A 115,343-nucleotide genomic window follows, 5' to 3' on the forward strand; every position below is an offset into this window, starting at 1 on the left:
TATAAAGAATTCAAACTGCTCCACCACTGCAAGCAGTGGTCCCCCTCTTCTTATCCAAGAAGAGGAGCCAAGATAGTGCTGGTTGGTGTAAGGGGATGTATTGCGGCCGTAGGATTGCATCCCACGGTTATTCACATGAAACCCCTCCGGGGTTCATTGGTGACATCTTTTTTCGAGGTGATTCGTGCTTATTCGTATCTGCGATTTACCTTTTTTATTCTTCCTGAATCCAGGAAATCACATAATCCAAATTTTCCTTTTCCGGAAAATCCTTTACTACTTCATACCGGCCGGCAATACCTAGTTCCCGGCAACTCAGCTCAAAGTGACAAAGGGCAATACCGATATCGATAGAATCGAATGAGAGGTAAGGTTTTTTGTAAAAATGCAATACCTTCTCTTCATATAAGACACGCCATTCCTGCTTATTATTCGCCGAAGGTGCCAGGCGAACCATTTCAAGGGGTTGAGAATACTTCCCGGCACTATCTTCCGTCAATGGATGCGTGAAGTCCTTTTCAAAGAAAAGTTCCCCAAAAGGCTTCCGGGAACTATGTTTTTTATCCGCCTGCACGATATATTTTTCCAGGAACCGCTGTCCGCCTCCCGGATAACCGACAGGTGATACAATCCTTAATTTCTCATTCGTCCCAAGTGACACCTGCTTTTTGAAGTCGCCCCGACTGAAAGAGCCCCCCAGCCAACAGGTCCCTAATCCCAGATGTGTACAAAACAACACTGCCTCTTCAAACATATAAGCGGCTGCAGTCTCGGCTAAAGGTGCATCCTCGTATATCAACACCAGGTAATCACACGCTCCTTTCACCCATCCGTAGGTTCCTAGTTTGATGGGCTCCTCATCGGATTTTGTATGTATCAGTTCGATTCTTGCTTTTACACCAAACGGAGCTTGCAACTGATCGATATATTGTCGGATTTGGGCACTATGCTCTTCGCGCAAAGGTTCACCCGTATATGTACGGACAGAACGCCGCTTTTGAATGGTTTCTATATGATTCATATTTTACTTGTCATAGCTGTACGTATCCTTCTTCTCTAAAAACCATACCGCAGCCATTAGTTGATTTTCAGAGCCAAAGATAAAGAAAATCTCTTCCCCTATTTGTTTGTATCCAGGTTATCCGGTTTGTAACAACAAAAATCTTTACATGTAGCGGAAGCATATGTTTTGTATCCTCCGGAAAGGTTATAAACATTAGTAAAACCTTTCTGGATGAGTATTCTGTATGCCAGATAACCACGTAGACCGATGGCGCAATACAAGATGATCCTTTTATCGGTCGGAATCTCATCCAATCGCTTCCGCAAATCATCGACAGGTATATTCACTGCCCCTATTATATGATTCATACCGTATTCCTCTTCCGTGCGCACATCCAACAGGAAATCCTTTGTCGGATCGAGGGCTGCAATATCCCGCCAATAAGCGATCTTTATTTTTCCCTTCAATATGTTTTCCGCTACGAATCCGGCAATATTCACCGGGTCTTTCGCCGATGAGAAAGGAGGGGCATAGGCTTGTTCCAGTTCGCTCAGGTTATAGATAGTGCCTTTGTTTTGTATCACTTGTGCCATCATCTCAATGCGTTTATCTACCCCGTCGAAACCAACCACCTGCGCCCCATACAATTGTCCTGTTTCAGGAGCAAAAACGATTTTAATTGAAAGCGGCTGTGAGCCGGGATAGTATCCGGCATGCGAATAGCCATGGGTATACGACGAAAGATACTTTATATGCTGTCGCTTCAACACCTTGGCAGAAACACCGGCAGTGGCAACCGTCAGGTCAAATACTTTAGCAATAGAGGTTCCGATGGTCCCTTTATATATACATTTATTCCCTTCCAGGATATTGTCGGCAGCTATCCGGGCTTGTTTGTTTGCCGGGCCTGCCAAAGGGATTAAGGCCGGTTGATGGCTCACCGGATTATTTACCTCGACAGCATCCCCCACGGCGTATATATGCGCATCAGAGGTTTGCATATATTCATTTACCCAGATACCTCCCAAGGAGCCGATCTTCAATCCGGCTGATTCAGCTAATTGCTTTTCCGGACGAACACCGATGCTGGATATCACCATATCGGTTTCGATCTGTTGCCCTCCATCCAGTAAAACCCTCAAGGTATCGCCGGCGGCCTCAAAGCCTACGACTTTTTCCTTTAAACGGAGGTTGATATTTTTCTCTCTCACGTGTTGATGCACCATGCTGGCCATGGAGAAATCCAACGGAGCCATCACCTGTTCGCCCATCTCTACAATGTCGACTGTCAGTCCGGCCTCGTATAGATTTTCCGCCATTTCCAGTCCGATGAATCCCGCTCCCATAATCACAACCCGCTTGATATGGTGTTGCTTGATATACGATTGGATTGCATCGGTATCCGGCACACTTCTCAATGTAAATATCGCCGGGTGGTCGATACCAGGGAGTGGAAGTCTGATAGGGGCTGCTCCGGTAGAGACGAGCAATTTGTCGTACGACTCTGCGTACTCCTCTCCGGTTGACAAGTTTCTGACCTTTATTGTTTTATCCTCCGCGGAAATAGAAGTTACTTCCGATAGCAAGCGGATATCTATACGAAATCGGTTCGTGAATCCTTCAGCCGTTTGCACAAACAGATCATCCCGCTCCGTGATTGTTCCCCCGATATAATACGGAAGTCCGCAGTTCGCGTACGAAACATATTCTCCTCGCTCAAACAGGATAATTTCTGCATTTTCATTCATCCGACGGAGCCGGGCGGCAGCTGTTGCTCCTCCCGCTACTCCTCCAATGATTACTATTTTCATTTGTAAATTATGTTTTCGGTTAATAGTGTCTACGGGAAAATATTTCTTTTTGAAATTCCGTGATCTCGTTTTCACACGGATTCTTTTCCTGTAATTAGGGAAGGATGGCAGTCTTCAATGATTCAGGGATATTGAATTCTGCACATTTTATCGATTCGAGTTTTTTACGTCCCAATTCTGTCAAGGTAAAATACATCTGGCGTTTATCGTCTTTGCCGACAATACGTTTGATAAGCTTTTTCTTTTCTACAGACTTTATCACCTTGGATGTATTCGAATTGCTTAAGCCCAAGACTGCGGCCAGTTCGTTGGAAGAGTATTTTTGCGTATTCAATGAGCATAATAACATTCCTTCGTTCAATCCCAGGTCGTATGTACGTTGAAAGTTTAATTCAAATTCATAAATTGTCCTATACAAATCCCTGATCTGACACAGCGTATTTACTTGTGAATTGTTCGTATTATTAGCCATCATCGCATTTTACTTTATATTACTTTTTTAATAGGACTTTGTCAATCGCCTCTTTCAATTGTTGTTTAGGCAGTGCACCGGCTGCCATCTGTGGCTGCTCGTCCATCGGCACAAACAAGAGTGTCGGAATACTTCTTATGCCAAAGGCTGCGGCAAGATCCGGCTCTGTCTCTGTATTGATTTTATAAATATAGATACGGCCTTCATATTCAGCCGCCAGCTCTTCCAATACCGGAGCTATGGCTTTACAGGGACCACACCAATCCGCGTAAAAATCAATCAATGCCGGTTTATCCCCCAAATACTGCCATTGGGTTGGATTGGCTTCAAAATTAGCAACTTTTGATAAGAATTCTGCTTTTGTTAAATACATTGTTTTCATTTTAGTCTCTTTTTTAGTGATTACGTTTGTCTGACTTTTTGTTTCTGCTTTACTATTGCAAGAGATCAGCCATACAGATATGACTGAAATGACAAAGATGAGATGTCGCATTTTATTCTGTTTTCGTTTAAAAATTAAACCAGCTTCCGCCATTATATACTTCTGCAAATCCTTTATTCCGTAACAGGGATGCTGCACTACGGCTACGCATGCCGCTGGCACATACGGTGATAATCGGTTTGTCCTTTTCCAGTTTTGAGATATTCTCACTCAGACTATCCAGAGGGATGTTGATTGAATGAGCAGCTGCTCCTTGTTTATACTCTTCCGCTGTCCGCACATCCAAAAGTGTTGCTCCATTCTCTAAGAGCGTGTTGAAATCGGCTTTGTCCTTTAATCCGAACAGCCTGTTGAAAAATCCTGCCATACTATTTACATTTTATTGTTTGACTTTTACGACTTTCATTTTGTCTGTTTTTATGTTTGCGATACAAAGGTATATATTTTATTTCTATTGGAAACTACTTCTTATTGAAAATATTTAATAGATAGTTATATGTCGTTAATTATGAAGTATTTGCAATTTGTTAAATAAAACATAAAAATCTTTTCCATATTATTTTCCTTTGGAAATTTGTTTCTTTGGAATATATTGTTTTCCTTTGCGATATATTTCCAATGGAAACTAAACTGAACAGATATAAAAAAATGAGAAGAACAACGATCATTACATTAAGTGCAATTGCCTTTACGCTCGTGGTAGAGGCACAAAACGGTTCATATATAACGGCCGATCAGGCGGTAAATATGGCGATCGAAAACAACAGCCATATAAAAATGTCGGAGATGGACCGGAAAATAGCGAATGCCGACTTTCATCAGACCGACGCCATTTTCCTGCCGCAAATCACCTTGGGATATACGGCATTGACGACAAACAATCCCTTGAACGCTTTCGGATTCCTGTTACAGCAGGAATCGGTTACGGCGATGGATTTCGATCCGGCGAAATTGAATCATCCGGGAGCGACACAAAACTACGGTACCCAGGCGGAAGCGAAGCTACCCCTTTTAAACCTGGATATGATCTACGCCCGCAAAGGTGCCCGGGCGCAGGAAGAGATGTACCAATACAAGGCCGAACGCACGAAAGAATACATCGCGTTCGAAGTACAAAAAACATATACCGGCTTGCAAATGGCTTATCAGGCGCGCGATATCCTCCAGGAATCGCTCGAAGACGTGAAGCAGATACACCGGTCGGTGACGAACTTCTACGATCAGGGTCTGGTACAGAAATCGGATGTGTTGAACGCCCAGGTGCAGGTCAACACCATCGAAAGTGCTTTGGCGAAGGCGGAAAGCAATATCCATAACGCCTCCAACGGACTTCGTTTGTTGATGGGTCTGGATATCAGTGAGGAAGCGTATACGACTGACTCGTTGGTGCAAAAGAAAAAAATATATCCTGAAACGACGCTATCCCTCTTTCGCCCGGATATCCTGGCGCTCCAGAAAGCCGTGGATGCAACGGATATGATGGTCAAGTCTTCCCGCATGGCCTTTCTGCCACGCATCAATGCTTTTGCCTCGTACAATCTGAACGATTCACAGGCGTTTAAGTTCAGAAACGATTCGTATCTGGCCGGTATCAACCTGAGCTGGGAGATCTTCTCGGGCAACCAGAACCGTAATAAAATGAAATCGGCGCAATACCAAAAAAAACGGATGCAGGAAGAATTGAACCTGCATATTAAAAAGGAACAACTCGAATTGGACAAGGCCCGGCGCGACCTGAACGACTCGCAAACGGAGATCGACAAACAACAGATAAATGTGGAACAAGCGGAAGAAGCCTTGCGCATCCTGGCCGACCGCCACAACGAAGGACTGGCGAATACGACCGATCTCTTGATGGCGCAAGCCCAGTTCTCCCAGCAGAAACTTCTGCTCTCGCAGGCCATTATGTCGTACAACGTGATCGAAGCGTACCTTCATTTTTTATCAAACAACTAAGAACTAAACAAAAAAAGACAGATATGAAAATTTCAAGAAACGCAGTATTAGGCATTATAGCAATATCCTTGTTTTATTCCTGCTCATCAGCCGATGGACAGCAAGAGAAAGGGCAGGCGGCCGTAAATGTAGAAACCTATTATCCGACGCAGTCGGGCAACGACGGCTTCTACCTCAGTGGCGAGATCACCGCCCGGCAAACAGCCGTCATCAGCACCCGCATGATGGGCTTTATCCATAAGATACACAGCAAACCGGGCGATAAGGTTTCGGCAGGACAATTATTGGTTTCGATCAGTAGCGATGAGATCCGGGCGAAAAAGGCACAGATCCAGGCGATGATCACCGAAGCCGAAGCAGCGGCTAAAAATGCGGAACGCGACTACGAGCGCTTCCGGACACTGTACGCGCAAAACAGCGTATCGGACAAAGAGCTGGAAAACGTCGCCCTGCAACATACCTCCATGCAGGCCAAAGTAGAAATGGCGCATCAGCAGATGAATGAAGTCAACGCCATGTTGGCCTATACCGATATCCGCGCGCCCTTTGCGGGAACGATCACCCAAAAGATGATGGACGAAGGCAGTATGGCCCATCCGGGCATGCCGATCCTGATGATGGAACAAAACGGCGAATGGCAGATCGTAGCTTCTGTACCCGAAAGTTACATCCCGTACGTAAAAGTAGGCGATGCCGCCCGGATAGAAATCAAATCGTTGGGAGCCACCCTGACCGGGAAGGTGTCGGAGCTTAGCCCTTCGGCTTACCGCGCGGGCGGGCAATACGCCTTGAAACTGGCGATCGATACGCAGGACCAGACGAATATCCATTCGGGTATGTATGTGAATGTATTTATCCCCCATAAAGTCAAAACGGATACGCCCTCAAAGATCCTGATCGATACGAATTCATTGGTGTACCGCGATCAGCTGACGGGGGTGTATGTGGTAAACGATCGCAATGAAGCCAGCCTGCATTGGGTGCGGCTGGGTAAGACGGTCGGCAATCAGATCGAAGTGCTTTCGGGCTTGAATGCCAACGATAAAGTGGTGTTGCGTGCGGAGAGTAAATTGTATAACGGGGTGAAAGTATCGACATCCAAATAAACGAAAACAATGGAAAACGGAATTTCAGGAAAAATAGCCAAGGCATTCCTTCAGTCGAAACTGAGTATCCTGCTCTTTATCGCTTTTATGCTCTTGGGAATCTTCAGCATCTATCTGATCCCGCGTGAAGAGGAGCCGCAAATCGATGTGCCGATGGCGGATATTATGGTAGGTTATCCCGGCGCCACGCCACAGGAGGTAGAGTCGAGAATTATGCAACCGCTCGAAAAGGTGGTGTCGAATATCAAAGGCGTCGAACATATCTATTCGACTTCGATGAATGATATGGGCATGCTGACCGTGCAATTCTTTGTCGGCGAAGATGTGGAGCGTTCGTTGGTGAAGCTCTACAACGAGATCATGAAGAATATGGATCGTATGCCGCAAGGAGCGACTATGCCGCTGGTGAAATCGCGTGCCATAGACGATGTTCCCGCCCTGGCGTATACGCTCTGGAGCGAAGAGATGGGTGCTTATCCCTTGCGGCAGGTGGCCGAAGTGGTAGGCGACGAGATCAAGAAGATACCCGATGTCGCCCAGGTGAATATTGTCGGCGGACAAAGTCGCGAATTGAAAGTGATATTCGACAAAGATAAAATGGCGCAGAACAAGCTCGATTTCGGAGCAATTGCCCAAGCCTTGCAAGCGAACAACGCGCAGATGCAGAGTGGCAATATCATCACCGGCGACCAGGTCTACGCCGTGCAAACGGGTAGTTTCTTTACCGACGTGGAAGAAGTTAGAAGTCTGATCGTCGGCACGAACGACAATCAGCCGGTCTACCTTTACCAGATCGCCGAAGTAGAAGATGGTCCCGAACTGCCTAAGCAGTATGTTTCGTTTGGTTATGGCGCGGCGGCAAAAGCCAAAAAAGACGCGATGCCCGATGATTATTCGGCGGTAACCCTGTCAATTGCCAAGAAAAAAGGAGCCGATGCCATGCAACTGGCCAAGGTGGTGAACGAGAAAGTGGAACACCTGAAGAAAGAGGTGATCACCAATGATATACAGGTGGAAGTCACCCGTAACTACGGCGAAACGGCCTCCGACAAGGTATTCGAATTGTTGTCGCATCTCTCGATCGCGATCGTTATCGTCACCCTTTTTGTGATGCTGGCGATGGGCTGGCGCGGCGGATTGGTCGTCTTTCTTTCCGTGCCGGTCACCTTTGCCCTGACGTTGTTTGCTTATTACTTCCTGGGGTACACTCTCAACCGCATTACGCTGTTTGCTTTGGTGTTCGTCACGGGCATTGTGACCGACGACTCCATTGTGATTGCCGAGAATATGCACCGGCATTTCAAGATGAAGAAACTGCCGCCGTTGCAAGCGACCTTGTACGCGATCAACGAGGTGGGTAACCCCACGATCCTGGCAACGCTTACCGTGATTGCTGCCGTACTGCCGATGGCATTTGTTTCGGGCATGATGGGTCCGTATATGAGTCCGATGCCGATCGGCGCATCCATCGCGATGACGTTCTCCTTGATTATCGCCTTGACGCTCACGCCTTATTTCGGTTATTTATTCCTTCGCCATAAAGATAAAAAAGGCAAAAAACAAGAAGAGAAATCCGAAGAAGAAACGTCGGATCTGCGCCAGACGAAGATGTATCGGTTGTACGCCAAGACGATCACTCCATTTTTGGAAAACAGAAAATACCGCTGGAGCTTTATGCTTGGGCTGACCGTGATCCTATTGGCCACCTTCTCTTTATTTTACACCAAAGCGGTGCCCGTAAAGATGCTTCCTTTCGACAATAAAAACGAGTTTCAGGTTGTCATCGACATGCCCGAAGGCACCACGTTGGAACGCACGGCTGCCGTGACCAAAGAACTGGCGGTGTATCTGAGCCGGAACGCGATGGTCACGAATTACCAGACCTATGTAGGTACATCGGCCCCGATCAGTTTCAACGGCTTGGTGCGGCATTACGATATGCGCCGGGGGGAAAACGTGGCCGATATACAGGTCAACCTGGTTGGCAAAGGCGAGCGCAGCGAACAAAGCCATGATATCGCCTCTTCCGTGCGTGCCGATCTGCAAGCTATCGCAAAGAAATACAACGCCAACGTAAAGGTGGTCGAAGTGCCTCCCGGCCCACCGGTGATGTCGACCATCGTTGCCGAGATCTACGGTCCGGACTACGAACAGCAGATCGACGTCGCCCGCCAGGTGAAAGATATTCTGGCGACGACCGACAATGTGGCCGATGTGGATTGGTCGGTAGAAGACACACAGATCGAATATAAATTCGACGTGGATAAAGACAAAGCGATGCGGTTGGGCATCCCCAACGCGCAAGTGGTTCAGAACCTGCGCGCGGCGTTGTCGGGCATGCCGGCAGGCGTCTTGCACCTGCCCGCTTCCGTGCAACAGGTAGGCATTGTATTGCAATTGCCCGAAACCGAAAAAGCGAGTCTCGAAGAGGTATTAAGTCTGAAGGTGGTCAAGCCACAGGGAATGGCCGTGCCGATCAGCGATCTGGTGACGGTGACCCAAGGTGAGAAAGCGAAAAGTATCCAGCGCAAAGACCAGAAACGCGTGGTGTTTGTGTTGACCGAAGTGGCTGGCGACCTTGAAAGTCCGATCTATCCGATCACTATGGTATCAGACAGATTGTCCGAGATAAAACTGCCCGAAGGATATACCTTATCGGAAGAATACAGCGAACAACCGCGATACGAAGACCATTTCGCCTTGAAATGGGATGGCGAATGGCAGATCACCTACGAAGTATTCCGCGACCTGGGTTTGGCGTTTATGTTGGTATTAATCATTATATACACCCTGATTGTCGGTTGGTTCCAGAACTTTATCACGCCGTTGGTACAGTTGGCCGCCATACCGCTTTCGTTGATCGGGATTATTCTCGGACACTGGGCGTTCGGCGCTTATTTCAGTGCCCCTTCGATGATTGGCTTTATCGCTCTGGCCGGAATTATGGTGCGTAACTCCGTGTTGTTGATCGACTTTATCGATATCCGCCTCAAAGACGGTGTTCCGCTGAAACAGGCGGTGATCGAAGCGGGAGCCGTACGTACGACCCCTATTATATTGACCGCCGGAGGAGTGGTACTGGGAGCCATTGTGATGCTGTTCGACCCGATCTTCCAGGGATTGGCCATCTCTCTGTTGGGCGGAACGATCACGTCGACCATCCTGACGTTGATCGTCGTCCCCTTATTGTATTTCAAGATGTTAAAGAAAAAAGTTGACTAATCATGAAACGTGAATATATTATCCGTATAGTCGCCGGCACTATGGTGCTGGCGGGTATTTCTCTGGCTTATTGGGTATCTATCGGTTGGCTGTTGTTGCCTGCTTTTGTCGGGGTAAACCTCGTACAGTCGTCGTTCACCGGGTTTTGCCCGTTGGAGAAGATACTCGACAAAATGAATATCAAACAGTAAACGCAATATGGAAATTAACCGGTTAGTCATTCGTGAAGCCAATGATTCGGAGATGAATCATACAGATTTCTGTGTGTTCTGCCATTATTTGTACTCATCTATTCAGAATAATTTATCTCAGGAAGAGGTACTTGAGTTCTTCAAACAAGGATCTGATTATATGGAAAATATGATTTTATCCAAATATAAACAGGCTAAAAGCTATCGTAAATCGAGGCAAGAAGAACTCTTCGACAGCTTCATAAGTATGCTACGCCAAGATTGCTCAGCCGAACATAATCTCCGCTTTTATGCCAATAAACTTTTTGTCACCCCTCAATACCTGTCGAAAGTAGTAAAAGACGTAAGCGGCAAGACTGCCAGTCAATGGATAGCAGAATTTGTGCTTCTGGAAGCAAAGGCATTATTGATACATACCAATCTGACCATTCAGGAGATAGCTTTTAATATAGGATTTGCCGATCAATCTTCATTCGGTAAATTCTTCAAAAAGAATACCGGAGTATCACCCGGCAAATTCGCTCAGGAACTTGCCGGATAATGCTGGTAACACAAATATAGGACCCTCGGATTCTAGCGGAGGGATATGACACTGAACAGGGAGTCCTATTTGATATGTATCTTTTGCAGTTTCACCAATTTACTGTCACGGTATATGCTGATAACATATATACCCGGACGGGAGAGCGGTAGACAGGTCTCTCCCTCTATGTTTTTCGCATGCATCGTTCGTCCCAGGATATCGGTCACTTTGACAAGGGAGGCTTGCGTTACTTTCAGGAAGATATTTTTACCTTTGCTATAGATCACATTGTCCGTATCTATAGGAGATATGCTGGTAGGGACACCTCTGAATTCTGCTTTGATGAAAAGATCTCCCTGGATGGTATATTCACGCGGGTTCTCTGTTGATCCATCCCCCCAGCGGATAAATGAGGTACCTTCGGCAGCGAGGGCTGTCAGGCGAATTTTACTGCCGTAAACAAATCCTTCTGTTCCGGAACGCAGGTTATTGAGTTCTTCCAATGTCACCTGTCCGTATGGAGTCGGATCGGGAAGAACCACTTTGTAGAGAGAGAGACCGGGCACATCCACCGTAAAGAGTACATCCCTATCAATATTTGTATATACATATTCTTGCTGTATATTGGGGCTTATCGTTTGCCCGTTTGCTTTTACCGTAGGGGGTGCATATCCCGGATCGGAGGTGAGCTGCAGAGTGAACGACTCTCCTTCTTTTACCGTATGGTAACCGGCTGGAGAGGTAATGGCACCGGCAACCGTCGGAACATACACCTGGTAGGTATTGTTGGATGGTACGACAGCGGTAGCCAAGGGGTTTGTTACAGGCGAACTAGTAGAGTTCGACCGGAAGTCGGCCTGGATGATAAGCGGGCTATCGCCTTCTACCGTATACACTACTCCGCTGGAGATAGAACTCTCCATTCCGTAATTTTTGCACACCCCTAATTTATGGAGATAATATCCTGCGTTGGGGGTAGCGGAAATAATCAATTGATCTCCCTGTTGAATCCGGTCACCGGATGCCAATGCAATACCGGTATTTTTGTTTTTAACCGCGATCGAACCATTTGTGGAACCGAAGTAGATCAATTGTTCGTTATTGATAGACAATGTAGCAGTAGCCGCCGTTATCGTATGATAGTTTCGGCTGTCGTCGGGAATAAACTGGATCGTATAGGTCTTACCGTTTTCAACCAGTTGTTCTCCATCCAACCACTGAAAAGTACCGGCCACATTGGGTTGTCCACCGATGATAGGCACCTGTTTTAAATGCATGCCGTAGGGAACCTGGGTGGTGGCAGGTTGCGGTTTTTCGGGTAATGTCGGGTTGATAGCAGAAATGGTATAAGTTGTTTTGACAGAGATACTGTCAAACCCTTTTTCGGCAGGGAGTAAAGCCCAAAGTTCATAAACTCCGGCATTTATAGGGAGTACGAAATTTCCTGTTTCATCTTTGTAGCGTATATTTTTAATGTTTGCGCTTGTGGGGGTGGGTGTACCTTGCACAAAAGTGGAAGGGAGTAATGCCTGTGAATAAGCTCGTAAGGCTCCCGAATAGGTAGCACTTCGGTTCGTCGGCGGATTTTTCAGGTTCCATTGCGGAAGAGGAGTTGCTTTTGTTAACACCACATAGAGATCATATGCCTTTTCTGCAATCAGTTCTTTGCGATTTGTATTGTCAAGTAACAGGTATTCATTTTGGGTGTCACTTATTTTGTTGATGATTTTTTCCACAGTGAATCCTTGTGGGACCATAGGAGCAGTTAAGACCAATGGAGTTCCTTCCGCTATTTTCTCTCCATGTTGAATTTCTTTATCCCCATTGTATAATACAGGAACAGCCCCATCTACAGGATTTAATTTGACCGTATAAAAAGACAATTGATGGGTTTCATTGGCGAGAGGAACCCAGCAAAAGGCCGGTTGGTAACAACTCTTTTTAGGCGTAAACACCACTTTGACTAATGCACCTGTTGTTTCAGCAACCGAAAGATCACATTGAACGGTTTTGTTCTTGAAACAGGCACTTCCTCCTGTGATGGTATAATTTCCCTGTTCTTCGCGTACATTAGGCAAAGAAGTTATTTTGAGAGGAGCCGGTTCGATGGTGAAAAGAGCTGTCTTAGTCCCGGAAAAAGTCATATATTCATCCGTATCCCGGCTGAGTTGTACAGTGTATACCCCTATTTCTGTAGGAGGAGTCGTTGTATACTCTGTATCAGCCGTTTTATAGTTGACCTGGATATGAGAAAGACCTGCCGGATTGGTGGAGTAATTATTATATTTTTGAGGCTGTCCGGTGTATGAAGTAGTTTCGTTTGCCAACGTAGGAGAAATACCGGATTTACTGGCATACGTTAAGGTGATCTTATGATCTTCTTTGGCTATAAAACTATAATAACCGTCAGCATCCAGAGCGCAAGGCTGTCCGTTTACAATAAGTGTATAAATCTTCGCCTTTGTATAGTTTTTCGGTTGAATTGTTATGGAGGTATTGTAAGGTACTTGTACTGTTTTTGTCACATTTTGATTCAAAATAACTTCAGCCGTCTCAAAATTAGCCTTTGTCCCTTTCACAACAACAGGCGTATCTCCGCCCGACGCAGGTTTCAAATAGATAATCTGCGCGGTTCTATTTTCAAAATAAACCACAATAGCCGTCACAGCCCCGGTCACTTTATAAGTGATTTTATTGTTAACCGGAGTACCGGTCGGTTGTCCATTGACTAATACCTTTTCAACGGCGTAGGATTCGTCTGTTGGTTTGCCTTCGATTTCAATCTCAGCCCCATAAGGCACGGTGGCTCCGCTGGAGAGTGTTTTTCCGTTGTAACGAACGGTGAAACTGCCGTTTGAGGTGTCGGCTGTAGAAAAAGCCACTTTGATATCGTTTCCGGTAAAGACAGGAGTTACTACGACTTTACTGGTTCCTGTGACAGTGAACCAAGCTTTGTTCCGATCGCTCGTATCGTATTTGATATTATTCCCTCCTTGTACGGTGATGGAAGAGAGTTGATGGTTTGCATCCGATGGAGATGCCACCACCGTGATGACCTCGTCTTTGACGACTGAGGCATAACCTGCTTCTATCTCCGTTTCCGTTATTTCATTTCCATTCTCATGGTATAACTGTATCTTTCCACCTGTCGATGTTCCTATTTCGATCCGGTATTCATTTTGTGCCCACCCATTTATGGAAAAAATGAATAGGGAAAGTATTGTGAATAAAATAGCGCGTCTCATATCTTTTTCTTTGTTTAGTCGTACAATAGTTCCATATTATCAATCCAAAGCGTACTGCCTTCTCCTCCGGTAAAATAGTCTCCGTACTTACTGGCAGTACAAACGATCACCAAGTGTTTGGGTTTCCGGCTCGTTGTACGATATACGAGGGGGATTTCTACCTGCTGATAAACCGAGGTATTTGAGCCGGAGATAAATTCACCATAAGCAATAATAGCCGGATCATTCTGTTCGAATAATTTCCGTTCCGAAGGCTTGGTACGTATCTCGAGGGGAGCTTCCCAATCGCCTACGGAAACGTAAATATAGCAGGAATCAGGGCGTCCTTTCAGGGCTGTGAATTCCTCGGAGGTACGGTTGATTGAAGCTGAAGTGTATTTATAACTGAATCGAAGGCGTGTCGGTCGCACTTCGAAGGGACGTCCGAAATTCAAGATCCCATTAGTCCCATCAGTACGTACATACTCACCGGCAAAGATATTCCCAGCGGCAAATTTACCGATACCGGCAATACCGACGAATTTGGAATGGAGTTTAGCCGCTTGTCCTTTTCCTGTACTTGTCTCTGTAGTCGGAGTCGTATTGCTTTCTCCCAAGGTAGTAGCACCCCGGTTGCCGGTATCCCAATAAGACAAAGAACCGTTGGGCCATGGGTTCCATACTTTTCCGCTCTGATGCCATTCGTCAAAGCTGCCGTCGGTCAGACTTACCGGCGTTTCTGTCGTGAAACTGATCTCCTCTCCATAGACACCGTCGGAGAAAGCCCGTACTGTATAACGGGTCTGGGGTGTTAATCCCGTCACTGTGGCAGTGAAAGTACCGCCATCGGAACTGATCTGGTCCTTGCCGATCAGGGTCCATTCCGATTCAGTCGTCGGGCGGAACTCGAAACCGTTGTCTGCTCCCGATTGACCTGTTCCATGTAGATAGGCTTTGGTGGCGAATGCATCCGGCGTTTCTGTCACGACCGATTGATCGGTTTGGATCACGTATACGGTCCATTCTTCCGTTATATCATGGTATTTCACGGTAAATGTCCGGGGAGAAGTGAAGTCCATATACTCTTGTGGCGAAGGAGTCATTACTGCATTTGAGGGGCCTAACTTCAATTTATTAACAGGCACTCTGTTTAACGGAGTACTGGTGGGCACGTAAGCCACAGCCACATAATGAATGGAGTCGATTTCCGAATGCCCCACTTGTCCCGAAACCAGGAAAGCTCTGTTCAGGTTCTGCTCTGCTTTCACTATCCATTCATACTCCTGATAAAGGGAGAGAGTAAAGGTTTTAGGCATTGAGAGATCGATTGTCGTTCCCAGTGCCGGACTGATCATTGCCGATTCGGTAAGGCGATAGGACTTTATCTTCAACGTTTTCAGATTGACTGTTTCCCCGATGGGAATAGTCACTGTATTGTAGTTGATGGAATCGATCACTGTTTTGCCTATCTGTCCTTCAATCTCAAACTCCTGAAAGTTCATCTTGATTCTAGGGTAAGGGATGTCGTTCTCGATACACGCGTGAAAGACAGACAATACAAACAGGATAAGAAGGCATCCTGTGCTATTTTTTAGTAGTAACTTATGCATAGTTCTTCACTTAAATTTTACTGATCTTATAAAAAAACCGCCAGTCCGATACCGATACTGAACAGATCTATCTTAAAGTTCGCCCCACTGGATTGATGCATGCCTGCTTCTACCCGGTTATGAACCTGTCTTTCTTTCCGGTATGTAAAACCGGCAACGCCAAAGGAGACCTCTATACCCACATTGTTCATAATGAATGCGGTGAGTCCGGGGGTGATGCCTACCTGCAGTTCCCGGATCGTCGAATAGGTCCCGTCCAATGTCTCGTTTTTGCCTCGTACAAATTTAGCCTCTCCTCCACTGAAGGTGATACTGGTCTCATTGAACAACGCAAATCGTTTCGATCCGCCCAGGCCGACATAATTGCGCACAAAACCTGTCCCGGAATACTTATGTTCCAACAAATAAATATTGTTAAGGTTGAAATCCATATCATCGTCAAACTCCAGGGAGATATTATTCACCTTTAAGAGTGTACGTGTATATCCGAAACGCAACCCTGCCATCGAGTTATCCCGATAGAAATAAGCGATAAAAGGTTTGAAGCTGAATGTATGTCCCTCGGCATCGAAGTCTTTGAAGATAGATAATAACTCATAGTCTTCGTTGACAAAGGTGGTATAACTTACTGTTGTTCCAATCATCACTTGTCCCTTGGGGATAACGGTATAATCGACAATGCCCCTGTCCATCCGTCCCAAAGGAATTTCCTTTTTAAAGATCTTCAGCGTATCTGTTGCATACCCATTGAGGACTGTACAACAGAGGAGTACAAACAATATGTATATTTTTGATTGACGCATTGTTTGTTGTTACAGATAAAAGGCCAGACCCAATCCGATGCTGAACAGGTTTATCTTAAAGTTTGCCGAACTGGTTCTTCTCTCACCGTGATAGACCTGATCGGTGGTCTGATTTATCTTTTTATAATTGAACCCCAACACGCCGATACTGACTTCTACAGCGGTGTAATTGTTGATAAAAGCAACCAATCCTGGGCTCATACCTACCTGTAATCCAAAAGACTTCTGATAGGTACCGGTTAGATCTTCTCCTTTGCCGTTAATCATTTTGGCTTGTCCTCCTTCCAGTGTAAACTGCGCCTCATTATACAAACCAAAGCGTTTGCTGTCTCCCAGGCTGATATACGTACGTAAGACTCCGGTTCCGGAATAGGAATGACTCAAGGTGTACATGTCGCTTATATCAAAATCCAGGTCGTCGTCCAGGTTCAGGGAGAGATTGTTGAGTTTGGTCAACGAGCGCGAATACCCGAAGCGTCCCCCTGCCGCCACATTGTCGCGGAAAGTAAAACAGATCAATGGGCTTACATTTAAGTTATACCCGCTACCATCGATCTTTTCGAGGACAAGGAATTTATAATTCTCATTCGAATATTCCGAATAAGAAACGCTTACTCCTGTTATCCATTGTCCTTTGGGTACAAAGGTATTTTGTTTGATCCCCCGGTCGAATTTCTGAGCGGAAAGTTGTAATATACTACAACAGCAAACAGTAATAAACAATAGAGAATATCTCATTATCTTATTCATATATTAATTCAAAATCATCTAAGAATAATTCACTGGTTGAGCTTCCTTTAAAGTAATCACCATATTTGTCTGCTGAACAGACAATGGTCATATACATATTCTCCGGCTTTTCCTCTTTCAGATACTGGAGAGGCAGTTCAAAACTTTTATACGCTCCGTTCGTGCTGCCACATTGGCTTGCAGGTAATTCCGCATAGGCAAAAACAATATCTTTAAACCTTTGGGTATCAAGATCAAATAAGGTAGAAGGCGTAACCGTTGAGATAGTGAAAGGTTCACTGGTCATCAGGATATAAATAGCACAGGTATCAGGCGTGCCGGTTACTATATTAACCTTTTTCCCGCTTGGCAGTGTGATGGTTCCTCCATTATCGATCGTACCTGGGGCATATCGATAAAAACCTTTTAGTTTAGCCGGACGAGAACCAAAGAGTCTACCCATCGTTATTTTTCCTCCCATGCCGTCCATTTGAAAATCTCCGGCGAAAAGATTTCCGGCAGCTAAGCCTACCAGAGGAGCCGATTGGGATTTTAGGTGAGCCGCCTTACCGCCACTGGTGACAACAGGTGATTCTGTCGGAGTCGTAAGTTGCGGAGTAAAGCTATTATTTCCTGTGCCCCAAAATCCATTCGCTGATTTATTCGGTACATAAAAACTCCCTGTATGATACCAATCATCTAAATTCCCGTTGGGCAACGGAATGGCAGCTTCTGTCGTAAAGACCTGAGAACTGCTTGTTTTACCACCTTCAGATACGGTGTATTCATAAGAAACGCCATTTTCAGAAAGGGGATAATCGATTTTCACAAAGAAACGTTTCGTTGCCGGATCAAATGTGATCGCATTTGTCGGGATCTCGGTCCACTGGGTATCTGCGGTTTTCTTATAATTGATTTTGATATCACTGGGTTGTGTTACCGGGAACCATTTGCCTCGCAAAAAGGCGTGTGTGGCCCAGGCATCTACATGACTTTTGTGCCAGTCTGTTGCAACCATCATATCTGAGATAAACATGGTATACTGCGCTGTACGGTTCTGCTCATGCATATCCGTCACACTTACTATAAAGTCCTTTTTCTCTTTTGCCGTGGCTGTTTTTACAGGAATTTGTACCGTTAATTCTTTTATGCCTTTCACCGGCTCCGGAGTAAACAGGAATCCTTTACTGGTTAGATCCGTTCGCTCGGCAGCAGATAGGTTCATAAAGTTAACACTTGTTTTCCCTTCCAGTATATCACTTAAGAAGGGGTTGTTTACGATAAACTCTTTTATGCCGAATGCAGCGGAGGCCTTTAATGTATAGATTCCATTGCCTGGATCCTCAAAGAAGACAAACTCAGTGGTTTCCACATCATCCTGTGTTGCATGTATGCCCGGGTATTTTTTGATGCCTATATCTATGTCATCTTCTCTTGTTTCCAGGTCCTCCTCCGTTTCGATTGTAAATTTCAATCCGCCATTGCTCGTGTTCGGATTGTTGACGGTTACATTTACATGGATTATATAATGCGTATAGGGTTTGATATTGGCTATTGTATATTCGGATGTGATCTCCTCCGAATTTTTGTTTTTCCCTACTACTTTACAGAGCAGATCCTTGTCACCATCCGGAGCATAGAAATAACCAATCTGTGTATTTTCTTTGGCAAACACCAACTTGGAAGTTCCTAAGGAAACAGTAGTGTTATAATCGGTATAATAGGTGTTCAGGTCTTCATCGTATACGACGGAAACCTTACTTTGAGCCAGCCGGCAGACAATCTCCTTTTTAACGGTTTTGTTTGCCTGAATCGTGATTTCAGATTCTCCCTTGTAGTAAGCCTTGTCAAATTCCGCTGTTTTAGGTGTACCCGTGCTTGCTTCTACGGTATATGTACCGGTTATCAGCCATAACTGTGCCGGTATATCCGTTGCTTTCTCATATTTGCGGATGATATCTCCCGCATCGTTTTTAATCCATACCTTGCAATTTTCGGTATCGGTATCCGCTTTGGTCTCAACGGTAATGGTTTTACTGTTGAAACCGAGACTCAACTGAAGCAGTCCTTCATTCCCCAAACGCTCATCCTCTTCTGAACAGGCGATGAGGAACAATAGGGCAAGGCAAAGTCCCGTGAATGCATATATCAATTGTCTGAATGTATTCATACCAACTTCTTTTAGGTGGTGGTTAAAGTCAATGTCTGCGTGGCTGTTTTTCCATTTGTATCAACCACTGTAAGTATAAACTTATGTGTTCCGGCTTCCAGTAACAGGGGGGTAAAAGAGGTAATATTGAACACTTTTGATTTTTGTCCCTTGACAGAAACATCTTTCTCCAATAATCCCAATCCTTCAAAAGTCTCTTTCAGCATACCCGGTTCCGCCAAATCGAAACTGTTGGTGAGTCCGACACTCTTCAGCATTTCCGGTGTAAGGAAAGGAGAATCGATATCTACTTTCAAGTTTTTTATACCTGCATCGGCTTGTATATAAACAATAACGTTTTGGGTTTGACCCACAGGGAAAGTGAAGTTGAAACTATCTCCGGTGATTGCCGGTCCCGCGGGTACTGTAGGATCCGTAGGGTCCGTAGGATCCGTAGGGTCCGTTGGATCGGTGGGGTCCGTTGGATCGGTCGGATCAGGAGGGATCACTCCTTCTTCGATCGGAACATGAATATCTTTGTTGATAGTCTCCATATTAGAGTCTATATACAGGGTAGCCTGTAATGTGCCGGTAATTGCGACATGGATGGTAATCTTACGATATTCTCCTCCTTTGACTCCTACAATCTGGTGTGTTTCAATCAAAGGGGCATTGTCGGGACGGCGTCCGGATAAGGTAACCGTAAAGGTATTTGTACTTTTGGGTGCTGCAAAATAGGCATACTTCGTGCCGGCTTCCATGGCCAGGATATCAGCATCGGTAAAAGTAAGTGTACCTGTACTACCATTGTTTACCAACACGGTATATCCATCCTGCACCTCACCTTTGAAGTCTGCTCGGTTGGGAATGGAAACAGATACTTTTACATTCTGCAAACCACAGACCAGCTTACCTAAGTTGGTCACCTTATTCTTCTCAATCGTGAATGTTTTCACTGTGCTATAATAAGGGGCATCCCAGGCCGCTGCCTCAGGTCCGTTCTCGTCCGATTGAACGATGAGATCATAGGTGCCAGTCTTTAAGGTGACAATAGAAGGCAGGTTGTTGTAAGACCATTTATAGTTGTTGACAACAGTATTTGTTCCCGTCTGACAGATTTTTAAGATAAAGGAAGACACATCGACACTAGCTTTCGTGTCTGTTTCCGTATCGACGGAAAAACTGAATTCTTTGAAAGAGAGTTCTCCGTCCTCTCCTAAATCATAATTAATCTCTTCCCTTCCGCAAGCGGTGAAGAAACAGGAAAGCAGCCATACGGAAAGGCTTATCCACTTTATATATACGATCTTTTTCATTCGATTTCTTTTATTTATTTTACTTTGTTTTATTCAAATTCGTTCTTTGTCGTAGCCCCGTATAATACATGCCAATAGGGCACCTACGTTTGTTACTTCAAATATTCAATCACTTGTTCATTGGAATAACGAGCTCCATTGTTATAATTCAAGCGAATAGACTGTCCTTGCGTTGTTAATGCAGGTATCTTGATTGTACAGCTATAGATATTGACAATATTGGTTTTCTCTATCGGTTTTTCAAATTCACAGGCACTCCAGACACCATAACTCAGGTATTCTGCTTTTATCTGATTAATACTGCCTTCGCATAGTTCGAAACGGATGTTTGCCAGGGTGCTTCCTATTGGTATATCAACAGGCTTGAACAAACGGAATCCCGGATTCATGCTTTGAAGAACAACAGAGAAACGTGCATTTGTATCTCCCTCTTCGTCGGTTACCTCTATATAGAATGTATGCGTAAGATCGACCTGCGAGTTTGTCGGAAGGAGAGGTATCAGCTTTGTGAAATCTAGTTCTGCCATCTGCAGGCCATTCATAGAGGGAGTAAAGTCGAATCCCAAGTCTCTTATAATCTGTTGGTTCGTCACCGAGGAGGCGTCTGTGGCCGCCAGGTCGATAGCCCCAATGGGCCAGTTCATTTTCATGACGTCATATGAGTCGGTAGAGATTTTACAGGAAGAGATGCCTCCCTCTGCTATTACTAAAGCGGAAACAGGCTCTATATCGGTTGCCCCTACAATGAATGAGAGTATACGTCCGTTAGCGAATCCGGTCGGAAGGATGAAAGGAGGAGACTTCACTGCTGTAGCACTCCCTGGTAAGGAGATGGTGATCGGTCTGTTTTCGGTAGACTTGTCAAATGCAATAACCAGGTCCATGCCTCCGGAACCATTTTCACTCACATCTATATTTATTATATAATGCTTCCCTTTTTCGGTAGAGATAGAGGCAGGAGAATAAGAGAGTTGGGTACCATCCTGTTTGGTCAGGGCCAGTGACATTCCTACTTTTCCCGGTTCAAAGAAGGCGGCTCGTGTCTCATTCTTGGAGAAAAGGAGGGAATCCCCTGTCGATGCCATTTTCATACTGTAATCTTTAAAGTAATTTTTAAAGCCTTCTTTGTAATTGACAGATACCTTGGTATTGGCTATCCTGGCTGTGACAGCAACCTGGGTTGTTTGTTTGCCTTTTACCGAAAAAGAAGAAGAACCTTCATAATACGGCTTTTCAAAAGCACCCGTATGCTGTTCCCCATAATAGGTTTTCAATAGAAAATCTCCTGTCTTTGACCGGATTGTTTCGCCCATGTCTGAGAAGTGTTCCCATTTTTGCACAAGTGTACTGCCCGAAGCGTTATACAGCTCGACGACGAAGTCGTTGACAGAAGGAACCGAAGCCCGGCTTTCTGTGGATGATTTTGTTTCGGTCGTGATAGTAAAATCCGTATCAACCTGCAACATCCAATAGCCTTCCTGGTCGACCTCATCCTCCATTCCACACCCCATCAGCAGGATACAGAAACAAACCGAGAAGATTTGTAAGAAAAGAGTAAGATTCAGTCTTTTAAAAATATATGTTTGCCTTAAAAAAGAGTCCCAAGGACTACTTTGAAATAATTTTCTCATCTTAGTAGAGTTTAATCAGAACTTTGTCAAAGTCCTTATTGCAGTGAAAATTCTAAATACTTTATAAGGTTCTTTTTTAGAACTCTATTTCAGTAGTCAGATATTTTGTGAAATCAAATGTAATGCGCGCCTTGTTTTTGTTTTATCGTGACTGTTGTAAAGAATTTGGGGCAAAGTTATTTAAAAGAAACATAAAAATTGAATCTCATTACTCAAAAAGAGTTAATAAGGCGGGTTGTCGACTGGTCCTTTTTCGGTTACTTTTGGTTTTTTTCTAATCTGCAACTTGCTTTTGATTAACTATTTACATGCCCCACCCTTCTCTGTCCAGGTTTCTGTAATTGATTGCTTCTGCCAGGTGTGGGACCTGAATGTTTTCTGAACCGTCCAGGTCGGCGATCGTACGGGAAACTTTCAGAATGCGATCATAGGCCCGGGCTGATAGGTTTAGTTTCTCCATAGCCGTTTTTAACCGGGATAAACCTTCTTTGTCGGGCACTGCATATATATGTAGTAATTTGGTATTCATCTGCGCATTGCAGTAAGTACCTTGGTGATGTTTAAACCGTTCTTCCTGTATAATCCGGGCTTTTATCACCCGTTCACGGATCGTTTCACTATGTTCAGAAGGATGTCGTTCTGATATTTTCTCAAAAGGCACAGGGGTAATCTCAATCTGTATATCAATCCGATCCAATAAAGGACCGGAGATGCGGTTCATATATTTCTGCACCGATCCGGGAGAGCATAAACAGGTTCTCTCCGGATGATTATAATATCCACACGGACAAGGATTCATGGAAGCGATCAACATAAAACCCGCCGGATAATCAACAGTGAAACGGGCACGGGACACATTGATCAGTCTGTCCTCCAATGGCTGACGCATGACTTCGAGCACGCTCCGGTTAAATTCCGGAAGTTCATCCAAAAACAAAACACCGTTATGGGCAAGGCTAATCTCTCCCGGTTGCGGAAAAGCACCTCCTCCTACCATGGCAACATCGGATATTGTGTGGTGAGGGGAGCGAAACGGACGTTGAGCCATTAAAGAAGTATGGCTGTTTATCTTTCCTGCCACAGAATGTATTTTGGTTGTTTCCAGAGACTCTTGTAGAGTAAAGGGGGGCAAGATCGAAGGTAGGCGTTTGGCCAGCATGGATTTTCCACTGCCGGGAGGACCGACCATCAATAGATTATGCCCTCCAGCGGCGGCAACTTCCAGGGCTCTTTTTACATTTTCTTGTCCCCGTACTTCTGAGAAATCAAAGTCAAATGTCTGTTGGCGGTCATAAAATTCCTTCCGGGTATCGACTGTGGTTGGTTCCAGTTCTTTTTTCCCATTCATAAATGCAATGACCTCTTTGAGGTTGTCTACTCCATAGACCAATAGATCGTTGACAACAGCAGCTTCCCGGGCGTTTTGACGGGGGAGTATCAATCCCTTAAAACCCTCTTCCCGGGCTTTTATAGCAATAGGTAATACGCCTTTTATCGGTTGCAGGCTTCCGTCCAGGGATAATTCTCCCATCATCATAAATTGTTCCAGGCGGGAGGCTTCGATCTGTTCGGTACCTGCCAGGATAGCGATAGATAGAGGCAAGTCATAAGCCGATCCTTCTTTGCGTATATCGGCAGGAGCCATATTGATTACGATGCGGTTGCGCGGTATTTTATACCCACTCACCTGGAGGGCAGAAATGATCCGCTCATGACTTTCCCTTACGGCAGCATCCGCTAATCCGACTAATAGAAATTGAACTCCTTTGGAACAATTCACTTCAATGGTGACAAGTAGAGCTGATATGCCTTGCAGGGCAGCAGCAAAGGTTTTGACTAACATGGCAGAAGGTAATGGTTAATATTAATTGTAAATGGTAAAGGTTAGTAACCCTTATCATTCTTCTTCATCCTCAAACAGCTTCTCTAAAGTCTGTCTTATCTCAAGGCCATTTTCTGTTTTAAGCAGGATTTTCCCTTCTTCATCAATCAAAAAACAGCGGGGCAAAGCACTTACATTATACAAATCCAGTAACATCGTAGCCTGTCCGGCCGAATCGGTTACCAGGTTCCAGGCGATCGAGTCTGTTTCAAGTAGCCGGCGCACTTCTTTCTGGTTCGAATCCAGGCTGACCAATAAGATATCCACTTCTTCTTTGGGATACTTCATGGCTACTTTATCCAGGTATAAATCTTCCGTCTGGCACATATCACACCAGGGGGCTGTAAATGCGAGTAATACATATTTACTAGCAAAAGAGTCCAGATTTACAGAGGTCCCTTCTATGTTTTCTACAGTAAAGCCGGGAGCTTCTGCTCCCAAGGCCGTACGTTTAGCCCGCGCACTGAATTGTTCAAGCGTATGTACCAGATAGAAACTTTTTAGCCGGGGGTCTAACAAAGCCAACAATTCATCCATGCGACGGGTATCGTCAGCTTCCATAAAAAACATCTGAATAAGAACGACAGAGACTTCTTCATCGGAATGCTCTTTGATGTAAGAAGTTACCTGCTCATTCAATTGCATATTCACATTGGCAATACGAGACGCGATTTCTGTTTCTTCAATAGAATTGTGCTCTTTATTGTTTAATTGCCGGTTTAGATCTGTATATTCTTTTAACAGAGGGGATAATAACTTCCGGACAGCAGATAATTGTTCGTTTATTTTTCCTCCTTTTACCTGAAGCAACATGGGGTATTGCACATCGCCAGAGATGGAAACGGTCGAACCGGGTTTCAGATAGACTGTCAACCAGCGACTTTTATTTTCAAAGAAAAGAGTGGCACTATTAAACCCTTCAATGGATTGCTCTACAACAAATTGCCCGGGTTTAGCACATTCAATCGTATCAATCAGTGTATAGTTTTCTTTTTCAAAAACAATGTAGATAGTCTGGGTCTCCAGATTGGAAAGTTTCCCTTCAATCCGGTAAGTATAGTCTTTGCCACATGACGACAAACACAATATCACCCCTATGAGTAATGCTATCTTACTTTTCATCTGACTAAATGTACTTCCCACTAGAATATTAAGAATGTAAAGATAATAACAAATTTTAAAATACCTTTATTTTTATATAAAATTTAAGGGGCTATTTTCTTTATCCGAATATATGCGTTGCATTCAGTACTATTTTCACTAAAAACAAAACAGCGAGCACATAAACAGTGGTGGATACCTCCTTTCCTCTACCCGAGCAGGCTTTGACCAAAGCAAAACTCAACATACCATAGGTGATTCCTTCCGCGATACTGTAAGTGAACGGCATAAACACAATCGTAATAAAAGCCGGAAGCCCTTCGCTTATATCACTGAAATTTATTTTTGCTACAGATGAGATCATAAACAAACCGACAATAATAAGTGCCGGAGAGGTTGCCGCTGCCGGAACCATTAAAAACAAAGGAGCAAAAAATAAAGCCAACAAAAAGAAGAGCGCCGTACTTACCGACGTCAAACCGGTACGTCCTCCCGAAGCCACGCCTGATGCACTTTCCACATACGAGGTGACTGTGCTTGTTCCTAATATACCTCCGACGGTCGAACCGATTGCATCCGAAAGCAATGCTTTCTTCATCTGTGGGAAATCACCATTCTCATCAGCTAATCCGGCTTTTGATACAACTCCGATAAGCGTGCCTGCCGTATCGAATAGATTGACAAATAATAAGGTAAAAACGACAATTCCCATATCAAGCGAGAGGGCATGCTCCCATTCAAATTGGGCAAAGACGGGTGCGATCGATGGAGGTGCACTGACAATGCTTGTCTCCGGGAATTGAATATCACCCAAAACAAGCGCAAAGAGAGTTGCCACTACTATACCTATCAAAATGGCTCCGTTCACATTCCGGGTCAATAATACGCCGGTAATAATCAGGCCTAATAACGCAATCCAAACGCTGTGCTGCGAAAGGTCGCCCAACGAAACCAAAGTAGCAGGGTTAGCCACCACAATGCCCGCGTTTTTCAGCCCGATCAGCGTGATAAAAAGTCCGATGCCTACAGGGATTGCATCTTTCAACACCCGCGGAATACTCTTCACTATAATTTCCCGGATATTGAAAAAAGAAAGTATAATAAACAAGATTCCTTCCAACAGAACTGCCGTCAGGGCAAACCGCCAGGAATAACCCATCACCCCGCAGATGGTAAAGGCAAAAAAGGCATTCAGTCCCATGCTTGGAGCCAAAGCGATCGGCAGTTTGGCGTACAAAGCCATCACCAGGGTTGCTATCACAGTCGAGATCACAGTCGCCGTAAACAGTGCTTCCCGGTCCATACCTGTTGTCGAAAGAATACTCGGATTGACAATCAGGATATACGACATGGTCAGAAACGTGATTAGACCTGCCAGGAATTCCCTACGAATGGTTGTTTTGTGTTCAGTCAGTTTGAATGTTTTTTCAAGGATGTTTTTCATGATCGTTTGTATTAGAATTGCCACTTCGCTGCAATCGTCGGATTGATATATGCCTTATCTTTACGTAAGAGAAAATTATTACTTATCTCTACCTCTGTTCCCAAAGAGAGATGATCGGTCACGTTATACCAAAGCTGTGGTTCGGTCAACAAGACAATCTCTTTGCCTTTCTCGCCCGGCTCATGTGTTTTGTTTTTATTCTGTGTCCAGATATCGAGAAATCCGGCAAAAGTAAGTTTGTCGTTTAGGAAGTTAATACCCCAGGTCGCTGTCCATTGAATATCGTTACTTACCTTTTTAAAAGCATTGTATTTATAGGCCAGGTAGGTACCCAGATTGGCTCCTTTGATATTTGTGGAATAAGACAACCCAGCCAGATAGGCGTTCTCAATACTGAATCCGAAGCTATCCGCGTTGCCAACCCCTCCATTGAATTCCACATGCGGCATAACGGGGCAATTGCCGATCTTGAAATCGCGGGCGATCTCCAGGTAAGCCGTTCCGATATTGCCCCGGCTCTGATTGAAGTCGAGATCGACAAACATAAACGTCGACCCCCATCTGTCGGGTTTAAACATTTCGAACGTAGCCGTAAAGTAATTCGTATCAGAGATTTTATCGCCATGAATACCATGACGGGGATCGAAATGCAATTGCAGGTTTTGGGCATACATCACAAAAGTGAAGAGAAATAAAACAAATGCGATAAAAAATCTTTTCATATAATTCTTTTTTTAGTTATCGAAGCACAAAAAACTTTAAAGCCCTTAAAGTTGAGGTTGCAAAAATAAGCAAAAAAAGAGGCATCTCTTTCGAGACGCCTCTTTTTTAATGATATATCTTGTAAAAAATTACAATTTCGGGCCGGCAGCAACCAGCGATTTACCCAGGTCGTTTCCAGTGAACTTCGCAAAGTTCTTGATGAAACGGTTAGCCAGGTCTTCTGCTTTCGTAGTCCACTGTGCAGCATCTGCGTAAGTATCACGCGGATCCAAGATGTTCGGATCAACACCCGGCAATGCAGTAGGAACAACGAAATCGAAGAAAGGAATCGTTTTAGTCGGAGCTTTGTCGATAGAGCCGTCCAGGATAGCATCGATGATACCGCGAGTATCTTTGATAGAGATACGTTTGCCTGTTCCGTTCCAACCAGTGTTCACCAAGTAAGCCTTAGCGCCTGATTTTTGCATTTTCTTCACCAGTTCTTCACCGTATTTTGTTGGGTGTAATGACAAGAAAGCAGCACCGAAACAAGCAGAGAAAGTAGGAGTCGGCTCCGTAATACCACGTTCTGTACCTGCTAATTTAGCAGTAAATCCAGAAAGGAAGTAGTACTGAGTTTGTTCCGGGCTCAGGATAGATACCGGAGGCAATACGCCGAATGCATCAGCCGACAGGAAGATTACTTTTTCAGCAGGACCTGCTTTAGATACCGGTTTTACGATGTTAGTGATATGATCGATCGGATAAGAAACGCGTGTGTTTTCTGTTACCGATTTGTCTGCGAAATCAATTTTACCGTTTGCGTCAACCGTTACGTTTTCCAATAAAGCATCTTTACGGATTGCTTTGTAGATGTCCGGTTCGCTTTCTTTATCCAAGTTGATAACTTTTGCATAGCAACCCCCTTCGAAGTTGAATACGCCTTCGTCATCCCATCCGTGTTCGTCGTCACCGATCAACAGACGTTTCGGGTCAGTTGATAAGGTAGTCTTACCTGTTCCAGACAGACCGAAGAATACAGCGGTGTTCTTGCCTTCCATATCTGTGTTGGCAGAGCAGTGCATAGAAGCCATACCTTGCAGCGGCAACAGATAGTTCATATAAGAGAACATACCTTTTTTCATTTCACCACCGTACCATGTGTTCAGGATCACCTGGATCTTTTCAGTCAGGTTGAATACAACAGCAGTTTCAGAGTTCAAGCCCAGTTCTGCGTAGTTTTCAACTTTTGCTTTAGACGCGTTCATGATCACGAAATCAGGTTCGCCGAAGTTAGCCAATTCAGCTTCTGTCGGACGGATGAACATGTTTTTCACGAAATGTGCCTGCCATGCTACTTCCATGATGAAGCGCAGTTTCAAGCGGCTGTTTTCGTTGGCACCGCAGAATGCGTCAACCACGAACAAGCGTTTGCCTGAAAGTTGTTTAGTAGCTAAGTCTTTTACAGCAGCCCAGCATTTTGCATCTACCGGTTTGTTGTCGTTTTTATATTCTTCAGAAGTCCACCATACAGTGTCCTTGCTAGTTTCGTCCATTACGAAGAATTTATCTTTAGGAGAACGTCCGGTGTATACACCTGTCATCACGTTTACAGCTCCCAGTTCAGTTGCCTGACCTTTTTCAAAACCTTCCAAACCTGGTTTGGTTTCTTCTTCGAACAATTGATCATAAGACGGATTGTAGATGATTTCTGTAGCACCTGTAATTCCGTACTTGCTTAAATCTAAATTAGCCATTTTGTTAATAATTTAATTGCTTGGTTTATATTGCTTTTCTATCTCTTCCGCAAAAAATAACAGGGCGTTCCCTGTGTATGGGTAGGTCTTACATTTTTGCCTTGTAAACCGGATACAAAAGTAATAATTATTTCAAATGAAAAAACACTATTAAGGAAATTTTTCAGTATTAATCACTCTTTTCCATGCAATTAACATTATATGTGTACAATTTGTTCACTGGAGTTTGCAATTTGCGGCAAAATAGGACAAAAGATTCAAGACACACTTTCTCCTGCTAACTTCAAAACAGAAAAAAGGGAAAACAAAGAGAAGAATTTCCAAGCCGTCTTTTGGTCTTTTTATCAATAAACTGATAACTATCTACTTATCTCTATCTGACGTATTGTTGACGTATTTGTTTTTTGACTGTGACGTATTCAAGAATGGGTATTGTTCCCGTTTCGAGATAAATGTTGAATTATGTTTGCACTGTTTGAAAATGTCAATCTTAATTTAATAATTATGAGAAATTTAGTATTAACATGTATGCTGTTTTTAACCACAGTCTTTTCTTTGTCTGCGCAAAACATACAAATAAAAGGAGTGGTTGTTTCAAGTGCGGACAATGAGCCGTTATTAGGAGTGAATGTCGTTGTAAAAGGAACCACGAATGGAACGATGACTGATCTGGATGGTCAGTTTACCCTCTCTGCTCCCGATCAGAGTATTTTAACGATTTCTTATATTGGATTTAAGCCTTTGGTGATAAATTCGAACAGAATAAGGTGAATGCAACCATGGAAAACATCAAAAAGGAACGTCATCTGGAGTTTGTCGGTGAAGGACTTCGTTATTGGGATTTGGTAAGATGGGGAGATGCAGCTACTGTGTTGACGGAAAATATGCCGGAATACTCTTCTGTACGTACCTGGGATCCGAATAAAAATAAATACCTGCCTATTTACCAGGAGGAGATAGACAAGACTAAAGGAATGGGAGAATTTGAATTGAAACAAAATCCCTATTGATAAAGAAGAAACAGAACATGTTGTGTGAGTTTTAGTGTATATCAGGAAGACGGGTTGCTCTTTTATGTGACAGAAGACAGTTGGAGCAGCCCGTTCTTCTCCCTCAACATCAATTCAATAAGAATGAAAGATAAAATAATAGTATTGATTATATTGTTGACTCTCTGCCTGCAGGCATGTGATAGTCAGCCGAGCCGGTCGAATACGAGCCGGTCCGAAGAACATCGGATCGAATCTCTGCTTAAACAAATGACACTGGAGGAAAAGATCGGACAGATGAACCAGATCAGTCCGTATGGTGATCCGGCACAGATTGCCGACCTTGTACGCAAAGGAGAGGTGGGTTCGCTTTTAAACATAGTAGATCCCACTGCATTGAATGCCTTGCAGCAGGTCGCCATCGAAGAATCCCGTATGAAAATCCCGTTGATTATCGGACGGGATGTGATCCATGGTTTTAAAACGATCTTTCCTATACCTTTGGGACAGGCCGCCTCTTTCAACCCGCAGTTGGTGGAAGACGGTGCCCGGGTGGCGGCGATTGAAGCTTCTTCGCGCGGGGTACGTTGGACTTTTGCCCCTATGGTGGACATCGCCCGCGATCCTCGCTGGGGACGTATTGCCGAAAGCTTGGGGGAAGATACATATCTGACATCCGTATTGGGGGCGGCCATGATCAAAGGTTTTCAGGGAGACGACCTGAGCGACCCTACTTCCATCGCGGCCTGCCCGAAACATTTCGTCGGTTATGGAGCCGCAGAGGGAGGGCGTGATTATAATTCCACCTTTCTCACTGAGCGGCAGTTGCGGAATGTCTATCTGCCTCCTTTCGAGGCTGCGGTAAAAGCAGGAGCGGCTACCTTTATGACTTCTTTCAACGACAATGACGGAGTGCCTTCTACCGGGAATAAGTTTATCCTGGATCAGGTCTTACGCAAGGAATGGCACTTCGACGGCTTTGTGGTATCCGATTGGGCCTCTGTGAAAGAAATGATCCCACACGGCTTTTGTAAAGACGAGAAAGAAGCGGCAGAGAAAGCAATCAATGCCGGAGTAGATATGGAGATGGTCAGCTACACCTATGTCAACCAAGTGAAAGCTCTCCTGGATGAAGGGAAAGTGAAGATGGCTACCATCGATAATGCGGTGAGGAACATACTTCGGATCAAGTTCCGTTTAGGTCTTTTTGAGAATCCGTATGTGGATACTACCGCATCTTCTGTTCTCTATGCCGAGCAGCATCTGCAGAAAGCCAAAGAGGCGGCTGTGCAATCGGCTATATTATTAAAGAATGAGGAGGGTGTTCTCCCTTTATCAGAGAATATTCAAACCATAGCCGTGGTAGGCCCTATGGCGCATGCCCCGCATGACCAGATGGGAACCTGGGTTTTTGATGGAGATAAGAACCATACACAAACACCTTTGGATGCTCTTCGGAAAACATATGGAGAGAAGATACGCATCTTGTATGCAGAAGGAACAGCCTATAGCCGGGATAAAAGTACGGAAGGAATCCCGGCAGCGGTAGCTGTGGCCCGGCAGGCGGATGTTGTATTGGCTTTTGTCGGAGAAGAAGCCATTCTTTCGGGAGAGGCACATTGCTTGGCCGATCTTCATTTGCAAGGGGCGCAAAGTGAGTTGATTGCCGCTGTGGCAAAAACGGGAAAACCGGTGGTTACGGTCGTGATGGCCGGGCGTCCGTTGACTATTGCCCGCGATGTAGAACTGTCTAAAGCGGTCTTGTATAATTTCCATCCCGGCACGATGGGAGGACCGGCTATTGCCGACCTATTGTTTGGTAAAGCAGTGCCAAGTGGGAAGCTGCCTGTTACCTTCCCGCGTGTTGTCGGGCAGATCCCGCTCTATTATAGTCATAAGAATACGGGACGTCCTTATTCGGGAACAGAAACGCTTTTGGACGGTATTCAGCGGGAAGCGGGACAAACCTCACTGGGAAACACCTCTTTCTATCTGGATGCAGGCGATGCTCCTTTGTATCCTTTTGGATACGGACTATCCTACACCACCTTTGCCTATGACAACCTGAAGGTGTCGGCCGAATCCGTAAAAGTATCGGATGTCTTGTCGGTCAGTTGTGATATCTCTAATACAGGCGCGTATGATGCGACAGAGATCGTACAACTTTATGTGCAGGACTGCTATGCTTCTGTCACCCGTCCGGTCAAAGAACTGAAGCGGTTTGGCCGTATCGCCCTCAAAGCCGGAGAAAAGAAAACGCTAACCTTTACCTTGCCGGTCGAAGAATTGGCCTTTTATACGATTGATATGAAAAAAGAAGTAGAAACCGGCGAATTCCGTTTGTGGATAGGTCCCAATAGCCGGGACGGTTTACAAGCTACATTCGTAGTGAATAATAAGTAGATATAGATTTAGGTTAACAAATTAATGTTTGAAGGAAGGAATGCTGTTGGGATAACAGGCATCCTTCCTTTTTTTGTATTCCCTCCCGGATGCTCATGGAGAGCTTCATACAGCTTAAGGTTTTCTTGAAAATTGCGGGACAATTCTACTGTTGATAGCTATCGTCAGTAGTAACGATAGTTATCGTCAGTAGTAACGATAGCTATCATCAGTACTGACGATAGCTATCAACAGTAAATTTATCCGTGAATTTATAGTTATGACAAGAACATCTTCATATCTTCATCCGGCGTTGTAATGCTACCGATGCCGAAATTGTCGATTAGTACTTTCGCCACATTGGGAGAAAGGAATGCAGGCAATGTCGGACCTAAGTGGATATTCTTTACACCCAACGAAAGCAAAGCCAGGAGAACGATCACAGCTTTCTGTTCATACCAGGCAATATTGTATGCAATCGGTAATTCGTTCACATCATTGAGTTCGAAGACCTCTTTCAGTTTCAAGGCGATCAGAGCCAGGGAGTAACTGTCATTGCATTGTCCGGCGTCCAAGACACGGGGGATACCTCCGATATCGCCCAATGGCAATTTGTTATACCGGTATTTCGCGCAACCGGCAGTAAGGATCACCGTATCTTTCGGTAGTTTCTCTGCAAATTCGGTATAGTACCCCCGGTTTTTCATGCGTCCGTCGCACCCTGCCATGACAAAGAACTTACGAATCGCCCCTGATTTTACAGCATCTACGACCTTGTCGGCCAGGGCAAATACCTGTGCGTGGGCAAAACCGCCGATGATTTCTCCCGTTTCGATTTCCGTAGGTGCTTTGCATTGTTTGGCGTGTTCGATCAATTTGGAGAAGTCTTTTGCCTTTCCTTCTTTCCTGTCTTCGATATGGGGAAATCCGCTGAAGCCGGCAGCTCCTGTCGTGTAAACGCGATCGGCATACGTGGATGTCGAACGGGGAGGCACAATACAGTTGGTTGTAAACAGGATGACTCCGTTAAACGACTCGAAGTCTTCGTTCTGACGCCACCAGGCACTGCCGTAGTTGCCTGCGAAGTGGCTGTATTTCTTAAATGCCGGATAATAATGTGCCGGGAGCATCTCACTGTGCGTATATACATCCACACCTGTACCTTCGGTTTGTTCCAACAGATCCTGCATATCGCGCAGGTCGTGCCCGGAAATCAATATCGCCGGGTTGTTCCGTACACCGATATTCACCTTTGTTATTTCCGGATTACCATAAGTCGAGGTATTGGCTTTGTCGAGCAGCGCCATTGTTTTCACCCCGTATTCACCGCATTTAAGAACCAATGCCGTTAGCTCGTCGGCTGAGAGATCCTGGGTGGTAGCCACTAAGGCTTCCTGCATAAAGGATTGTATATCTTCATCGTCGAAGCCTAAATTCACCGCATGTTCGGCGTATGCAGCCATGCCTTTCAATCCGTATGTCAATAATTCACGGAGCGAGCGCACGTCTTCGTTTTCCGTTTTTAGGACACCTACCGTAGCCGCTTTCGCTTCCATTTCTTCGCGACTGCTTCCTCTCCATGTCGTGCAATCGCAACTGCTATGTATATCGCCCACTTCTGCGGCAAGCTGATCGCGCAAAGCGATTGCTTCGCGGATACGGGTGACAAAACGTTCTTTGTCGAAATTGGCGTTGGTGATGGTCATAAACAACGATTCCATCACAAAATGATTGGTTCGGGCAGATACCGTAATTCCTTTTTTGCGCATTTCCCCCGTGTAACGGGAAATACCTTTCAACAGGAAGATCAATAAATCCTGTAAGTTGGCTACATCGGAAGTCTTTCCGCATACTCCTTTCACTGTACAGCCCTTGTTCAGAGCCGTTTCCTGACATTGATAACAAAACATGTTCATTTTGACTAAATTTAAGTTGTTTATATCCAGTTCTCTTCTATCATATCGCCTTGTACTCCTATAACAACCTTTTTTACAGGGACTTTGTTTTTCGTTTGTTCCAAGGCCATTTTAACCAGTTGCAACAGACCTCCGCAGCAGGGTACTTCCATAATAACTACCGTCAGGGTATTAATCTGCGCCCCGTCTATCATCTCGGCAATCTTCGACACATATAATTCTTTGTTGCTGTCGAGCTTCGGGCAGGCGATAGCCAATATCCGGTTCTTCAAGAAACGGTCGTGGAAACCACCATAAGCATAAGCCGTACAATCGGCCGCCAACACCACATCCGCCGCCCGGAAATATCCCGCCTGTGGATTCAACAAATGAAGCTGCACCGGCCATTGGCGCAATTGTGAAGGGGTATGCCCCGTTGGCGTTACCGGATTTACCGGAGCAAACGACATCGCCCGACTCCCCGGACAAGCCGAAAAAGGCTGATCGCAACTACGCCTTTGTTCCTTATTCTCTCTGTCCATATCTATCTCTATATTATGTTCTTTCAGGAAATGAAGGCCTTGCGCCAGAAGATCCATTTCATTATGTTCCTTCAGATGCAACAGATGTGCCCGGATTGTTTTCTCCCCTTTGGGAACAAGCCTTTTCATCACGGCTGTTTCGTCATAAGGAGCAGCCTCCCGTTCTTCAAAGTCGATCGCTCCCACAGGGCAATCCCCGATACAGGCACCTAAGCCATCGCAATAGAGATCGCTGACCATCCGGGCTTTGCCGTCGATCAGTTGCAATGCACCTTCATGACAGCCTTCAACGCATATTCCGCAGCCGTTGCACAATTCTTCGTTTATTTTTATAACTGTTCTTTTCATCTCTTATATACTTATTCGTTTGCAAACATAGGGCAGTACGAGAAGAGGAATCGTAACATTCGTTACAGGTATGATTTTTATTATACTATCTTTGTAGAAAATAGGATGCGCTTCGGCAATTCAAAGCAAGCTTGATTGCGCTCAGCTTTCCCTATTTTTGTAAAAACAAAATCTATGAATGCAGACTTATTATTCTTTTGTACAGTATGCCGCGAGAAATCCCCGGAGGAGATTGCGAAAATAAGATGTACGATTGAGCATACGGTAAAGACCTACAAAAGAGGAGAGTTGATCGCTTCGCAGGGCGACCGCATATCCGGCTTGTATATGCTGACAAAAGGCAAGGTGAAGACAGAGATTATTTCCCAGTCGGGGCTTGCCGTTTCTGTGGAAGAGATTGTGGCACCTTATCCGTTGGCTGCCGCTTTTATTTTTGCGGACAACAATCGCTTTCCGGTGGAGGTCACCGCCATGGAGGATTGCGAGGTGATCCTGATCAGTAAATCGTCGATTGAAAAGCAGATGGCCAAATGCCCCGGCTTCCTTCGGGGATTTATGGCTTTTATAGCTAACCGGGTACAGTTCCTTTCAGAAAGGCTGAAGATCTTTTCACAAAAAGGGATTAAGGCGAAAATAGCCTATTATATCCTGCAACAGGAACGGAACGGGGCGTTTGAACTCAACCGGAGCATAGCTTCGCTGGCTGAATATTTTGGGGTAGAACGTCCTTCGCTTTCAAGGGCTATATCCGAGATGACACGCGATGGTATTATCGAATATGAAGCCGGAAAGGGAAAGATTTTGAAATATAATGATTTGAAAGAGTTATTGGGATAAGTTGTTTTTGGGAAAAAACATTATCTTTGCCTGCCTATGACAACAACTAAGAAGGATTTGGTGTAGTAAATAACCTTTGACGCCCTGTCAAGGTTATCCTTTCGTATATACTCAGGCATATTCTTGCCCGAGTTATTTCTTATGTATATATTATAATTATCCAATGCAATAGGTATATCCGTATATCTATTCATCATATAACATCATTCAAATTGATACATCATGAGTAACGAAAATAAAACAATTTACGATTTCGATTTCAGTTTAATCTGTGAATACTTCTCTCAGGTAAAACGTCAAGGACCGGGTAGTCCTGAAGTAACCCTCAAAGCATTGAGTTTTATAGATAATCTGACAGCAGACTCCTGTATTGCCGATCTGGGCTGCGGTACGGGCGGACAGACAATGGTTTTGGCAGAACATGTTGCGGGAGAGATTACCGGACTTGATTTGTTTCCCGACTTCATCCGGATATTCAATCGCAATGCCGAGCAACTGGGTTTGCAAGACCGGGTCAAAGGCTGTGTCGGTTCAATGACAGAAACGCTTCCTTTCGAAAAAGAATCATTAGACCTTATATGGTCGGAAGGAGCGATTTATAATATTGGATTTGAACAGGGACTCAACGAATGGAAACAGTATCTGAAGAAAGGTGGGTATATCGCCGTCTCCGAAGCTTCATGGTTTACGGACAAGCGGCCCGAAGAGATCCATCGTTTCTGGATGGAGAACTATCCTGGGATAGATACGATCCCGAACAAGGTTGCCCAGATGCAACGAGCCGGATACGTTCCTGTCTCTACCTTTATTATCCCGGAGAACTGCTGGACAGAACACTTTTTCAAACCTTGCCACAAGGCACAGGACGACTTCCTGAAAAAGTATCCCGGCAAGCCGATGGTCGAAGACCTCGTTATGAACCAACGCCGGGAAGAAGGTTTGTACGATACGTATAAGGCCTTTTATGGGTATGTGTTCTATATCGGAAAGAAGATTTGAATTTAAAAAAATGCCTGTTTCGGATATAGTTATCCGCGACAGGCATTGCCTCTTTGTATACTCCTTTATATTTATCATCGGTTTTATCCCGAGGTCGACTCGAAAGTGATTTGTTATGCATATTTCCTCGTGCTCTTTTTGTTTAAGAAAACTTTTAGCTCAGAGCCCCAAGCCGATTTTTTTATTATTTTTGTCATATGTGAGGGTGCGCCTTAGTCATCCCTGAAAAGAAAAGAATCCATATACATGGACGAAAGTGCATTGGAAAAACTAAAGATATTGGCTGAATCAGCTCGATATGATGTATCCTGTGCCTCCAGTGGGACCTCGCGGTCAAACAAAAAGGGGACTATTGGAAGTGCATCAGGCTGGGGTATTTGTCATAGTTTTTCTGAAGATGGGCGATGCATCTCGTTGCTTAAAGTGATGCTGACGAATTATTGCATGTATGATTGTGCCTATTGCATCAACCGCAGAAGCAATGACATTCGCCGGGCTACACTTTCCGTTTCCGAATTAGTGAATATAACCATTGAATTTTATCGTCGTAATTATATTGAAGGTTTATTTCTCAGCTCCGGCGTAGTACGTAGCCCGGATTATACCATGGAGCGATTGGTACGTATCATCAAAGACCTTCGCCAGGTACATCGTTTCAATGGGTATATCCATATGAAAAGTATCCCCGGTGCCAGCCAGGAGTTGGTGCAGGAAGCCGGATTGTATGCCGATCGTTTAAGTGTCAATATAGAAATACCGAATGAACAAAGCCTGCAATTATTAGCTCCGGAAAAGGATTTTCAGAGTGTGTTTGCTCCCATGCGTTATATTCAACAGGGCGTACTTCAAAGTGCCGAAGACAGGAAAAAGTATCGATACGCCCCCCGTTTTGCCCCAGCGGGACAAAGCACACAGATGATTGTTGGTGCTACACCGGATACGGATAAAGATATCCTCCAGGTCACCTCTGCCCTCTACCGTCGCCCGACAATGAAACGGGTGTATTATTCCGGCTTTGTCCCCGTAAACGGATACGACACCCGCTTACCTGCCTTGAAACAACCACCTTTGGTGCGTGAAAACCGTTTGTATCAGGCAGATTGGTTATTGCGTTTTTATCAGTTTAAGGTAGAAGAGATCGTAGACGATGCCTATCCGGACCTGGATCTGGAGATAGACCCGAAGCTGGCCTGGGCCTTGCGGCATCCCGAAGCATTCCCGGTAGATGTAAACCGGGCAGATTATGAGATGTTATTGCGTGTGCCCGGTATTGGAGTCAAATCGGCCAAGTTGATCGTTGTCTCCCGCCGTCATGGACGTTTGGGATCCGAACAATTGAAGAAGATAGGCATTGTCATGAAAAAGGCACAGTATTTCATCACCTGCAATGAATTGTCCATGCAAACCATCCAGGAACTGAAACCGGAGAATGTGCGCCGGATACTCACAAAGAAAACCGGGCGTAGAGTAGATGACAGGCAATTAATCCTGGATTTCCGGGAAGAAAGAGATACATGAAAGTATTCGTTTATGACAAGACATTGGAAGGCCTGCTTACGGCAGTCTTCGACGCCTATTACAGGAAAACATTCCCGGATGTATTGGTAGGGGAAGGCGAGCCTCTTCCTCTTTTTCACGAAGAGGTATTTACCGTAATAACAGAGGAAAAGAAATCCAACCGGGTATGGAAAGGGTTGGAGAAAAAATTATCTAAAATAGCCTTGTCGGGCATTATGGTAGGCTGGTTATCCGAATTACCGGGAATAGACATGTTGTTGTTTCGGTACATCCGCAAAAACTTAGATGCAAAAGGATCTGTTGAAATGAACTTTGGAGATCCCGACATCCTGGAGTTATCTAAAATATGGAAAAAGGTAGGACAGGAAAAGGAACGGCTCAAGCAGTTCACTCGTTTTCAGAAAGCTGCTGATGGTACTTTCTTTGCAGCGATGGAACCTCTTTATAATGTACTTCCCCTGGCAATTGATTTTTTCGCCGATCGTTTTGCTGACCAGAAATGGCTTCTCTACGATCTGAAGCGCGAGTATGGGTATTACTATGATATGCACGAAGTGATAGAGGTACGTTTCGATAAAAAGGAAAATCACCTGTTCTCTGGTATACTCCATGAGGATATTATGGATAAGGACGAAAAGCTGTTTCAGAAAATGTGGAAGCAGTATTTCCAATCGATCACCATAAAAGAACGTTTGAATCCTAAATTACAACGCCAACATATGCCTGTCCGTTTCTGGAAATACCTGACGGAAAAACAAATATGAGGTAAAATAGGAAGAGGCTGTATCACAAAAGACAGGAGACTTCTTTAAAGGCATACCTACGAATGCTTCCGTCGCGCAATTTCAACAGGAGATGCCCGGTGAGCTCAATGCCTTCAATACATGCATCGAAGCTGCCCTCTGCGTCCTGATAAGGATAATACGCATCGTTTCGATAAAGTACAGATTGGTAAGCCTGCCGGATCTCTTCTTCTTTTTCTTGCAATAACAAAAGATAATAGGAGTAAAAGCGGGATAAAAATTGATGCAATATCTCTTCCCGATCATAGTGTTTTCCGGTAATCTGTGAGAGAGAGATCGGGTTGGGAGCGTTACTGACAAAACATTCCTGGTTCAGATTCAGACCGATACCGATGATTGAACAATAGATCGTAGTGCCCGCCAGGTCATTCTCTACAAGCATGCCGCATATCTTCTGATCCTTCCAATAGATGTCATTAGGCCATTTGATCCGCACCTCATCTGTATATTGACTCAGTGTTTCCTGCACACTAAGGGCCGTAATTTGGGAGAGCAGAAACTGCCGGTTTACCGGAATTACATCCGGATAAAGAACCACACTGAAGGTCAGATTCTTTCCCGGTTCAGATTCCCAGCTATTGCCCATCTGTCCACGACCAGCCGTCTGGTTATCCGCCCATAACACACTGCCTTCCGGCAAGAGACGACTCCCTATACAGGCACGTAAGCTCTGATTGGTAGAGACTACTTCCGGAAGATGCATTATCTGAGGAGCCTCTTTATTCTCCTTCATAGGTTTCTCTTGTTTTTTTAGGGAGTTTGGCAATGACCTCGCGGTAAGAATGATGAATCCAACTTTTTATAGCTGCCTCCGGCATATCGCGGTTCAGGCAAATGCTATTCCAATATTTTTTATTGAAATGAAAGGCTGGTTCTACAGCTTGGTAACGTTCACGCAATTCTTCCACCCGGTCCGGATCACATTTTACTGTGATTTTGGGCTCTTCTGCATCCAATGGCAACAATAGATACATCTTGTTTTCGACCTTAAACACCAGGTTTACATCATCAAAAGGAAAACATTCCGTCGTATTCTTCAGTGTAAAACAATAATCACGCACCTCTTCTATATTCATACATTTATTCTTTTGTCATTTATCTTGTCCCTTTCAATAGCCCATCACTTCACAGGAGGCAGGAAAGCGTCATCTATATGATCGATAATATAACCGTCTTTCTTTTTTACGACCGTTATAATATCAAAACGCACAGGCATATCCATACTGAAATAGCGCACATAAGCATCGGCCGCCATCACGGTTCGTCTCATTTTCTTCCGGTCGACAGCATCTTCCGGGGATATGAGGTAATCCATAGCCCGTGTTTTAACCTCTACCACCACGAGCATATCGCCATCTATTGCGACAATATCCAATTCAAAATGATGCCAATGCCAGTTGGTATGCAGTACCGTATATCCTTTCTTTACCAAGAAAGCTCTGGCTTCTTCTTCCCCTTCCCGACCGGTGTCATTTCTCTCTGCCATAATGTGGTGCGTTCATTTATAATCCCTCACAAATATATAGATTTTCTTTTTTAATTCATCTTTCCCTTGTACATTTGCAAAATATGAAAAAGGCGTCTACATATTCTGCGGTAAAGCCTCACAAGCCGCGTATACACAAGGTTACCTTTATGCTTAATGAAGAGGAGCAGAAAGCTGTGACGCGCTATCTTGACCGATACAAGATAAAGAACAAATCCCGCTGGTACCGGGAAACCATCATGAAACACATCCTCAAGATGATGGAAGAAGACTATCCTACCCTCTTCAATGAAAACGAAATGAGACGATGAATCCTTTTGACGATACCTATTTCATGAAACAGGCATTGATAGAAGCCCGTACGGCGGCTTCGAAAGGGGAGGTTCCTGTGGGGGCTATCATCGTGTGTAACAACCAGATCATTGCCCGGGCACACAACCAGACAGAATTGTTAAATGACACAACGGCTCATGCCGAAATGTTAGCCATAACAGCAGCAACAGGCGTACTCGGTGCGAAATACCTGACAAATTGCACCCTATATGTCACCGTAGAGCCCTGCATTATGTGTGCAGGTGCCATTGGTTGGGCGCAAATAAGTAAAGTGGTATATGGTGCCTCTGATGAGAAAAGAGGTTTTCAGCGTTTTGCCCCCCAGGCTTTTCATCCGAAAACAGAAGTGGTTGCCGGTTTATTGGAAGAGGCATGTGCCGGAGAGATGCAGGAGTTCTTCAGAAAGAGAAGATAAATTTATTCCACTTCTTCATAATCTACATATTCCCCTTCTTCTTTCGGGAATATCTTTTTCCGGGCGGGAGCTCCGGGATGACCTTGGCGGTTATGTGATTGACCGGAAGTATTTTTCTTCGTACGGGTACGTTGGTTATTCTTTTTATCGTCTCCTCCGAAGAAGATACTCTTAAAAGTGCGCAAGACAGAGAATCCCGCTAAAAACATCAAGATAAAAACAAAGAATACTATAATTAATAAAAACCTTATCATAATCTATTACAACTAAATACGCTACTTACTAAAAAGACAAAGAGAGTGAAAGGTGAATGTAATCCGAAAGGAAAATTCCTCTTCTATAAAGGATTACCGAACCGCATTTTACAAAGATAGAAAGAATCTTGTAAAGATTTATTAAATCTGAAAGAATAGAGTGAGTCCGGGGCTATTCCCTATTTTCTCTTAAGAAGAGATAAAATAATATAGAGAAGAATCGTACCGGCTATGCCCAGAAAGCCCCAGAGTAAGACAAAGACAAGAGCGCAGCCTACCAAGAGATAACGCAATTCATTGCCTTTCCAAGCCAGGGATTTTACTTTCAGGGAAAACATCGGTATTTCAGAAACCAACAACAAAGAGCTTATCAGAGAGAATAAAACAGTAAGAACAACAAATACTTCTTCCTTCCAATGTATCATAGGCAACACCGCATATCCGGCCGATGCCCAAAACAAAGCATGGGCAGGGACAGGTAATCCGATAAATGAATTTGTTTGCCGCTCGTCTACATTGAATTTGGCCAGGCGTAATCCCGAAAAGACTGGAATAACAAAGGCTAGATAAGGAATATAACTGTTAAACGTTCCCAAAGGCAATGCCGGAGCAGCTTCCCCCAACAGCCAGAAGACAATCATACCCGGAGCCACTCCGAAGCTGACCATATCCGACAAAGAGTCTAACTCTTTCCCTATGGCAGAATAGGCATGCAATAAACGGGCGGCCAGGCCATCCAGAAAATCGAATACAGCAGCTATGATTATCCATAGGGCAGCACCTGCTAAATTACCCTGAAGGGCAGCTACTGTAGCTACACAACCGGATAGAAGACTCATGCAAGTAATCGTATTGGGAATATGTTTTTTGATATGCATCGGAATATATAACCGCTTTACCCAAGCAGTAAAGGTCTTATCAATCACAAGGTGTTTTGGCAAGGCGGGCGATGGGCGTTTGGTTTCCGGTTACTTTCTGGTCCATCTCTACCAAGACCTCCGTTCCCAGGGGCAAATAAAGATCTACCCGCGAACCGAACTTTATAAATCCCATATGTTCATCGACATGGCATTTTTCTCCTTCTTTCGCATAGGTAACAATGCGCTGTGCCATGGCTCCGGCTATCTGTCGTGCCAGGATATCAACACCGTTCCGGGTAGTAATAACCACAGCCGATCGTTCATTCTCCGTACTGCTCTTGGGCAGATAGGCAGCCATAAAACGTCCGTTATGGTGAGACACATGTTTTACTGTTCCATTTACCGGGAACCAGTTTGCATGCACATTAAATACTGACATAAAGATAGAAACCTGCAGGCATTTTTGATGAAGGATCTCATTCTCCAGGACCTCTTCGATAGCCACTATCGTTCCGTCTGCCGGGGCAATCACCAAGCCTTCCGAGTCGTAAGGGAAACGGCGGAAGGGACTACGAAAGAAATTAAGTACCAATAAGAAGAAAATGGCAGAGACAGAAACCACCGAATAGAACAATACATTCTTCCCTGTTGTATGGTAAAGAGTCACGTTTACGATAAATAATATCGAAAACATTGTAAGTAAGAGTCCTGTTCCTTCTTTATGTACTTTCATTCAGTCGTTATTGTGTCCTTTTCTCCGCAAAATTATTCATTTTTGCTGAATATCAAAACTAATCTTATAGTTTCACTCTTTCTACTTTTCCTAAAGTTACATACCATAAGTATCCTTCCACCTGCGAATAGCCCATCTGTTGAATCAATTTAAGATAGTTTCGCACCTGGTTATGGTATTGTTTATCTTCCTGTTCGCCAAACTTATAATCGACTACGATCGCTTTATTTCCGGATAACATTACCCGGTCGGGGCGGCGGGGCTTCTTTGTTCCGGAAAGAATTTCCACTTCATTCAACACACGTATGGGGGCGGTATACCAGGAAACAACCTGGGGGTTTGTTAATAACGTTTGCAACTGAGTCACCAATTCATTTGCTTCCTCCCGGTTGAGAAGACCCTTCAACCGATAAGTCTCTACAGCTGCAGGCACATCATCTATTGTCCGGACTGCACTCAATACTTCGTGCATCACCGTTCCTTTCTTGCGCAATGGATTATCAAAGAAGAATCCTTTCCCATATAAACGCAATTGCAGCCGTTCGTCTGGAGAGACAGAAGTCAATCTATCGATAACAATTTCTTCTTTCCCCCTTTCTTCTTGTTTCTTCTTCTCCGGTTTCCACCAGGTACCTTTCTCAAAAACACCTTCTTTTATCTCAAAAGAGGCCGACAGATCATCCAGGGATTTCCCTTCTCTGGTCTTATCGACCGACATGACCAGGCTACTCCATAACAAAGAAGCAATGGAGTCGATCTTTTCAACCTCTCCTGTTTGTTCTTTGATCTTCTTGGGGCGAGGAGAGAGTACCAATAATTCCTCTTTGGCACGCGTAAAGGCAACATAGAGGGTGTTGAGATTATCTACATAGGCATATAATTTCTCATTGAAATAATCTGTGGCAAAACGCGTATTGCCCAGCCCTTTTCCATACCGTACGGGTACCAGCCGGAGCTTGTTGAAAGGCACTTCCTTAGGTTCACACCAGAGAATTACCGGCTTTGTCGGACGGTGGTCGATCTCCCAATCCGCAAAAGGTACGAGTATCACTTTCATTCCCAATCCTTTCGATTTATGAACTGTCAGAATACGTACCGCATTTTGTTCATCGGGTGTAGCAATTGCTTTCCGGTACCCGGCTTCGTCCCACCATTTCAGAAAGCGTCCCAGATCCGGGCTTTCCCGTTGAGCGAATTCCGCTGTCAGATCCAGGAATGCCTGCAGAAATGCCTGTTCATTCGCCGCGAATGAATCAGTAAATACCCGGTAAATACCTTCGATCATCTCATACAAAGATTGGTGAGAAAGGTCTTCCAGTTTTTCTTGCAACTCGGTCGGGAAGCCCTCTCTCGTCTGGCTAAAGACACCTGTCAGGGTGGCATAAGCAAAATAAGCCATTTGCCGGCAGGTGGGGTCTTCGGGTGTCTTCAAATGCCGAAGCAGGGATATGATAAAACGGACTGCTGTCGAGCTGCTTATAAACAAAGCCTCATCCGAAACGATGTCGTATTTATATAGGCTGTCCGTATGTGTTTCTTTATAGGTCAACAGGGTATCGGCCACCTGGGCTCCTTCCAGGTTTGTACGTACCAGGATGGCTATGTCTTTAAGCTCATAGCCATTGTCCTGTAACTGCTCCAATAATCCGGGCAGTCGGTCCAACGCCTCTTCTTTCCAACTCTTACCTTCCTCTTCTGTTTCTATAAACTCTACCTTTACATGACCTTCTTTGTTTTGAAAAGGAAGGGCTACCTTCTGGTAGCTTCCCGAATAGGCTGATGCAATACGTGTGGAAAAGATATTTTTTTCTTCTTCGGGCAGAGAGGATGTTTCCAATAAGTCGTTATACAGACTTTGTAATAATTCCGGAGCCACCGTAAACAATGAATTATTAAAGGATACAATAGAACGGCAACTGCGCCAGTTCTCCTGCAATGTTTCTTCTTTGACTTCAGTAGCATGAAAATCTTTTTGCACCTCTTCATCTAATAATTTCCAATCTGAATTACGGAAACGATAGATACTTTGTTTAACATCCCCTACAATCAAGTTCGATTGTTTATAGGCAAGGCTCTCCCGCAATAATGGACGGAAATTATGCCATTGCATACCGCTGGTGTCCTGAAACTCATCAATCATATAATGATCGACCCGGGTTCCGGTCTTTTCGTAAATAAAAGGAGCATCACTGCCGTCTATCACTTTATTCAATAACTCCGTGGTGTCGGCAATCAGCATTACATTCTTTTCTTCGCGGTAGGCTGCTATATGCCGGGAGACATCCGTCAGGATACCCAAGGTGTAGTAATAGCGGGTGATTTCTTTCGCTGTATTATAATCTGTCAGGTTTGAAAACAAAGTGACAATACCCTTCATACAGTCATTCAGACCTTCGTCAAATACGCGGATAATTGCAATCGCTTTTTCGGCGGCCGTCGTTTTGGTATAACAGGCATCCACATTGTCTACCATTGCCTGAAAGGTAACGGTAGGTTCTTTCATTTCACCGGCCGCCAGCTTTTCTAACAGAAGCATAGCCGAACGGCTCCCTCCTTTGAAGTCTGAGGGGTGAAGACCTGCTCGCGACAATAATTCCATCCCTTTCTCACCCAACGCTTTGGCTTCTTTTTCTACGGCTTGCATTAAGGTGTAGAGCTCTTTTTGGTATTCTTCCAATACGCTCTTATCTGTCAAATCCTCGCTGACCTGGTTGCTTTGCGTTTTGAAACTTTCTTTAAATACCTCCCGCCCCAAAGCCATGATGTCTCGCCGCAGATTCCACTCTTCTCCATTTTCGATCTTCTCCTCGGCAAAGCGAAGCAACCAACTCAAAAGCACTTTGTTTTCCGTTTTATCCAAGCCAGCCAACATATTGTCTACCGCCTCAGTCAAGACAAGCTCCTGATCCATCTCTATGCCATAACCACCCTGCAACCCGATCTCCCGGGTAAAGGCGCGCATCGTATGCTGAAAGAAACGGTCGATCGTACTGATGTTGAAAGCCGAATAATCATGCAAGATAGCTACCATCACCTTGCGGGCTTCTTGTCGCAAGCTTTCCTCGGTCAATGTATATGTATCGCATAACATGGCCATATGCCCGGAATCTTGCCCGCAGGCAAGCCGGTAGAGCTCCTCAATGATACGGCTTTTCATCTCATCCGTCGCCTTATTGGTAAAGGTCACTGCCAGGATGCGGCGATAAGCACCCGAGCGGGCAAACAATAACTTCAAGTAATCGCCCGTTAATTGGTGTGTCTTTCCTGCACCGGCTGATGCTCTGTAAATTGTTAACACAATAATCGATTGTTATAGGATAGAAAGGATACTTCCATTAAATAATTCTTGCTTTCACGTAACCGTCCTTTTGCAAAAGCTCCAACACTTTTTGCCGCAGATCGCCTTGTACGATTATCTCTCCTTCTTTGGCCGATCCACCGACCCCGCATTTTGTCTTCAGCCATTTACCTAAAGCCTCCAGGTCATCGGTTGTACCACGGAAACCTGTGACGAGGGTAACCATCTTGCCCCCTCGGTTGCGTTTATCCAGTGAAATACGTAACAATTGTTTTTCTTTTGCCAGGGTATCTTCCTCCGGCTCATCTCCTGTATTATATTGAAAATCAGGGTTGGTCGAATACATCACGCCTAACCGGTCTTTCCAGTCATTTTTTTTCATATCCAATCATTAAAAAAACAAAGCTACGGAAAAGCCTTGAATAAGTCTCCATATAAACAAAAAAAAGCCGGTAAGTGGCGGTATACTTACCCCCCTACTTACAACCACATACTGTCTTCGTATATCCTTCGTACTTGCCTTGTATTTATTAAATTATTATATTTGACGAAATTTGATAAAAATGAACCATAGTGTTCTAAACCAAGGGTAGGATGAGGCAAGGATTTTTACTTTTTATTTGTTTGGGGTTCTGTTTGATAGGAAAAGCACAATCCAAAGAGTTCGACTTTGTATTAAATAAAGAAGGAAAAATCATTGCGCTTCCTAAGAAGAAAGACTATACACTGAATATTCCTAAGATCTCTTATGAGACCTATCAACCGGCAAACACACAGGAATTAGATAAAAAGTTACGTGAATTTACCCCCAACTATCAATCCCTTACCCTGGACGAACGACCGATGAATATGCAGGTTCAATCGGAAGCCTACCGCCCTTTCTACAATGTATATGCACCCATGCTCCGAAGAATAACTCCTATGGCGTTTGATTTCAATGAAACATCCACTTCCCATTTACATGAGAACTGGGCTTTGGTACTAAATGGCAGACAGCACTCCTGGCCGGGAGCCGGTGGCTTGACAACCATTCATTCAGCTTTGGTATGGCACAAAGACAAACTGTCTATTGCCGGCAGTGGGTATGCGGGGCACTATTACACGCCTTTCAACCTCAGTCCTGAGCATATGGTTGGAGTCAATTTACATCTACGCTACGAAGCGACTGATCGGTTGGCACTTCAAGCCTGGGGGCAATACTCCCACTACATAGATAAAAAGGAAAAATACAATCCGCATCTGTTGATGAACCCGTTTTACAACCACACCAGTGTGGGAGGATCTATGGAATTTAAAATCAATGAGAATGTAGGCATAGGGGTAGGCGTCAATTATGAATACAATCCCTGGAACCGGAAGATGGAACGCCAATTCCTACTCTATCCCGTTTTCCAATCGAAAGGCTTCCGGATAGGAGTACAATAAAATCCATAGTAAAAGAGATGAAGGTAGCAACAGGTTACAGTTGCGTTTTTATCCGCATTTAATATTCTTCCCGGTATTTATTCTCTTCTTTGTCTGCCAGGATATTTATATAGCTTTTATAACGGGATTCACTCACGCATCCTTTCTGCACAGCCTGCAAAACGGCACAGCCTGGTTCATGTCTATGGGTACAGTTACCAAAACGACAACCGGAAGATTCTGCAAATATCTCAGGGAAATAATGGGAAATTTCAGCATCTTCCATTTCGATCGTTCCAAAACCTTTGATACCCGGAGTATCAATCAGGTATCCCCCATCTGCCAACTCTATCATCTCAGAAAAGGTAGTAGTATGCATTCCTTTGTTGTGGTATTCGGATATATGTCCAGTTTTCAGGTTGACGCCAGGCACTAACTTATTAATGATAGTCGATTTGCCTACTCCGGAATGCCCGGTTAAAAGAGTTATTTTATCTTTCAACTCAGCCCTCATCTCGTCTAAACCTTCTTCCGTTTTCGCGCAGAGCTTCAAACAAGGGTAACCGATAGAGGTATATAATTTGATTAAAGTCTCCAGTCGTTCGGCATCTTCTCCTTTATACCGGTCTATTTTATTAAAGACAATCTTGACAGGCACCTCATAGGCTTCCGCTGTGGCCAGGAAACGGTCCATAAAGATCGTTGTTGTTATTGGATAATTCACCGTAGTGATCAACATCGCCTGATCCAGGTTGGCCGCAATAATATGAGACTGTTTGGAGAGGTTGGAAGCACGGCGTATGATATAATTTTTGCGGTCTTCTATTTCTGTAATAAAAGCAGTGCCTTCCTTGTTTATGTCGATATCGACACGGTCGCCGACAGCAATGGGATTGGTACTCCGTATCTCTTTCAACCGAAAATTACCCTTTATCTTACTCTCGATATCCCGTCCGTCCTCCGTCCGTACGGTATACCAGCTTCCTGTATTTTTTATTACCAACCCCCTCATGTTCAATAGATAACTAACAATAGACAGTTAACAGTTAACAAGTAGATACATTGTCAATTGTCAACTGTCAATTGTCCATTTATTATACAGTCATTATCTCTTTTTCTTTTGCAATATAGAGTTCATCGATTCGTTTGATATATTTATCATGAATCTTTTGCGCATCTGCTTCTGCATCTTTAGCCATATCTTCTGGAACTCCCTCTTTGACACTCTTCTTCAAGGCATCGATAGCATCACGACGGGCATTACGCACACTGATCTTGGCATTCTCAACCTCTTGTTTACATTGTTTCACTAACTGGCGACGGCGTTCTTCGGTCAATGGAGGAATACCTAAACGGATCACCTCCCCATTATTTTCCGGAGTAATACCCACGTCTGAGTCCATAATGGCCTTTTCAATATCCCGAATCAGGGGTTTTTCCCACGGGGTTATGATGATTGTTTTGGCATCAGGGGTATTAATGGATGCGACATTACTCAGGGGCACCATACCTCCGTAATAAGACACACGTACACCATCCAATATCTTTGGATTGGCTTTACCAGCCCGGATATGCGACAATTGCTCATCCAGGTATTCAAGGGCAAACGTCATCTTCTCTTCAGATGCTTTTACATATTGTTTTGTATCAATCATATGAATAAGTTTTTGTATGTTTTATTTTGATTAACAAAAGTAGTAAAGATTTTGAAGTATACAAGGCTGTATTTCTGACATTTTCCCGTATTTGCATTCGCGGTGGATAAGTGTGATACAAAACAATTCAATCCTTCCTAGTGTTTTTAGGATATATAAGTAAGACAAAAAAGAAAAGGTTATGAAAAAGTGCGTATACATTATAGCTCTAGTCCTCCTATGTATGGCTTGCGGAAGCTATCGTTCCCTGGATCTGCGTAAACTGACTACCGGTATGTCTAAAGCACAGGTTGAACAGATTGCCGGAGTACCCAATCGGCTTATTTCAATCAAAGAAACCGACGATGGATACCAGGAGGTACTCGAATACAGTACCTCTCGCAACGAGATATATGCACTTGAATTCTGGAATGACTACCTGGTGGGATACGAGTATTTATATGAGGATATACAATACGTCGCACCGATGTACCCGCCTACGATTTATCCGCCGTATGGACGTCCTATCTATATTGCACCCGGCAACAACCGCCCTCAACGTCCCAATCGACCGGGGCAACCCGACAGGCCCAATCAACCCAATCAACCGAACAGGCCCAATCGGCCAGGGCAGCCCGACAGGCCAGGCAATGCAGGTACGGGAGGGAATCAGGAAGGTAATAAACGTCCAACGACCCGACCGGCAGAAGGTAGCCGACCGGTAAGAACACCGAAATAGGAAAGACTGTTATCGGTTATGCTTGATAAGATTCATAAACTCCTCCCGTGTTTTGGCTTGTTGGAAAGAGCCGGTAAAATCGGAGGTAGTGGTGAGTGAATTTTGTTTCTCGACTCCCCGCATTTGCATACACATATGTTGGGCTTCAATAACAACCATGACCCCCAGAGGATCCAGGGTCTGTTGTATACAATCTTTTATTTGCATCGTCAGCCGTTCCTGTATCTGCAAGCGACGGGCAAATATATCTACAATACGGGGAATTTTACTTAACCCGGTGATATAGTTCTTCGGAATATAAGCAATATGGGCTTTGCCGAAAAACGGCAGCATATGGTGTTCACAGAGGGAAAAGAAATCAATGTCTTTCACTATAACCATCTGCTTATAGCCTTCTTCTTTAAACATAGCAGAACGAAGGACTGCTTCAGGGTCTTCTGTATATCCTTTTGTCAGAAACTGCATGGCCTTAGCTACCCGTTCGGGGGTTTTAAGAAGCCCCTCCCTGTTGACATCCTCACCCAGTAATTCGATCACCTGTTTATAGTGAGAGACTAATTCTTCGTTTGCAACAATTGTTTTTTCGCTTACTTTGGGCATTTGAGTAATGATTCGTTAATGATTCCGACTAATAACAGCGTGTGGTGACATGCGTCTTTCAATACAACACGTTAGTAAAGAGGAATTTTTATTTCTTCAGGAACAATATACATTTCTTTTCCATAAACAGGAAAGGCCTTTCGCAGTTGATGCAACAAAAGATCAGCTTCTTCCCTTGTCCGAAAATCCCCTACACGCAACCGCCAGAAAGGGGCGTCATAGTTGACATAGGTCTGCACGTCAGGGAAAACTTCCTTGATCTCTTTTTCCTTTTCTAATGCTTCAGCCTTAGACGCACGTTGGTTACCGGAGAATACCTGTGTGCGAAATCCCTTCACCTTCAGAAAAGCTTCGCCATCAATCTCTTCCACATTCACTCCCTGTTTGCGGGCGCCCACCAATGAGCGGATAATATCTGATTGATGAACAAGTACATTTCCTTTACCCAATTCGGCTTTCTCCAGTGCATCGAAAATAGTCATTCCTTTTTCTTCCTGCACAAAAGAATTATTTGTCAATTCACTTTGGGCAAACAGAAAAGAGGGGAGGAATAAGAGTATTATGCAAAATAGATGTTTCATAAAATGGGGAATGAAAAACGAAGAATGAAGAATGAAGACTTTGAAGACATTTATTCTTCTTTCTTCATTCTTCATTCTTCATTTGAATTAAAATGCTTCAATGATAGGCATAAAGTTTTCAACGCTCAAGGATGCTCCACCAATCAAACCACCGTCTACATTGGGTTTAGACACCAATTCTTTTGCGTTAGCAGCATTCATACTTCCTCCATAGAGGATGGTGCAATTATCTGCAATTTCATTTCCGTATTTTGCAGCCAGGGTAGCACGGATATGTGCATGTATTTCTTCTGCCTGGTCAGCAGTAGCAGTCTTTCCTGTACCAATAGCCCAAACCGGTTCGTAAGCAATAACGATTTTAGCGAAATCGGCTGCAGAGAGATCAAACAAAGAGGCTTTCACCTGCTCATCTACTACCTCGAAGTGTTTACCGGCTTCTCTTTCTTCCAATACTTCTCCGATACAGAAAATAGGTGTCAATCCATTAGCCAAAGCCATACCGACTTTTGTTTTCAGTATTTCCGGAGTTTCGTGATAATAAGCACGTCTTTCTGAGTGTCCCAGAATAACATATGTAGCACCGGTTGAAGCAACCATTGCTGCAGATACCTCTCCCGTATAGGCTCCTTTTTCTTTGTCGGCACAGTTTTCTGCAGCCACACCGATTTTATTCGTGTCAATAGCTGCCGCAATACTTGCCAGGTGAGTAAAAGGAGTGCCAATTACAACATCACATTTAATGGTTTTGTTTTTCAAAGCTTCATTTAATCCTTTTGCCAGTTCCAGGCCTTCCGGAAGGGTTGTGTTCATCTTCCAGTTTCCTGCAATAATATTCTTTCTCATAATCTCATTTATTAATTAATATAACACATTAAATACGACTTGTAGTGAAGGGGAGCTTATCCAACGAATGAATCGGCAGTTGCCTTTTTCTTTCCGGCACGACGCCGGTTACGCAAATGGTCATATCCCCATACAAGCAACAAAGGTACGGCAAAAGTCAATAAGTTGATCATCGGATACCGATCTTCCTTGTTCATTAACTTCTCTCCTTCTATATAGGGATCCATTGTCTCTTTCACATCCTCTTCTTCGGGAATATCCTTATAATGCCATTTGGCCAATACGCTGCCTTTCTTTATTAACACCAACCCCGGATTGGAACGGATGATCGTTTTCAACAAAGTATCATCTGCCTGAAGAAAAGGATATGCTGCGCCGGTATAATCGCTCCAACGGGCAATATCTTCGGGCATAGAGGCTGTAAGACAATAAAAAGACAGTCCGTTTTCCTGCGCATAATCATATACGCTATTTATCTCATCCACATAAATATCATTGGCCTTCTCCAATTTCGGAGATATAAACAAAAAGACGCCTCGCGCATCAGCCAACAGAATATCGGCGACATCCTCGCCCTGCTCATCATACAGATTAAAAGCCTCTATAGGGGGGATATAGCCTTCTTTTATCAAATCTGTTTGGGACTCAACAAAAACCCATGAACTATCAGTTGGAAGGTCTTCCAGAGAAAACGTTTGTTTCACCCCATCCTTTTCATACACAAAAGAATATCTATATTCATCTTCGGGAGCTCCTTCCGGTATAGACATGAGTTCCGGTATGTTTGCCCCGATCTTATATGGGCGGAAATCCAATAAAGGAAGATGTTGGTAATTCTGATAAGCAAAAAAGACACAGGAAAGGAAAGAGAACAAAGCGACAAACCAATACACCTTGAAGGTATAGAACGCAGAAACGCGTTGGTTATATACATAAAGAAAGACTGCCGCTGCCAATAATACGACATTCTTAAAGAAGGTTTCCCAATTCGTCAACAGGACGGCATCTCCAAAGCATCCACAATCCGACACCGGATCGAATAAAGCCAGATAAAGCGTCAACGGTGTCATAAAAAGCATGAAAAGCAAGGTGAACAAAGATGCATACTTGCGGTATACGCCCAATAACACACATACCCCCAGCATAAACTCGATTGCTGTCAGATTAAAAGCAAAAGCCAATGAGAGAGATTGAAACGTTTCCAGTCCGAATGCCGTCAGGTAATCTCCTATCTTTATAGCAAAACCAACCGGATCGACCGCTTTGACAAAACCGGAGAAAATGAATGTAACACCCAACAACAGGCGACTGCATTCAACGATTATTTTCAGAAGAATATCTTTGTGTTTCATTTATCAGAACCGCCTTCTTCCAGTTTGATCAAACCAAACAAGGCATAATTAATCATATCCATATAATTCGCATCTACTCCTTCGGAGACCAGCGTTTTTCCGTCATGGCTTTCTATCTGCTTCGTCCGGTATATCTTCATCAGAATGAGATCGGTATAAGAACTGATACGCATACTACGCCAGGCTTCATCATAATCATGATTCTTTGCATACATCAATTCTTTGGTCTCTGTTATGTATTTATCATACAATCGCAAGGCCTCTTCATTTGTCATATCGGTCGTTTCCGCAAAACCCAATGCCAGCTGAATCAGACCGATGACACCATAATTAACAATGGCAATAAACTCCGGACGAATGCCTTCGTCCACTTTACTAACACCTTTGATTTCCAGGCTACGAATACGGTTCGCTTTTATAAATATCTGGTCAGTAACCGATGGGGGACGCATGATACGCCACGAGGGACCATAATCATTTAATTTCTTTCCAAATAACTCCCGGCATTGCGAGATAATCTTTTCAAATTGCGTATTCGTATCTGCCATAATTCTTTCCTAAATGAGAAGACAAATATACGACAATTAACGTGAGTTCAAATAATAGATAATTTCAAATCCGGAAAAAGACAAAGAAAAACAGAAAGCACCGGTCTTTTTGAAAAGAATGTCTCGTTTCACTTTGTAATTCCCAAATATATATTTTACCTTTGCCTAAATTTTGAAGAAAAGGTTTATGACGAATAAGGCACATATGGGGAATCCCACGTTCTTTTCCGGTTATATGTCGGACGTTGAAACCCTTTTTCCTTGTTTTGGGAAAACTATTTTTAATTAGATAGTAGGATGCGTTAGTTATTTTTTCTAACGCATTTTTTTTGTCCTGTAAGTAAATACAATGCATAATATTCTATAAAATCAAAATAAAACATCCAAGAAGTACTATGTCGAAAAGTGGAATTAAAAAGGTAATTGTTCTGGGCTCGGGTGCCCTGAAGATTGGTCAGGCCGGTGAATTTGACTATTCCGGTTCACAAGCATTGAAAGCGCTGCGTGAAGAAGGGATCAGTACGGTATTATTAAACCCTAATATTGCAACCATTCAAACATCCGAAGGGGTAGCAGATAAGGTATATTTCCTGCCTATCACTCCTTATTTTGTGGAAGAAGTTATTAAAAAAGAACAACCGGACGGAATTCTATTGGCATTCGGCGGCCAGACAGCGTTGAACTGCGGAACCCAGTTATACACAGATGGCACGCTTGCCAAATATGGCGTAAAGGTATTAGGTACTTCTGTAGAAGCGATTATGTACACAGAGGACCGCGACCTCTTCGTAAAAAAACTGGATGAAGTAGCCATCAAGACCCCGATAAGCGAGGCTGTCGAAAGCATGGAAGATGCTGTCGCAGCAGCACATAAGATTGGTTTCCCGGTAATGATCCGTTCAGCTTATGCCCTGGGAGGTATGGGTAGCGGTATCTGTAAAGATGAAGCGGAACTGCGCACATTGGCAGAAAGTGCCTTTGCCTATGCTCCGCAGATCCTTGTAGAAGAATCACTGAAAGGATGGAAAGAAATCGAATTTGAAGTAATCCGTGATAAAAACGACCACTGTTTTACGGTGGTAAGCATGGAGAATGTAGACCCACTGGGGGTACATACAGGAGAAAGTATTGTGGTTGCCCCTACCTGCTCATTGACTGACGATGAGGTAAAAACGCTGCAAGACTTATCAACGAAAGCCATCCGTCACCTGGGTATCGTAGGTGAATGTAATATTCAATATGCGTATAACTCGGAGACAGGTGATTACCGCGTCATTGAGGTGAACGCCCGCCTGAGCCGTTCTTCCGCATTAGCATCCAAAGCCAGCGGATATCCTTTGGCTTTCGTGGCAGCGAAGCTGGCCTTGGGTTATGGATTGGATGAGATTGGAGAAATGGGGACTCCCTATTCAGCCTATAAAGCACCGGAAGTAGATTATATCATTGTCAAAATTCCTCGTTGGGACTTGACTAAATTTGCCGGTGTAAGCCGTCAGATCGGATCCAGCATGAAGTCGGTAGGTGAAATCATGTCTATCGGTAAAAGCTTTGAAGAGATCATACAGAAAGGTTTACGTATGATCGGACAAGGCATGCACGGTTTCGTTGGGAACAACGATATCCACTTTGAGGATCTGGATGAAGAGCTGGCCAACCCGACCGACCTGCGTATTTTCGCAGTTGCCAAAGCATTGGAAGCCGGATACAGTATCGACCGTATCCATGAATTGTCAAAGATCAATCACTGGTTCCTGAACAAACTAAAGAATATTGTTGATTATACCCAGGTACTTGCCGGTTATACCCAGATAGAAGACCTGCCGGAAGATATTCTGCGCGAGGCAAAACGTTTGGGATTCTCCGACTTCCAGATTGCCCGTTATGTAGAAACACCGGAAGGCAATATGGAAAAAGAAAACATCCGGGTACGTAGCCTGCGTAAAAAGTTAGGAGTCCTTCCAACGGTCAAACGCATCAATACGATTGCTTCCGATCATCCGGAACTGACCAATTATCTGTACATGACCTACGACGGTACCGAGCACGACATACCTTATTATAAGAATGATAAAAGCGTTATCATCCTGGGTTCAGGAGCTTACCGCATCGGTTCTTCCGTTGAGTTCGACTGGTGCTCGGTAAATGCTGCACAGACCGCCCGTAAACTGGGATACAAATCGATTATGATCAATTACAATCCGGAAACGGTGTCTACGGACTACGATATGTGCGACCGTCTCTATTTCGACGAACTCTCGTTGGAACGTGTGATGGACGTGATCGATCTGGAAACCCCTAAAGGTGTTATCGTCTCCGTAGGAGGGCAGATTCCGAACAACCTGGCCATGAAATTGAACCGTCAGCATGTTCCTATCCTGGGAACATCTCCTCTGTCTATCGACCGGGCGGAGAACCGTCACAAATTCTCTGCCATGTTGGATACCCTGGGAATAGATCAACCCAGTTGGGCAGAAGTCACCAGTATGGATGAGATCGATGCCTTTATCAACAAAGTAGGTTTCCCTATCCTGATTCGTCCGTCTTATGTCCTTTCCGGAGCTGCGATGAACGTATGTTACAACAAAGAGCAGATGATCGAATTCCTCGGACTGGCAGCGAAAGTATCCAAAGAATATCCGGTCGTTGTTTCCGAGTTCCTGCAAGGAGCAAAAGAAGTCGAGTTCGATGCCGTAGCCATGAATGGGGAAGTGGTTGAATATGCCATTTCGGAACATATCGAATTTGCCGGTGTTCACTCAGGAGATGCTACCCTGGTATTCCCTGCACAGAAGATCTATTTTGAAACAGCCCGCCGCATCAAGAAGGTGAGTAAGATGATTGCCAAAGAGTTAAACATCAGCGGTCCTTTCAATATCCAGTTCCTGGCAAAAAACAACGACGTGAAAGTAATCGAGTGTAACCTGCGTGCTTCTCGTAGCTTCCCGTTTGTCTCCAAAGTATTGAAACGGAATTTCATCGAAACAGCTACCCGCATCATGCTGGACGCTCCTTATTCTCAACCGGATAAGAGTGCTTTCGATATAGACTGGATTGGTGTAAAAGCCTCTCAGTTCTCTTTCGCCCGCTTGCACAAAGCAGACCCTATATTGGGAGTAGATATGAGCTCCACCGGTGAAGTCGGCTGTGTGGGAGATGACTTCGACGAAGCTTTACTTTCCGCCATGATCGCTGTGGGTAATACCATCCCTGAGAAAAACGTGCTCGTCTCTTCGGGAGAAGCCAAGAGCAAAGTAGACCTATTGGAACCTTGCCGTTTGTTGGCAGACAAAGGATATACGGTTTACGGCACACATGGTACAGCTAAATTCCTGAATGAAAACGGAATCAAAGCCACTGCCGTATGCTGGCCGGATGAACAGGGCGATCTGAATATCATGGAGATGTTCAGCGAACATGTATTTGAATTGGTAGTGAATATACCCAAAGATCATAGCAAACGGGAGTTAACCAATGGCTATAAGATCCGCCGGGCTGCTATCGATCACAATATTCCTCTGATCACGAATGCCCGTCTGGCAAGTGCCTTCATACAGGCTTTCTGTAATCTGAAAGAGTCGGATATACAGATAAAGAGCTGGCAGGAATACAAATAATTCTAAATACAAAGGCAGAGGAGGAAAGGATTTCCGCCTCTGCCTTTTTTCTTTTCCCTTTTTCCTTTTGAGCTACGCACGAATCGACCGCTACCATGATACACACTTTTCCCAGCTATTCAACCGTACACATCCGTCGTTTCCTTTCTCTCTGTCTTTGTTGTTGGCTGTTTGCAGGGATCACCAATGCTACCGAAAAATTACAAAAGGCGGATCTATTGGAATTATCCAACAATGCCGTTCTCTGCATGCATCAGGACCTGAACGGAGACATGTGGTTCGGCACCTATGACGGGCTCAACTTCTTCAACGGGAAAAACACTTTCGTCTTCCGGTATGAACCGGATAATGAAACCGCCATAAATGGCAATATCATTCAGAAAATCATAAACGCCGACTCCACCCATTTATGGATAGCCACCTCTATCGGGGTGAACCTGTTTTCCATCCCGGAGAGAAAAGTCGTAACCTCCTTTCCCAACTATCCGGAATCCCGTTTATTGGCTGCGGATATTACAGGGAACACCTTACTCCTATCCGTAAAGAATTTTATCTCCTACTACTCCCCTGCCAAGGGTGAATTCCAAGATATCCTCCTGCCCGAAATGGATCCGGCAGATGTAAAAGAATTATTCGTCGATAAAAACAATCAATTCCGCCTATTGACCAGCCAAGGGATCCTGAAACAGGCAAAGCTAAACCCACACAGCCTTCCGGTTGCTATAGATCTGGTAGATCAAAAAATACATGATCTGGAAATCACGGATGCCTCTTATACCGAAGGTGTCCTCTTTTTTGTAGATAAAAACAACCACCTTTTTCTCTACTCCCCGGATACACAGGAAAAAAGATACATCACCGATATAAATAAGCTCAAAGAAAGATATGGAGAAGGAGGAGGTATCGCCCAGATACTTCGCTGGCATTCGGATATATACATCGCATTCAAGAACAACGGATTGGTGAAATTGGAAGAAAAAAACCCCCACATCCCCCAACCGATCTATTCCCATATCGGCCTTTTCTGCTTACACAAGGACAACAAACAGGATATCTTATGGCTGGGTACCGACGGACAAGGGGTACAAATGTATTATGAGAAACAGGAAATGTTTGGCAATATCCTGACCGAAGACCTGTCTTATCGGATCCAAAAACCGATACGAGCCATTTACACCGACGACCAACAAACCCTCTGGCTGGGAACAAAAGGAGACGGAGTCCTTTGTATCCGGGGATACGACAAAAAGAATCTTTTACCACACAAAAGAGAGAATATATCCCATTATACCACCTCAAACGGCCTGTCCAACAATATGACCTTCTGCTTCCTGAAAAGTCAATATAAAAACATTCTATGGATAGGCACAGAAGGGCCGGGGTTATCCTATTATTCCTATGCCGATCAGCAAATACATACCGTAAAGAATCCGTTTCTCAATAAAATACGCAGGGTGCATTCCCTCTGTGAAATAAATGATTCCACACTATGGATAGCTACGGCAGGAGACGGTTTGATAGAAGTCCATGTAAAAGAAGACAAAAACCATATAACTGTTACCAACCTCGACATATTCACTTTCCGCAGAGACAATAAAGACTGTAATGAGTTTCATTCCATGAGTTATGATGGCGATTCGATTCTTTACATAGGAAGCCGGGGAGGATATGGGGTGGTCCGCTTCCATGTGATCGACAAAGAATACCGTTTTCTATCTTTGGACAAAACAGCTAGTTCTGCGATCGGAGATGTACTCTGTGTACATAAAACCACACCCTCCCTCTATTATTTCGGAGCCAGCTCCGGCCTGACACAAATGAGTTTCCTGCCGGAAGGTGAAAATAGAATAAAACAATTTGACAAAAAAAATGGGATCGCCAATGATATGATTCATGGTATCCTGGAAGATAATACAGGATGTATCTGGCTCAGCACGAACAAAGGATTGACAAAGTACAACCCCCACAACGACTTTTTCCACAATTATTATTATCCGGATCTGCGGGTGACCGAATTTTCGGACGATGCCTATTGGAAATGTACTTTTACCGACCGCTTATTTTTCGGAGGGATAAACGGACTGGTATGGGTAGACCCGACAGAAAATATCACAGAAAGATATACACCGGACTTACGCTTCTGGGAATTGACATGCCTCAACAAAAAGCAGACGATCACCGGTAATGAACAAATAAACATCCCTTCCAAAGCATCCTCTTTCAGTATTTCTTTTGTCGCCACGGATTATATAAACGGGGATAATTACGAATATTCCTACTTCCTGGAAAATTATAATACCTCCTGGGTAGAACTTCAAAAAAACAATGAGGTGACCTTCACCAATCTCCCTCCCGGGAAGTACCTCTTACATGTAAAATACAAAAACGATGTATACGACTCGAATGCCAATACATATCTTTTACCCATCCTTGTTCTCCCCCCTTGGTATCTGACCAAATGGGCCATTGCCTTATATGTATTCTCCTGCCTGTTTCTAATGGCCTATATTATTTTCCTGATTCGCCGGCGAATAATGAAACGACAGACTGAACTCGCCCATAGAATAAAAGAAGAACAAAAGGAGAAACTTTATGAAGCCAAACTCCACTTCTTCACCAATATCACGCATGAGTTATGCACTCCGCTGACCTTAATCAATGGAGTCGGTAAGTATATACAAGAATATACAGAAAGCATGCCCGACAATAAACTGAAAAAACAGGTATACGTTTTAAACAATAACATAGATGAGTTAAACACCTTGATTCAGGAGATACTTGATTTCAGGAAGATAGAAGAGTCCGGTTTCACCCATTCTTCCATCCGCCCGATATCTATATCCGGAATTGTTCGTCTATTGTTCGACTCTTTCCTGCCGATGGCCCGCAAAAACAATATTGATTTCAAACTCACGATTGCCGACGATTTGTATTGGAACACGGACAAAGCCGCTTTCAAAAAGATACTGAACAACCTGATATCAAATGCATTCAAATATACTCCGGAAGCAGGAATCATCCATGTCTCCCTTGCCATAAGACAAGAGGAACTGGTACTAAAAGTATATAATACAGGACAAGGAATCAAAGAATCCCAAATAGATGCCATCTTCGATCGTTATCAGGTATTGGAACATGTAGACGAGAATAAATATATGCAACTGACCGCCCGCAACGGACTGGGATTGCCGATATGCAAAGGCCTTGTCGATTCCTTACAGGGGCAGATACACATCCAAAGCGAAGTGGGTGAATATGCAGAAATCTGCGTAAGCCTTCCCCGGTTAGAGCCGACACAGGATCAGTCTGCCGAACCGAAAAAAGAAATGACTCAACCCGTTAGCCAAGAAAAAACAACGATAGACAATGCCTCTTTGCGGCCAACCATTCTACTTATCGACGACAACAAAGACATCCTCTGGTTTATCTCCAGCATACTCTCTCCCACATACGATATCAAAGAAGCCACCAACGGCGTTGAAGCCATTAAAATCATTGAGAAACAAAGCCCGGCATTAATCATTACAGACATAATGATGCCACAGATGGACGGGTGGGAGTTTATACAGACTATCAAAGCGAATAAATTCACGAAACACATCCCACTGGTGGTCGTCTCTGCCAAGATCACCGAGAAGGAACAGGCCGAAGGACTGGATCTGGGTGCAGACGCTTATATCACCAAGCCCTTCTCTCCACTCGTATTGACATCCACCATAAACCGGCTGATATCCCATAAGAATGAATTAAAGGAATATTACCATTCTCCGGAAAGTGCTTACGAATACACGGAAGGCAGCCCGTTACACCAGGAAGACAAAGAGTTTATGGATACCGTGACGGCTATCATACAGGAGAATATCGACAACGAAATCCTGCGTCCGGAGTTCATCGCTGAAAAATTAGGGTTGAACACCCGCAATCTATACCGGCGATTCAAAAAGATATCATCGCTTACGCCGAGTGACTATATCAAAGACTATCGTTTTATCTATGCCGCACAACTTCTTATCAACACCAACTTAAGCATTCAGGAGGTTATTTACAAAGTGGGGATCTCCAATAAATCGTATTTTTACCGGGAGTTTCAAAAGAAATACGGCATGTCTCCCAAAGATTATCGCTCGCAAAAATAAAGGCAAACAGACAATTTACCCCCTTTTCTGAGGCTTCTATCCCCTTTTGGGTCGGTTAAGACACTTTTTATGTCGAATAGGATAACGTTTTTTTATCCCATTCCCCCTAATATTGTATTCGGTTTATGCGACGATTCAACTTGGCTTGTATCATCGCTTATGAAGAGATTCAGAAGGAGGGAAGGAAGGATACAAAATCGTATTCCTTGCCGGAAAAACATATACTAATTCTCAATTAATTCCAATTAAAACCTTATTCGTGTTTAAATAACAGCCAAAAAATCTTTCTAACAATTCAATTTTTTCAAGTAGTTAACATAGTAATGAGTAGAAGTGAAGGGTAAGTGATTATCCTTCACTTTTTTGTTTGCCTGTAAACAAGGCAGAGAAGGCTGATTGAAGCTCCTTCCCGGATCACTTTCTTATGCTTGTGGGGAGTTTTCGTTACTCTACATAATCTGTATACAGGAGATACTTTTTCCTTATTTTTTTGTATGCCTCTAATTCGGGCTGCCAACTGGCGCGTATCTCTTCTTCGGAAACACCCTTGATTAATTGCAAACGTAGTTCTTTGGATCCGGCAAGCAAGTCGAACCATTGGGGACGGGTAAAGAAAAAGGCTTGTTCCTGTCCTGCCTTTTGGTAAAAGTCGAATAGGAAACGCAAGGTGAATCCGCCCTCAAAAGGCAGTTCACGCAGGTCGACACCATAACAGGTTTTGTCTTTCTGCACGGGGTTGGTGTCGAATCCGGGTAGAGATACCGGAGTAAAAGTGAACGAACCATACTTCCGGTCCGGGAAACCGATGACCTGGAAGGGGAAATAAGTACCCCGCCCGATACTGATTTGCGTGCCTTCAAACAAACAGAGAGAGGGATAAAGGCGGATGGACTGATCGTTGGGAAGGTTGGGAGAAGGCTTGACAGGCAACCAATAGGGATCGCCATGTTTCCAGTTTTCCATAGGGATAACCTGCAGGCGGCAAGTATCCGGGGTGGTGGTTAGCCATTTTTCCCCCTGAATCATCCGGGCGAGTTCTCCGACTGTCAGTCCGTGAAGCAAAGGGATGGGATGCATACCGACAAAGGACTCGAACCCTTCCCGTCGCAGGGGACCGTCTACAAAGTCGTTGGGATTGGGACGGTCGAGCACGATACACTCTTTATCGTTTTCCGCACAGGCTTCCATCACATAGTGCATGGTACTGATGTAGGTATAGAAGCGGGTTCCGACATCTTGTATATCAAAAAGAAGTACGTCTATGTCGGCCAGTTGGGCAGCGGTTGGTTTTTTATTTTTCCCATAAAGAGAGACAATAGGGATGCCGGTGCGCAGGTCGCGGCTGTCTTTGATCTCAGCCCCTGCATCGGCAGTTCCCCGGAACCCATGTTCGGGGGCAAAGACTTTCTTCACCTGCACGTGTTTTCCCAATAAGGCATCCAAGAGATGCTCCTGGGTATGCTCCAGGATAGAGGTTTGGTTGACGACCAGGCCTACCCATTTTCCTTCCAACAGAGGTACGAGTACATCCAGACGTTCTGCACCCAGCTTCAATGCAGGTTCTTGCGCCCCAATCTGTCCTGCCAGACAGAGTAAGAGTAAGGATATCTTAAACCGAATCATATATGTCATATCTTTGTTTCCTTCCACTGTTTAAGGATGTAAAAGTACAAAATGTTTTTGGCTTTGGCTTACTGCCTTTTGCAAATGTATGTTTCCATTCATGAATAAGAATATCTCCCTTTGGCGGGGGATATAAAGGGGTAGGTATACTTAATTATCCGTATACAGTTGTTACGAATGAGGTTATTACGTATTTTTACAGGAGTAAAAGGGGCGAACGATAGAAAAAATAACTCCCCTGGGGCTGGGAAATAAAAGTGTCGATAGCCGTCGGCACTTTTGCTGATAATTGTCGGCAATTTTGCTGACATATATCGGCAATTTTGCCGACGGCTATCGGCAATTTTATTCCCCCGCGTTTTTATAGTTATATCGAACGGAGATAAAATGATAGATACAAACAGAATATACCTTTATATGGATCCTTACCAATTGATTGAGAAATATTATCCTGTCGGTTCCGAATCGTACAAAATCCTGGTGGCACATAGCCGGAGCGTAGCGGATAAGGCTTTGTCTATTGCCCGGTTGCATCCGGAGATGGCATTGGACAAGACGTTTATTGAAGAAGCGGCTTTGTTGCATGATATCGGTGTGTTTTTATGCCATGCACCTTCAATAGGCTGTCGGGGAGAAGCGGAATATATTTGTCACGGCTACCTGGGAGCAGACCTGATGCGTAAAGAGGGTTTCCCGCGGCATGCATTGGTGTGCGAACGGCATACCGGAACGGGCATAAGCCTGCAGATGATCCGGGAGCAGAAGTTGCCGTTACCCCTGCGGAACTTCTTACCGGAGACCTTGGAGGAACAATTGATCTGTTTCGCCGATAAGTTTTTCAGTAAGACAAAATTGGAGAAGGAGAAGTCCGTCGACAAGATAAAACAGGGACTTTCCCGTTACGGGAAAGAGACAACAGAGCGTTTTGACGATTGGTGTAAACTCTTTTTAGGGTAATTCTCTCTGTCAGGCTCGTTTATTTGTTATACATTTGCAGCCGGATTGACAAGGAATCGATAATTGATGATGAACAAGAAATAACCGGCAATGAGAGGGAAACAGACGGCATCTATACAGCCGCCTAAGGTGGCTACTAATTGTCAATTGGCTAAGGACCAACGCTGTTTGTCAATTGGACCAGGACCTTTATTGCCTGCCGATTGGGGGAAGAGGAATGCCGTTTGCCGGATCGTTTTTGCCCTCTTTGTCTTTTTGTCCTGTCCCCTCCTACTGTCTGCCCAGGAGATGAACCACTCCTTGGAAGAAATCCTGCCTCCCATCCCTCCCTTAGACAGGGATACGCTGATTTCCAATACTTTCTCATCCTCCGACACTTTATTGATAGCCAAAAATGACAGTGTCATGCAATCAGACAGTGTGCCCCGGAAAAATGCCCTGGATGCACCGGTGAGCTATCAATCGACCGACTCCATTGTGATGACAGCGGGAAACTGGGCGTATATCTTTGGAGAAGGAGTGGTGAAATACCAGAATATTGAACTGCAATCCGAAACCATCGAAATGAATATGGACAGCAGCATTGTTTTTGCCAAGTTCGGTTTGGATTCGATCGGAGAAGAGTTTGGTTATCCTATCTTCAAAGAAGGAGAGCAACAGTATGAGTCGCGTACCATGCGCTATAATTTCAAATCCCGCAAAGGGTATATATCCGATGTGGTTACCCAGCAAGGCGAAGGATTTGTGACGGCTGAACGAACCAAAAAGATGGAATCGGATGTGATGAATATGGTCAATGGACGTTATACCACCTGCGACCATCATGACCACCCGCACTTTTATATACAAATTACCAAAGGCAAGATCCGTCCGCATAAGAACATCGTTACCGGGCCTGTTTACCTTGTTATCGAAGACGTGCCCTTACCCCTGGCTCTGCCGTTCGCTTTTTTCCCTTTTTCCAGCAGCTATCAGTCGGGCATTATTATGCCCAGTTATGGGGATGAGTCGGCCCGGGGCTTCAGCTTACGGGACGGAGGGTATTACTTTGCCATCAGCGACTATGTGGATCTGGCATTGACGGGAGAGATCTATACAAAAGGATCCTGGGGATTAAGCGCCCGCTCTTCCTACCGGAAGCGTTATAAGTTCTCTGGCAATTTCAATGCTTCTTACCAGGTGACCAAAACAGGAGATAAAATAAAATTACCCCCTGGGGTACAGGGCGATTATAGCCTGTCGAAAGACTTTAAGGTCAACTGGACACATACACAAGATGCCAAAGCCAATCCATACAGAACATTTTCGGCGAGTGTCAACTTTGCAACCTCTAGCTTCGACAGGAATAGTGCGACCGGTTATTTAGGCAGTGGATCAGGCAATTATGCGGATGCGACACAGAATACGAAAGGGTCGTCCGTGAGCATCACCCAGCGCTTCCCAAACAGTCCGTTTAGTATATCGGGAACAATGAATATCAATCAACGCTCCAAGGACTCGGCAATTGCTGTGACCTTGCCCGATATATCGATCACCATGAATCGTATCTATCCGTTTAAGCGTAAAAATGCGATCGGCAAAGACCGGTGGTATGAAAAAATCTCCATGAGTTATACCGGATACCTGCGCAACAGTATCGATACCAAAGAAGACCTGATCCTGAAATCCAACCTGGTAAAAGACTGGAGAAACGCTATGCAGCATACGATACCTGTCAGTGCGACTTTCAATGTATTGAAATATATAAATATATCCCCCAGCTTCAATTATAAGGAACGGTGGTATACAAGTAAAATAGAGAAAACATACGATCCGCAATTGCAACGGTTGGCACCGACAGATACGACCTACGGTTTTTACAGACTGTTTGATTACAGCGCTTCTGTTTCTGCCTCAACGACATTGTATGGAAACTTTATTCCTATAGCCGCTTTGCAGAAGTGGACCAAGGTGAAACATATACGGCACCGGTTCGAACCTTCTATCAGCCTCAGTGCCACACCGGATTTCGGTTCTTCCCGCTATGGGTATTATGAGACTTACCATTATATCGGATCCGATGGAAAAGAAGTAACGGATCAATATTCACCGTTTGCACATAATCAGTTCGGTACTCCGGGAAGAGGGAAGTCCGGAAGCATCAATTTCAGCCTCGACAATAACCTTGAGATGAAAATAATATCGGCCAGGGATTCAAGCGGAGAACGCAAAATCAGTCTGATTGATAAACTCTCTCTGGGCATGAGTTACAATATGGCCGTTGATACTTTCCAATGGAGTGACCTGAATGTAGGTCTGCGCCTGAAACTATCGAAAAGCTATACCTTGAATCTGACCGGGGTCTTTGATACGTATACATACGAAGCCGGAGCAAGGGACGAACATGGCACAATCACCACCCTTCGCAAACGCAATGTGTTGCGCTGGAACGCAGGGAAGGGGATCGGACGTTTGCGGTCTACCGGCACAAGTTTCTCGTATACTTTTAATAACGAAACGCTCAAAAAACTATTAGGCAGAGGCTCTGAAGAGGATGCTTCGAATAAGACAAATGGCTCTGCAGGCGATGATGCGCACACCCCTCCCGATGGCATGGATACAGATAGGATGCATGCACATGGTGAAAAAGACGAGGGACGTTTGTTGGGCGCTAAAAAAGAAACGGGTGAATATGATTCGGACGGATACCTGATTACAAGTATTCCCTGGAGTCTTTCTTTTAGTTACAGCATGCGGTTAGGGTATAATACGCGGAGTATTGACCAAAAGAATCTGGAGTATAAGTATGCGGTAACACACAGCCTCAGCTTTAACGGGAATATCCAGCCAACAAAGAACTGGCGGTTGAATTTTAATGCTACCTATGATTTTGATCAGAAAAAAATATCTTTTATGACATGTAATATCTCCCGGGATTTGCATTGTTTCCAGATGACTGCCAGCTTTGTTCCGGTGGGCCCCTATAAATCTTATTCTTTCTCTGTGGCAGTAAGCTCTGCCTTACTGAAAGACCTGAAATACGATCAGAGCAGCAATTACCGCGATGCGTTAAAATGGTATTAATCGTCTACCATTGGATAGGCAACTGCCCGGTAGCTATCAGATAATCGTTTGCCTTGCTGAAATGTTTGTTTCCGAAAAATCCCCGATAGGCAGAAAGAGGCGAAGGATGAGCCGACTTAAGAACCAGGTTACATGTGTCATCTATAAAACCTCCTTTGCGTTGGGCGTAAGATCCCCAAAGAATATATACAATATGTTTACGATTCTCGGCTAAGCGATGGATAACTGCGTCTGTAAAGGTTTCCCAGCCTTTGTTCTGGTGAGATCCTGCCTGGTGCGCCCGCACGGTAAGGGTGGCGTTTAAGAGCAATACGCCTTGCTCAGCCCACCGATTCAGATTGCCACTGGCTGGCATCGGCTGAGCCAAATCACTTTCTATCTCTTTAAATATATTTAATAAGGAAGGAGGAAAAGAGACTCCGTCTTGCACGGAAAAACATAGGCCATGCGCCTGACGGGGTTCATGATAAGGGTCCTGTCCGAGAATGACCACTTTGACCTTGTCAAACGGGCAATGCATAAATGCATTGAATATCTCTTTCCCGGGAGGATATACTGTTCCCTGTTGATACTCCGTACGAACAAAGTCCGTCAATTGTCTGAAATAATCTTTTTCAAATTCGGAACTTAATTGTTCCTTCCAGGTCTGTTCTATTTTAACGTCCACACTTCTATGAATTGAAAGTTGAAAATGGAAAATTCTATTTATCTCCTCAAAGGTAAGAAGTTCCCTCTAATTTTCAACTTTCCATTTTCTATTTCCCCTTAAATCAACGGCATTCCGGCTTCCGCGGCTTCGTGCCGCATCTCTTCCGGCCATATGCTTGCCTGGATCTCTCCGATATGGGCTTTGCGCAGGTAAAACATACACAGACGGCTTTGGCCGATCCCTCCTCCAATGCTTAAGGGGAGTTCGTCGTTCAACAAACGTTTGTGAAAAAATAATTCTTTTTTATTTTCCGAGCCGGTGATTGCTAACTGACGCAAAAGAGCTTCTTTGTCTACACGTATCCCCATAGAAGAGAGTTCCAGGGAACGGTTCAAAACATCATCCCAAACCAATAGATCTCCGTTTAAACCCGTTTGCCCGTTTGTTGCGACGGTAGACCAGTCGTCATAATCCGGTGCCCGGCCATCGTGTTTCTCCCCGTTTTTCAACGTGCATCCTATACCGATAATGAATACGGCACCGTATTCTTTGGCTATGGCATCCTCTCTTTCTTTGGGCGTGAGGTTCGGATAACGTTGCAGTAGTTCTTCCGAATGAATGAAAAATATGTCTTGGGGCAGTACCGGTTTGATTTTAGGAAACATTTCATACACCATATATTCCGTGCGAACCATGGCTGCGTAAATGCGACGAACAATCATCTTCAAGAAATCAACCGTGCGTTCTTCCCGGCTCATGACACGCTCCCAGTCCCATTGATCCACATAAAGCGAATGTAAATTGCCCAATTCTTCGTCCGAACGGATGGCATTCATGTCTGTATATATACCGTATCCCTCTTCTATGTTATAATCGGCCAATGTAAGGCGTTTCCATTTAGCCAGGGAATGGACAATCTCCGCTTGGGCGTCCCCCAAATCTTTTATAGGAAAAGTAACTGCACGCTCCGTCCCATTCAAATCATCATTAATCCCCAAGCCTTTCAAAACGAATAGAGGAGCTGTGACGCGGCGTAAACGTAACTCCGAAGAAAGGTTCTGCTGGAAAAAGTCTTTAATCTTTTTGATACCGAGTTCTGTCTGGCAAAGATTAAGAATGGCTTTGTATCCGGCCGGTTTTATTAAATAGCTCATGTAATTGTTGTGTTTAGTGCATGATTATGACCGACAAAGATAATTATATCGATCAAAACATCAACAATATCACCTGTTTTATTTGCAAAATGGAAGAAAATACACAAGAGAACAGTGCAAATTATCAAAATCAATAAAAACCTCCTTCTGTTTGCGAAACTAAGAGAATATATGTACTTTTGCCGAATTCTTAGTAAAAGGCACCCGTAGTTCAATGGATAGAATATCGGATTCCGGTTCCGACGATGTGGGTTCGATTCCCGCCGGGTGTACATTAGAAGCCGCTTGTAGAGCGGCTTTTGTTGTTTCCAAGCGGCTACTACGGCTATTTAAAAGGTTTTCATTGTGCGTTAACATGCGCAAATACGCGTTAATATTCTACCCTTTTCGGACTTATTTCGTACCTTTTTCGCACCCCACATTAAACAATCAACCCTTCCTCCTGTTTTATACATAAAAATCCCTTTAAAACAGATTCGGTATGAATGCAATCCTAAAATTTCTTTTTCCCCTGAAACCGGAGGGGCATAACATCTCTTTATTATTATTGGCTTTCCGTATATTGTTTGGCATTTTGCTAATGACACATGGTGTGCAAAAGTGGATGCAGTTTTCGCAACTCTCAGCGAACTTTCCGGACCCGTTGGCAGTAGGCAGTGACATCTCATTGGGGCTGGCTATTTTTGGAGAGGTGATTTGCTCCATTGGCTTTATTTTGGGAATAGGGTATCGCCTGGCCATCCTGCCAATGATTTTCACTATGGGGGTTGCCTTTTTTGTTATCCATGGAGGAGATCCTTTCGCCGTGAAAGAATTGGCATTTGTCTACATGATAGTTTACATTATTATGTTTATCATAGGGCCCGGTCGATATGCACTGGATAGATACCTTGCCGTTTCAATCGCTAAAAAGTAATGTATCTGTTTTTTTGTAACGCATAGCCCTTTCAAACCGTATATTTTCTCTTCGTTTTTTATTTTTTCCAGTCAAATGTTTGGAAGCAAGAAAAAAAGACATATCTTTGCACCGTCTTTAGAGAAAGGCATACTTTTGAAAGGGCGTTTAGCTCAGCTGGTTCAGAGCATCTGCCTTACAAGCAGAGGGTCGGCGGTTCGAATCCGTCAACGCCCACTTTCAAAAAACAACATTTCTCCCTACAAGGGCGTTTAGCTCAGCTGGTTCAGAGCATCTGCCTTACAAGCAGAGGGTCGGCGGTTCGAATCCGTCAACGCCCACAAAACGGTAAAATCCTAATAAGACAGGAGAAGCCAACAAAAGACAAAAAGTCTGTTAGTCAGTAGATTAACAGACTTTTTTATTTTACCCTCGGACAAGAAAAGATTCTGAAAGTGGGACACCATACATAAGACTTCCCTAAGAAGGTTATCCGTTTTGTTTTTTATACGATGAAGGGAGGATTAGTGAATTGTAGATTTTTACCTACTTTTGTATCCAAAAAGACAGATAATGAGTTTTCCCTGGAACAACCGAACAGAATTACTTTTAGGAGCAGAACGGACAGCGCATTTGGCTCAATGTCACGTATTGGTCATTGGCTTAGGGGGTGTAGGGGCGTATGCGGCGGAGCAGATTTGCCGGGCCGGGATAGGGCGGATGACGATTGTCGATGCCGACACGGTGCAAGAAAGCAACCTCAACCGGCAGTTACCCTCTTTGCATACGACATTAGGCAAAGCCAAAGCCGAGGTGATGGGAGAACGTTTACGGGATATCAATCCACAGTTGGAGTTAACAGTCGTCCATGAATTTCTACGGGACGAGCGAACGGAGGAGGTTCTTTCTGCCGCCCCCTATGATTTTATTGTGGATGCGATCGATTCACTCAGCCCCAAGGTTTATCTTATCTGTGCCGCTTTGCAAAGGCAGATCCCTATTGTTTCTTCGATGGGTGCCGGTGCGAAGACGGATCCTTCCCAAGTACGATTGGCAGATATCTCGAAATCTTTTAATTGCACATTGGCTAAGATGGTCAGAAAGCGTCTGCATAAGAAGGGTATCCGTAAAGGCATCCCTGTTGTTTTTTCGACAGAGATGGTTCATACGGATGCAGTGATAGAGGTGAAGAATGAAGAATGCAAAAAGACAACTGCCGGAACAGTGTCGTATATGCCGGCTATATTCGGTTGTTTTCTTGCTTCCTATGTGATACAAAATATATAAATGCATCCCGATAATGATACAAACGAAAGGAATAAGAAAGAGTTTCGGTTCTCTACAAGTACTCAAAGGCATTGATCTTACCATTCAAAAAAGTGAGGTAGTTGCCATCGTCGGTCCAAGTGGTGCAGGCAAAACCACTTTATTGCAGATTATCGGCACATTGGATTCGCCCGACAGCGGCCAACTACTCATCAACAACACATTAGTGGACGGCATGAATGACAAAGACTTATCCGCTTTCCGGAATAAAAACATAGGATTTGTCTTTCAATTCCATCAACTGCTTCCTGAGTTCACTGCATTGGAGAATGTCATGATCCCGGCGCTTATAGGCAAAGAGAAAGCAGGCGTAGCCGAAAAGAGAGCCAAAGAGTTATTGGATTTCATGAAGTTATCCGACCGGATGACACATAAGCCGGCGGAGTTGTCAGGAGGGGAAAAGCAACGAATCGCAGTAGCCCGGGCATTGATTAATAACCCGGCAGTGATCCTCGCCGACGAACCCTCGGGAAGTTTGGATACGAAGAACAAAGAGGAACTTCACGCTCTTTTCTTTGAATTACGGGATCAGATGAAACAAACATTTGTATTGGTTACACATGACGAGCAACTGGCACGCGACACGGACCGGGTCATTCATATGCGGGATGGCGTGATTGTTACGGAATAAAAAAGACAATATATGACAAACGAAAACAGGGTTACTTTTGGCAGTAAATTGGGTGTGATAATGGCAACGGTAGGTAGTGCCGTCGGCTTAGGCAATATCTGGCGTTTTCCTTATATGTTAGGAGAAAACGGAGGAGCGGCTTTTCTTCTGATTTATTTTGCCTGTATCCTGGTTTTAGGTTTACCAGTGATGATCACCGAGTTCTTCATTGGCCGCCATACCCACCGGAATGCTGCCGGCGCTTTTAAGACAATAGCTCCGGGAACCCGATGGAGTCTGATCGGATACAATGGGGTACTTGCCGCTTTTCTTATTCTGGGCTTTTATTGTGTCATTGCCGGATGGACCTGCGAGTATATTCTGCAATCCGCAACCGGTGCTTTGCATGGGAAAAGTGTAGAAGAGTTCAAAGAGAGTTTCGACATCTTCTCTTCCGGCACGTTGCGTCCGATCGGCTGGACAGTTGCTTTTGTTTTACTGACGCATATCATTATAGTCTCCGGGGTAAAACAAGGCATCGAACGGGCCTCCAAGGTGATGATGCCTTTATTGTTTCTCATACTTTTCATCTTATGCATCCGCTCGGTCACCTTACCGGGGGCAGAAAAAGGACTGGCCTTCCTCTTTTACCCGAATTTCAGTAAGATCACCTCATCGGTCATATTAAGTGCCATGGGACAGGCCTTCTTCTCATTAAGTATCGGCATGGGTTGTCTGATTACTTATTCTTCTTATTTCAATAAAAAGACCAACCTGCAAACCACCGCTTTGCAAGTGACGCTTTTGGACACAGTCGTTGCACTTCTGGCGGGGGTGATGATTTTCCCGGCCGTTTTCAGTTTCGGTATAGCTCCGACAGCCGGGCCGGAGTTGGTGTTTATCACTTTACCCAATGTCTTTGATCAGTTGCCGATGGGCAATATATGGTCTTTTATCTTTTTCATCCTGCTTGCCGTGGCGGCGTTGACTTCTACCATCTCTCTTCACGAGGTAGCGACAGCCTATGTACATGAAGAATATAGGCTATCAAGAAAGAAAGCGGCCCTCTTTGTTTCAGCTGGCGTCCTGGTATTGGGCACCATCAGTTCCCTTTCTTTTGGTGTATTGAAAGACTTCAGTGTTTGCGGATTAACCTTTTTCAATCTGTTAGACTATATCACGGCCAAGATCATGCTTCCTTTAGGCGGTATGATGATTTGCATCTTTGTAGGGATGCGCGTAGACAAAAAGATTCTGAAGGCGGAATTGACAAACGAGGGAACGATCTCTTTTCATTTCTTTAATACCTATGCCTTTGCTATGAAATACATTGCACCACTGCTTATCGGACTGGTTTTCCTAAACGAATTGGGATTATTGAACCTATTGGTAAGACTTTTCTGATAGCAACCTAAAGCCCTTGTTTATTCCCCCGGGAAAACTTATCTTTACCTTTTTAATAACCAAAACACCTCTGACTATGCATTGGCGTGATTTCTTTTATTTCTCCAAAGGAGAACGAAGGGCATTGACTTTTTTACTATGCCTGATTACTGCCGCCTGGCTTGCGTTGATATTGACAGATCATCGTGGGGCGCTTGTTCCCGGCAGTGACAGTATATCCACCCCGGTTGTTTCCCCTGTCTGTATTTATCTGCCTGAAAAGGAAGAAAAAAGAGATCCTCAGCAAGAAGAAAAAGAAATAATTCCCCCTTCAGAAAAGAAATCTCCTATTAAGCAACTCCTCTCTCCTTCAAAAAAAGCACCTTTTTATCAAACGATTCCCCAAACAGAGAAGTATCGGGTGGGCACAATTGTCGAGTTGAATACCGCCGATACGGTTGTCCTGAAAAAGGTACCAGGTATAGGCAGCACCTTTTCCCGCAGGATCATAAAATACAGGGAGTTATTAGGCGGTTTTTATAGTGTCGAACAATTGGCTGAAGTCTATGGAATAGACGAAGACCGGTTTCAGAAGCTAAAGCAGTGGTTTTGTGTAAACGACCAACTGATCCTCAAATCTTCCTTCAATAGTCTTTCTTTCGATTCATTGAACAGACATCCCTATTTGAATTACAAACAAGTACGGGCCATCCAGAGGTTACATAAACAAAAAGGGAAGCTCACCGGTTGGGAGAACCTGCTGTTATTGGAAGAATTTACCGCCTCGGATATGGAACGGTTGAAATATTATTTTTGTTTTGAATAAATGCGGCAGTCTTTCCCTTGCTTTGTGATCAATCTATTCATGAATAACCGGGGGTTACAGAGATTATTTCTATCTTTGCAGTTCTTATTAATACAAAGAGATCATGGAACATCCATTGTATATTTACAATACCCTTGGCAGGAAGAAAGAACAATTCATCCCACTGCATGCCCCCCATGTCGGCATGTATGTTTGTGGGCCGACAGTATATGGTGATGCGCATTTGGGACATGCACGTCCGGCAATTACATTCGACCTCTTATTTCGTTATTTGCAACACCTAGGTTATAAGGTGCGTTACGTACGTAATATCACGGATGTAGGTCATCTGGAGCATGATGCAGATGCCGGAGAGGACAAAATTGCCAAGAAGGCACGATTGGAAGAGTTGGAACCGATGGAGGTGGTACAGTTTTATCTGAATCGCTATCATAAAGCCATGGAAGCGTTGAATGTACTTCCTCCCAGTATTGAGCCACATGCATCCGGACACATTATCGAACAAATCGAGCTCGTAGAGAAAATCATGCAAAACGGTTTTGCCTATGAGAGTGACGGCTCGGTTTATTTCGATGTAGAGAAATATGACAAACAACATACGTATGGCATCCTGTCGGGACGGCATATTGAAGATATGATCAATACCACCCGCGCACTGGATGGACAGGAGGAGAAAAAGAATCCGATTGACTTCGCCTTGTGGAAAAAAGCACAACCCGAACACATCATGCGCTGGCCTTCGCCTTGGAGTAACGGTTTCCCGGGATGGCATTGCGAATGTACGGCAATGGGCAAGAAGTACCTGGGGGAACATTTTGATATCCACGGGGGCGGAATGGACTTGATCTTCCCGCATCATGAATGTGAGATTGCGCAATCGGTTGCTTCCCAAGGAGATGATATGGTACATTACTGGATGCATAACAATATGATCACAGTAAATGGGCAGAAGATGGGAAAATCATTGGGCAACTTCATTACGCTGGACGAATTCTTTACGGGCAATCATAAAATGTTGACACAGGCTTATTCACCGATGACCATCCGTTTCTTCATTCTACAGGCTCATTACCGCAGCACGGTAGACTTTAGCAATGAAGCATTGCAAGCTTCGGAAAAAGGCTTGGCCCGCCTAATGGATGCCTACCACGCCTTGTCTAAGATACAAGCGGCAGAGACCACCTCTGTTGAAGTAAGCGGATTACGAAAAAAATGCTTCGATGCATTGAACGACGATTTGAACTCTCCCATTGCCATCTCTCACCTCTTCGATGCCGCCCGGGCAATCAATACGGTCAAAGACGGCAAAGGCAGTTTATCTGCCGAAGATCTGAAAGAGTTGCAGGAGGTATTCCAATTGTTCCTTTTGGATATTATGGGACTAAAAGACGAGGCCACTGCGGAAGGGGGGCATACGGAGGCTTTTGGTAAAGCGATCGATCTTTTGCTTTCAATCCGTCAACAGGCAAAGGAAAACAAAGACTGGTCGACCTCGGATAAGATCCGGAATGAATTAACGGCTCTTGGTTTCGAGATTAAGGACACCAAAGAGGGAGCCGAATGGAAGATAAACAAATGATGGTTAATCAGTAACAAAATGACTATAAATGAATTTTTAAAGGGCGATCAATTCGCCCTTTTTGCCGGAGTCGAACTTCTTGAGGTGGGCAATGGTTATGCCAAAGCCCGGATGGAGATAAAACCGATGCACCTAAATGGAGGCGGTGTTTGCCAGGGAGGCGCGCTCTTTACATTGGCCGACCTGGCTTTTGCGGCGGCAACAAACAGCCATGCCCGGCTTACATTATCGATTACCTCCAGCATCCATTTCTTCCAATCGGAAAGTCAGGGTTTCCTTTATGCAGAAGCCAAGGAAGTATTTGACCACAAACGATTGGCGAATTGCGAGGTACGCATAAAGAATGAAACAGGAGAATTGATTGCTACATTTACCGGTACGGGGTACAGAAAAGACAGTCCACTGCCTTTCGCCCCGATCGATTGAACATATGCCGGTGTATTATAAATTCTTTCTGAAGAGAACCTTTTAAAACGACAAGCCTCCCCCACGATTGGAGTTTCCTGAAGATTGTCTTTTCCCTTCTTCTTTATAATCTCTTTTCTTCTGAGTAGTCTCTTTGGGCTTGTTCTTGGTGATATCAAGAGGTTTTTGCATATGCAATGGGGTGCTTAATACATTCCAATCCGAAATTTCCTGTTCCCAGTTCTGCATTATCTCAATCACTTTCGGATAATAATAGACCGGTTCAGGCTGTTGCTTTTCGGCATAATTGCCTGTATCCCAAATATCATTCTCATTCAGGTCGACAATCAGGCGGGCGTAATATTTATCCGGTTTTAAGTCCATAAACAAAGCACCTCCATTTACGACCCTGGCTTTTCGGACAGGCATATCCGAAGCGTTTAATAATTCCACAAAAGAAGCCGCTTCTATGCCGGACACATTGAGATAGAGGTGTCCGTATTCTTCTTTCTTTTTTATCTTAAACTCACTCTTAAACCCATTGTTCCATCTCCCGTAGACACTAAAGACAGAGGCAGAGTCGATCTCCAATAAATATTCATTGCCATACTGCCAGGGACGTTTAATCAGATAGCGCAAGGAGTTGGTGGAATCCGGGGAGAAGTCAAATTCTACCGGCACCCATAAGGAGTCGGTTCGTTGATGCAGGAAGAACTTTTCTTTTGAGACATCCAATACCGGTTCGTTGAATAAGACAAATACCGTATCGTAAAGATTGAGGGTTCCACCGGCATTTATATCCATCCCCAAGAAGACGACAGGGTCCGGCTCGTCATTCTTTTTGTTTTTTTTCTTTTCCGGGGCACGGTTGCGGAAGTTAAACTGTACCGTATCGGTTTGCGGACGTAAGATATTCAGAGAATCACTTTTGGAATAAGTGAATGCCAAACGCAAGGTGTCCTGCTTCCATACGGTAGAATCCATCAGCCAGAAGTTCACGGTTCTTCCCTCCTCTGCCGTTTGAATATAATACCAATCACTCTCTACCGGTTCGAAGTTCACCGGAACGGGAAGGGGAATTGTATCGAGCGGGGCATTGTATTTGGCTGTCAACAAATGACGTTCCGCACGTTCGGGGCGCAACATATATTGCCGTTCGAACTTTTCTTTGAAAAGGAGTAACTGAATATCATCCGGCAGAAAGCGGGTATACGGAATAGTACGCACCGTATCAATGGTTAAGCTATCCAACCAGGTGGTATCCTTGCGGATGGCAAACTCAAAAGTCGGGACAATCAGTGAGTCGGAGAAGGCTATATCTTCTCCGGATTGATCGAATCTATAATCGCGGTTCACATCATTCAATCCAAAAATATGATAACTCCCCGGGGAAATATTCCGGATAGTGAACTTCCCTCTCTCGTCCGTACGGGATGTACGGAAGAAAGGTTCTTTGACGAAAGCCGAATCTTCCAGGTTTTTATGTAATCCGACAGTGATACCGGGCATTGGTTCCAAATTCTCTGCGTTCAGTAACAAACCGGAAATCTCCAAAGAGTCGATCATTTCGCCTGTCGAGAAGGCAAAAGTAAAGTTCTCCAATACGTTCTTTTCGTTATTATCGACGACAGAGTTGGTAAAGTCTATGGTGTAGGTGGTATTGGGCTGCAGGGAGTCTTTCAGTTCGACAACGATCTTTTTCCCTTGTGCCCGGATGATAGGCATTTGCAACTGAGGAGGGGTTATAATGACATTTTCCGATGGTTTTTCCAACTGGATAAGCTCGTTGAAAAGAATCTCCACCCTCTTTCCCGTATAGTTTATTTCGTTGGGAGCCGGGGTACTGCTTATATATTTAGGCGGCGTTTCATCATAGGGTCCACCATTGGGTGTACCTATACTTGCACATGAATAGATCAGTAACAAAAACAATCCGTTTATTACCGGTAAGACATTCTTTCTCTGTATCTTCCTCATTCTGACAATCCTCATTCTATGGAGAGGACAAAAATAGGTAAAATTACAATGACATAACGAGGATGAGGTCGTATTTAATCAATCTTTGCATTCGGGATTTCATTTAACCGGCACCGTACTCCTCTTCAAAAAACGAAAACCAATCCGGCAGTAAAGGCATTTTTTTTGATCACAATAGGCTCGTTTCAGTTGTATAAGTGCCTGTGAATCGCCTGCATGACGCACCTCTATCCCGGCTTTGCGGAAGGTATATACAATATTGTTTTTCTCCGGAGGGATTTTCTCCAACAGAGTGTTTGCCCGTTCACAATAGGTAATACGATTGGCATGTTGGCCATAAGCAAAAAGCATGGGTACTACGGTATTGATCAATAATACATTTAACGACTCCTCTCCTATCGTTTTTTCTTTTACCGGCGAAGCATGACGGAAATGATAATGCGTCTGCCAATAAGCAGAAGGAAGAATGCGGAAATATTTTTTTATCTGGTTGGGACTAGTAATTTCCAGGATCAGGGAGAAAAGGGTATCGTATCTGACCCAGAGTGCAGCCAATTGCGCCAGCCGTTGGTGTGGGAAATTACCCGGTCGCAGGCGCAGGTTCTTAAACAAAGAGGCATCCAGGGGTTTCAGACCGAACTTATGTTTGAGAAAGCGGTACTCCCTTTGTAAAAGGAGATAATAGGGACAATGTCCGGGATACTCCAACATACCCGCCTGTCCGAACAACATGGCTTCTACCTGTGCGTGATTGCATCGGTGTTTCTGGATACAGTGAAAGGGTAAACTTTTGGCTAGCCATTCAAATGCATCGCTGTTGACACCGAAACCGAAATTACGGGTAAGGGTAATATAAAACACTTCATTCCAGTCGTTATTGTATTGCTCCAATAAAGACAGTATATCTGCCGTTTTCCGCTCCAACCGTTCTTCCAGAAGAGCTGCCAGCCAAACAGAACAGTGCAAAGGTTCAATCTCCCGGATGTAGGGCAGGCAAGGCATAGCCGTTTCCTGATGAAGCAACCAGTCTATGTTCTCTCGTATATTCTCCGGAATAGTGAGGATAACCTGGGGAATAGGTTCTCCGGTAGTACGTAAGATGCGGGCATCATCGAGGCCGGTCACATGCAGGATAACCGAGTCATAAGCTTTATCCCTGTCATGATGATGATGTATCCAGTCGGAAGCCTTCTCGTGGATCTCTATACTTCCGGCCCATACGGTATTCTCTATCTTAATTTTTGCATTAAAAAAGTCGGGACCGGCATCTGTATTATGAATTCCCGGATCAAGCACCTGGAAAGAGACGCCGTCGGTAGTGGTTAAAGTGGACGCGTCATATAGTTTGTATTTCCAAACATAATGCAATAAACGTTCCATAAACATTCAGAGTTAAGATTCTTTTTCACAAATGTAATTCATTTTCTGTATATTTGCATCTTTATAACCAGTCATTTGGCTGAGGAATGATCACTTATTGTATAAAAAAAGATGAAGATTGCACTTATAGGTTACGGAAAAATGGGGAAGACCATCGAACGGATTGCGCTTGAAAGAGGTCACCAGATTGTTTCAATCATTGATATCAATAATACAGAAGACTTTACTTCGGAAGCATTTCAAAGTGCGGATGTAGCGATTGAGTTTACAGTTCCTGCTACTGCTTTCGATAATTATATGAAATGTTTCGCAGCCAGCGTACCGGTTGTTTCGGGTACTACCGGATGGCTTGATCGTTTGCCTATAATCAAAGAAAAATGTGAAAAAGAAGGGCAGACCTTCTTCTACGCATCCAACTTTAGTATTGGCGTAAATATTTTCTTCGCCCTCAACAAGTACCTGGCAAAGATCATGAATAACTTCCCTAACTACAATGCAAGTATGACGGAAACACACCATATCCACAAACTGGATGCTCCGAGTGGAACGGCTATATCCCTGGCGGAAGATTTGATCGCAGAGGTCGAAAGAAAAAAGCGTTGGGTGTTAGGAACCGAGAAAGAAACAACCGATTTATCTATTGCAGCTATCCGTGAAGGAGAAGTGCCCGGCATACATGAAATTGTTTACGAATCGGATGTAGACAGCATCCGTATCGAACATGATGCCAAAAGCCGGGAAGGATTTGCTTTAGGAGCGGTTGTGGCTGCCGAGTTTACTGCCGGGAAGAAAGGTTTCCTGGGCATGAGTGACCTGTTTAAGTTTTAATGCATTAAAAATCAGCGAAAGATGAAGAAGCTCCCAACAAAGTTTACTAAAAAACAATGGATTAAATTCGGTATGGCCGCTGTCCTGTATACGCTGTTTGCCCTCTGGATGCAAAATGGCTGGTTGTTACTGGGCTTAATCGTATTGGTCGATATATTCCTCACCCAATTTATCCCTTGGGGAGCCTGGAAGAAAACAAAGAACCCGCGGTTACGGAATGTACTTGAATGGGTAGATGATATTCTATTTGCCCTGGTAGCCGTATACATGATCAATCTGTTTATCTTTCAGAACTATCAGATACCCAGCTCCTCCTTGGAGAAATCTTTATTGGTAGGCGACTATCTGTTTGTCAGCAAATTAAGCTACGGCCCACGCGTTCCGAATACTCCGCTTTCTTTTCCTTTGGTACAGAATACCCTTCCGATCTTGAATACAAAGTCTTACCTGGAATGGCCCAGTTGGGATTATAAGCGCGTAAAAGGGTTGGGCAAGATAAAACGGAATGATATTGTTGTCTTTAACTTCCCTGCCGGTGATACGATAGCCGTGAAACAACAAAACCCCGACTTCTACTCCTGGCTTGAACTGGTTGGCAGAGACCGGCTTTATATGGACAAAGCCACTTTCGGAGATATTATCTACCGCCCGGTGGATAAACGGGAGAATTATGTAAAAAGATGCATCGGCATGCCTGGAGACTCGTTGGAGATACGTGACAACCAAGTGTACATCAATGGTATTGCCGGAGAGAACCCGACTGAAATGCAATTCGTTTATTATGTCGAAACAGACGGTTCTCCTTTGACAGAAGACCAGTTCCGCCTGTTAAATGTCAGCAAAGAGGATCGCATAAGGGTGTCTTCCGACGTACACATTTCTTTAGGGCTCCAGCCGAATGATGCGGGCCAATATTATCCCTTATATGAATTGCCGCTGACAGAGAAAGCGGTAGCCATAGCCAAGAAACTGCCGATAGTTAGAAATGTAATGATTCAACCCGAACCCCAGTTTTCAAGCGGGTATTACCCTGTGAACTATAAAAAAACCGGATGGGGACGAGATAATTATGGTCCGATATGGATTCCTCAAAAAGGGGAGACCATCGAGTTGAATGAGCAAAACCTGGCTTTGTATAGCCGGTGTATCAAGAACTACGAAAACAACACATTGGAAGTAAAGAACGGCAATGTCTATATCAATGGAGAACTGGCAACCACCTATACCTTCCGATACGATTACTACTGGATGATGGGAGACAACCGTCATAAAAGTGCAGACAGTCGTTCTTGGGGCTTTGTACCCGAAGACCATATCGTAGGTAAACCCATCCTTATCTGGTTGTCATTGGATAAAGACCGCAGCCTTTTTGACGGAGGAATCCGCTGGAATCGTCTTTTCCGCATGGTTCATGCTGATTAATAAGGTTTTTCTGTATGGAAGGTAAACCATTCATACGATCCATACTTAAATGGCTTGTTGCTTTTTTATTGGCCATAGTAGTGATTATGACCGTACGGCATTGTTTTGTCGAATCGTTTCGTATCTCTACCGGAGCGATGGAAGGAACGATGCACCCGGGAGATTATATCCTGGTAAATAAGTGGAAGAACCCAAAGAACCCCGGACGCAACCGGGTCGTTCTTTTCTCCAGCCCTTTATTACAGGATTCTACGACCACACCATTGTTGGTCAGCCGTTGCATGGGCATGCCGGGAGATACCATCCGAGTCAATGAGAAAGGATATACCATCAATGGAGAACTCCTCCCCTTCCCCCCTTATGCGCTTCATACCTACCTGCTCCCGGAACGCTACCGCGAAGGGTGTTTTCAGGCACTTCAGGCACTTCATATCCCTTTGCGCGAGCTGAAGAAAGAAGAAGAAGGGCACACATTGCAGCTTACCTCTTTCGAGCTCTACCAGGTCTGTGAAGAAATGGCCATCAGTCCGGCTTCACTGACCCGTTATGGCCCGGCACTCAACTATTCCCTCACCGTTCCCCGCAAAGGACAAGCCTATCGCCTGGACGAGACCACGCTTCCTCTTTGCAAAGAAGCTATTTATAAAGAGACAAACGGCAAAGCCTTTATCCGGGAGGGGAAATTGTTTCTGGATGGGAAAGAAACCTCCTTCTTCTTCTTCCAACAAGATTATTACTGGATGTTATCTGACAACTCACGGGAAGCGGTAGACTCGCGTCACCTGGGTTTCATTCCCTCCAGCCATGTGATCGGCAACGCCTGGTTCTGCTGGTATAGCAATGACCGGGGAAGACTATTCAAATACATACCTTGATATGATTTCAGAAACTGTATATCTATCCACCACCTACCTCGGACCGGTACAACAATACTGCAAACTCTTTCATTACGAGACTGTTTATATGGAAACGGCAGAGAACTACCTGAAGCAAACCTACCGCAACCGTTGTACTATAGCAGCGGCAAATGGGCCTCAGTCCCTCTCCGTCCCCATCGTGAAACCCGACACATTAAAATGTCCGACCCGGGACATCCGCATTTCTGATCACGGGAATTGGCGGCATATGCATTGGAACGCCCTTCTCTCGGCATACAATATGAGCCCTTTCTTCGCCTATTACGAAGAGGACTTCGCCCCTTTCTACCAGCGGAAATACGACTTCCTTTTCGACTTTAATGAAGAGCTCCGCCATTTGATCTGCGAACTGATCGACATCCATCCCCAGGTGATCCCAACGGAACAATACCAGATCGAAGTACCTAACGATTACCGGGAGAATATCCGTCCCAAACACGAAAAAATAGATCCCTCCTTTTCTCCCAAACCTTATTATCAGGTATTTCAGGACAAACACGGCTTTCTGCCCAACCTCAGCATCGTCGACCTGCTTTTCAATATGGGGCCTGAATCCATACTCGTATTACGGGATTCCTGTAGTCTTTAAAATACATAACTTTCACACAATGTTTGACCTAAGAGGAATATTTTCTTTCCTTTGTAGCCGATAAACAAAAAGAGACATATGAAGTTCTATATCCCCCTCCTCCTCCTCTTATGGACAAATATTTGCCTGGTAACTGCGCAGACTGGCGAAAACGAAGCCCTGCGGAATGACTCCATCCCCTTAAAGATGTCCGTTGCCAATTACCGTTTCCAAGCAAAGCAACTCATCCTGCCTGCATCCCTCATCGCCGTAGGTGCTGCCGGTAGCGCCATCGACGGAATGGGAGACTTCCATCTCTTCAGCCGCCGCGACTCCGTCAAACAGATCCGTATCGACGATTATGCCGAATGGGGTATGTTAGGTTGGGTCTTTGTATGCGACCTGATGGGTAAGGAGAAACACAACTGGGTCGACCAACTCTTCCTCGTCACTCTCTCCGAAGCCCTTAATGCCGGGATGGTACAAGGATTAAAACATGTCGTGCATGCAGAACGCCCCGACGGGAAAGCCCATTCCTTCCCCTCCGGTCATACGGCAAACGCCTTCCTGGGAGCCCATATAGCCTATAAAGAGTTCAAAGACAGTTCCCCGGCATTGGCTTATTCCGGTTATTTATTGGCCACCTGTGTAGCCGGATCACGTATATACAACAACCGCCACTGGCTTACCGATGTCCTTGCCGGTGCCGGATTCGGTATCCTTTCCGTGGAACTATCCTACCTCATCTATTTCCCTATCCGGGATGCGATAGCCCGTCATGTCAACCGGAAAGCTGCCTCCCGCTTAACACTGGCTCCCCTGTTGAACGGAAAGACAGGAGGCTTTTATCTTTCTTATACTTTTTAATGCCGTCGGCCCAAGGGACTATGCCCGAGAAGGCATGAAAGAATGTCAAACCTCCGGCTTTTGGAATATGTCTACCTGATTAAGGTAAAGGCACAATCAAGCCGGAAGGATTCTTTTCTACAGAACTATAAACGGGTTGAAGGAAAGGCATTGCCTTCGTTTGTGTATGCGTACGGAGCACTTCGGCTTCGGACCGGAATCCTCCGTCTATATCCGACAATGCCATCGACAATAGTTTTTCGCGCGGATCGCCTAAAGGATATAATTTGATGAAAGGATTTGTATTATACTCGTAATAATAGAAGGCCGGATCAGGCGTAAAACCAACCTGGCTATAAGCCGCTTCGCCTTTGGCATTGCAAATGCGTACCGTGATCGGATGCAATAACCAGTCATAACTTTTATCCTCTCCGAAAGTATTGGACCCTACAGCCTTTCCGACTGTTTGATCACCTATGATGATAACATCCATAAAAGGAGACAACCCATTGATAACCGCTTCCGACGAAGAGGCAGTAAATTGCCCCGTAAGCACATAAAGACGTTTTAAATCCAGATTGGAAGAAGCGACACTGCTGTCAAACCGCAAAACAGTGTTATTCCCATTTTTATATTGCATCTCACAAAAGACCTTATTCAAATCCGCTGCCGGCACCAAAAGGGAGGACAACAGGCGGGCACAGCTCACCAAACCTCCTCCATTAAAGCGTAAATCCAATACGAACTCATTGACACCGGCCGTTTTGAACGCCGAAAAGATAGCTTTCATCTGTTTGTCATAGGCTTCATCACCTGCCCCTTCCGCTTCCGACGAAAAGTGATTATACACCAGATAACCCACCTTTTTACCTGCCCAATCCAGAACCGTATCTCTCAACAAAGGATTATTCTCCACGATGCGGGCAGGCGACAGCTTCAGCGTTTCTTTCTTCAGATAGAGTTTCTGTTCTTTTTCATCCACTTCGGCCAATTGCAGACTGACTTCTCCGCCTCCATTCAACACCATATAATCCGTCAGGTTATTATTCTCGCCATTGATGCCAATGATCCAATCATCGCGTAACAAACCGGCATCTGCCGCCGGTGAGTCCGGCAAGACATACAATACGCGGGCATAGTAACAGTTCCCACCGCTTACGCGGTAAGCGATAAAGTCAAACCCATAGGTAGGATCCACCGCCGAAACCGACTTGGAAGAGGGATCTCGTTTTTTCTCTATATAAGAAAAATAATCATGCACACCGTCCCCGTTTATATCTTTCCCATCCTCTTTCGACAGGAGGGAAAGGAAGAAGGTCTCCGGATCGGCCGTTGTAGAAGGCAGTTTACTTATCGTCGGTATATCCCAAAGATAATTTTCTTTCATCGTACTGTAAATCCACCTGTTGGTCACATCTTCAATGACCGGCATCGGTTCGACACGCTCATCGTCATCCTTACTACATGCACTTAAACTGCACAGACAGGCAAAAACAAATACAAAAAAAGAACTATACCTTTTCATACCTTTATCCTATTATATCTTCTTTTCAATAACCGCCTGCACAACATTCAATATATAATCTCCTAATTTTTCAAATTCGGCGATCATATCCATATAATAAACCCCATCCTGGTAATCGTACTTCTTATCATGTACATTCTCCATGTTGTTTATCTTCAATTGGTTCCGGTAGTTATTGATTTCATTCTCTATATTATAAGAAGGATTGATATCGTCATGTGTCACTTCCGCCATATTCAACACCACGTTCATGCGCTTCAACGCTTTGTCTATCAACTCAATCATTTTGTCAATAGAAGCGTTCTGATCCTCGGTAAAGACCGATTTCCCTTCATTGCGGCGTTTGATCGCACGCGCCAGGTTGTTGCAGGAGTCGGCGATACTCTCTATCTCCGTCACCGTACGCAGCATGACACGCGTCTCTTCTTTTCCTTCCGAGCTCAACCGCCCTTCCGAAACATAGGTTAGATAATTGGCGATCTCTATCTCCATTCGGTCACTGATATTTTCGTACTTCTCGACCCGTCCGTAGGTCTCCAGGAATTTATCTTCATTGGTTTCATACATCAACTCCTTCACCATGCCCAACATACGATACGTACGCTCTCCGTACACAGCAATTTCTTTCTTTGCCTGCATCAGGGACAATTCGGAGGTAGACAACATACCGGAAGAAATATATTTCAACTGGAACTCTTCTTCTGCATTTTCATTCTTCGGTTTAACAAGTACGGAACATACCTTCACGTAGAGGTTGACAAAACAAATCATTATACATACATTCGCGATATTAAAGGCAGAGTGGAAAAGAGAAAGACCATAGGATACCGACACCTGCAAACCGGCCAATTGCTTCTGCAAGGCGATCAGGTTCGGATCGGTCAATGCTTTCCCAGAGGTGATCTGCGAGATGGTCGCCGAATCCAAAGAGGATAAAAATTCAGTGATGGCACGCGGATCTCCCGGTCCATAATGGGTGACCACCCAGGATACCGCATTGGAGAAAGGATAAAAGAGGAGCATCACCCAAAGAACACCAAACACATTAAACATCAAGTGGGCAATAGCCGCTCGCTTGGCAGACACATTGGCCGAGATAGCCGCGACATTGGCCGTGATGGTCGTTCCTATATTTTCACCCAATACCATAGCGGCAGCCAATTCAAAAGGAATCCACCCTTTGGTACACATAACCAGGGTGATGGCTACCGTCGCACTGGACGATTGCAGTATAATCGTTAATACCGTTCCCAAAAGCAGGAAGATAAATAGGGATGCATATCCCATGGAAGTATAATTCTGTAAGAATCCCAGTATTTCCGGATTGCTCTGTAAGTCGGGCACCGAATTCTTTAAGAGGTCGAGCCCCATAAACAAGAAAGCGAAACCCAACAGGAACTCGCCCCATGATTTTCGCTTACTTCTCTTTGAAAAAATTAAAGGAATACAAATCCCGATCAACGGTATGGCAAAAGTACTGATGTCCACTTTAAAACCAAACAACGAGATGATCCAGGCCGTCACCGTTGTCCCGACATTGGCTCCCATAATCACACTGACCGACTGCGCCAAGGTCAACAGTCCCGTATTCACAAAACTAACCACCATGACGGTAGTCGCCGTAGACGACTGAATAAGTGCGGTGATCAGAATACCTGTTAACACACCGGTGAAACGGTTGGTTGTCATTACCGATAAGATCGAACGCATCTTATCCCCAGCTACTTTCTGAAGGCCTTCACTCATTATTTTCATTCCATACAGGAACAAGCCAATAGCTCCGATGAGTGTCAGAAAGTCCAAAAACGAATAGTCCATTAAAATAAGTTTATGCGGATTGTTTATCCGATTAATATTCTTTACTTTGGGGGCGAAAGTACAAATAAAACATGATATTTATGTCGGAGACAATCACTATTTTTTGTAAAAACAACAACACCTATACCGAAGTACCCATAGGTTCCTCTTTATTAGAAATATATACACGCGTTGGCTCTCCATTGACACACCGCCCGATGAATGCCCAGGTGAACAATAAAACGGAAGGGCTGACCTTCCGGTGTTGGCATCCCAAAGACGTCGAGTTTATTGACTATACGCAATCCTCCGGCGTACGGACCTACGTGCGCTCCCTTTGTCATATATTCTCCAAGGCAGTGAACGACGTATTGCCCAACGCCACCGTCAACCTGGAACACCCTGTTTCCAAAGGTTATTACGGTGTCATTCATAACGGAAAGACACTCGAACCTGCCACGATTGAGAAGATCAAACAACGGATGCAAGAGATTATCGATGCCGATTTGCCTTTTATCCCCCAGACTGTCCGTACGGAAGAAGCCACGGATCTGTTCCGCGAGCGGGGCATGGAAGACAAAGCCCGGTTGATCGAAACAACAGGTATGCCTTACACCTCCTTCTACGACTTGGACGGATACATCAATTTCTTCTACGGTTGCCTGACCCCTTCTACGGGATATATCTATCTCTTCGACCTGCTCCCGTATGCAGACGGGATATTGTTACGCATTCCCAAAAAGAATGATCCCGCCGTATTGGAAGAGGTCGTGCCCCAGGAGAAGATGTTCGAAGCCTATAAAGAGCATTTAACATTGCAACGCACCGTGGGCATCGACAATGTAGGCGACCTCAATTATTCCATCGAATCGGGTCTGAGCAAAGAGGTGATTATGGTATCCGAAGCCATGCAGGAAAAGCAGGTGGCCGGTATTGCACTGAAAATCGCCAAAAGATACAAAGAAGGGGTGCGTATGGTCCTCATCTCCGGTCCTTCGTCCTCCGGCAAAACAACCTTTAGCAAACGGCTGGCGATCCAACTGATCACCAACCTGATTCACCCGGTAAGTATCTCCTTGGATGATTATTTCCTGGACCGGGTAGATACCCCACTCGATGAAGACGGAGAATACGATTTTGAATCGCTCTATGCCCTCGACCTCCCCTATTTCAATAGCGATCTGAAAAAATTACTGGCAGGGGAAGAGATCGAACTGCCCACCTTCAGCTTCGAAACGGGCTGCCGCCAGTATAAAGGGAAAAAGCTGAAACTGAAAGAAAATTCCGTATTGATGATCGAAGGCATTCATGCACTCAACCCGGAACTCACGGCTTTCATTGATAAATCGTATAAATACGGCGTCTACGTGTCGGCCCTGACAACGATCTCGCTGGATAACCACAACTGGATACCGACGACCGACAACCGCCTGCTCCGCCGCATCATCCGCGACTACCGCTTCCGGGGATATTCCGCCCAGGAGACAATCTCCCGCTGGCCCAGTGTGCGCCGGGGAGAAGACAAATGGATCTTCCCCTACCAGGAAAACGCCGATGCTATGTTCAACAGCGCCATGCTTTACGAATTAGCGGCTTTACGCAAATTTGCAGAACCCATACTTTCCGAAGTGCGCAAATGCGACAAAGAAAATGCAGAGGCCTACCGTTTATTACGCTTCCTGCGTTATTTCAACTATATACACGAGACCGACCTGCCGGGAACCTCCTTGTTGCGGGAATTCCTGGGAGGAGGCACTTTCAAGTATTAAACACAGAAGTAAAAAAGAAATACCCTTCTTTTCTCAAGGAAAAGAGATCGTATACGAAGAGGCTCGGCCTTTACCGGTGAATACGATCTCTTTTTCGTATACAGACACGATGCCATAAGCGTTGGTATCGGCTGTTTCTATCATGCCCTCCGTGGTGATGAAATGGATATGACCGGACACCCCGTAGTCTCCCGGGTGGTGATGCCCACTGATAGAGGCTTTGACACAGGGGTAGGCAAGAAGCAGATCGACTATCTCCAGGTCGTTCAACGCCGTCAGTCCCTCAGCCGCATAAAGTGGATGGTGGGAAAAAACCAGGACATATTCCCCTTTCTCCCGGGCTTCCTCCAGCTGCCCGCGCAGCCATCTCATTTGTTTGTGGCTGATGCCTCCGTTCCATGGCTGGGCATTTTTGCGACCGCTTTTTTGTATACGCTCCTTCATCGCTTCCAGTTCGGCGGCAAGCGCAGTCCCTTTTATAGGAACATAAGAAGATACTTCGTTTGTGTTAAGCAGAATCAAACGCCAATTGGCATGGGTAAAAGAATAATAGGCGGCAGGCATACCTAATTGCTGATACAAGGTATCACTGTGAGTGACGCCTCCGTAATCGTGATTGCCCGGCGTATTGTATACCGGGTGATCCAGAAGGTCCAACCGGGTAAGGACGGCATCCAGGTTCTGCGCACTCTCTCTATCGACCAAGTCACCCAGGTTGATGGTAAATGCCAATTTTTCTTTGTTCATATCGGCCACGCAACGTTCCAGTTTGTTGAGGGAATTTCGGTAAAAACGACTCCCACTAGCCTCACAATCGCAATATTGTATGTCTGCCATCACCCCGAAACGAAAGAGAGGAGACTGATTTTGTGCCGTGGTTGTATGAAGAAAAAGAGTTATCCAGCAAGATATCAGGAGAAAGAATAAACGGGTGTGTTTCATCTTATTTTCGTTTTATCAGGTTATTTTCAGACAGAGGCGAGAGGTGTTTTTTCGTTTGCAAACCTCCACTAAGAGGTTCAAAGATAAGAAATTCAGGGAGCATATCCACCCTTTATCAGAGTCAATCTCGCAAACAAATAAAATTGCTGATATATGTCAACACTTGTGCCGATATATGTCGACACTTGTGCTGATATATGTCGGCACTTTTGCTGACATATATCGGCAATTTTATTGGGTCAGGCAAAACCGCCCTGCCCGGATTTCCGGGAAGAGCTCCCTACAGGGTCCATTCCAACCTCCAATCACAGAGGGCTTATACCGCAGACCCAGTCTTTGATGACAGGTAGAGACTTTACAGTCTGATCTCCTTTGAAACCCCGGATATCTTCTTTGTGAATCTGTTCGAGATAGGCTATAAGCATGATATCGGCGATCGGGAAAAAGCTCCAATGCCATTTTTCTTCGTTGTATCCGACCGGTCGTTTTTCATTAAATGCAGTATAAGGTTGGTAAAAACCATATGTATGTGCATTTTTTTGCAGCCAATGATACATCTTTTTCCCTTCTTCCGTTTCAAAATAAGCGGGTTTAAAGCTGTTCAGGTCAATGTCTGTCCCCCAGTGGTGACGGGAAGTGCCCGGCATGGAACGGTATTGCAGTACGAAGCGCGCCTTCTCCACATCACTGGGAAAAGGCTCTGTCGTGCGCGGGTTATTCCATCGCAGCTCCCATTCGCATACCTGTTCGACAAAAGTGCGATGACCGGAAGTGATCAATAAACGAACGCCGTCGGCTTGGGCGGCTTCATGCATTTTTTTATACGCTTCGTATACCGGTTGCAACAAATAGATGTTCCGTTCGGTATGTTCTTCTCCGACTTTAACAAAAAGGGTGTCTTGGGTACGTTTGACTTTACCCATCAAAAAATCTTTGGTGATCCGATCTCCCAACCAGGCTTTGTGTATATTAGAATCAAATGCCGGGTTTTCTTCTTCTTTTGTCTGGAGTGAGTCGGGTAGGCTGATAGCTTCTTCTGTCTTGGGTTTGATTTCTTCTTTATCGATTCCCGAAATAGGTTGCTTTGTCTTTCCCCCACAGGCATTTATCATGCCGGTAGTGAAGAGAAAAATAAACCAAGAGATAAGACGAAGTTGTAATTGTTTGTTCATTTGAATGACAGGCGCTTTTTTAACTGTTTTGTTATTTTTGTTTTTTCGGGCTTAAAGATAAAGTGTAATTTTATTATGAACAAATCGTAATTGATTTATTCGTAATTATTTGAGATAATTTATTCTTTTTCTTATTCTTCCTGTTTTCTTTTTTTATCGGTTTTTATCGGGGGAGGATTGAAACAAAAACAGGAATATTTTTCTTCTATATACAAACTGCGGAAAAAATAATACTTTTGTAGAAGAGGAGATCGCTCCCAGGGGAGACCGTTCTCTTTTATAAAAAAAGACGCATAAAACAGGTCGTTATGATAAAACAACTGATACTGGTAGGTATAGGTGGAGGTGTTGGCAGCATGTTCCGGTATATAACATCCTGGTGGGTGAGCAAACATACACTTATGGCTTTTCCCCTGGGCACCTTTTGGGTGAATATTCTCGGATGTGTTTTGATTGGATTATTCGTTGGATTATCTCTGCGGTTCGGATGGATAGGGAAAGAATTCCGGTTGCTTTTTATTACCGGATTTTGTGGAGGATATACCACTTTCTCTACCTTTTCATTGGAAAATATGGAGTTGATGAAATCCGGAAACTATTATACATTGGGCCTTTATGTGGCTGCCAGTGTGGTTTTGGGAATAATTGCCGTTGGTTTGGGAATATGGTTAGCTAAGATTGAATTATGAAGGATTTGAAGAAGGAACAAGAAGAAAACCGGTTGCCATATAGCGGATTCGGTACGGCTCCGGTCTATTTTACCGCTATTTCCACCATCTTAGGGGCGGTGCTCTTTCTCCGTTTTGGGTTCGCTGTCGGAACGGTTGGTTTCTGGGGGGCTATAGGCATTATCCTATTAGGACATCTGATCACGATTCCTACGGCTTTGGCTATTTCGGAAATTGCAACCAATACCCGGGTGGAAGGGGGAGGCGAGTATTTCATTATCTCCCGTTCCTTTGGATTGAAGATCGGATCTACGATCGGTTTTACCCTTTTTATCTCCCAGGCGATCAGTATCGCTTTTTATATTATCACTTTTACCGAGGCATTTGCTCCTTTCTTTGACTGGTGGCAGGAGAGTTTGGGTTTTGCCCTTCCCCGGCAGGTTATCAGTGTGCCGGCCCTTGTGTTATTGACCGTTGTCATTCTGTATAAAGGAGCCGGCTCGGGCATGAAATTGCTTTATCTCGTGAATATTATTCTTTTCATCTCCCTCTTGTTTTTTTTCTGGGGGAAACCGATAGAAGCCGGTGAAGGCCTGACGCAGGTGGGGGCAGAGAATTTCGGATTCTTCCATAAAGAGAAGTTCTTTGTCTTGTTTGCTATCTGCTTCCCTGCTTTTACGGGCATGACTGCCGGAGTGGGACTGAGCGGAGACCTGAAAAATCCGGGCAAATCCATTCCTCTTGGTACGATGGGAGGCACCCTGACCGGATTGGTTGTTTACGTATTGATCGTGTGGAAGTTGGCAGTCTCCGCCTCACAAGCCGATTTAGTGGAAGATCAATTGATTATGTCGCGGATAGCGGTTTTCGGATCGGTATTGATACCGTTGGGCCTGGGGGCTTGTACCTTCTCTTCGGCCTTGGGTTCGATCTTGGTAGCTCCCCGTACCCTGCAAGCACTTGCTACGGACAATAGCTTTCCTGTCAGGCGGATGAACCGCTTTCTGGCCCGGGGGAAAGGAGAGAACCGGGAACCTTTCAATGCAACTGTCGTTTCTTTTGTTATTGCACTCGTCTTTGTGTTGATGGGTAATATCGACCGGGTGGCAGGTATTATATCGATGTTTTTCCTGATTACTTACGGAACGCTTTGTCTTATCTCTTTTCTCAACCATTTCGGTTCGCCCCCGTCTTATCGTCCCCGATTCAAATCCAAATGGTATTTTTCGCTGGGAGGCTTCCTGCTTTCTGTATGGGTGATGTTTATGATCAATTCACTTTACACGATTATTTCTTATATCGTTCTGGTAGGTATTTATCTGTTCATTGAACATTATAACAAAGAGCAGAAAGGACTTGTCGATATCTTTAACGGGGCTTTATTCCAATTAAACCGGCGGTTGCGCGTGTTTATGCAGAAAAATCAATCTGCCAGGGAAACACAGGAATGGCGACCGGCGGCTATCTGCATTTCCCCTCATTCGTTTGAGCGGGATAAGGTGTTGGAACTCATGAAATGGATCAGTCACCAACATGGTTTTGGCACTTATTTCCACTTCATCGAAGGGTATTACAGCAAACAAACACATGCGGAATCCCAGGAGATCTTGCGCCGTCTGATCGATAATCAGAAGGAACATGAAAGCGCACTTTACATAGACACGATGATCTCCCCTTCGTATACCTCGGCTATTGCCCAGGTGATTCAGGCACCTTCCATCTCGGGCATGGAAAATAATATGGTTGTCTTCGAATTCGATAAGAGTAAACCCGATGAGCTTTGCCGGATCTTGGAGAATATCAACCTGGCCCGTGCCGGGAATTTCGACATATGCATCTTTGCCGGCTCACATTATCCGATACGGACCCGCAACGGTATTCATGTCTGGATACGAGGCACGGACGAAAAAAATACAAATCTGATGATCCTTTTAGGGTATATCATCATGGCCCACCCCGACTGGCATAAAAGCCAGATAAAGATATTTATTACGAGCCATACGGGAGAAAGTGAGAACACCCAAAAAGAACTCGAAGAACGGATCGCTGCCGGACGCCTGCCGATAACCCTGACCAATATAGAAATCATCCCGTTGGCAGAAAAACAAACCCTTAAAGATGCCATCACAATGCATTCCAAACAAGCAGGTTTAACCATCATCGGCTTCCGCGAAGAGATCATCAAACACGAACCAATGGCCTTTTTCACTGATTTTCAGGAAATAGGAGATACCCTTTTCGTAAATGCTTCTCAATCCAAAGAAATCAATTGAGAAGCATTTCGGGTAATGTATAAATCGGGACAACTCTTACTCATGGTTTAAACAGCCTGCATAAAACAACGTAAAATCGAAAAAAAGGGATGGAATCGTGTGCAAATTGTGTACCAATACACAAAAAAAGCAGCCACTTTTCAGTAACTGCTTCCTTTTTCGTAGCGAGACCCGGGATTGAACCGGGGACCTCATGATTATGAATCATGCGCTCTAACCAGCTGAGCTATCTCGCCATCATTCATTGAATGCGGTGCAAAAGTAGAAGATTATTTTATATTGTGCAACCTTTTTTCGTAAAAAAATATGGTATAGGGAAAGAAGGATAGGGTAACCGATTCTGTCTGAGATGATTTTTTTCACCAGGGATAGTAGTGGGTTCCATTTATTCTATGTATCTTGGGCGCAAGAAATGAAAGTGAGAGATATAATAGATACATTGATACCGATGAAAAAAGAAAAGTTTCATATAGAATATGTTTTTGATAAAGTTTCCCGACGCAGTCTTTGGAACCATCTGACAACCCCTCCCGGATTATCTGCCTGGTTTGCAGATGATGTGTTTGTGAACAATTCGGTCTATACCTTTAAATGGGATAAAGAAGAAGAAGCCGCAGAGGCCATCTCCCTGAAGCCGGAAAACAGCGTGCGTTACCGTTGGGTTGAAGAAGAGGATGAACATTCTTATTTTGAATTTAAGATTCATACGGTGGAACTTACAGGAGCCACCACCCTGGAAATAACAGATTTTGCCATACCGGAAGAGAAAGAAGACGCCATTGACCTATGGGATTCCCAGGTAGATATGCTAAAAAGGACACTCGGCATTTAGCGTAGTTTCACAAATATATAGGGGCGGTTATCGTTTTTTACACTACTTTTGCGGATTCAATCGATTTTGGATTCAACCAAAGAAAGCAAATGCTTAGAATAAAACGATTATATACATTTATGCTGCAGACTTTCCTGCCGTTGTTTATCATGACATTCGGCATTTGTCTGTTCATTGTGTTGATGCAGTTTCTCTGGCGTTCTATCGATGATCTGGTAGGGAAAGGCTTGGGGATCTCCGTATTGGCAGAGATGTTTTTTTATGCAGCCTTGTTTCTGGTGCCTATGGCCCTTCCCCTGTCTCTCTTATTGGCCTCCTTAATGACTTTTGGTAATCTGGGCGAACGATTGGAGTTGCTGGCGATGAAATCAGCCGGTGTCTCTCTTATCCATATCATGCGTCCGCTTATCATCCTGATTGCCGGCGTGAGCATTGGTGCTTTCTTCTTCCAGAATAATGTAATGCCGGTCGTAAATGTCAAATTATATGCTTTGTTATACTCTATGCGGCAGAAATCTCCTGAATTGGAGATACCCGAGGGGGTATTTTTCAAAGACATTCCCAAGTATACGATTTATGTAAAGAAAAAGGATCCGGATGGCCTCTTCCGGGATATGATGATCTATGATTATTCGGACGGTTTTGACAAAGCAATGGTTATTGTTGCCGACTCCGCCCGCTTAAAAACCTCTGCCGATAAATTATTCCTGGTCCTTTCTTTATACAATGGAGAAGCCTTTCAGAATCTGCAGCCCTCCTCCTCTACCCGTAAGCAAGGGGGAGATGCCATGGATCCTTACCGCAGGGAATCTTTTCAGACAAAAGAGATATTGATCGAGTTCGATGCGAACTTTACCCGGCGGGATGATTCCTTTCTGCAAAATCAATATTTAGGAAAGAACCTGGAAGGGTTGCAATCGTCTATTGATTCCATGACTGTACGGCTGGATAGTATCAAAGCGTTGAATGCAAAGAGCCTCTACGATAACTCTTATAAAAAGAATCTACATTATTGGCAGGAACAGGCGAAGGTGGAAGAGGATACCGATCCGGTTGCTTCTTCTTCAAACGTAGCCAGGGTTCAGCCGCCTGCATCCATGACTCTCAATTACGACAGTTTGTATCAGGCGCAACTGCCCAGTGCCAAAGCCGCTTTATTGACACGTGTGAAAGTAGCTGCCGAATACGTCAAACAAGATTATCATTTTCGGGCACTTACTCTCGGGGATGAGGCTGCCCGGGTAAGACGGCATTATACCGAATGGCATAAGAAGCTTACCTTGTCTTTTGCCTGCCTGGTATTCTTTTTCATCGGTGCCCCTCTAGGTGCCATCATCCGGAAGGGAGGATTGGGCGTGCCGGTGATCATTTCGGTTCTACTGTATATCTTCTATTATATAGTGGATAATATAGGTTTTAAAATGGCCCGTGATGGGGTATGGGAGGCCTGGCAAGGTATGTGGTTAAGTTCTGCCGTATTGACCCCGATGGGTATATTCCTTACCTATAAAGCCGTAAACGATTCGGTTATATTGAATGCAGATACCTATCTCAATATTCTGAAAAATCTGATCGGCAAGCGCTCCGGTCGTAAGATTGAGATGAAAGAAGTAATTATTTATGCTCCGGACTATGCCGCATTGATTCCCCAATTAACGGATTTAAAATCCCAATGTACAGATTATCTGAAAACGCATAAGCGTTGGGTCAATTATTTTACTTACTGGAAAGATGGCGGAAAAGATGTTACAGTCCAGAGAATGGCAGTACATATAGAAGCGATTGTAGAGGAACTAAGCAATTCCGACCAGATACTTATTTTAAATAAGCTGATGGACTATCCGGTTATCAGCGGATATAACCAACTCAGCATGCACATGAATAAAAAGGTGGGGCTCATCCTGGCTTTCTTTTTCCCGATAGGTATTCCTCTTTATTTTCTCGCGATCTATCAACGGGGACTTTTGCAGCATGATATGAAAGCCGTGCAACGAACAACCAACGAGCTGTTGGAGATGATACAAACATCTTAATCTTGTTTCACATAAACGAGAGGGGCTCTTCGAAATAATTATCGTACTTTTGCAGGAAAATTATCAGACCGGTAAAACAACATGAGTGAAATAAAATTAAACACAATAGAAGAAGCTATTGAGGATTTCCGTGAGGGGAAATTTCTGATTGTAGTTGACGATGAGGATCGTGAAAATGAAGGCGACTTTATTATAGCGGCAGAAAAGGTTACTCCCGAAAAGATAAACTTTATGATGACCGAAGGCCGAGGCGTCCTGTGTGCTCCTATCACAGAAGAACGTTGCCGGGAATTGGAACTCGATATGCAGGTTCCACATAATACCTCTATGCTTGAAACACCTTTCACCGTGACAGTGGATAAACTGGGTGGAGGTTGTACGACCGGGGTTTCGATGTATGACCGGGCGCAGACGATTCTGGCCTTAGCCGATCCGAATACCAAACCTTCGGATTTAGGCCGACCGGGGCATATCAATCCTTTGCGTGCGCGCTCGCGTGGCGTTTTGCGTCGCTCAGGACATACGGAGGCGGCAGTCGATTTGGCCCGTTTATCCGGTTTATACCCTGCAGGCGCATTGATTGAGATCATCAATGAAGATGGAACAATGGCTCGTTTGCCGGATTTGATTAAAGTATCCCAGAAATTCGGCATCAAAATAATAACGATCAAAGACCTTATTGCTTATCGTTTGCAAACGGAATCCCTCGTAGAAAAGGGGGTAGAGGTGGATATGCCTACCGTTTTCGGTCATTTCCGGTTAATCCCTTTCCGCCAGAAGAGTAATGGCCAGGAGCATATCGCCTTGATAAAGGGCGAATTCAAAAAAGGAGAACCCGTGCTTGTCCGCGTCCATTCCTCCTGTGCTACCGGAGACATTTTTGGTTCTATGCGTTGCGAATGTGGCGAACAATTGCATAAAGCGATGGAAACCATTGAGCAGGAAGGGAAAGGAGTCATTGTTTATCTGAATCAGGAAGGGCGCGGCATCGGTTTGATGGAGAAGATGAAAGCGTATAAACTGCAAGAGGAAGGCCTGGATACGGTTGACGCCAATCTGCACCTGGGTCATCAGGCAGATGAACGTGACTATGGCGTAGGGGCTCAGATCCTGCGTACGATAGGTGTAACAAAGATGCGCCTGTTGACCAATAACCCCGTCAAGCGGGTAGGATTGGAAGCCTATGGATTAGAGGTAGTGGAGAATATACCTATCGAAGTGACCTTGAATCCTTACAATGAATTCTATATGAAAACAAAAAAAGAACGCATGGGACATCAACTGCATAACATCAAATAAGTAGCAAATTATTGCTATTATGTTGAATATTATCTAATTTTGTCGCATCATTATAAATAAATAATACAAAAAAACAGTGTCATGACACAAGTTTCAGATCGTTTAGCAAGTTTGTCGCCATCGGAAACCCTGGCGATGTCGCAAAAGAGCCAGGAATTGAAGGCTCAAGGTATCGATGTTATCAATCTAAGTGTAGGTGAACCGGACTTTTTTACTCCCGAACATATAAAAGAGGCAGCTAAAAAAGCTATTGATGATAACTTTTCATTCTATTCACCGGTTCCGGGATACATGGATCTGCGTAAAGCGATTGTTGACAAGTTGAAACGGGAAAATGACTTAGAATATACTGCGGATCAGATTATTGTTTCGGGTGGAGCCAAACAATCCGTATGTAACGTCTTATTGAGTATTGTCGGTCCGGGCGATGAAGTGATTGTACCGGCTCCTTACTGGGTAAGCTATGTAGAGATGGTGAAACTAGCCGAAGGGACGAATGTGATTGTAGAAGCGGGCATCGAGCAGGATTTCAAGATCACCCCGGCGCAGTTGGAAGCAGCCATCACTCCGAAAACAAAGGCGATCATCCTTTGTTCCCCTTCCAATCCTACCGGCAGTGTGTATACAAAAGAAGAGCTCAAAGCCCTGGCTGCCGTATTGGCAAAACATCCGCAGGTAATTGTCTTGGCAGATGAGATCTACGAACACATCAATTATGTAGGCAAACACGAAAGTATGGCACAATTCCCGGAAATCAAAGACCGGGTAGTCGTAATCAATGGTGTTTCCAAAGCCTATGCAATGACCGGATGGCGTATCGGTTTTATCGCTGCTCCGTTGTGGATTGCCAAAGCATGTAACAAATTGCAAGGTCAATATACTTCCGGTGCCTCTTCGATCGCACAAAAAGCCTCCGTTGCTGCTTTCGCTGGCGACCAGAGCTGTGTAGAAGAGATGCGTAAAGCCTTCCAACGTCGTCGTGACCTGGTAGTAAGCCTTTGCCAGGATATTCCGGGAATGAAGTTGAATGTGCCGCAAGGGGCTTTCTATCTTTTCCCTGAAGTAGATACTTATTTTGGAAAAAGCTTTGGCGATCGCAAGATCAACGACGCCGGTGATCTGGCGATGTACCTCTTGGAAGAAGGGCATGTAGCCACCGTAGGAGGAACAGCTTTCGGTGCTCCCAAATGCCTGCGTTTCTCTTATGCTACTTCCGATGAGAATTTGATTGAAGCAATAAGCCGTATCAAAAAAGCATTGGCTGCATTGAAATAAGTGGAGAACCAACGATTTAAAAAAAATAAAAGAGAGAGCTATTCCCCTGTGGGGGAATAGCTTTTTTAATGAAGTTTATAGTAGAAAAATGAAAACAGTATACACCGTTTTATTATTGATCGGCTCTAATATCTTTATGACCCTGGCCTGGTATGGACATCTGAAGTTACAGGAAATGAAACTGATTGATAACTGGCGTTTGCTGGGTGTGATCTTCTTCTCCTGGGTATTGGCCTTCTTTGAATACTGCATGCAGGTACCCGCCAACCGGATCGGTTTCGCGGGCAATGGAGGTCCTTTCTCTCTGATGCAACTTAAAGTGATGCAGGAGGTAATCACCCTGGTTGTTTTCACAGTTTTTGCCACTGTTTTTTTCAAAGGAGAATCCTTTCAATGGAATCACCTGGCTGCTTGTCTCTGTCTGATCCTGGCCGTTTATTTTGTGTTCATGAAATGATCCTCTCTCTATTTGAGTAGATAGACCTTGATTATCATTTGGTTTTCTTATCTTTAAGTCCTTAAACGAAGATAAACCTTTAAATAAATACGCATATGAAAAAAACACATTATCTATCCCTCGTATGGATAGTTCTTATCTGTTGTTCGATCTGTAGTTGTACGCAACCGCAATGGAAACTGGTATGGGAAGAAAATTTCGATCAAACCGATGGCCTCGACCCAACGTATTGGAGCAAGATCCCCCGCGGGCGAGCCGACTGGCAGAATTGCATGTCGGACTACGATTCTCTGTTTGCCGTGACAAACGGGAAATTGATTTTACGGGGAATAGTGAACGATGTATTACCTGACGATACGGCAAGTTTCCTTACAGGCGGTATTTATACCAAAGACAAATACTTTTTCGCATGCGACGGACGGGTAGAGATCAAAGCCCGCCTCTTTGCTGCACGCGGTGCCTGGCCGGCCATATGGATGCTGCCGCATGATCTCCCATGGCCCATGGGAGGAGAGATTGATATCATGGAACGACTTAACGGGGACAGCCTGGCCTATCAAACCGTTCATTCCTCTTATACCTATACCTTAGGCATCAAAGACCCTGCTCCCGGATCTACCGCTCCGATCGATCCGGAAGATTACAATATCTACGCCGTAGAACTTTATAAAGACAGTCTTTCTTTTTACATCAATGACAAACACACCTTTACTTATCCTCGTATCCAAACGGATAAAGAGGGGCAATACCCCTTCGATCATCCTTTTTACTTATTGATCGATATGCAATTGGGTGGCTCTTGGGTCGGAGCAGTCGAACCGGCCGATCTTCCGGTAGAGATGTGGGTCGATTGGGTGCGTTATTATAAGAAATAGAGGCAGAAAAGCTCTCCGCCCGTTTAGAACCGGCTGATAGATCCGCCGCCACCGGAACGTCCGCCACCAAAGGAGCCTCCTCCGAAGCTGCCCCCACTGCCGAAGCCTCCTCCGCCACCGCCGAGAATGATGGGCGTACTTTTTTGTAACCGGGACAAGGTCTTGTTCCGGTTCTTTGTATACCTGCAGTTCTTACAGCGATATATATCTACTGCAAGTCCTTCCGCTTGGTATGTGGGCTTTCGCAAGGTTTCTTGTTTGACGTACACCAAGGTTTTGTTTCCACATTGCGGACATACTTTGGGCCGACGTTTTATCGTATATTGAAGATAAGAGATGAGGAATACAAAGCCGAGGGGCAGTAGCAAAAAGAACATAAGGAATAGACCAAGCGAATGATCTTCTTCTTCTCCCAGCATCTCGGAGCGTTCATAATCGCTGGCCAATAGATATTCTGTTACGGCCAGAACCCCTTTTAGTACACCTGCGCTATATGCCCCCTCTTTCAAGTCCGGGATCATATACTGCTGTTGTATCCGGTAACAGATAACGTCCGGCAAGACCCCTTCCAGGCCATAACCCGTTTCAAACACGACAGAACGCTGTTCCGGCTCGGTGACCAATTGTATCAAGAGGCCATTGTCATCCGCCTTTTTACCGATTCCCCACTGTTTGAAAAGATCCGTGGCAAACATACGGGCATCGTTCTTACCGATGCTCTCCACCGCCACTACGGCCACTTCAATTCCCAGGCTGTCTTCTAATGCCTTTAATGTCCTATTGATAACGTCTACCTCCTCCGGGTTGAGTATGGCATCCGGGTTGCTGACATAATTGTTCCGGTCCGCCAGACGCACATTCGGTATCGTCTGTATTGTATACTCCTGTACCGCCCCCACTCCATCAGGGAAGAAGGTGAGAAAAAGGAAAAGAAGGGACCAGATGATGCCCTTCTTTTTTCCGGAAGACAGTATGTTTTGTCTTTTATTCATCTACCGATACGATCAAAATGCGACAACCGGTGCTTTCTCTGCTCCGCTTTCTGCGGCAAAGTAAGCCTTTGATTGAAAGCCGAAAATGCCGGATAGGATATTCGTGGGGAACTGGCGGATATAGGTATTATAACCCTGGGCCACTTCGTTGAAACGTTGTCTTTCTACGGCAATACGGTTCTCTGTTCCCTCCAGTTGCGCTTGTAATTCGAGGAAGTTCTGATTGGCTTTCAACTCGGGGTAGCGCTCTACGACCACCATCAAGCGAGACAAGGCATTGCTTAGTTCCGCCTGTGAGTGCTGGAACGCTTGCATTTTCTCCGGGGTCAGGTTGTCGGTGTCGATCGTCGTTTGTGTGGCTTTCGCCCGGGCTTCAATGACACCTTCCAAGGTTGATTGTTCGTGGGAAGCATATCCTTTCACGGTATTGACCAGGTTCGGGATCAGGTCTAACCGGCGTTGGTATTGATTCTCCACCTGGCTCCAGGCCGTTTTTACCTTTTCATCCTGGGTAACCATTGTATTGTAAACACCTTTGACCCAAACAAATGCGACAATAAGTAGAATAACAGGGATCGCAATCCAGAGTAATTTTTTAGACATCTTCTTTTTTCTTATGATTGATTTAATAGGGACAAAACTAAATAAAAAATCGAATATCTCTGTTTTTAAAACTGAAAATGAAGGGTTTCTTTCCGGGATTAAGCAGGAAAGGAGTGAATAGGAAGAATATGTGTCAAAAATTGAGGGTATATTCTATTGCCGATGCCCATCGACAATATTGACGAAGCGCTTCAGCAATATTGCCGATGCGCATCGGCAATACTGACGATAGCTATCAACAGTAAAATAAAGGGAGGGGTATACCTTAATTTTTCTTCATTGTATAATCCGTTATCCCCAACGATTCATAGGATTGGAGCAGGGCTTCGTCGTTGTCGGATATCATCAGTAACTTATCGTTTTCTTGTAATTCCGTATTTCCCTTCGGGATGAAATAACTGCCTCCACGTTTGACCATTACCGCCAATGTATGATCCGGCAGGGTCAATTCCATCAATTTATTGCCATGAGAAAGCACTTCGGCGGTTATTTCGATCTCACTCATAGCACTTTTTATCTCATCGGGCAGTTCGATACCAAAATCGTCTTTCCGGGGAGCATCGTCTACCAATCCCAGCCACTTGGCGGCCTGCGTCACGGTCGTGCCCTGTATCAACAACGAAAGGATGGTGATAAAGAATACGACATTGAAGATAAGCCCGGCATGTTCGACTCCTGCAATCAACGGGTAAGTAGCAAAAATGATAGGCACGGCTCCGCGAAGCCCTACCCAGGAGATGTATAATTTGCCTTTGAAGGAGAAGTTCTTAAAAGGTATCAGACAAAGAAAAACACTGATCGGCCGCGCGAAAATAATCATAAAGATACCCACCCCTAATCCGATCGGAGCAATAGGTAATAATTCATTCGGGTTGACCAAGAGTCCCAGGGTAAGGAACATCACAATCTGGAACAACCAAGTAAACCCATCAAAAAAGGTTCCGATGCTTTTCTTGTGTACAATCTTGGAGTTACCCACCACCAGACCTGCCACATAAACGGCCAGGTATCCGTTTCCTTTCAACAATGTGGTAGCCGCAAAAGTAAAAAAGGTAATTGCCAACAACATGATCGGGTAAAAAGATTCGTTGTCGATATCCATCCGGTTGATAATGAAAACCGCCAACCGTCCTAATATATATCCGGCCACCGCTCCGATAAGCAACTGTATCACCAGAGATAATACCGCCGAACCCAAGTCCATGCCTCCCATTTGGATGTAGCTGATCAGTATAACGGTAAGCATATAAGCCATCGGGTCATTACTCCCACTCTCCAACTCCAGTGCCGGACGTAACTTCTGCTTCAGGTAAACCCCTTTGCTGCGCAGGATCGAAAAGACGGAGGCAGAATCGGTCGACGACATGACTGCCGCCAATAATAACGATTCGGGAAAAGTAAGATGTACAAACCGGCCGCCTATGAGTTCCGACATATAATAAATGAATCCACCCGTAATAAAGGTGGTCAACAACACCCCTACGGTCGCCAATATAACCCCTTGCGCCGCAATAGGTTTGATATCAGACACCTTCGTATCCATCCCACCGGAAAACAGGATAATACTCAACGCCAGCATACCTATAAGCTGGGCAATATGCGGATCATTAAATTGAATACCCAGTCCGTCACTTCCAAACAGCATACCCAGTCCAAGAAATAAAAGCAACGAAGGAAGTCCGATCCGATAACCCGCCTTACCGGCAAAAATACTTAAGAAAAGAATAACAGATGCGATCAACAGCACCTCTTCAGCATTGTGAAACATAGGCGTAAAGGTTTAGAGTAAAAGCCACCGGAAAGCATTCAAAAGCGGCCCTATTAAGTGGTAACAAAAGTAATAAAAAAACCCAAAAAGAAGAAGCCAACGGTCAAATTATTCAGCCAAAAGAGGGATAAGAAAATAAAAACAATTTACAAGAAGATAAAAGAGAAAGGAAGTGATGAAATAATCTACTAAATACACCGTTAATATAGTATGCACAATGCAAAATAATGTATATTTGCAACAAAAAACACGATTATAGGAATGAAACAAAAAGCATTGCAACTACTTTCGGTTTTCGGTATGCTCCTGCTTCTATGCAACGCATGTACGAACAAATCCGACTTTACAGTCACAGGGGTTGTTTCCGGAGCAGACGGTCAAATGATGTACCTTGAGAATGTAGGTGTATCCTCTGTCCTGACGCTTGACTCGGTCAAATTAGGTTCCAACGGCAAATTCAACTTTGCCCAACCGAAACCGGGATCCCCGGAGTTCTATCGCTTGCGATTGAATAATCAATGGATCAATTTTGCCATTGATTCTACAGAGACGGTTACGTTCCAGGCGGATGCAGGTACCTTTGCCATCTCCTATATGGTGGAAGGATCGGAAAACAGCAAGGCGATAAAGAATATCACATTGGCTCAATTAGACGCCAACCAGGCCCTGAACAAACTACGGAAGGAGCATGAAGGTAAACAAATCAATGACTCTGTATATGTAGTCGAAATGCAGGAAATCGCCAAAGCCTACAAAGAAGTTGCCCTGAAGTATATTTACACAGCACCGATGTCTACTGCTGCTTACTTTGCCTTGTTCCAACAAATAGATGGCATGTTGTTCTTTGATATGTACGATCGGACCGACTCCAAAGCTTTCGCAGCTGTGGCAACCAGTTACGACCATTATTATCCGAAGAGTGCCCGTTCCATGCACTTACACAACCTGGCGCTTCAATCCATTAAAGTCACCCGTGCCCAGAAAGAAATAAACCTGGACGATGTGAATGTACAAAAAGTGACGTACCTGGATATTGCCCTTTCGGATATCAACGGAAAAGAAGTGAAACTCTCTGATATCGCCGAAGGCAAAGTCGTTCTTATCAACTTCACGGCTTTCCAAACCGAATGGTCGCCTGCCTTGAATATGAATCTGGGAGAGCTCTACACCCAATACCACGAGAAAGGATTGGAAATCTATCAGGTGTCATTGGATACGGATAGACATATCTGGAGAAATGCAGCCCTCAATTTACCGTGGATCGCTGTCTTGGATCCTCAATCGGTATATTCCCAAATTGCGGCATTATACAACGTCAAACAATTGCCGGCTCTCTTCCTCTTGGATCGCAAAGGGAACCTGACCAAACGCATAGAAGACATAGAAAAGTTGGAAGCGGACATAAAGAAACTACTTTAGTATAAGTATGTTATAAAGCACCCGCCTCGAATTTGTCTTTCTTAAAAAGAAAGATTATATTTGCATAATATAAGAAAAAAACAGGAGTTCCGGCTAATCATAGTCGGGATTCTTTTTTTATTGTTCAGAGATATAATTTTAGATAAGAATTAAATATAAGGAGAAAAAAGTATGGCTATTAATTATATGACAGAAGAAGGCTACAACAACCTTCTTGCAGAAATTAATTATATGGAGACGGTGAAACGTCCGGAGATCTCTGCTCAAATCGCTGAAGCAAGAGACAAAGGGGATTTATCGGAAAATGCAGAATATGATGCCGCCAAAGAAGCGCAAGGCATCATGGAAGCCAAATTGTCTCAGTTGAAAGAATTACTTGCCAATGCCCGCCTGATTGACGAAACACGTATCCAAACAGAAGAGGTGCAGATACTGAATAAGGTAAAAATAAAGAATGTAACAAACAACGCAGTTATGACCTATACATTGGTTGCCGATTCGGAAGCCAATCTGAAAGAGGGAAAGATCGCGATAAGCACCCCTATCGCCCAGGGATTATTGGGCAAGAAAGTAGGCGATGTTGCAGAGATACAGGTGCCCTCCGGTCTCATGAATTTTGAAATCCTGGATATTTCCATTTAATCTTTCAAACGATGCCTACGATATTCAGTCGAATAGTGGCCGGAGAAATACCCTGCCATAAAGTCGCAGAGAATGAAGAGTTCTTTGCTTTTCTGGACATTCATCCAATAGCACCCGGACATACCCTGGTGATTCCCAAAAAAGAGATTGATTATCTTTTTGATATGGACGACGAGACACTCGCGCGAATGATGTCGTTCGCTAAAAAGGTAGCGGCAGCTTTACAGATAGCCATACCCTGCAAAAGGGTTGGTCTTTCCGTTATTGGACTGGAAGTACCGCATGCACATATACATCTTGTGCCTATCAACAAAGAGTCTGATATCTATTTCGGAAAAGAGAAAGAAACACCCTCTCAGGAGGTTTTAGCTGATATAGCCGCAAAGATACGGGAACATTACAAATAATACGAAAAGGTTTTTTTTCTGTAAAAGTATCCGTATATTTGTAGCTTGACTAAGTTGAATAATAAGCATATCAATACATTAGATATATAAAATTCATTAGTGGTTTTTACTCATAAATTTGTTAACCTTAGAAGAAAGGCCCCTCTGAGACAGAGCGGCCTTCTTTTTTGAACACACAATATATACAAACCATACATCCCTATGCAAATGATGTATCTATATCATATAGGCATCATTCCCCAATGCCATCCATTCATTATATTCCAAGCCGGGAGACCATAATGGGTAGCGATAACAATCGTTGCCGCTAAAGCGATAACCCATATGACAAGCAAAATCCATTTGCCCTGGGAAGGCATTGGCTTCCACTTAAAGAGCTGTCCGCCTATAAGGTAGAGAAGAGAGACTACCGGGATACCGATTACCAGGATCGTACCAATGGTACTGCCAATCAGGGCTCCTTCTGAAAAATGAGGCACCAGCCCCCATCCCCCTCCCCAAGGGGAGAGTTCTTCCAAAATACCCATACCTCCACCTAACAAACCGATTCCACCGCCCAATAAACCAACTACCACAGCGAACAAAACCACCAATAACACAAATAAGATAAGCAATACCGGCGGCAGAAGGACGACAGCAAACAGAATGCCCACCACCTTTACAAGAACACCGAAGATGGAAACAAAAGCATCTCCCAACTTCTGCAAGGTGGAGCGCGGTTTACCCGAGCTTATATAATCATTTACATTATTAGACACCCGCTCAAAGCCATCTGTTACCGTTTTACCGATATTCTCTACGGTCACTTTCTCTCCCCGCATCTGCAACTTCTCCGTTGCCGTATGCGCCATGGGAATAATCAGCCAAAGAACAAAATAGACCGGGATTATCACTCCCCAGAAAATCATCAACAATATCAAACCCAGGCGAATAGCCGTCGGGTCCCATCCCAGATAAGCGGCCAGGCCTCCGGCTACCCCTCCTAAAATACGATCGTCCGGATTACGGAACAAACGTCTTTTGGTATATACCGTTTCCGTTTTTTCCTGATACTCTTCCTTTTCTTCTTCCTGAAAGGAGTCTCCGAATATCTCTTCCGGTTTCCCCATCCGCTTGATCACCTCTTCCACCTGCTCAAGGCTGATGACCTCATATCCTAGTTTGATACGCTCATGGAGCAATTCGGATATACGGATCTCAAAGTCGTTCATGATCTCATCCGAGCCTTCCTCTTTACGGAAGTGTATGCGTAAATTCGATAAGTATTTATCCAGTAACTGATAGGCATCTTCATCTATATGAAAAACGGTCCCCCCCAAATTTACAGTCAGTGTCTTTTTCATCTCTTTCCTTTTTTAATTGTTTGTGATGTGGTTTATCGTATCATTTAGTTCTTGCCAGGAAGATTCCAGTTCACCCAGAAAGAGTTCCCCCTTTTCTGTCAACCGGTAATATTTCCTTGGCGGCCCTTGAGTAGATTCTATCCATTGATAAGCAAGCAACTCACTGTTTTTCAAACGAGTCAAAAGAGGATATAAAGTGCCTTCAACTACGATCAATTTGGCTTCCTGCAATTTCTGAATGATATCCGAAGTATAAGCAGGTTCCTTTTTCAGGAGTAAAAGAATACAATATTCCAATATCCCTTTACGCATCTGTGATTTTACATTTTCCGCATTCATTGCTTTTATGTTTATGGAACAAATATAGGCATTGCCTATGTACTATGCAATGCATACTACTATGGTTTATGCAATTTTAACAAAAACAGCTCACATTTGCCTATAAACTGCACATAAATGCCCGATTTGTGTAAAAAGCAGCTTCGTTTATTCTGCTATCCAAGGAGAATAAATTACATTTGCACATTCATTCAAAATAGAGAAACATGGCAAAAAACTATCACTTTGCAGAGTTAATTCATCACCAGGCAGATAAATACGGTTCGCGTACCGCTCTTAAATACCGGGATGATCACAGTGGTAAATGGTTAAAGATATCCTGGCGGGATTTCTCTGACCGGGTAATGCTCACGGCAAAAGCGATGGCTGCTTTTGGTATAGAAGAACAGAAAACAATAGGTGTTTATTCGCAGAATATGCCCCAGTGTTTGTATACCGATTTTGCCGGATTTGCCAACCGGGCAGTTTCTATCCCCATGTATGCGACCAGCTCACCGGCACAGATCGAATACATTATTAACGATGCTTCTATCGACACCTTATTTGTAGGTGAACAGCTTCAATACAACAATGCCTATCTGGTGCAAAAAGGATCCGAAGTACTGAAACGGATTATTGTTTTCGATTCGCAGGTGAAGTTGAGCCCGGAAGATACGACCTCCATCTATTTCGAAGACTTCCTTCGCCTGGGGGACAATGCCCATGCGGAGACAACGGTGAAAATCCGCATGAAAGAGGCCTCTGTAGAAGACCTGGCCACCATCATCTATACATCCGGCACCACCGGGGAGTCAAAGGGGGTGATGTTGCATCACTCTAATTTCCTGGAGGCAATGCGTATACACGACATTCGCCTGCCGATTATTACCGACAAGGAGACGTCGATCTGCTTCCTGCCGCTCACGCATATCTTTGAAAAGGCATGGACCTATTTATGCCTGCATAACGGGGTTGTCGTAGCGATCAACAGAGATCCGAAGAGAATCCAGCAGGCCTTGGTCGAGGTCCGTCCATCCATGATGTGTAACGTGCCACGTTTTTGGGAAAAAGTATATACCGGTGTACAGGATAAGATTGCCGGTTTCCCGGGCCCCTTACGCCGGATGGCCAACGATGCGGTAAAAACAGGGCATGCATACAACCTGGAATATAAAAACAAAGGAAAGGCAGCTCCTCTATGGACTGCAATAAAATTCAAGTTTTACGAAAAGACCATCTTCAAAGTACTGAAGAAAGTGTTAGGTATCGACAGAGGACGCCTTTTCCCTACGGCAGGAGCTCCTCTTTCCGATACGGTCAATACATTCCTGCAGTCGGTCGATATCCCGATCGTCTACGGTTATGGATTAAGTGAGACCACGGCTACGGTGTCTTTCTGTCCCATGCAGGGATTCACTATCGGTTCTATTGGTACGATTATGCCGGATGTACAGGTACGTATCGATGAAACAAACCAGGAGATTCTGGTAAAAGGAAAGACAGTCACCCGTGGGTATTACAACAAACCGGAAGAGAATGCAAAGTCTTTTACCGAAGATGGCTTCTTCCGTACCGGTGATGCCGGACGTCTGGAAGGGGAGACATTGTATTTTACGGAACGCATCAAAGACCTGTACAAAACATCCAACGGAAAATACATTGCCCCACAGGCCATAGAGATGTTATTAGGCAATGATAAATACATTGCCCAGATTGCTGTCATCGGAGACAAACGGAAGTTTGTAGGGGCTTTGATTGTGCCCGATTTCGAGGCCTTGGAAAACTATGCCGTACAAAAAGAAATTGCTTACACCTCGCGCGAAAATCTTATTCAGAACTATGATATCAACCGTCTCTTCGAATCGCGCATCGAAGAACATCAGAAGAATTTAGCTTCTTATGAGAAAATCAAACGGTTCATCCTCTTGTCCGAACCTTTTACGATGGAAGGACGTGAACTGACTGATACCCTTAAACTACGTCGTCCTGTCATTCTGAAAAAGTATGCACAGCAGATCGACGAGATGTATGAAGAGCCCTTGTCATAAGAGCCCGTATCTACACAATACACAATCCCCCCCTATAAAGAGAGAAAAAAAGGATAACCGGTAAACCGGTTATCCTTTAACAATAGATCTCGTAAGTCAACAAATCTTCATTGATTTTCTATTATCTGTTTACGTTTCAATGCTTCCAAGAAGTAGTAATCGGCGTAGTTAAGGGGGACATCTATTTCTGCGTTATGAGGAATACTGCCCACACTGTGCATGAGCAGGAAATTCCCATTCGTACCCAAGGAGGCACGGTAAGCCGGGGAGGCTAAATTGGTCATTATCTTATCTGCGTATTCTTTGTATTCTTGTGAACCGGGAAGATCCATTGTACTGATTTCATACAAAGCCGAAGCGATGCAGGCAGCTGCCGAAGCATCTCTGAACTCATTCGGAATCTGAGGAGCATCCATATCCCAGTAAGGGATGAGGTCTTCCGGCATATTCTTATGGTTTTGCATGAAATGGAATGTTTTAAGAGCCTGGTCGATATATTTCTTATCCCCTGTTTCGCGGTAACAAACGGTATATCCGTAGATAGCCCATGCTTGCCCCCTACTCCAGGCAGATTCGTGTGCATATCCTTGTGCTGTATGGCGGTTGCGGACAGAGCCATCCTCCAGGCTGTAGTCGATTACATGGTAACAACTACCGTCCGGTCGAAACTGCTCAGCCATCGTCCGGTCGGCATGTGAAACAGCTATCTGATAGAAAGAAGAATCACCCGACAATTCAGTAGCCTTAAACATCAGTTCAAGGTTCATCAGGTTGTCGATAATCACCGGACATTCCCATCCGCGCTGCGACATCCATCCCCGGTCTACATCCCAGGATTGAAGCACGCCTGCAACCGGGCGGAAGCGGGTCGATAAAGATTTAGCAGCCTGAACAATCACCTCCAGGTAAGCCGGATTGCCGGTTATACGGAATCCATTACCAAAGCTGCAGCCCACCATAAAACCCACATCGTGATGCTGGGTCAGGTTTTTGGCCTCTTCCATGCCTTTCGAGTATTTATCTGCCAACGACAATAAGATTTCATCGCCTGTCAACTCATACAGAAGCCAGACGGATCCCGGAAAAAAACCACTCCGCCAGTCGGCATATCCGCAATAATAAACAGAACTATCCGGCTTGAGAGTCGTCGGATTCAGGAATTTACCACTGGTCTCAATCACTTCAATTGCTTTTCCTATCTGAGCATGGGCAAATTCGATATTCTCATCTATAAAATCAGCTTCGCCTTTTTTCTGTCCGCTTCCACAAGATAAAAGGATAGCGCAACTGGCAAATGCAATAATACTTCTCATTTTTATCATTTATTTCTTTGGTTGAATAGTATATGAATAGATACCTGACAGGGTTTGTTTCTTCGCCTTTAAAGAGATGCGGTAGATCTCCTTTCCCCAGACATTGGACAAACGTGGGTCCTCTAATACGATTGTATCAACAGAGGGACTAAACATCTGTTTGTCATAGGTCAAACAAACCTTCTCCTTGTCAACTTCAACAGTAATTTCTCCCTCCCGGGAAATATCGACATTTCCCCAAGTAAGGAAATGGATCTGGTTAGCCTGATTCGTTTTGTCCAGGGTGAAAACATCCGTAATCTTCACGGCATGAGAAGAAAGCGTATACGAACGTACCCACTCCTTTACGGCCGCTTCCGCTGGATAAGCTGTCGCAATATTGGCAGAGAAAGTCATGCGTTTGGGATTAAACCGCACTTGTGTCGCTTTATATTTCGCCCCGAAAGACTGGGGTACGCCATTGATCATCGGAACACTATGATAATTACTTTGCATAGTCCAGATCGTATATCTTTCCGAGCTGAACGTCTGCCGGGTATAGGTTCCCACGCCGGCGTCAATAAAAATCGGTGTTTTGTTCAGGTAGAGAGAGAATGTGCCGGCATCGTTATGATTATGGCTTTCGTTATTATATCCTCCTTTTGTTGCCAAAAAGAAACCGTTCTTATGCGTCATATAACAAAACTCGGTTTCCGGATACCATGTATAAGCCGGAGATTGATAAACAGGTGTTTCCTTCTCCATCTCATGCCGATACAAGAGAGATTGAAGGGTACGGAATATATCCAGTCCCGCCGAAGAAGGCTGCGTCGACAAAGAGTTCAGATAAGCAGCATATTGCTTCATGACTTCACTTTGCACCGCCTTTCCATAACGATAAATAACAGCTGCGTTGCCTCCTCCTTTCGCAGAAGCATCGGCAAAGTTGACCACCCAATTGTTCCCCACATACGAACGGGCAATATATTCACCCATAGCTTTGATCATCGGTTCCTGGAAAAGAGAAATCTTTCCTCCGGTACCATCATAAAGCATTTGCAGGTAGTCATACATTTTACCGGCGGCATGTCCCCAATAAGAGGGACCTTCCTCACAAGCACCGTCTTCATGGGTATAATTGATAAACTTATCGACAGATACCATGGTCCGGTAAACAGCTTCCGCCAGTTTGTCGCGGTCGTTTTCCAAGAGGAAAAAACATTGCAATACATTAAAGTTACACCAGGGGTTCCAGTTGTTCACCATCATACCCGGTTTGTAATTAAAGGCCATCCACCAATACGTATCGGTATGTATATAAGCATCCAGGGTTCTTTCCTGAAGTTCGGTACGCAGGCGATCCGAAACCACGGGATTCACCTTGTCAAACTCCGGGTGGAGGTAATAATAAATCCAGGATAATAAGGAGCTCAGATCACCGGAGGTCAGATCGATCACCGGTTTTTTATTATCAGGGAGAGAGTGGCGGGAGGTTTGTTCCCGGCCCAGGTGAGCGGATAATGCCCAGGAAGTCATTTCGCAAGAATGGAAAACACCGTCGATCAATGGATCGATAAAACGTCCCTTTCCTTCAGCCAGTTCAGCCATAAAAAGATCGGCAATCGCGCGGTTATTACTTCCAAAAGGGTTTTGCATGATATCCCGGTTCCCACTCCGTTCAAATTCTATATAGTCTGTTGCCTTAACGACTTTCCATTCATAGTTCAGTTGTTTTTCTCCTTTTTGGATAAAAGAGTCTTTTGCATCTCCCAGCAGTCTATCCCAGCCGGAACGATCGGTATAGGATGGGTAGGGCACCCATTCCTGGTTCATAATCAAAGCGGATTTTACCAGAGAAAGATCGGCTTGTTTCTGCAACATATTCTTTTCAGTGTAAGCACTTAATTGAAATGCGCAAAGAAAAAGTAAACAGATAAGACTTATTTGTTTAAGTGTTTTCATAATATTCATTTTATTAAAGTCTGCCTTCTACATATTCATTTTCAGACTTGTCGGGGTTGTCTACAGCCCTCCTTCTGAAACAAGATATTTCCTCTTTCTCATGCAAATATCTTTACATAATAAGAATTCATTCACTACAAAAAATCGAACAATTATAAAAAATGGATCTGAAGCAATCGATTATTTCTCCAGATCCATTTTTAAAAGAGATATTGGAATTAGTTAATCCAACCTTCTACCTGTACCAGATTTTCATTCATCTGACATTCTGCTGTCGGTATAGGCCAGTTGTAATAATGGTCACCACCCCAACTATCTGTATATTGGTTTTCACCCCAAACTTGTTTCAAACCACTTCCAGGTTTAACCTTTGTTTCGTGCAAGGTTCTCCAACGCATTTCGTCAAAGAAGTTAACACCTTCCGCTGCAAATTCCCAACGACGTTCGTTGCGGATACGTTCTCTCATATCTGCCTGATTGTTTACGTAAGTAGGTTTGCTTGCATCTGTTGTTTGCAGAAGGGCTGCACCGGCTCTTTGTCTTACCTGGTTTACCAAATCTACTGCAGTCTGGCTGAATCCTTGTTCGTTGATCGCTTCAGCTCTTCCTAACAATACATCTGCGTAACGGATCAATGGAATATCGATCTGAGAATAGTTACGGCTGGCAATTTCAGTAGCTCCTTCCGCAACAAACTTACGGAACAGATAGTAGAAACGGTTGTTTGTATCCGTACGTACGTCGAACGGTTCAGCCGTGTCAGCTCCCCGATAAGGCCAACGCAATGTATAGGTATAAGAGTTTGCACCTGAAGCACCATAGAATGTTGAATAAGGAGTGATAAGCGTTTTTGTCAAACGAGGATCACGGTTTGCATAGGCTTTCAATATACGAGCTTCGTTACCTGTCGGAAGATATTTTGACATATCTGCACCGGCATTTTTCAGGTTAGTGATTTCTTTTTCCGTCATATTATCACGCAGGAAGAAGACAGATCTGGCAGCTGG

95 protein-coding genes, 4 tRNA genes and 1 pseudogene (1 of these 100 running past the window's edge) are annotated in these 115,343 nt (G+C 44.4%); 48 read left to right on the forward strand and 52 right to left on the reverse strand.

Annotation, left to right across the window (positions count from 1 at the left end; all coding sequences use genetic code 11):
• Positions 1-214 precede the first annotated feature (214 nt).
• The 5 genes from D0T51_RS03485 to D0T51_RS03505 form a co-directional block, all read right to left on the reverse strand.
• Entirely contained in the window at positions 215-1,021 is an 807-nt protein-coding gene (locus D0T51_RS03485; RefSeq protein WP_163725255.1) for a nitroreductase family protein, read from the reverse strand.
• Between the two features lie 98 nt (positions 1,022-1,119).
• On the reverse strand, positions 1,120-2,814 hold the full coding sequence (locus tag D0T51_RS03490) for an FAD-dependent oxidoreductase (protein ID WP_163725259.1): 1,695 nt from the start codon (positions 2,812-2,814) through the stop codon (positions 1,120-1,122).
• A gap of 94 nt (positions 2,815-2,908) precedes the next feature.
• Positions 2,909-3,286, reverse strand: coding sequence for a winged helix DNA-binding protein (locus tag D0T51_RS03495; protein WP_163725549.1), 378 nt, complete (start codon positions 3,284-3,286; stop codon positions 2,909-2,911).
• Between the two features lie 19 nt (positions 3,287-3,305).
• Positions 3,306-3,779: a thioredoxin gene (gene trxA, locus D0T51_RS03500; protein WP_163725261.1), complete on the reverse strand. Its 474-nt coding sequence runs from the start codon at positions 3,777-3,779 to the stop codon at positions 3,306-3,308.
• Positions 3,780-3,795: 16 nt separating this feature from the next.
• Positions 3,796-4,095 (reverse strand): rhodanese-like domain-containing protein, encoded by a 300-nt coding sequence (locus D0T51_RS03505; protein ID WP_163725264.1) that lies wholly within the window; start codon positions 4,093-4,095, stop codon positions 3,796-3,798.
• A gap of 281 nt (positions 4,096-4,376) precedes the next feature.
• Between D0T51_RS03505 and D0T51_RS03510 the strand changes: the two genes are divergently transcribed.
• The 5 genes from D0T51_RS03510 to D0T51_RS03530 are packed head-to-tail and all read left to right on the forward strand — an operon-like array spanning position 4,377 to position 10,744.
• Positions 4,377-5,684 carry a TolC family protein gene (locus D0T51_RS03510; RefSeq protein ID WP_163725267.1) on the forward strand — a complete coding sequence of 436 codons (1,308 nt, stop codon included), beginning with the start codon at positions 4,377-4,379 and terminating at the stop codon, positions 5,682-5,684.
• A gap of 23 nt (positions 5,685-5,707) precedes the next feature.
• Positions 5,708-6,790: an efflux RND transporter periplasmic adaptor subunit gene (locus D0T51_RS03515; RefSeq protein WP_163725270.1), complete on the forward strand. Its 1,083-nt coding sequence runs from the start codon at positions 5,708-5,710 to the stop codon at positions 6,788-6,790.
• 9 nt (positions 6,791-6,799) lie between these two features.
• Positions 6,800-10,012, forward strand: coding sequence for an efflux RND transporter permease subunit (locus tag D0T51_RS03520; protein ID WP_163725272.1), 3,213 nt, complete (start codon positions 6,800-6,802; stop codon positions 10,010-10,012).
• 2 nt (positions 10,013-10,014) lie between these two features.
• Complete coding sequence (locus tag D0T51_RS03525; RefSeq protein ID WP_163725275.1) at positions 10,015-10,203, forward strand: DUF2892 domain-containing protein; 189 nt, start codon at positions 10,015-10,017, stop codon at positions 10,201-10,203.
• 7 nt (positions 10,204-10,210) lie between these two features.
• Positions 10,211-10,744: an AraC family transcriptional regulator gene (locus D0T51_RS03530; protein WP_163725278.1), complete on the forward strand. Its 534-nt coding sequence runs from the start codon at positions 10,211-10,213 to the stop codon at positions 10,742-10,744.
• A gap of 65 nt (positions 10,745-10,809) precedes the next feature.
• Here D0T51_RS03530 and D0T51_RS03535 read toward each other — a convergent pair whose 3' ends face one another.
• The 12 genes from D0T51_RS03535 to pckA all read right to left on the reverse strand — a co-directional run bounded on the left by D0T51_RS03535 (position 10,810) and on the right by pckA (position 29,074).
• Entirely contained in the window at positions 10,810-13,971 is a 3,162-nt protein-coding gene (locus tag D0T51_RS03535; protein ID WP_163725282.1) for a hypothetical protein, read from the reverse strand.
• Between the two features lie 14 nt (positions 13,972-13,985).
• Positions 13,986-15,560, reverse strand: a complete 1,575-nt coding sequence (locus D0T51_RS03540; protein WP_163725285.1) for a PCMD domain-containing protein — start codon at positions 15,558-15,560, stop codon at positions 13,986-13,988.
• A 26-nt stretch (positions 15,561-15,586) separates the two neighbouring features.
• A complete protein-coding gene (locus D0T51_RS03545; RefSeq protein ID WP_163725288.1) occupies positions 15,587-16,363 on the reverse strand; it encodes a hypothetical protein in 777 nt (258 codons plus the stop codon).
• Positions 16,364-16,372: 9 nt separating this feature from the next.
• A complete protein-coding gene (locus D0T51_RS03550) occupies positions 16,373-17,113 on the reverse strand; it encodes a hypothetical protein (protein WP_163725290.1) in 741 nt (246 codons plus the stop codon).
• Positions 17,106-19,262 (reverse strand): DUF4493 domain-containing protein, encoded by a 2,157-nt coding sequence (locus tag D0T51_RS03555; protein WP_163725293.1) that lies wholly within the window; start codon positions 19,260-19,262, stop codon positions 17,106-17,108. The genes D0T51_RS03550 and D0T51_RS03555 overlap by 8 nt, the downstream gene beginning before the upstream one ends.
• Before the next feature lie 11 nt (positions 19,263-19,273).
• Positions 19,274-20,557, reverse strand: coding sequence for a DUF4493 domain-containing protein (locus D0T51_RS03560; protein WP_163725296.1), 1,284 nt, complete (start codon positions 20,555-20,557; stop codon positions 19,274-19,276).
• Between the two features lie 92 nt (positions 20,558-20,649).
• Positions 20,650-22,188: a DUF4493 domain-containing protein gene (locus D0T51_RS03565; RefSeq protein WP_163725299.1), complete on the reverse strand. Its 1,539-nt coding sequence runs from the start codon at positions 22,186-22,188 to the stop codon at positions 20,650-20,652.
• Positions 22,189-22,492: 304 nt separating this feature from the next.
• Entirely contained in the window at positions 22,493-24,031 is a 1,539-nt protein-coding gene (locus tag D0T51_RS03570; protein ID WP_163725302.1) for a YifB family Mg chelatase-like AAA ATPase, read from the reverse strand.
• Positions 24,032-24,085: 54 nt separating this feature from the next.
• The gene (locus D0T51_RS03575; protein WP_163725305.1) at positions 24,086-25,192 is read right to left on the reverse strand and encodes a TlpA disulfide reductase family protein; all 1,107 of its coding nucleotides are present in this window, start codon (positions 25,190-25,192) and stop codon (positions 24,086-24,088) included.
• 100 nt (positions 25,193-25,292) lie between these two features.
• Entirely contained in the window at positions 25,293-26,615 is a 1,323-nt protein-coding gene (locus D0T51_RS03580) for an NCS2 family permease (RefSeq protein WP_163725308.1), read from the reverse strand.
• An 11-nt stretch (positions 26,616-26,626) separates the two neighbouring features.
• Positions 26,627-27,337, reverse strand: coding sequence for a DUF5020 family protein (locus tag D0T51_RS03585; protein ID WP_163725310.1), 711 nt, complete (start codon positions 27,335-27,337; stop codon positions 26,627-26,629).
• A gap of 129 nt (positions 27,338-27,466) precedes the next feature.
• On the reverse strand, positions 27,467-29,074 hold the full coding sequence (pckA, locus tag D0T51_RS03590) for a phosphoenolpyruvate carboxykinase (ATP) (RefSeq protein WP_163725312.1): 1,608 nt from the start codon (positions 29,072-29,074) through the stop codon (positions 27,467-27,469).
• 504 nt (positions 29,075-29,578) lie between these two features.
• On the opposite strand from pckA, the pseudogene D0T51_RS03595 reads away from it, so the two are divergent.
• From D0T51_RS03595 to bglX, 3 genes and pseudogenes are all read left to right on the forward strand, one after another.
• Positions 29,579-29,812: pseudogene (locus D0T51_RS03595) on the forward strand (carboxypeptidase-like regulatory domain-containing protein); the annotation flags it as partial.
• Positions 29,813-29,853: 41 nt separating this feature from the next.
• Positions 29,854-30,084, forward strand: coding sequence for a RagB/SusD family nutrient uptake outer membrane protein (locus D0T51_RS03600; RefSeq protein ID WP_163725314.1), 231 nt, complete (start codon positions 29,854-29,856; stop codon positions 30,082-30,084).
• 123 nt (positions 30,085-30,207) lie between these two features.
• A complete protein-coding gene (gene bglX / locus D0T51_RS03605; RefSeq protein WP_163725556.1) occupies positions 30,208-32,466 on the forward strand; it encodes a beta-glucosidase BglX in 2,259 nt (752 codons plus the stop codon).
• 257 nt (positions 32,467-32,723) lie between these two features.
• On the opposite strand, the gene hcp is transcribed toward bglX, so the two are convergent.
• Both hcp and D0T51_RS03615 read right to left on the reverse strand, forming a co-directional pair.
• The gene (gene hcp / locus D0T51_RS03610) at positions 32,724-34,355 is read right to left on the reverse strand and encodes a hydroxylamine reductase (protein WP_203583317.1); all 1,632 of its coding nucleotides are present in this window, start codon (positions 34,353-34,355) and stop codon (positions 32,724-32,726) included.
• Positions 34,356-34,381: 26 nt separating this feature from the next.
• Positions 34,382-35,230 carry an ATP-binding protein gene (locus tag D0T51_RS03615; RefSeq protein ID WP_163725318.1) on the reverse strand — a complete coding sequence of 283 codons (849 nt, stop codon included), beginning with the start codon at positions 35,228-35,230 and terminating at the stop codon, positions 34,382-34,384.
• A gap of 174 nt (positions 35,231-35,404) precedes the next feature.
• Here D0T51_RS03615 and D0T51_RS03620 point away from each other — a divergent pair, with 174 nt between their 5' ends.
• The 4 genes from D0T51_RS03620 to D0T51_RS03635 all read left to right on the forward strand — a co-directional run bounded on the left by D0T51_RS03620 (position 35,405) and on the right by D0T51_RS03635 (position 39,348).
• Entirely contained in the window at positions 35,405-36,067 is a 663-nt protein-coding gene (locus D0T51_RS03620; protein ID WP_163725320.1) for a Crp/Fnr family transcriptional regulator, read from the forward strand.
• 222 nt (positions 36,068-36,289) lie between these two features.
• The gene (locus D0T51_RS03625) at positions 36,290-37,066 is read left to right on the forward strand and encodes a class I SAM-dependent methyltransferase (RefSeq protein WP_163725322.1); all 777 of its coding nucleotides are present in this window, start codon (positions 36,290-36,292) and stop codon (positions 37,064-37,066) included.
• 246 nt (positions 37,067-37,312) lie between these two features.
• The gene (locus D0T51_RS03630) at positions 37,313-38,584 is read left to right on the forward strand and encodes a putative DNA modification/repair radical SAM protein (RefSeq protein ID WP_163725325.1); all 1,272 of its coding nucleotides are present in this window, start codon (positions 37,313-37,315) and stop codon (positions 38,582-38,584) included.
• A complete protein-coding gene (locus D0T51_RS03635; RefSeq protein WP_163725328.1) occupies positions 38,581-39,348 on the forward strand; it encodes a TIGR03915 family putative DNA repair protein in 768 nt (255 codons plus the stop codon). Before D0T51_RS03630 ends, D0T51_RS03635 begins: the two co-directional genes overlap by 4 nt.
• A 22-nt stretch (positions 39,349-39,370) precedes the next feature.
• Here the strand turns inward: D0T51_RS03635 and D0T51_RS03640 are convergent, their stop codons facing one another.
• Genes D0T51_RS03640 through D0T51_RS03650 form a run of 3 tightly spaced genes read right to left on the reverse strand, consistent with a single transcriptional unit; the run spans position 39,371 to position 40,873 of the window.
• Positions 39,371-40,120, reverse strand: coding sequence for a biotin--[acetyl-CoA-carboxylase] ligase (locus D0T51_RS03640; protein ID WP_163725330.1), 750 nt, complete (start codon positions 40,118-40,120; stop codon positions 39,371-39,373).
• Positions 40,107-40,463, reverse strand: a complete 357-nt coding sequence (locus tag D0T51_RS03645; RefSeq protein ID WP_163725333.1) for an MmcQ/YjbR family DNA-binding protein — start codon at positions 40,461-40,463, stop codon at positions 40,107-40,109. Before D0T51_RS03645 ends, D0T51_RS03640 begins: the two co-directional genes overlap by 14 nt.
• Before the next feature lie 44 nt (positions 40,464-40,507).
• On the reverse strand, positions 40,508-40,873 hold the full coding sequence (locus D0T51_RS03650) for a YraN family protein (protein ID WP_163725336.1): 366 nt from the start codon (positions 40,871-40,873) through the stop codon (positions 40,508-40,510).
• Positions 40,874-41,022: 149 nt separating this feature from the next.
• On the opposite strand from D0T51_RS03650, the gene D0T51_RS03655 reads away from it, so the two are divergent.
• Both D0T51_RS03655 and D0T51_RS03660 read left to right on the forward strand, forming a co-directional pair.
• Positions 41,023-41,184, forward strand: a complete 162-nt coding sequence (locus D0T51_RS03655) for a hypothetical protein (protein WP_373457001.1) — start codon at positions 41,023-41,025, stop codon at positions 41,182-41,184.
• Positions 41,181-41,621, forward strand: coding sequence for a nucleoside deaminase (locus D0T51_RS03660; protein ID WP_163725342.1), 441 nt, complete (start codon positions 41,181-41,183; stop codon positions 41,619-41,621). The genes D0T51_RS03655 and D0T51_RS03660 overlap by 4 nt, the downstream gene beginning before the upstream one ends.
• Positions 41,622-41,623: 2 nt before the next feature.
• On the opposite strand, the gene D0T51_RS03665 is transcribed toward D0T51_RS03660, so the two are convergent.
• The 5 genes from D0T51_RS03665 to D0T51_RS03685 form a co-directional block, all read right to left on the reverse strand.
• Positions 41,624-41,875, reverse strand: coding sequence for a DUF4834 family protein (locus D0T51_RS03665; protein WP_163725346.1), 252 nt, complete (start codon positions 41,873-41,875; stop codon positions 41,624-41,626).
• A 179-nt stretch (positions 41,876-42,054) separates the two neighbouring features.
• Complete coding sequence (locus D0T51_RS03670; protein WP_163725349.1) at positions 42,055-42,753, reverse strand: phosphatidylcholine/phosphatidylserine synthase; 699 nt, start codon at positions 42,751-42,753, stop codon at positions 42,055-42,057.
• A gap of 40 nt (positions 42,754-42,793) precedes the next feature.
• Complete coding sequence (locus tag D0T51_RS03675) at positions 42,794-43,468, reverse strand: phosphatidylserine decarboxylase family protein (RefSeq protein WP_163725352.1); 675 nt, start codon at positions 43,466-43,468, stop codon at positions 42,794-42,796.
• A gap of 64 nt (positions 43,469-43,532) precedes the next feature.
• Positions 43,533-46,766 carry an exodeoxyribonuclease V subunit beta gene (locus tag D0T51_RS03680; RefSeq protein WP_163725355.1) on the reverse strand — a complete coding sequence of 1,078 codons (3,234 nt, stop codon included), beginning with the start codon at positions 46,764-46,766 and terminating at the stop codon, positions 43,533-43,535.
• 37 nt (positions 46,767-46,803) lie between these two features.
• The gene (locus D0T51_RS03685; RefSeq protein WP_163725358.1) at positions 46,804-47,148 is read right to left on the reverse strand and encodes a translation initiation factor; all 345 of its coding nucleotides are present in this window, start codon (positions 47,146-47,148) and stop codon (positions 46,804-46,806) included.
• A gap of 212 nt (positions 47,149-47,360) precedes the next feature.
• Between D0T51_RS03685 and D0T51_RS03690 the strand changes: the two genes are divergently transcribed.
• Positions 47,361-48,191, forward strand: a complete 831-nt coding sequence (locus D0T51_RS03690) for a hypothetical protein (RefSeq protein WP_163725359.1) — start codon at positions 47,361-47,363, stop codon at positions 48,189-48,191.
• A 58-nt stretch (positions 48,192-48,249) separates the two neighbouring features.
• Here the strand turns inward: D0T51_RS03690 and rsgA are convergent, their stop codons facing one another.
• Both rsgA and frr read right to left on the reverse strand, forming a co-directional pair.
• Complete coding sequence (gene rsgA / locus D0T51_RS03695) at positions 48,250-49,182, reverse strand: ribosome small subunit-dependent GTPase A (protein WP_163725362.1); 933 nt, start codon at positions 49,180-49,182, stop codon at positions 48,250-48,252.
• Positions 49,183-49,264: 82 nt separating this feature from the next.
• Complete coding sequence (frr, locus tag D0T51_RS03700) at positions 49,265-49,825, reverse strand: ribosome recycling factor (RefSeq protein WP_163725365.1); 561 nt, start codon at positions 49,823-49,825, stop codon at positions 49,265-49,267.
• Between the two features lie 181 nt (positions 49,826-50,006).
• On the opposite strand from frr, the gene D0T51_RS03705 reads away from it, so the two are divergent.
• Positions 50,007-50,543 (forward strand): hypothetical protein, encoded by a 537-nt coding sequence (locus tag D0T51_RS03705; protein WP_163725367.1) that lies wholly within the window; start codon positions 50,007-50,009, stop codon positions 50,541-50,543.
• A 9-nt stretch (positions 50,544-50,552) separates the two neighbouring features.
• On the opposite strand, the gene folE is transcribed toward D0T51_RS03705, so the two are convergent.
• The 5 genes from folE to D0T51_RS03730 form a co-directional block, all read right to left on the reverse strand.
• Complete coding sequence (folE, locus tag D0T51_RS03710) at positions 50,553-51,143, reverse strand: GTP cyclohydrolase I FolE (protein WP_163725370.1); 591 nt, start codon at positions 51,141-51,143, stop codon at positions 50,553-50,555.
• 71 nt (positions 51,144-51,214) lie between these two features.
• Positions 51,215-51,724 carry an SPOR domain-containing protein gene (locus tag D0T51_RS03715; RefSeq protein WP_163725374.1) on the reverse strand — a complete coding sequence of 170 codons (510 nt, stop codon included), beginning with the start codon at positions 51,722-51,724 and terminating at the stop codon, positions 51,215-51,217.
• An 87-nt stretch (positions 51,725-51,811) separates the two neighbouring features.
• Positions 51,812-52,567, reverse strand: coding sequence for a triose-phosphate isomerase (gene tpiA, locus D0T51_RS03720; protein WP_163725377.1), 756 nt, complete (start codon positions 52,565-52,567; stop codon positions 51,812-51,814).
• A gap of 56 nt (positions 52,568-52,623) precedes the next feature.
• Positions 52,624-53,919 carry a BT_3928 family protein gene (locus tag D0T51_RS03725; RefSeq protein ID WP_163725380.1) on the reverse strand — a complete coding sequence of 432 codons (1,296 nt, stop codon included), beginning with the start codon at positions 53,917-53,919 and terminating at the stop codon, positions 52,624-52,626.
• The gene (locus D0T51_RS03730) at positions 53,916-54,467 is read right to left on the reverse strand and encodes a DUF1599 domain-containing protein (protein ID WP_163725383.1); all 552 of its coding nucleotides are present in this window, start codon (positions 54,465-54,467) and stop codon (positions 53,916-53,918) included. Before D0T51_RS03730 ends, D0T51_RS03725 begins: the two co-directional genes overlap by 4 nt.
• 395 nt (positions 54,468-54,862) lie before the next feature.
• On the opposite strand from D0T51_RS03730, the gene carB reads away from it, so the two are divergent.
• On the forward strand, positions 54,863-58,081 hold the full coding sequence (gene carB / locus D0T51_RS03735; RefSeq protein ID WP_163725386.1) for a carbamoyl-phosphate synthase (glutamine-hydrolyzing) large subunit: 3,219 nt from the start codon (positions 54,863-54,865) through the stop codon (positions 58,079-58,081).
• A gap of 95 nt (positions 58,082-58,176) precedes the next feature.
• A complete protein-coding gene (locus D0T51_RS03740) occupies positions 58,177-62,217 on the forward strand; it encodes a hybrid sensor histidine kinase/response regulator transcription factor (RefSeq protein WP_163725389.1) in 4,041 nt (1,346 codons plus the stop codon).
• A 444-nt stretch (positions 62,218-62,661) separates the two neighbouring features.
• On the opposite strand, the gene D0T51_RS03745 is transcribed toward D0T51_RS03740, so the two are convergent.
• The gene (locus D0T51_RS03745; RefSeq protein WP_163725392.1) at positions 62,662-63,849 is read right to left on the reverse strand and encodes an exo-beta-N-acetylmuramidase NamZ domain-containing protein; all 1,188 of its coding nucleotides are present in this window, start codon (positions 63,847-63,849) and stop codon (positions 62,662-62,664) included.
• Between the two features lie 408 nt (positions 63,850-64,257).
• Between D0T51_RS03745 and D0T51_RS03750 the strand changes: the two genes are divergently transcribed.
• Together D0T51_RS03750 and D0T51_RS03755 are read left to right on the forward strand one after the other, a co-directional pair.
• Entirely contained in the window at positions 64,258-64,797 is a 540-nt protein-coding gene (locus D0T51_RS03750) for an HDIG domain-containing metalloprotein (protein WP_163725560.1), read from the forward strand.
• 288 nt (positions 64,798-65,085) lie between these two features.
• Positions 65,086-67,860: a putative LPS assembly protein LptD gene (locus D0T51_RS03755; RefSeq protein WP_373457003.1), complete on the forward strand. Its 2,775-nt coding sequence runs from the start codon at positions 65,086-65,088 to the stop codon at positions 67,858-67,860.
• 4 nt (positions 67,861-67,864) lie between these two features.
• Here the strand turns inward: D0T51_RS03755 and ung are convergent, their stop codons facing one another.
• Together ung and asnA are read right to left on the reverse strand one after the other, a co-directional pair.
• Positions 67,865-68,527: a uracil-DNA glycosylase gene (gene ung, locus D0T51_RS03760; protein ID WP_163725395.1), complete on the reverse strand. Its 663-nt coding sequence runs from the start codon at positions 68,525-68,527 to the stop codon at positions 67,865-67,867.
• 98 nt (positions 68,528-68,625) lie between these two features.
• A complete protein-coding gene (gene asnA / locus D0T51_RS03765; protein ID WP_163725398.1) occupies positions 68,626-69,663 on the reverse strand; it encodes an aspartate--ammonia ligase in 1,038 nt (345 codons plus the stop codon).
• Positions 69,664-69,863: 200 nt separating this feature from the next.
• Between asnA and D0T51_RS03770 the strand changes: the two genes are divergently transcribed.
• The 10 genes from D0T51_RS03770 (at position 69,864) to D0T51_RS03815 (ending at position 76,708) form a co-directional block, all read left to right on the forward strand.
• Positions 69,864-69,935, forward strand: a tRNA-Arg gene (locus D0T51_RS03770).
• 209 nt (positions 69,936-70,144) lie between these two features.
• Positions 70,145-70,579, forward strand: a complete 435-nt coding sequence (locus tag D0T51_RS03775) for a DoxX family protein (RefSeq protein WP_163725401.1) — start codon at positions 70,145-70,147, stop codon at positions 70,577-70,579.
• Positions 70,580-70,720: 141 nt separating this feature from the next.
• Positions 70,721-70,795, forward strand: a tRNA-Val gene (locus D0T51_RS03780).
• A gap of 29 nt (positions 70,796-70,824) precedes the next feature.
• Positions 70,825-70,899, forward strand: a tRNA-Val gene (locus tag D0T51_RS03785).
• A 232-nt stretch (positions 70,900-71,131) separates the two neighbouring features.
• The gene (locus D0T51_RS03790; RefSeq protein ID WP_163725403.1) at positions 71,132-71,845 is read left to right on the forward strand and encodes a ThiF family adenylyltransferase; all 714 of its coding nucleotides are present in this window, start codon (positions 71,132-71,134) and stop codon (positions 71,843-71,845) included.
• A gap of 13 nt (positions 71,846-71,858) precedes the next feature.
• A complete protein-coding gene (locus D0T51_RS03795; RefSeq protein WP_163725405.1) occupies positions 71,859-72,515 on the forward strand; it encodes an ABC transporter ATP-binding protein in 657 nt (218 codons plus the stop codon).
• A 12-nt stretch (positions 72,516-72,527) separates the two neighbouring features.
• Positions 72,528-73,898, forward strand: a complete 1,371-nt coding sequence (locus D0T51_RS03800; RefSeq protein ID WP_163725408.1) for a sodium-dependent transporter — start codon at positions 72,528-72,530, stop codon at positions 73,896-73,898.
• A gap of 76 nt (positions 73,899-73,974) precedes the next feature.
• Positions 73,975-74,703 carry a helix-hairpin-helix domain-containing protein gene (locus D0T51_RS03805; RefSeq protein ID WP_163725411.1) on the forward strand — a complete coding sequence of 243 codons (729 nt, stop codon included), beginning with the start codon at positions 73,975-73,977 and terminating at the stop codon, positions 74,701-74,703.
• Positions 74,704-74,806: 103 nt separating this feature from the next.
• Positions 74,807-76,282, forward strand: coding sequence for a cysteine--tRNA ligase (cysS, locus tag D0T51_RS03810; protein WP_163725414.1), 1,476 nt, complete (start codon positions 74,807-74,809; stop codon positions 76,280-76,282).
• An 18-nt stretch (positions 76,283-76,300) separates the two neighbouring features.
• Positions 76,301-76,708 (forward strand): PaaI family thioesterase, encoded by a 408-nt coding sequence (locus D0T51_RS03815; protein WP_163725417.1) that lies wholly within the window; start codon positions 76,301-76,303, stop codon positions 76,706-76,708.
• A gap of 42 nt (positions 76,709-76,750) precedes the next feature.
• Here D0T51_RS03815 and D0T51_RS03820 read toward each other — a convergent pair whose 3' ends face one another.
• Together D0T51_RS03820 and D0T51_RS03825 are read right to left on the reverse strand one after the other, a co-directional pair.
• Complete coding sequence (locus tag D0T51_RS03820) at positions 76,751-78,664, reverse strand: Ig-like domain-containing domain (protein ID WP_163725420.1); 1,914 nt, start codon at positions 78,662-78,664, stop codon at positions 76,751-76,753.
• Between the two features lie 99 nt (positions 78,665-78,763).
• Positions 78,764-80,044, reverse strand: a complete 1,281-nt coding sequence (locus D0T51_RS03825) for a DUF2851 family protein (RefSeq protein WP_163725423.1) — start codon at positions 80,042-80,044, stop codon at positions 78,764-78,766.
• 111 nt (positions 80,045-80,155) lie between these two features.
• Here D0T51_RS03825 and dapB point away from each other — a divergent pair, with 111 nt between their 5' ends.
• The 5 genes from dapB to D0T51_RS03850 all read left to right on the forward strand — a co-directional run bounded on the left by dapB (position 80,156) and on the right by D0T51_RS03850 (position 84,646).
• Positions 80,156-80,872, forward strand: a complete 717-nt coding sequence (gene dapB / locus D0T51_RS03830; protein ID WP_163725426.1) for a 4-hydroxy-tetrahydrodipicolinate reductase — start codon at positions 80,156-80,158, stop codon at positions 80,870-80,872.
• A 21-nt stretch (positions 80,873-80,893) separates the two neighbouring features.
• Positions 80,894-82,294: a signal peptidase I gene (gene lepB / locus D0T51_RS03835; RefSeq protein ID WP_163725428.1), complete on the forward strand. Its 1,401-nt coding sequence runs from the start codon at positions 80,894-80,896 to the stop codon at positions 82,292-82,294.
• Positions 82,295-82,308: 14 nt separating this feature from the next.
• The gene (gene lepB / locus D0T51_RS03840; protein WP_163725431.1) at positions 82,309-83,169 is read left to right on the forward strand and encodes a signal peptidase I; all 861 of its coding nucleotides are present in this window, start codon (positions 82,309-82,311) and stop codon (positions 83,167-83,169) included.
• A gap of 1 nt (position 83,170) precedes the next feature.
• Entirely contained in the window at positions 83,171-83,800 is a 630-nt protein-coding gene (locus tag D0T51_RS03845) for a WbqC family protein (protein WP_163725434.1), read from the forward strand.
• Positions 83,801-83,878: 78 nt separating this feature from the next.
• The gene (locus D0T51_RS03850) at positions 83,879-84,646 is read left to right on the forward strand and encodes a phosphatase PAP2 family protein (RefSeq protein ID WP_163725437.1); all 768 of its coding nucleotides are present in this window, start codon (positions 83,879-83,881) and stop codon (positions 84,644-84,646) included.
• 79 nt (positions 84,647-84,725) lie between these two features.
• Here the strand turns inward: D0T51_RS03850 and D0T51_RS03855 are convergent, their stop codons facing one another.
• Both D0T51_RS03855 and D0T51_RS03860 read right to left on the reverse strand, forming a co-directional pair.
• Positions 84,726-86,150, reverse strand: a complete 1,425-nt coding sequence (locus D0T51_RS03855) for a S41 family peptidase (RefSeq protein WP_163725439.1) — start codon at positions 86,148-86,150, stop codon at positions 84,726-84,728.
• A gap of 12 nt (positions 86,151-86,162) precedes the next feature.
• Positions 86,163-87,968, reverse strand: coding sequence for a Na/Pi cotransporter family protein (locus D0T51_RS03860; protein ID WP_163725442.1), 1,806 nt, complete (start codon positions 87,966-87,968; stop codon positions 86,163-86,165).
• Positions 87,969-88,048: 80 nt separating this feature from the next.
• On the opposite strand from D0T51_RS03860, the gene D0T51_RS03865 reads away from it, so the two are divergent.
• Positions 88,049-89,716 carry a nucleoside kinase gene (locus tag D0T51_RS03865; RefSeq protein WP_163725445.1) on the forward strand — a complete coding sequence of 556 codons (1,668 nt, stop codon included), beginning with the start codon at positions 88,049-88,051 and terminating at the stop codon, positions 89,714-89,716.
• Between the two features lie 33 nt (positions 89,717-89,749).
• Here D0T51_RS03865 and D0T51_RS03870 read toward each other — a convergent pair whose 3' ends face one another.
• Entirely contained in the window at positions 89,750-90,658 is a 909-nt protein-coding gene (locus tag D0T51_RS03870; RefSeq protein WP_163725447.1) for a metallophosphoesterase, read from the reverse strand.
• Between the two features lie 305 nt (positions 90,659-90,963).
• Complete coding sequence (locus D0T51_RS03875) at positions 90,964-91,830, reverse strand: M15 family metallopeptidase (RefSeq protein WP_163725450.1); 867 nt, start codon at positions 91,828-91,830, stop codon at positions 90,964-90,966.
• A 308-nt stretch (positions 91,831-92,138) separates the two neighbouring features.
• Here D0T51_RS03875 and crcB point away from each other — a divergent pair, with 308 nt between their 5' ends.
• Positions 92,139-92,519 carry a fluoride efflux transporter CrcB gene (crcB, locus tag D0T51_RS03880; RefSeq protein WP_163725452.1) on the forward strand — a complete coding sequence of 127 codons (381 nt, stop codon included), beginning with the start codon at positions 92,139-92,141 and terminating at the stop codon, positions 92,517-92,519.
• On the forward strand, positions 92,516-94,771 hold the full coding sequence (locus tag D0T51_RS03885) for an amino acid permease (RefSeq protein WP_163725455.1): 2,256 nt from the start codon (positions 92,516-92,518) through the stop codon (positions 94,769-94,771). Before crcB ends, D0T51_RS03885 begins: the two co-directional genes overlap by 4 nt.
• A gap of 162 nt (positions 94,772-94,933) precedes the next feature.
• On the opposite strand, the gene D0T51_RS03890 is transcribed toward D0T51_RS03885, so the two are convergent.
• A tRNA-Met gene (locus D0T51_RS03890) sits at positions 94,934-95,007 on the reverse strand.
• Between the two features lie 212 nt (positions 95,008-95,219).
• Here D0T51_RS03890 and D0T51_RS03895 point away from each other — a divergent pair.
• The 6 genes from D0T51_RS03895 to D0T51_RS03920 all read left to right on the forward strand — a co-directional run bounded on the left by D0T51_RS03895 (position 95,220) and on the right by D0T51_RS03920 (position 101,542).
• Complete coding sequence (locus D0T51_RS03895) at positions 95,220-95,603, forward strand: START-like domain-containing protein (protein WP_163725564.1); 384 nt, start codon at positions 95,220-95,222, stop codon at positions 95,601-95,603.
• A gap of 89 nt (positions 95,604-95,692) precedes the next feature.
• Complete coding sequence (locus D0T51_RS03900; RefSeq protein WP_239056665.1) at positions 95,693-97,636, forward strand: LptF/LptG family permease; 1,944 nt, start codon at positions 95,693-95,695, stop codon at positions 97,634-97,636.
• Between the two features lie 81 nt (positions 97,637-97,717).
• Positions 97,718-98,935 (forward strand): bifunctional 3,4-dihydroxy-2-butanone-4-phosphate synthase/GTP cyclohydrolase II, encoded by a 1,218-nt coding sequence (locus D0T51_RS03905; protein WP_163725458.1) that lies wholly within the window; start codon positions 97,718-97,720, stop codon positions 98,933-98,935.
• A gap of 81 nt (positions 98,936-99,016) precedes the next feature.
• A complete protein-coding gene (locus D0T51_RS03910; RefSeq protein WP_163725460.1) occupies positions 99,017-100,210 on the forward strand; it encodes a pyridoxal phosphate-dependent aminotransferase in 1,194 nt (397 codons plus the stop codon).
• An 88-nt stretch (positions 100,211-100,298) separates the two neighbouring features.
• Positions 100,299-100,667: a DMT family protein gene (locus D0T51_RS03915; RefSeq protein ID WP_163725463.1), complete on the forward strand. Its 369-nt coding sequence runs from the start codon at positions 100,299-100,301 to the stop codon at positions 100,665-100,667.
• A 95-nt stretch (positions 100,668-100,762) separates the two neighbouring features.
• A complete protein-coding gene (locus tag D0T51_RS03920; RefSeq protein WP_163725466.1) occupies positions 100,763-101,542 on the forward strand; it encodes a glycoside hydrolase family 16 protein in 780 nt (259 codons plus the stop codon).
• Positions 101,543-101,565: 23 nt separating this feature from the next.
• On the opposite strand, the gene D0T51_RS03925 is transcribed toward D0T51_RS03920, so the two are convergent.
• From D0T51_RS03925 to D0T51_RS03935, 3 genes are all read right to left on the reverse strand, one after another.
• The gene (locus tag D0T51_RS03925) at positions 101,566-102,534 is read right to left on the reverse strand and encodes a YgcG family protein (protein ID WP_163725469.1); all 969 of its coding nucleotides are present in this window, start codon (positions 102,532-102,534) and stop codon (positions 101,566-101,568) included.
• A 12-nt stretch (positions 102,535-102,546) separates the two neighbouring features.
• Positions 102,547-103,137, reverse strand: a complete 591-nt coding sequence (locus D0T51_RS03930; RefSeq protein WP_163725470.1) for a LemA family protein — start codon at positions 103,135-103,137, stop codon at positions 102,547-102,549.
• 265 nt (positions 103,138-103,402) lie between these two features.
• Complete coding sequence (locus D0T51_RS03935) at positions 103,403-104,905, reverse strand: potassium/proton antiporter (RefSeq protein ID WP_163725472.1); 1,503 nt, start codon at positions 104,903-104,905, stop codon at positions 103,403-103,405.
• A 261-nt stretch (positions 104,906-105,166) separates the two neighbouring features.
• Between D0T51_RS03935 and D0T51_RS03940 the strand changes: the two genes are divergently transcribed.
• From D0T51_RS03940 to D0T51_RS03950, 3 genes are all read left to right on the forward strand, one after another.
• Positions 105,167-106,324, forward strand: a complete 1,158-nt coding sequence (locus tag D0T51_RS03940) for a TlpA disulfide reductase family protein (RefSeq protein ID WP_163725474.1) — start codon at positions 105,167-105,169, stop codon at positions 106,322-106,324.
• 171 nt (positions 106,325-106,495) lie between these two features.
• The gene (greA, locus tag D0T51_RS03945; RefSeq protein WP_163725476.1) at positions 106,496-106,966 is read left to right on the forward strand and encodes a transcription elongation factor GreA; all 471 of its coding nucleotides are present in this window, start codon (positions 106,496-106,498) and stop codon (positions 106,964-106,966) included.
• 11 nt (positions 106,967-106,977) lie between these two features.
• Entirely contained in the window at positions 106,978-107,373 is a 396-nt protein-coding gene (locus D0T51_RS03950; protein ID WP_163725478.1) for an HIT family protein, read from the forward strand.
• A 221-nt stretch (positions 107,374-107,594) separates the two neighbouring features.
• Here D0T51_RS03950 and D0T51_RS03955 read toward each other — a convergent pair whose 3' ends face one another.
• On the reverse strand, positions 107,595-108,716 hold the full coding sequence (locus D0T51_RS03955) for a PspC domain-containing protein (RefSeq protein ID WP_163725481.1): 1,122 nt from the start codon (positions 108,714-108,716) through the stop codon (positions 107,595-107,597).
• A 12-nt stretch (positions 108,717-108,728) separates the two neighbouring features.
• Positions 108,729-109,055 (reverse strand): PadR family transcriptional regulator, encoded by a 327-nt coding sequence (locus D0T51_RS03960; RefSeq protein ID WP_163725484.1) that lies wholly within the window; start codon positions 109,053-109,055, stop codon positions 108,729-108,731.
• A 206-nt stretch (positions 109,056-109,261) separates the two neighbouring features.
• Here D0T51_RS03960 and D0T51_RS03965 point away from each other — a divergent pair, with 206 nt between their 5' ends.
• A complete protein-coding gene (locus D0T51_RS03965) occupies positions 109,262-111,082 on the forward strand; it encodes a long-chain fatty acid--CoA ligase (RefSeq protein WP_163725486.1) in 1,821 nt (606 codons plus the stop codon).
• A gap of 107 nt (positions 111,083-111,189) precedes the next feature.
• On the opposite strand, the gene D0T51_RS03970 is transcribed toward D0T51_RS03965, so the two are convergent.
• The 3 genes from D0T51_RS03970 to D0T51_RS03980 all read right to left on the reverse strand — a co-directional run.
• Positions 111,190-112,395, reverse strand: coding sequence for a glycoside hydrolase family 88 protein (locus D0T51_RS03970; RefSeq protein ID WP_373457002.1), 1,206 nt, complete (start codon positions 112,393-112,395; stop codon positions 111,190-111,192).
• A gap of 9 nt (positions 112,396-112,404) precedes the next feature.
• The gene (locus D0T51_RS03975; RefSeq protein ID WP_163725491.1) at positions 112,405-114,336 is read right to left on the reverse strand and encodes a heparinase II/III family protein; all 1,932 of its coding nucleotides are present in this window, start codon (positions 114,334-114,336) and stop codon (positions 112,405-112,407) included.
• Between the two features lie 218 nt (positions 114,337-114,554).
• On the reverse strand, positions 114,555-115,343 hold the end of the coding sequence (locus D0T51_RS03980) for a RagB/SusD family nutrient uptake outer membrane protein (protein ID WP_163725494.1). The gene runs 975 nt beyond the window's last position; 789 of the gene's 1,764 nt are visible here — the last part of the coding sequence; its start codon lies off the right edge, out of view; the stop codon is at positions 114,555-114,557.

The sequence above is a fragment of the Parabacteroides sp. 52 genome (assembly GCF_010500925.1).
Classification (GTDB): domain Bacteria; phylum Bacteroidota; class Bacteroidia; order Bacteroidales; family Tannerellaceae; genus QVMG01.

Excerpts from the sequence above, each read along its gene's own strand:
- lepB (WP_163725428.1), top strand. The coding sequence starts at position 80,894 with ATGAAGAAGCTCCCAACAAAGTTTACTAAAAAACAATGGATTAAATTC.
- D0T51_RS03660 (WP_163725342.1), top strand. The coding sequence starts at position 41,181 with ATGAATCCTTTTGACGATACCTATTTCATGAAACAGGCATTGATAGAA.
- D0T51_RS03645 (WP_163725333.1), bottom strand. The coding sequence starts at position 40,463 with ATGAATATAGAAGAGGTGCGTGATTATTGTTTTACACTGAAGAATACG.
- lepB (WP_163725431.1), top strand. The coding sequence starts at position 82,309 with ATGGAAGGTAAACCATTCATACGATCCATACTTAAATGGCTTGTTGCT.
- D0T51_RS03615 (WP_163725318.1), bottom strand. The coding sequence starts at position 35,230 with ATGAAAAGAACAGTTATAAAAATAAACGAAGAATTGTGCAACGGCTGC.
- D0T51_RS03820 (WP_163725420.1), bottom strand. The coding sequence starts at position 78,664 with ATGAGGAAGATACAGAGAAAGAATGTCTTACCGGTAATAAACGGATTG.
- D0T51_RS03675 (WP_163725352.1), bottom strand. The coding sequence starts at position 43,468 with ATGAAAGTACATAAAGAAGGAACAGGACTCTTACTTACAATGTTTTCG.
- D0T51_RS03950 (WP_163725478.1), top strand. The coding sequence starts at position 106,978 with ATGCCTACGATATTCAGTCGAATAGTGGCCGGAGAAATACCCTGCCAT.
- D0T51_RS03930 (WP_163725470.1), bottom strand. The coding sequence starts at position 103,137 with ATGTCTAAAAAATTACTCTGGATTGCGATCCCTGTTATTCTACTTATT.
- D0T51_RS03665 (WP_163725346.1), bottom strand. The coding sequence starts at position 41,875 with ATGATAAGGTTTTTATTAATTATAGTATTCTTTGTTTTTATCTTGATG.
- D0T51_RS03685 (WP_163725358.1), bottom strand. The coding sequence starts at position 47,148 with ATGAAAAAAAATGACTGGAAAGACCGGTTAGGCGTGATGTATTCGACC.
- folE (WP_163725370.1), bottom strand. The coding sequence starts at position 51,143 with ATGCCCAAAGTAAGCGAAAAAACAATTGTTGCAAACGAAGAATTAGTC.
- dapB (WP_163725426.1), top strand. The coding sequence starts at position 80,156 with ATGAAGATTGCACTTATAGGTTACGGAAAAATGGGGAAGACCATCGAA.
- D0T51_RS03575 (WP_163725305.1), bottom strand. The coding sequence starts at position 25,192 with ATGAAAAGTAAGATAGCATTACTCATAGGGGTGATATTGTGTTTGTCG.
- D0T51_RS03885 (WP_163725455.1), top strand. The coding sequence starts at position 92,516 with ATGAAGGATTTGAAGAAGGAACAAGAAGAAAACCGGTTGCCATATAGC.
- D0T51_RS03725 (WP_163725380.1), bottom strand. The coding sequence starts at position 53,919 with ATGAAACACAAAGATATTCTTCTGAAAATAATCGTTGAATGCAGTCGC.
- D0T51_RS03905 (WP_163725458.1), top strand. The coding sequence starts at position 97,718 with ATGAGTGAAATAAAATTAAACACAATAGAAGAAGCTATTGAGGATTTC.
- D0T51_RS03655 (WP_373457001.1), top strand. The coding sequence starts at position 41,023 with ATGCTTAATGAAGAGGAGCAGAAAGCTGTGACGCGCTATCTTGACCGA.
- D0T51_RS03540 (WP_163725285.1), bottom strand. The coding sequence starts at position 15,560 with ATGCATAAGTTACTACTAAAAAATAGCACAGGATGCCTTCTTATCCTG.
- D0T51_RS03690 (WP_163725359.1), top strand. The coding sequence starts at position 47,361 with ATGAGGCAAGGATTTTTACTTTTTATTTGTTTGGGGTTCTGTTTGATA.
- D0T51_RS03845 (WP_163725434.1), top strand. The coding sequence starts at position 83,171 with ATGATTTCAGAAACTGTATATCTATCCACCACCTACCTCGGACCGGTA.
- D0T51_RS03790 (WP_163725403.1), top strand. The coding sequence starts at position 71,132 with ATGAGTTTTCCCTGGAACAACCGAACAGAATTACTTTTAGGAGCAGAA.
- D0T51_RS03800 (WP_163725408.1), top strand. The coding sequence starts at position 72,528 with ATGACAAACGAAAACAGGGTTACTTTTGGCAGTAAATTGGGTGTGATA.
- crcB (WP_163725452.1), top strand. The coding sequence starts at position 92,139 with ATGATAAAACAACTGATACTGGTAGGTATAGGTGGAGGTGTTGGCAGC.
- D0T51_RS03965 (WP_163725486.1), top strand. The coding sequence starts at position 109,262 with ATGGCAAAAAACTATCACTTTGCAGAGTTAATTCATCACCAGGCAGAT.
- D0T51_RS03565 (WP_163725299.1), bottom strand. The coding sequence starts at position 22,188 with ATGAGAAAATTATTTCAAAGTAGTCCTTGGGACTCTTTTTTAAGGCAA.
- D0T51_RS03805 (WP_163725411.1), top strand. The coding sequence starts at position 73,975 with ATGCATTGGCGTGATTTCTTTTATTTCTCCAAAGGAGAACGAAGGGCA.
- D0T51_RS03535 (WP_163725282.1), bottom strand. The coding sequence starts at position 13,971 with ATGAGACGCGCTATTTTATTCACAATACTTTCCCTATTCATTTTTTCC.
- D0T51_RS03915 (WP_163725463.1), top strand. The coding sequence starts at position 100,299 with ATGAAAACAGTATACACCGTTTTATTATTGATCGGCTCTAATATCTTT.
- D0T51_RS03585 (WP_163725310.1), bottom strand. The coding sequence starts at position 27,337 with ATGAAAAGATTTTTTATCGCATTTGTTTTATTTCTCTTCACTTTTGTG.
- D0T51_RS03815 (WP_163725417.1), top strand. The coding sequence starts at position 76,301 with ATGACTATAAATGAATTTTTAAAGGGCGATCAATTCGCCCTTTTTGCC.
- D0T51_RS03855 (WP_163725439.1), bottom strand. The coding sequence starts at position 86,150 with ATGAAAAGGTATAGTTCTTTTTTTGTATTTGTTTTTGCCTGTCTGTGC.
- D0T51_RS03600 (WP_163725314.1), top strand. The coding sequence starts at position 29,854 with ATGGAAAACATCAAAAAGGAACGTCATCTGGAGTTTGTCGGTGAAGGA.
- D0T51_RS03560 (WP_163725296.1), bottom strand. The coding sequence starts at position 20,557 with ATGAAAAAGATCGTATATATAAAGTGGATAAGCCTTTCCGTATGGCTG.
- D0T51_RS03775 (WP_163725401.1), top strand. The coding sequence starts at position 70,145 with ATGAATGCAATCCTAAAATTTCTTTTTCCCCTGAAACCGGAGGGGCAT.
- cysS (WP_163725414.1), top strand. The coding sequence starts at position 74,807 with ATGGAACATCCATTGTATATTTACAATACCCTTGGCAGGAAGAAAGAA.
- D0T51_RS03650 (WP_163725336.1), bottom strand. The coding sequence starts at position 40,873 with ATGGCAGAGAGAAATGACACCGGTCGGGAAGGGGAAGAAGAAGCCAGA.
- D0T51_RS03870 (WP_163725447.1), bottom strand. The coding sequence starts at position 90,658 with ATGAAACACACCCGTTTATTCTTTCTCCTGATATCTTGCTGGATAACT.
- frr (WP_163725365.1), bottom strand. The coding sequence starts at position 49,825 with ATGATTGATACAAAACAATATGTAAAAGCATCTGAAGAGAAGATGACG.
- D0T51_RS03935 (WP_163725472.1), bottom strand. The coding sequence starts at position 104,905 with ATGTTTCACAATGCTGAAGAGGTGCTGTTGATCGCATCTGTTATTCTT.
- D0T51_RS03730 (WP_163725383.1), bottom strand. The coding sequence starts at position 54,467 with ATGGCAGATACGAATACGCAATTTGAAAAGATTATCTCGCAATGCCGG.
- D0T51_RS03495 (WP_163725549.1), bottom strand. The coding sequence starts at position 3,286 with ATGGCTAATAATACGAACAATTCACAAGTAAATACGCTGTGTCAGATC.
- pckA (WP_163725312.1), bottom strand. The coding sequence starts at position 29,074 with ATGGCTAATTTAGATTTAAGCAAGTACGGAATTACAGGTGCTACAGAA.
- D0T51_RS03955 (WP_163725481.1), bottom strand. The coding sequence starts at position 108,716 with ATGAAAAAGACACTGACTGTAAATTTGGGGGGGACCGTTTTTCATATA.
- D0T51_RS03555 (WP_163725293.1), bottom strand. The coding sequence starts at position 19,262 with ATGAATACATTCAGACAATTGATATATGCATTCACGGGACTTTGCCTT.
- D0T51_RS03705 (WP_163725367.1), top strand. The coding sequence starts at position 50,007 with ATGAAAAAGTGCGTATACATTATAGCTCTAGTCCTCCTATGTATGGCT.
- asnA (WP_163725398.1), bottom strand. The coding sequence starts at position 69,663 with ATGAGCTATTTAATAAAACCGGCCGGATACAAAGCCATTCTTAATCTT.
- D0T51_RS03550 (WP_163725290.1), bottom strand. The coding sequence starts at position 17,113 with ATGAATAAGATAATGAGATATTCTCTATTGTTTATTACTGTTTGCTGT.
- D0T51_RS03910 (WP_163725460.1), top strand. The coding sequence starts at position 99,017 with ATGACACAAGTTTCAGATCGTTTAGCAAGTTTGTCGCCATCGGAAACC.
- D0T51_RS03740 (WP_163725389.1), top strand. The coding sequence starts at position 58,177 with ATGATACACACTTTTCCCAGCTATTCAACCGTACACATCCGTCGTTTC.
- D0T51_RS03715 (WP_163725374.1), bottom strand. The coding sequence starts at position 51,724 with ATGAAACATCTATTTTGCATAATACTCTTATTCCTCCCCTCTTTTCTG.
- D0T51_RS03960 (WP_163725484.1), bottom strand. The coding sequence starts at position 109,055 with ATGAATGCGGAAAATGTAAAATCACAGATGCGTAAAGGGATATTGGAA.
- D0T51_RS03850 (WP_163725437.1), top strand. The coding sequence starts at position 83,879 with ATGAAGTTCTATATCCCCCTCCTCCTCCTCTTATGGACAAATATTTGC.
- D0T51_RS03570 (WP_163725302.1), bottom strand. The coding sequence starts at position 24,031 with ATGTTAGTCAAAACCTTTGCTGCTGCCCTGCAAGGCATATCAGCTCTA.
- D0T51_RS03875 (WP_163725450.1), bottom strand. The coding sequence starts at position 91,830 with ATGAACAAACAATTACAACTTCGTCTTATCTCTTGGTTTATTTTTCTC.
- D0T51_RS03970 (WP_373457002.1), bottom strand. The coding sequence starts at position 112,395 with ATGAGAAGTATTATTGCATTTGCCAGTTGCGCTATCCTTTTATCTTGT.
- hcp (WP_203583317.1), bottom strand. The coding sequence starts at position 34,355 with ATGTTTTGTTATCAATGTCAGGAAACGGCTCTGAACAAGGGCTGTACA.
- D0T51_RS03635 (WP_163725328.1), top strand. The coding sequence starts at position 38,581 with ATGAAAGTATTCGTTTATGACAAGACATTGGAAGGCCTGCTTACGGCA.
- D0T51_RS03865 (WP_163725445.1), top strand. The coding sequence starts at position 88,049 with ATGTCGGAGACAATCACTATTTTTTGTAAAAACAACAACACCTATACC.
- greA (WP_163725476.1), top strand. The coding sequence starts at position 106,496 with ATGGCTATTAATTATATGACAGAAGAAGGCTACAACAACCTTCTTGCA.
- D0T51_RS03975 (WP_163725491.1), bottom strand. The coding sequence starts at position 114,336 with ATGAAAACACTTAAACAAATAAGTCTTATCTGTTTACTTTTTCTTTGC.
- D0T51_RS03530 (WP_163725278.1), top strand. The coding sequence starts at position 10,211 with ATGGAAATTAACCGGTTAGTCATTCGTGAAGCCAATGATTCGGAGATG.
- D0T51_RS03625 (WP_163725322.1), top strand. The coding sequence starts at position 36,290 with ATGAGTAACGAAAATAAAACAATTTACGATTTCGATTTCAGTTTAATC.
- carB (WP_163725386.1), top strand. The coding sequence starts at position 54,863 with ATGTCGAAAAGTGGAATTAAAAAGGTAATTGTTCTGGGCTCGGGTGCC.
- D0T51_RS03745 (WP_163725392.1), bottom strand. The coding sequence starts at position 63,849 with ATGACATATATGATTCGGTTTAAGATATCCTTACTCTTACTCTGTCTG.
- rsgA (WP_163725362.1), bottom strand. The coding sequence starts at position 49,182 with ATGAGGGGGTTGGTAATAAAAAATACAGGAAGCTGGTATACCGTACGG.
- D0T51_RS03860 (WP_163725442.1), bottom strand. The coding sequence starts at position 87,968 with ATGGACTATTCGTTTTTGGACTTTCTGACACTCATCGGAGCTATTGGC.
- D0T51_RS03505 (WP_163725264.1), bottom strand. The coding sequence starts at position 4,095 with ATGGCAGGATTTTTCAACAGGCTGTTCGGATTAAAGGACAAAGCCGAT.
- D0T51_RS03670 (WP_163725349.1), bottom strand. The coding sequence starts at position 42,753 with ATGCATATCAAAAAACATATTCCCAATACGATTACTTGCATGAGTCTT.
- D0T51_RS03515 (WP_163725270.1), top strand. The coding sequence starts at position 5,708 with ATGAAAATTTCAAGAAACGCAGTATTAGGCATTATAGCAATATCCTTG.
- D0T51_RS03640 (WP_163725330.1), bottom strand. The coding sequence starts at position 40,120 with ATGAAGGAGAATAAAGAGGCTCCTCAGATAATGCATCTTCCGGAAGTA.
- D0T51_RS03620 (WP_163725320.1), top strand. The coding sequence starts at position 35,405 with ATGAATGCAGACTTATTATTCTTTTGTACAGTATGCCGCGAGAAATCC.
- D0T51_RS03920 (WP_163725466.1), top strand. The coding sequence starts at position 100,763 with ATGAAAAAAACACATTATCTATCCCTCGTATGGATAGTTCTTATCTGT.
- D0T51_RS03925 (WP_163725469.1), bottom strand. The coding sequence starts at position 102,534 with ATGAATAAAAGACAAAACATACTGTCTTCCGGAAAAAAGAAGGGCATC.
- tpiA (WP_163725377.1), bottom strand. The coding sequence starts at position 52,567 with ATGAGAAAGAATATTATTGCAGGAAACTGGAAGATGAACACAACCCTT.
- D0T51_RS03940 (WP_163725474.1), top strand. The coding sequence starts at position 105,167 with ATGAAACAAAAAGCATTGCAACTACTTTCGGTTTTCGGTATGCTCCTG.
- D0T51_RS03545 (WP_163725288.1), bottom strand. The coding sequence starts at position 16,363 with ATGCGTCAATCAAAAATATACATATTGTTTGTACTCCTCTGTTGTACA.
- D0T51_RS03750 (WP_163725560.1), top strand. The coding sequence starts at position 64,258 with ATGGATCCTTACCAATTGATTGAGAAATATTATCCTGTCGGTTCCGAA.
- D0T51_RS03580 (WP_163725308.1), bottom strand. The coding sequence starts at position 26,615 with ATGAAAAACATCCTTGAAAAAACATTCAAACTGACTGAACACAAAACA.
- D0T51_RS03490 (WP_163725259.1), bottom strand. The coding sequence starts at position 2,814 with ATGAAAATAGTAATCATTGGAGGAGTAGCGGGAGGAGCAACAGCTGCC.
- trxA (WP_163725261.1), bottom strand. The coding sequence starts at position 3,779 with ATGCGACATCTCATCTTTGTCATTTCAGTCATATCTGTATGGCTGATC.
- D0T51_RS03900 (WP_239056665.1), top strand. The coding sequence starts at position 95,693 with ATGCTTAGAATAAAACGATTATATACATTTATGCTGCAGACTTTCCTG.
- D0T51_RS03525 (WP_163725275.1), top strand. The coding sequence starts at position 10,015 with ATGAAACGTGAATATATTATCCGTATAGTCGCCGGCACTATGGTGCTG.
- D0T51_RS03485 (WP_163725255.1), bottom strand. The coding sequence starts at position 1,021 with ATGAATCATATAGAAACCATTCAAAAGCGGCGTTCTGTCCGTACATAT.
- D0T51_RS03895 (WP_163725564.1), top strand. The coding sequence starts at position 95,220 with ATGAAAAAAGAAAAGTTTCATATAGAATATGTTTTTGATAAAGTTTCC.
- D0T51_RS03755 (WP_373457003.1), top strand. The coding sequence starts at position 65,086 with ATGAACCACTCCTTGGAAGAAATCCTGCCTCCCATCCCTCCCTTAGAC.
- D0T51_RS03795 (WP_163725405.1), top strand. The coding sequence starts at position 71,859 with ATGATACAAACGAAAGGAATAAGAAAGAGTTTCGGTTCTCTACAAGTA.
- D0T51_RS03825 (WP_163725423.1), bottom strand. The coding sequence starts at position 80,044 with ATGGAACGTTTATTGCATTATGTTTGGAAATACAAACTATATGACGCG.
- bglX (WP_163725556.1), top strand. The coding sequence starts at position 30,208 with ATGAAAGATAAAATAATAGTATTGATTATATTGTTGACTCTCTGCCTG.
- D0T51_RS03630 (WP_163725325.1), top strand. The coding sequence starts at position 37,313 with ATGGACGAAAGTGCATTGGAAAAACTAAAGATATTGGCTGAATCAGCT.
- D0T51_RS03520 (WP_163725272.1), top strand. The coding sequence starts at position 6,800 with ATGGAAAACGGAATTTCAGGAAAAATAGCCAAGGCATTCCTTCAGTCG.
- D0T51_RS03510 (WP_163725267.1), top strand. The coding sequence starts at position 4,377 with ATGAGAAGAACAACGATCATTACATTAAGTGCAATTGCCTTTACGCTC.